At 68.7% G+C, this 112,068-nt stretch carries 113 protein-coding genes, 2 tRNA genes and 1 other RNA gene (2 of these 116 running past the window's edge); 93 read left to right on the top strand and 23 right to left on the bottom strand.

The features are described 5' to 3' along the window. The 10 genes from secY to rplQ all read left to right on the top strand — a co-directional run. Nucleotides 1-788: the 3' portion of a preprotein translocase subunit SecY gene (gene secY / locus ABRP18_RS14085; RefSeq protein ID WP_046747821.1), read on the top strand. The gene continues 535 nt to the left of window position 1, outside the view; 788 of the gene's 1,323 nt are visible here — the last part of the coding sequence; its start codon lies off the left edge, out of view; it ends in the stop codon at nt 786-788. Continuing rightward, nucleotides 785-1,390: an adenylate kinase gene (locus tag ABRP18_RS14080; RefSeq protein ID WP_058632584.1), complete on the top strand. Its 606-nt coding sequence runs from the start codon at nt 785-787 to the stop codon at nt 1,388-1,390. The genes secY and ABRP18_RS14080 overlap by 4 nt, the downstream gene beginning before the upstream one ends. Before the next feature lies 1 nt (nt 1,391). Beyond that, on the top strand, nt 1,392-2,243 hold the full coding sequence (gene map, locus ABRP18_RS14075; protein ID WP_113680408.1) for a type I methionyl aminopeptidase: 852 nt from the start codon (nt 1,392-1,394) through the stop codon (nt 2,241-2,243). Continuing rightward, nucleotides 2,243-2,911, top strand: a complete 669-nt coding sequence (locus ABRP18_RS14070) for a thioredoxin domain-containing protein (protein ID WP_046747824.1) — start codon at nt 2,243-2,245, stop codon at nt 2,909-2,911. The genes map and ABRP18_RS14070 overlap by 1 nt, the downstream gene beginning before the upstream one ends. A 165-nt stretch (nt 2,912-3,076) precedes the next feature. Further along, complete coding sequence (gene infA, locus ABRP18_RS14065; protein ID WP_017201569.1) at nt 3,077-3,298, top strand: translation initiation factor IF-1; 222 nt, start codon at nt 3,077-3,079, stop codon at nt 3,296-3,298. 64 nt (nt 3,299-3,362) lie between these two features. Continuing rightward, the gene (gene rpmJ, locus ABRP18_RS14060; RefSeq protein ID WP_005050492.1) at nt 3,363-3,479 is read left to right on the top strand and encodes a 50S ribosomal protein L36; all 117 of its coding nucleotides are present in this window, start codon (nt 3,363-3,365) and stop codon (nt 3,477-3,479) included. 178 nt (nt 3,480-3,657) lie between these two features. Then, nucleotides 3,658-4,032, top strand: a complete 375-nt coding sequence (gene rpsM, locus ABRP18_RS14055; protein WP_017201568.1) for a 30S ribosomal protein S13 — start codon at nt 3,658-3,660, stop codon at nt 4,030-4,032. A gap of 31 nt (nt 4,033-4,063) precedes the next feature. Further along, entirely contained in the window at nt 4,064-4,462 is a 399-nt protein-coding gene (gene rpsK / locus ABRP18_RS14050) for a 30S ribosomal protein S11 (protein WP_017829189.1), read from the top strand. Nucleotides 4,463-4,596: 134 nt separating this feature from the next. Beyond that, nucleotides 4,597-5,586 carry a DNA-directed RNA polymerase subunit alpha gene (locus tag ABRP18_RS14045; protein ID WP_021201111.1) on the top strand — a complete coding sequence of 330 codons (990 nt, stop codon included), beginning with the start codon at nt 4,597-4,599 and terminating at the stop codon, nt 5,584-5,586. Between the two features lie 33 nt (nt 5,587-5,619). Beyond that, nucleotides 5,620-6,177: a 50S ribosomal protein L17 gene (gene rplQ, locus ABRP18_RS14040; protein WP_349884859.1), complete on the top strand. Its 558-nt coding sequence runs from the start codon at nt 5,620-5,622 to the stop codon at nt 6,175-6,177. Between the two features lie 69 nt (nt 6,178-6,246). Here rplQ and ABRP18_RS14035 read toward each other — a convergent pair whose 3' ends face one another. Together ABRP18_RS14035 and ABRP18_RS14030 are read right to left on the bottom strand one after the other, a co-directional pair. After that, complete coding sequence (locus ABRP18_RS14035; RefSeq protein ID WP_113680410.1) at nt 6,247-7,821, bottom strand: AMP-binding protein; 1,575 nt, start codon at nt 7,819-7,821, stop codon at nt 6,247-6,249. A gap of 101 nt (nt 7,822-7,922) precedes the next feature. After that, nucleotides 7,923-9,137: a PAS domain-containing protein gene (locus tag ABRP18_RS14030; RefSeq protein WP_141368707.1), complete on the bottom strand. Its 1,215-nt coding sequence runs from the start codon at nt 9,135-9,137 to the stop codon at nt 7,923-7,925. Nucleotides 9,138-9,300: 163 nt separating this feature from the next. Here ABRP18_RS14030 and ABRP18_RS14025 point away from each other — a divergent pair, with 163 nt between their 5' ends. From ABRP18_RS14025 to ABRP18_RS13965, 13 genes are all read left to right on the top strand, one after another. Further along, entirely contained in the window at nt 9,301-10,320 is a 1,020-nt protein-coding gene (locus ABRP18_RS14025; protein WP_113680411.1) for a tripartite tricarboxylate transporter substrate binding protein, read from the top strand. Nucleotide 10,321: 1 nt separating this feature from the next. Beyond that, complete coding sequence (locus ABRP18_RS14020) at nt 10,322-10,891, top strand: tripartite tricarboxylate transporter TctB family protein (RefSeq protein WP_218867297.1); 570 nt, start codon at nt 10,322-10,324, stop codon at nt 10,889-10,891. Further along, nucleotides 10,891-12,438, top strand: a complete 1,548-nt coding sequence (locus ABRP18_RS14015) for a tripartite tricarboxylate transporter permease (protein ID WP_113680412.1) — start codon at nt 10,891-10,893, stop codon at nt 12,436-12,438. The genes ABRP18_RS14020 and ABRP18_RS14015 overlap by 1 nt, the downstream gene beginning before the upstream one ends. A gap of 48 nt (nt 12,439-12,486) precedes the next feature. Continuing rightward, entirely contained in the window at nt 12,487-13,284 is a 798-nt protein-coding gene (locus ABRP18_RS14010) for a sulfite exporter TauE/SafE family protein (protein WP_046747829.1), read from the top strand. 72 nt (nt 13,285-13,356) lie between these two features. After that, nucleotides 13,357-13,647 carry a hypothetical protein gene (locus tag ABRP18_RS14005; RefSeq protein WP_179515824.1) on the top strand — a complete coding sequence of 97 codons (291 nt, stop codon included), beginning with the start codon at nt 13,357-13,359 and terminating at the stop codon, nt 13,645-13,647. Then, nucleotides 13,640-15,202, top strand: a complete 1,563-nt coding sequence (locus ABRP18_RS14000) for an ATP-binding protein (RefSeq protein WP_349884858.1) — start codon at nt 13,640-13,642, stop codon at nt 15,200-15,202. The genes ABRP18_RS14005 and ABRP18_RS14000 overlap by 8 nt, the downstream gene beginning before the upstream one ends. 1 nt (nt 15,203) lies before the next feature. Further along, nucleotides 15,204-15,863, top strand: a complete 660-nt coding sequence (locus ABRP18_RS13995) for a response regulator transcription factor (protein WP_046747831.1) — start codon at nt 15,204-15,206, stop codon at nt 15,861-15,863. Next, nucleotides 15,860-17,437, top strand: a complete 1,578-nt coding sequence (locus ABRP18_RS13990; RefSeq protein WP_218867298.1) for an SLC13 family permease — start codon at nt 15,860-15,862, stop codon at nt 17,435-17,437. Before ABRP18_RS13995 ends, ABRP18_RS13990 begins: the two co-directional genes overlap by 4 nt. A 116-nt stretch (nt 17,438-17,553) precedes the next feature. After that, nucleotides 17,554-18,756, top strand: coding sequence for a glycerate kinase (locus tag ABRP18_RS13985; RefSeq protein ID WP_179515826.1), 1,203 nt, complete (start codon nt 17,554-17,556; stop codon nt 18,754-18,756). Nucleotides 18,757-18,816: 60 nt separating this feature from the next. Next, complete coding sequence (locus ABRP18_RS13980; protein ID WP_061018537.1) at nt 18,817-19,287, top strand: MaoC family dehydratase N-terminal domain-containing protein; 471 nt, start codon at nt 18,817-18,819, stop codon at nt 19,285-19,287. Then, nucleotides 19,287-19,685: a MaoC/PaaZ C-terminal domain-containing protein gene (locus tag ABRP18_RS13975; protein WP_058632592.1), complete on the top strand. Its 399-nt coding sequence runs from the start codon at nt 19,287-19,289 to the stop codon at nt 19,683-19,685. The genes ABRP18_RS13980 and ABRP18_RS13975 overlap by 1 nt, the downstream gene beginning before the upstream one ends. Before the next feature lie 13 nt (nt 19,686-19,698). Next, nucleotides 19,699-20,832, top strand: coding sequence for a UDP-N-acetylmuramate dehydrogenase (locus ABRP18_RS13970; RefSeq protein WP_349884857.1), 1,134 nt, complete (start codon nt 19,699-19,701; stop codon nt 20,830-20,832). A 47-nt stretch (nt 20,833-20,879) separates the two neighbouring features. Next, nucleotides 20,880-21,281 (top strand): VOC family protein, encoded by a 402-nt coding sequence (locus tag ABRP18_RS13965; protein ID WP_058632594.1) that lies wholly within the window; start codon nt 20,880-20,882, stop codon nt 21,279-21,281. Here the strand turns inward: ABRP18_RS13965 and ABRP18_RS13960 are convergent. The 3 genes from ABRP18_RS13960 to ald all read right to left on the bottom strand — a co-directional run bounded on the left by ABRP18_RS13960 (nt 21,239) and on the right by ald (nt 24,217). Further along, entirely contained in the window at nt 21,239-21,646 is a 408-nt protein-coding gene (locus ABRP18_RS13960) for a hypothetical protein (protein WP_147251296.1), read from the bottom strand. The genes ABRP18_RS13965 and ABRP18_RS13960 overlap by 43 nt on opposite strands. 195 nt (nt 21,647-21,841) lie before the next feature. Then, entirely contained in the window at nt 21,842-23,041 is a 1,200-nt protein-coding gene (locus ABRP18_RS13955) for a pyridoxal phosphate-dependent aminotransferase (RefSeq protein ID WP_349884856.1), read from the bottom strand. 81 nt (nt 23,042-23,122) lie between these two features. Next, nucleotides 23,123-24,217, bottom strand: coding sequence for an alanine dehydrogenase (gene ald, locus ABRP18_RS13950; protein ID WP_349884855.1), 1,095 nt, complete (start codon nt 24,215-24,217; stop codon nt 23,123-23,125). Between the two features lie 104 nt (nt 24,218-24,321). Here ald and ABRP18_RS13945 point away from each other — a divergent pair, with 104 nt between their 5' ends. Further along, on the top strand, nt 24,322-24,840 hold the full coding sequence (locus ABRP18_RS13945; protein ID WP_082682732.1) for an Lrp/AsnC family transcriptional regulator: 519 nt from the start codon (nt 24,322-24,324) through the stop codon (nt 24,838-24,840). 18 nt (nt 24,841-24,858) lie between these two features. Here ABRP18_RS13945 and ABRP18_RS13940 read toward each other — a convergent pair whose 3' ends face one another. From ABRP18_RS13940 to aceA, 3 genes are all read right to left on the bottom strand, one after another. Then, nucleotides 24,859-25,290, bottom strand: coding sequence for a hypothetical protein (locus ABRP18_RS13940; protein WP_349884854.1), 432 nt, complete (start codon nt 25,288-25,290; stop codon nt 24,859-24,861). Nucleotides 25,291-25,381: 91 nt separating this feature from the next. Next, complete coding sequence (gene aceB, locus ABRP18_RS13935; RefSeq protein WP_349884853.1) at nt 25,382-27,046, bottom strand: malate synthase A; 1,665 nt, start codon at nt 27,044-27,046, stop codon at nt 25,382-25,384. A 134-nt stretch (nt 27,047-27,180) separates the two neighbouring features. After that, nucleotides 27,181-28,506 carry an isocitrate lyase gene (gene aceA, locus ABRP18_RS13930; RefSeq protein WP_046747843.1) on the bottom strand — a complete coding sequence of 442 codons (1,326 nt, stop codon included), beginning with the start codon at nt 28,504-28,506 and terminating at the stop codon, nt 27,181-27,183. Nucleotides 28,507-28,639: 133 nt separating this feature from the next. Between aceA and ABRP18_RS13925 the strand changes: the two genes are divergently transcribed. The 7 genes from ABRP18_RS13925 to ABRP18_RS13895 all read left to right on the top strand — a co-directional run bounded on the left by ABRP18_RS13925 (nt 28,640) and on the right by ABRP18_RS13895 (nt 36,495). Next, complete coding sequence (locus ABRP18_RS13925) at nt 28,640-30,091, top strand: helix-turn-helix domain-containing protein (protein WP_046747844.1); 1,452 nt, start codon at nt 28,640-28,642, stop codon at nt 30,089-30,091. A gap of 24 nt (nt 30,092-30,115) precedes the next feature. Next, the gene (locus ABRP18_RS13920; protein ID WP_349884852.1) at nt 30,116-31,240 is read left to right on the top strand and encodes a DUF6226 family protein; all 1,125 of its coding nucleotides are present in this window, start codon (nt 30,116-30,118) and stop codon (nt 31,238-31,240) included. Nucleotides 31,241-31,385: 145 nt separating this feature from the next. Then, entirely contained in the window at nt 31,386-32,489 is a 1,104-nt protein-coding gene (locus ABRP18_RS13915) for an ABC transporter substrate-binding protein (RefSeq protein ID WP_349884851.1), read from the top strand. Further along, nucleotides 32,489-33,286 carry an ABC transporter ATP-binding protein gene (locus tag ABRP18_RS13910; RefSeq protein WP_017201539.1) on the top strand — a complete coding sequence of 266 codons (798 nt, stop codon included), beginning with the start codon at nt 32,489-32,491 and terminating at the stop codon, nt 33,284-33,286. The genes ABRP18_RS13915 and ABRP18_RS13910 overlap by 1 nt, the downstream gene beginning before the upstream one ends. Then, complete coding sequence (locus tag ABRP18_RS13905; RefSeq protein ID WP_179515830.1) at nt 33,279-34,127, top strand: ABC transporter permease; 849 nt, start codon at nt 33,279-33,281, stop codon at nt 34,125-34,127. The genes ABRP18_RS13910 and ABRP18_RS13905 overlap by 8 nt, the downstream gene beginning before the upstream one ends. 111 nt (nt 34,128-34,238) lie before the next feature. Then, entirely contained in the window at nt 34,239-35,618 is a 1,380-nt protein-coding gene (locus tag ABRP18_RS13900) for an NtaA/DmoA family FMN-dependent monooxygenase (protein WP_058633055.1), read from the top strand. Continuing rightward, on the top strand, nt 35,611-36,495 hold the full coding sequence (locus ABRP18_RS13895; RefSeq protein WP_349884850.1) for a ribokinase: 885 nt from the start codon (nt 35,611-35,613) through the stop codon (nt 36,493-36,495). The genes ABRP18_RS13900 and ABRP18_RS13895 overlap by 8 nt, the downstream gene beginning before the upstream one ends. 1 nt (nt 36,496) lies before the next feature. Here the strand turns inward: ABRP18_RS13895 and ABRP18_RS13890 are convergent, their stop codons facing one another. After that, complete coding sequence (locus ABRP18_RS13890; protein ID WP_349884849.1) at nt 36,497-37,102, bottom strand: PadR family transcriptional regulator; 606 nt, start codon at nt 37,100-37,102, stop codon at nt 36,497-36,499. Nucleotides 37,103-37,205: 103 nt separating this feature from the next. On the opposite strand from ABRP18_RS13890, the gene ABRP18_RS13885 reads away from it, so the two are divergent. Both ABRP18_RS13885 and ABRP18_RS13880 read left to right on the top strand, forming a co-directional pair. Further along, nucleotides 37,206-37,715: a flavin reductase family protein gene (locus tag ABRP18_RS13885; protein ID WP_058633058.1), complete on the top strand. Its 510-nt coding sequence runs from the start codon at nt 37,206-37,208 to the stop codon at nt 37,713-37,715. Next, on the top strand, nt 37,712-38,119 hold the full coding sequence (locus ABRP18_RS13880; RefSeq protein WP_058633059.1) for a riboflavin kinase: 408 nt from the start codon (nt 37,712-37,714) through the stop codon (nt 38,117-38,119). Before ABRP18_RS13885 ends, ABRP18_RS13880 begins: the two co-directional genes overlap by 4 nt. An 85-nt stretch (nt 38,120-38,204) precedes the next feature. Here the strand turns inward: ABRP18_RS13880 and ABRP18_RS13875 are convergent, their stop codons facing one another. Continuing rightward, nucleotides 38,205-38,858: an amino acid deaminase gene (locus ABRP18_RS13875; protein ID WP_349884848.1), complete on the bottom strand. Its 654-nt coding sequence runs from the start codon at nt 38,856-38,858 to the stop codon at nt 38,205-38,207. A 118-nt stretch (nt 38,859-38,976) separates the two neighbouring features. Between ABRP18_RS13875 and ABRP18_RS13870 the strand changes: the two genes are divergently transcribed. Genes ABRP18_RS13870 through ABRP18_RS13845 form a run of 6 tightly spaced genes read left to right on the top strand, consistent with a single transcriptional unit; the run spans nt 38,977 to nt 43,965 of the window. Beyond that, nucleotides 38,977-39,615: an HAD family hydrolase gene (locus tag ABRP18_RS13870; RefSeq protein ID WP_349884847.1), complete on the top strand. Its 639-nt coding sequence runs from the start codon at nt 38,977-38,979 to the stop codon at nt 39,613-39,615. Between the two features lie 60 nt (nt 39,616-39,675). Next, nucleotides 39,676-40,665 carry a phosphate/phosphite/phosphonate ABC transporter substrate-binding protein gene (phnD, locus tag ABRP18_RS13865; RefSeq protein ID WP_058632141.1) on the top strand — a complete coding sequence of 330 codons (990 nt, stop codon included), beginning with the start codon at nt 39,676-39,678 and terminating at the stop codon, nt 40,663-40,665. 1 nt (nt 40,666) lies between these two features. Continuing rightward, complete coding sequence (gene phnC / locus ABRP18_RS13860; protein ID WP_141368733.1) at nt 40,667-41,491, top strand: phosphonate ABC transporter ATP-binding protein; 825 nt, start codon at nt 40,667-40,669, stop codon at nt 41,489-41,491. Beyond that, nucleotides 41,488-42,300, top strand: coding sequence for a phosphonate ABC transporter, permease protein PhnE (phnE, locus tag ABRP18_RS13855; protein ID WP_061015307.1), 813 nt, complete (start codon nt 41,488-41,490; stop codon nt 42,298-42,300). Before phnC ends, phnE (ABRP18_RS13855) begins: the two co-directional genes overlap by 4 nt. Continuing rightward, entirely contained in the window at nt 42,297-43,112 is an 816-nt protein-coding gene (phnE, locus tag ABRP18_RS13850) for a phosphonate ABC transporter, permease protein PhnE (RefSeq protein ID WP_113681832.1), read from the top strand. Before phnE (ABRP18_RS13855) ends, phnE (ABRP18_RS13850) begins: the two co-directional genes overlap by 4 nt. Beyond that, a complete protein-coding gene (locus ABRP18_RS13845) occupies nt 43,099-43,965 on the top strand; it encodes a MurR/RpiR family transcriptional regulator (RefSeq protein WP_349884846.1) in 867 nt (288 codons plus the stop codon). The genes phnE (ABRP18_RS13850) and ABRP18_RS13845 overlap by 14 nt, the downstream gene beginning before the upstream one ends. A 7-nt stretch (nt 43,966-43,972) precedes the next feature. Here the strand turns inward: ABRP18_RS13845 and ABRP18_RS13840 are convergent, their stop codons facing one another. Continuing rightward, entirely contained in the window at nt 43,973-45,481 is a 1,509-nt protein-coding gene (locus tag ABRP18_RS13840) for a PucR family transcriptional regulator ligand-binding domain-containing protein (protein WP_349884845.1), read from the bottom strand. A gap of 98 nt (nt 45,482-45,579) precedes the next feature. Between ABRP18_RS13840 and gabT the strand changes: the two genes are divergently transcribed. The 7 genes from gabT (at nt 45,580) to ABRP18_RS13805 (ending at nt 54,371) form a co-directional block, all read left to right on the top strand. Then, entirely contained in the window at nt 45,580-46,947 is a 1,368-nt protein-coding gene (gene gabT / locus ABRP18_RS13835; RefSeq protein ID WP_046747854.1) for a 4-aminobutyrate--2-oxoglutarate transaminase, read from the top strand. A 107-nt stretch (nt 46,948-47,054) separates the two neighbouring features. Then, a complete protein-coding gene (locus tag ABRP18_RS13830) occupies nt 47,055-48,437 on the top strand; it encodes an NAD(P)/FAD-dependent oxidoreductase (protein ID WP_046747855.1) in 1,383 nt (460 codons plus the stop codon). Continuing rightward, on the top strand, nt 48,437-49,321 hold the full coding sequence (locus ABRP18_RS13825) for a universal stress protein (RefSeq protein WP_058632126.1): 885 nt from the start codon (nt 48,437-48,439) through the stop codon (nt 49,319-49,321). Before ABRP18_RS13830 ends, ABRP18_RS13825 begins: the two co-directional genes overlap by 1 nt. Next, nucleotides 49,321-50,868 carry an APC family permease gene (locus ABRP18_RS13820; RefSeq protein WP_046747856.1) on the top strand — a complete coding sequence of 516 codons (1,548 nt, stop codon included), beginning with the start codon at nt 49,321-49,323 and terminating at the stop codon, nt 50,866-50,868. The genes ABRP18_RS13825 and ABRP18_RS13820 overlap by 1 nt, the downstream gene beginning before the upstream one ends. A gap of 22 nt (nt 50,869-50,890) precedes the next feature. Beyond that, nucleotides 50,891-52,357 carry an NAD-dependent succinate-semialdehyde dehydrogenase gene (locus tag ABRP18_RS13815; RefSeq protein WP_058632127.1) on the top strand — a complete coding sequence of 489 codons (1,467 nt, stop codon included), beginning with the start codon at nt 50,891-50,893 and terminating at the stop codon, nt 52,355-52,357. 100 nt (nt 52,358-52,457) lie between these two features. Further along, nucleotides 52,458-53,822 (top strand): NAD-dependent succinate-semialdehyde dehydrogenase, encoded by a 1,365-nt coding sequence (locus tag ABRP18_RS13810; RefSeq protein ID WP_058632128.1) that lies wholly within the window; start codon nt 52,458-52,460, stop codon nt 53,820-53,822. A 111-nt stretch (nt 53,823-53,933) separates the two neighbouring features. Beyond that, the gene (locus tag ABRP18_RS13805) at nt 53,934-54,371 is read left to right on the top strand and encodes a pyridoxamine 5'-phosphate oxidase family protein (RefSeq protein WP_349884844.1); all 438 of its coding nucleotides are present in this window, start codon (nt 53,934-53,936) and stop codon (nt 54,369-54,371) included. A 52-nt stretch (nt 54,372-54,423) separates the two neighbouring features. Here ABRP18_RS13805 and ABRP18_RS13800 read toward each other — a convergent pair whose 3' ends face one another. Then, nucleotides 54,424-54,594, bottom strand: coding sequence for a hypothetical protein (locus ABRP18_RS13800; protein WP_164734110.1), 171 nt, complete (start codon nt 54,592-54,594; stop codon nt 54,424-54,426). Nucleotides 54,595-54,770: 176 nt separating this feature from the next. Between ABRP18_RS13800 and poxB the strand changes: the two genes are divergently transcribed. Continuing rightward, nucleotides 54,771-56,495 (top strand): ubiquinone-dependent pyruvate dehydrogenase, encoded by a 1,725-nt coding sequence (gene poxB / locus ABRP18_RS13795; RefSeq protein ID WP_046747860.1) that lies wholly within the window; start codon nt 54,771-54,773, stop codon nt 56,493-56,495. A gap of 26 nt (nt 56,496-56,521) precedes the next feature. On the opposite strand, the gene ABRP18_RS13790 is transcribed toward poxB, so the two are convergent. Both ABRP18_RS13790 and ABRP18_RS13785 read right to left on the bottom strand, forming a co-directional pair. Further along, nucleotides 56,522-59,320: a hypothetical protein gene (locus ABRP18_RS13790; RefSeq protein WP_349884843.1), complete on the bottom strand. Its 2,799-nt coding sequence runs from the start codon at nt 59,318-59,320 to the stop codon at nt 56,522-56,524. A gap of 21 nt (nt 59,321-59,341) precedes the next feature. Beyond that, nucleotides 59,342-61,165 carry an HSP90 family protein gene (locus ABRP18_RS13785; RefSeq protein WP_349884842.1) on the bottom strand — a complete coding sequence of 608 codons (1,824 nt, stop codon included), beginning with the start codon at nt 61,163-61,165 and terminating at the stop codon, nt 59,342-59,344. A gap of 195 nt (nt 61,166-61,360) precedes the next feature. Between ABRP18_RS13785 and ABRP18_RS13780 the strand changes: the two genes are divergently transcribed. From ABRP18_RS13780 to ABRP18_RS13740, 9 genes are all read left to right on the top strand, one after another. Beyond that, nucleotides 61,361-61,433 (top strand) — tRNA-Trp (locus ABRP18_RS13780). A gap of 40 nt (nt 61,434-61,473) precedes the next feature. Beyond that, nucleotides 61,474-61,746 (top strand): preprotein translocase subunit SecE, encoded by a 273-nt coding sequence (gene secE / locus ABRP18_RS13775; protein WP_017201518.1) that lies wholly within the window; start codon nt 61,474-61,476, stop codon nt 61,744-61,746. Between the two features lie 42 nt (nt 61,747-61,788). Next, entirely contained in the window at nt 61,789-62,826 is a 1,038-nt protein-coding gene (gene nusG / locus ABRP18_RS13770) for a transcription termination/antitermination protein NusG (RefSeq protein WP_113681341.1), read from the top strand. 247 nt (nt 62,827-63,073) lie between these two features. Next, a complete protein-coding gene (gene rplK, locus ABRP18_RS13765; protein ID WP_046747864.1) occupies nt 63,074-63,505 on the top strand; it encodes a 50S ribosomal protein L11 in 432 nt (143 codons plus the stop codon). A gap of 11 nt (nt 63,506-63,516) precedes the next feature. Continuing rightward, nucleotides 63,517-64,206 (top strand): 50S ribosomal protein L1, encoded by a 690-nt coding sequence (gene rplA / locus ABRP18_RS13760; RefSeq protein WP_046747865.1) that lies wholly within the window; start codon nt 63,517-63,519, stop codon nt 64,204-64,206. A 172-nt stretch (nt 64,207-64,378) separates the two neighbouring features. Further along, entirely contained in the window at nt 64,379-65,200 is an 822-nt protein-coding gene (locus ABRP18_RS13755) for an amino acid ABC transporter substrate-binding protein (protein ID WP_061015299.1), read from the top strand. A 3-nt stretch (nt 65,201-65,203) separates the two neighbouring features. Beyond that, nucleotides 65,204-65,869 (top strand): amino acid ABC transporter permease, encoded by a 666-nt coding sequence (locus tag ABRP18_RS13750; RefSeq protein WP_113681342.1) that lies wholly within the window; start codon nt 65,204-65,206, stop codon nt 65,867-65,869. After that, a complete protein-coding gene (locus tag ABRP18_RS13745) occupies nt 65,856-66,659 on the top strand; it encodes an amino acid ABC transporter ATP-binding protein (RefSeq protein WP_058632134.1) in 804 nt (267 codons plus the stop codon). The genes ABRP18_RS13750 and ABRP18_RS13745 overlap by 14 nt, the downstream gene beginning before the upstream one ends. Before the next feature lie 125 nt (nt 66,660-66,784). Continuing rightward, nucleotides 66,785-67,141: a DUF1801 domain-containing protein gene (locus ABRP18_RS13740; protein WP_349884841.1), complete on the top strand. Its 357-nt coding sequence runs from the start codon at nt 66,785-66,787 to the stop codon at nt 67,139-67,141. Between the two features lie 4 nt (nt 67,142-67,145). On the opposite strand, the gene ABRP18_RS13735 is transcribed toward ABRP18_RS13740, so the two are convergent. Next, nucleotides 67,146-67,808, bottom strand: a complete 663-nt coding sequence (locus tag ABRP18_RS13735; protein ID WP_046747870.1) for a LysE/ArgO family amino acid transporter — start codon at nt 67,806-67,808, stop codon at nt 67,146-67,148. Nucleotides 67,809-67,833: 25 nt separating this feature from the next. Here ABRP18_RS13735 and ABRP18_RS13730 point away from each other — a divergent pair, with 25 nt between their 5' ends. Beyond that, nucleotides 67,834-68,823, top strand: coding sequence for a LysR family transcriptional regulator ArgP (locus tag ABRP18_RS13730; RefSeq protein WP_349884840.1), 990 nt, complete (start codon nt 67,834-67,836; stop codon nt 68,821-68,823). Here ABRP18_RS13730 and ABRP18_RS13725 read toward each other — a convergent pair. Both ABRP18_RS13725 and ABRP18_RS13720 read right to left on the bottom strand, forming a co-directional pair. After that, nucleotides 68,762-69,277: a MarR family transcriptional regulator gene (locus tag ABRP18_RS13725; protein ID WP_349884839.1), complete on the bottom strand. Its 516-nt coding sequence runs from the start codon at nt 69,275-69,277 to the stop codon at nt 68,762-68,764. The genes ABRP18_RS13730 and ABRP18_RS13725 overlap by 62 nt on opposite strands. Then, entirely contained in the window at nt 69,264-70,979 is a 1,716-nt protein-coding gene (locus ABRP18_RS13720; protein ID WP_349884838.1) for an MDR family MFS transporter, read from the bottom strand. The genes ABRP18_RS13725 and ABRP18_RS13720 overlap by 14 nt, the downstream gene beginning before the upstream one ends. Nucleotides 70,980-71,258: 279 nt before the next feature. On the opposite strand from ABRP18_RS13720, the gene ABRP18_RS13715 reads away from it, so the two are divergent. The 5 genes from ABRP18_RS13715 to ABRP18_RS13695 all read left to right on the top strand — a co-directional run bounded on the left by ABRP18_RS13715 (nt 71,259) and on the right by ABRP18_RS13695 (nt 74,271). After that, nucleotides 71,259-71,879: a SipW-dependent-type signal peptide-containing protein gene (locus tag ABRP18_RS13715; RefSeq protein WP_179515838.1), complete on the top strand. Its 621-nt coding sequence runs from the start codon at nt 71,259-71,261 to the stop codon at nt 71,877-71,879. 7 nt (nt 71,880-71,886) lie between these two features. After that, nucleotides 71,887-72,504 (top strand): SipW-dependent-type signal peptide-containing protein, encoded by a 618-nt coding sequence (locus tag ABRP18_RS13710; protein ID WP_061015381.1) that lies wholly within the window; start codon nt 71,887-71,889, stop codon nt 72,502-72,504. A gap of 135 nt (nt 72,505-72,639) precedes the next feature. After that, nucleotides 72,640-73,146: a signal peptidase I gene (locus tag ABRP18_RS13705; protein ID WP_374168945.1), complete on the top strand. Its 507-nt coding sequence runs from the start codon at nt 72,640-72,642 to the stop codon at nt 73,144-73,146. Beyond that, a complete protein-coding gene (locus tag ABRP18_RS13700; RefSeq protein WP_349884836.1) occupies nt 73,143-73,787 on the top strand; it encodes an LPXTG cell wall anchor domain-containing protein in 645 nt (214 codons plus the stop codon). The genes ABRP18_RS13705 and ABRP18_RS13700 overlap by 4 nt, the downstream gene beginning before the upstream one ends. Next, the gene (locus tag ABRP18_RS13695) at nt 73,774-74,271 is read left to right on the top strand and encodes a hypothetical protein (RefSeq protein ID WP_061015378.1); all 498 of its coding nucleotides are present in this window, start codon (nt 73,774-73,776) and stop codon (nt 74,269-74,271) included. The genes ABRP18_RS13700 and ABRP18_RS13695 overlap by 14 nt, the downstream gene beginning before the upstream one ends. Nucleotides 74,272-74,365: 94 nt before the next feature. Here ABRP18_RS13695 and ABRP18_RS13690 read toward each other — a convergent pair whose 3' ends face one another. After that, entirely contained in the window at nt 74,366-75,046 is a 681-nt protein-coding gene (locus tag ABRP18_RS13690; protein WP_046747878.1) for a YqaJ viral recombinase family protein, read from the bottom strand. 324 nt (nt 75,047-75,370) lie between these two features. On the opposite strand from ABRP18_RS13690, the gene ABRP18_RS13685 reads away from it, so the two are divergent. From ABRP18_RS13685 to rplL, 3 genes are all read left to right on the top strand, one after another. Then, entirely contained in the window at nt 75,371-76,348 is a 978-nt protein-coding gene (locus ABRP18_RS13685) for a hypothetical protein (RefSeq protein ID WP_061017515.1), read from the top strand. 516 nt (nt 76,349-76,864) lie between these two features. Continuing rightward, nucleotides 76,865-77,353, top strand: a complete 489-nt coding sequence (gene rplJ / locus ABRP18_RS13680) for a 50S ribosomal protein L10 (protein ID WP_017829129.1) — start codon at nt 76,865-76,867, stop codon at nt 77,351-77,353. A 48-nt stretch (nt 77,354-77,401) separates the two neighbouring features. Continuing rightward, nucleotides 77,402-77,785 carry a 50S ribosomal protein L7/L12 gene (gene rplL, locus ABRP18_RS13675; protein WP_046747880.1) on the top strand — a complete coding sequence of 128 codons (384 nt, stop codon included), beginning with the start codon at nt 77,402-77,404 and terminating at the stop codon, nt 77,783-77,785. 164 nt (nt 77,786-77,949) lie between these two features. Here rplL and ABRP18_RS13670 read toward each other — a convergent pair whose 3' ends face one another. Then, nucleotides 77,950-78,954 (bottom strand): LacI family DNA-binding transcriptional regulator, encoded by a 1,005-nt coding sequence (locus tag ABRP18_RS13670; protein ID WP_046747881.1) that lies wholly within the window; start codon nt 78,952-78,954, stop codon nt 77,950-77,952. Nucleotides 78,955-79,240: 286 nt separating this feature from the next. Between ABRP18_RS13670 and ABRP18_RS13665 the strand changes: the two genes are divergently transcribed. From ABRP18_RS13665 to ABRP18_RS13630, 8 genes are all read left to right on the top strand, one after another. Continuing rightward, nucleotides 79,241-80,557: an ABC transporter substrate-binding protein gene (locus ABRP18_RS13665; protein ID WP_113681355.1), complete on the top strand. Its 1,317-nt coding sequence runs from the start codon at nt 79,241-79,243 to the stop codon at nt 80,555-80,557. A 102-nt stretch (nt 80,558-80,659) separates the two neighbouring features. Continuing rightward, nucleotides 80,660-81,799, top strand: coding sequence for a carbohydrate ABC transporter permease (locus tag ABRP18_RS13660; RefSeq protein WP_197073161.1), 1,140 nt, complete (start codon nt 80,660-80,662; stop codon nt 81,797-81,799). Further along, nucleotides 81,796-82,758 (top strand): carbohydrate ABC transporter permease, encoded by a 963-nt coding sequence (locus ABRP18_RS13655; protein WP_046747883.1) that lies wholly within the window; start codon nt 81,796-81,798, stop codon nt 82,756-82,758. The genes ABRP18_RS13660 and ABRP18_RS13655 overlap by 4 nt, the downstream gene beginning before the upstream one ends. A gap of 96 nt (nt 82,759-82,854) precedes the next feature. After that, nucleotides 82,855-84,231, top strand: a complete 1,377-nt coding sequence (locus tag ABRP18_RS13650) for a cystathionine beta-synthase (RefSeq protein ID WP_046747884.1) — start codon at nt 82,855-82,857, stop codon at nt 84,229-84,231. A 75-nt stretch (nt 84,232-84,306) separates the two neighbouring features. Beyond that, nucleotides 84,307-85,461 (top strand): cystathionine gamma-synthase, encoded by a 1,155-nt coding sequence (locus ABRP18_RS13645; RefSeq protein WP_058632117.1) that lies wholly within the window; start codon nt 84,307-84,309, stop codon nt 85,459-85,461. Nucleotides 85,462-85,614: 153 nt separating this feature from the next. Further along, nucleotides 85,615-87,015: a multidrug effflux MFS transporter gene (locus ABRP18_RS13640; RefSeq protein WP_171011033.1), complete on the top strand. Its 1,401-nt coding sequence runs from the start codon at nt 85,615-85,617 to the stop codon at nt 87,013-87,015. Between the two features lie 31 nt (nt 87,016-87,046). Continuing rightward, the gene (locus ABRP18_RS13635) at nt 87,047-87,679 is read left to right on the top strand and encodes a phosphatase PAP2 family protein (RefSeq protein ID WP_349884835.1); all 633 of its coding nucleotides are present in this window, start codon (nt 87,047-87,049) and stop codon (nt 87,677-87,679) included. Between the two features lie 29 nt (nt 87,680-87,708). Continuing rightward, nucleotides 87,709-88,311: a GNAT family N-acetyltransferase gene (locus ABRP18_RS13630; RefSeq protein WP_349884834.1), complete on the top strand. Its 603-nt coding sequence runs from the start codon at nt 87,709-87,711 to the stop codon at nt 88,309-88,311. A gap of 177 nt (nt 88,312-88,488) precedes the next feature. Here ABRP18_RS13630 and ABRP18_RS13625 read toward each other — a convergent pair. After that, a tRNA-Ser gene (locus ABRP18_RS13625) sits at nt 88,489-88,573 on the bottom strand. Between the two features lie 188 nt (nt 88,574-88,761). Between ABRP18_RS13625 and mpaB (ABRP18_RS13620) the strand changes: the two genes are divergently transcribed. From mpaB (ABRP18_RS13620) to ABRP18_RS13560, 13 genes are read left to right on the top strand one after another with little or no spacing between them, the layout of a single operon-like run. After that, a complete protein-coding gene (mpaB, locus tag ABRP18_RS13620) occupies nt 88,762-89,814 on the top strand; it encodes a daptide biosynthesis RiPP recognition protein (protein WP_349884833.1) in 1,053 nt (350 codons plus the stop codon). Beyond that, nucleotides 89,814-90,857, top strand: a complete 1,044-nt coding sequence (gene mpaB, locus ABRP18_RS13615) for a daptide biosynthesis RiPP recognition protein (protein ID WP_349884832.1) — start codon at nt 89,814-89,816, stop codon at nt 90,855-90,857. Before mpaB (ABRP18_RS13620) ends, mpaB (ABRP18_RS13615) begins: the two co-directional genes overlap by 1 nt. Beyond that, a complete protein-coding gene (gene mpaD / locus ABRP18_RS13610) occupies nt 90,854-92,113 on the top strand; it encodes a daptide-type RiPP biosynthesis aminotransferase (protein WP_349884831.1) in 1,260 nt (419 codons plus the stop codon). The genes mpaB (ABRP18_RS13615) and mpaD overlap by 4 nt, the downstream gene beginning before the upstream one ends. Next, nucleotides 92,110-93,300: a daptide-type RiPP biosynthesis dehydogenase gene (mpaC, locus tag ABRP18_RS13605; protein ID WP_349884830.1), complete on the top strand. Its 1,191-nt coding sequence runs from the start codon at nt 92,110-92,112 to the stop codon at nt 93,298-93,300. Before mpaD ends, mpaC begins: the two co-directional genes overlap by 4 nt. After that, a complete protein-coding gene (mpaA1, locus tag ABRP18_RS13600) occupies nt 93,301-93,435 on the top strand; it encodes an MpaA1 family daptide-type RiPP (RefSeq protein ID WP_257021926.1) in 135 nt (44 codons plus the stop codon). It begins immediately after the preceding gene. 40 nt (nt 93,436-93,475) lie between these two features. Next, nucleotides 93,476-93,601, top strand: coding sequence for an MpaA2 family daptide-type RiPP (mpaA2, locus tag ABRP18_RS13595; RefSeq protein WP_257021928.1), 126 nt, complete (start codon nt 93,476-93,478; stop codon nt 93,599-93,601). A gap of 36 nt (nt 93,602-93,637) precedes the next feature. Continuing rightward, entirely contained in the window at nt 93,638-93,757 is a 120-nt protein-coding gene (gene mpaA3 / locus ABRP18_RS13590; protein ID WP_307723493.1) for an MpaA3 family daptide-type RiPP, read from the top strand. A 55-nt stretch (nt 93,758-93,812) separates the two neighbouring features. Further along, nucleotides 93,813-94,634, top strand: coding sequence for a daptide-type RiPP biosynthesis methyltransferase (mpaM, locus tag ABRP18_RS13585; protein WP_349884829.1), 822 nt, complete (start codon nt 93,813-93,815; stop codon nt 94,632-94,634). Continuing rightward, complete coding sequence (gene mpaP, locus ABRP18_RS13580) at nt 94,631-96,322, top strand: daptide biosynthesis intramembrane metalloprotease (RefSeq protein ID WP_349884828.1); 1,692 nt, start codon at nt 94,631-94,633, stop codon at nt 96,320-96,322. The genes mpaM and mpaP overlap by 4 nt, the downstream gene beginning before the upstream one ends. Next, entirely contained in the window at nt 96,319-97,041 is a 723-nt protein-coding gene (locus ABRP18_RS13575; RefSeq protein WP_349884827.1) for an ATP-binding cassette domain-containing protein, read from the top strand. The genes mpaP and ABRP18_RS13575 overlap by 4 nt, the downstream gene beginning before the upstream one ends. A 32-nt stretch (nt 97,042-97,073) precedes the next feature. Next, the gene (locus ABRP18_RS13570) at nt 97,074-97,766 is read left to right on the top strand and encodes an ABC transporter permease (RefSeq protein ID WP_349884826.1); all 693 of its coding nucleotides are present in this window, start codon (nt 97,074-97,076) and stop codon (nt 97,764-97,766) included. Next, entirely contained in the window at nt 97,763-98,497 is a 735-nt protein-coding gene (locus ABRP18_RS13565) for a hypothetical protein (protein ID WP_349884825.1), read from the top strand. Before ABRP18_RS13570 ends, ABRP18_RS13565 begins: the two co-directional genes overlap by 4 nt. 51 nt (nt 98,498-98,548) lie before the next feature. Next, nucleotides 98,549-99,439, top strand: coding sequence for a rhodanese-related sulfurtransferase (locus tag ABRP18_RS13560; RefSeq protein ID WP_046747896.1), 891 nt, complete (start codon nt 98,549-98,551; stop codon nt 99,437-99,439). Nucleotides 99,440-99,461: 22 nt separating this feature from the next. Here ABRP18_RS13560 and ABRP18_RS13555 read toward each other — a convergent pair whose 3' ends face one another. From ABRP18_RS13555 to ABRP18_RS13545, 3 genes are read right to left on the bottom strand one after another with little or no spacing between them, the layout of a single operon-like run. Beyond that, nucleotides 99,462-101,732, bottom strand: coding sequence for a DUF3488 and transglutaminase-like domain-containing protein (locus ABRP18_RS13555; protein ID WP_349884824.1), 2,271 nt, complete (start codon nt 101,730-101,732; stop codon nt 99,462-99,464). Then, nucleotides 101,719-102,909, bottom strand: coding sequence for a DUF58 domain-containing protein (locus ABRP18_RS13550; RefSeq protein WP_349884823.1), 1,191 nt, complete (start codon nt 102,907-102,909; stop codon nt 101,719-101,721). Before ABRP18_RS13550 ends, ABRP18_RS13555 begins: the two co-directional genes overlap by 14 nt. Before the next feature lie 10 nt (nt 102,910-102,919). After that, on the bottom strand, nt 102,920-103,909 hold the full coding sequence (locus ABRP18_RS13545; RefSeq protein ID WP_061016494.1) for a MoxR family ATPase: 990 nt from the start codon (nt 103,907-103,909) through the stop codon (nt 102,920-102,922). 158 nt (nt 103,910-104,067) lie between these two features. Here ABRP18_RS13545 and ffs point away from each other — a divergent pair. From ffs to ABRP18_RS13510, 7 genes are all read left to right on the top strand, one after another. Beyond that, nucleotides 104,068-104,164, top strand: an RNA gene (gene ffs, locus ABRP18_RS13540) — signal recognition particle sRNA small type. Nucleotides 104,165-104,229: 65 nt separating this feature from the next. After that, on the top strand, nt 104,230-104,838 hold the full coding sequence (locus ABRP18_RS13535; RefSeq protein ID WP_349884822.1) for a rhomboid family intramembrane serine protease: 609 nt from the start codon (nt 104,230-104,232) through the stop codon (nt 104,836-104,838). Then, nucleotides 104,835-105,527 (top strand): hypothetical protein, encoded by a 693-nt coding sequence (locus tag ABRP18_RS13530; protein ID WP_052748705.1) that lies wholly within the window; start codon nt 104,835-104,837, stop codon nt 105,525-105,527. Before ABRP18_RS13535 ends, ABRP18_RS13530 begins: the two co-directional genes overlap by 4 nt. A 64-nt stretch (nt 105,528-105,591) precedes the next feature. Further along, complete coding sequence (pta, locus tag ABRP18_RS13525) at nt 105,592-107,736, top strand: phosphate acetyltransferase (RefSeq protein ID WP_349884820.1); 2,145 nt, start codon at nt 105,592-105,594, stop codon at nt 107,734-107,736. Next, a complete protein-coding gene (locus ABRP18_RS13520) occupies nt 107,733-108,953 on the top strand; it encodes an acetate kinase (protein WP_349884819.1) in 1,221 nt (406 codons plus the stop codon). The genes pta and ABRP18_RS13520 overlap by 4 nt, the downstream gene beginning before the upstream one ends. A 100-nt stretch (nt 108,954-109,053) precedes the next feature. After that, nucleotides 109,054-109,812, top strand: coding sequence for an HAD-IA family hydrolase (locus ABRP18_RS13515; RefSeq protein WP_349884818.1), 759 nt, complete (start codon nt 109,054-109,056; stop codon nt 109,810-109,812). Then, a protein-coding gene (locus tag ABRP18_RS13510; protein WP_046747903.1) for a glycoside hydrolase family 65 protein crosses the window boundary here: on the top strand, nt 109,809-112,068 show its 5' portion. 248 nt of this gene lie beyond the right edge of the window; only the first 2,260 of its 2,508 coding nucleotides appear in the window; its start codon is at nt 109,809-109,811; its stop codon lies off the right edge, out of view. Before ABRP18_RS13515 ends, ABRP18_RS13510 begins: the two co-directional genes overlap by 4 nt.

Here is a 112,068-nt window from a genome sequence, read left to right as displayed (position 1 = left end):
TCGCAGAGCTCGTCACCGAGCGCGGCATCGGCAACGGCATGTCGCTGCTCATCTTCACCTCGATCGCCGCGACGTTCCCCGGCGCCATGGGTCTGATCTGGCAGACCAAGGGCTTCGAGGTCTTCCTGCTCGTGCTGCTGGTCGGGATCATCGTGATGGGGCTCGTCGTGTTCGTCGAGCAATCCCAGCGACGGATCCCCGTGCAGTACGCCAAGCGCATGGTCGGTCGACGCACCTACGGCGGCACGAACACCTACATCCCGATCAAGGTGAACATGGCGGGTGTGATCCCCGTGATCTTCGCCTCGTCGCTGCTGTACATCCCGGCCCTCATCGCGCAGTTCAACACCCCGCAGGACGGATCTACTCCGGCGGCCTGGGTGACCTGGATCACGACGAACTTCACGACCGGCAACAGCCCCGTGTACATGGCGGCCTACTTCCTGCTGATCATCGGGTTCACCTACTTCTACGTGGCGATCACCTTCAACCCGGTCGAGGTCGCCGACAACATGAAGAAGTACGGCGGGTTCATCCCCGGCATCCGTGCGGGGCGTCCGACGGCCGAGTACCTCGACTACGTGCTCACCCGCATCACGCTCCCCGGCTCCCTCTACCTCGGTCTGATCGCGCTCATCCCGCTCATCGCCCTGGCCACCGTCGGCGCCAACCAGAACTTCCCGTTCGGCGGCGCCTCGATCCTCATCATCGTCGGTGTGGGTCTCGAGACGGTCAAGCAGATCGATGCGCAGCTGCAGCAGCGACACTACGAAGGGCTCCTCCGATGACAGCTTCCGCACGTCTTCTCATCGTCGGCCCGCAGGGCTCGGGCAAAGGCACGCAGGGCGTGCGGATCGCCGAGTCCTACGGCATCCCGGTCGTGTCGACCGGCGACATCTTCCGCGCGAACATCAAGGAGGGAACGCCGCTCGGCCAGCAGGTCACGGCGATCCTCGACAAGGGTGACCTCGTTCCGGATGAGCTGACCAGCGAGATCGTGCGCGACCGTCTGTCGCAGGAGGACGCCGCGCAGGGTTTCCTCCTCGACGGCTACCCGCGCAACACCGCACAGGTCGACCACCTCGAGTCGTTCCTCTCCGAACGGGGCGAGGCGCTCGACGCCGTCATCCTCCTCGACGTGCCCCGCGAGGAGAGCCTGGAGCGTCTGACGCTCCGTGCGACCGAGCAGGGACGCTCCGACGACACCCCCGAGGCCATCGGTCACCGTCTCGACATCTACGAGAACGAGACCGCCCCGATCCTTGAGGTCTACGGCGCCAAGGGCATCGTCGACCGCATCGACGGCGTCGGCTCGCTCGACGAGATCACCGAGCGCATCGCACAGGCTCTGGCCGCGCGCGGCCTGCGTCCCGCGGTCTCCACCTCCTGAGATGTTCCGCCGGTCGATCTACAAGACCCCGGCTCAGTTGCGGGCCATGGTGGAGCCCGGGCTGATCACGGCAGCGGCACTGGACGCCGTCCGCCCGCTGATCAAGGCCGGGGTCACCACCCTCGAACTCGACACCGTGGCGAACCGCACCATCCTCGCCCGCGGCGCCGAGTCGAATTTCCAGCTGGTGCGCGGCTACCACCACACGACCTGCATCTCGGTGAACGAGCAGGTCGTGCACGGGATCCCGGGGGAGCGGGTGCTCCAGCCGGGAGACATCGTGTCGGTCGACTGCGGTGCGCAGTTCCGCGGGTGGAACGGCGACAGCGCCATCACGGTCGTCGTGCCCGACCCGGAGCGCCCGGAGCTCGTCGCCCAGCGCGAAGAGCTCTCCCGCGTCACCGAGGGGTCGATGTGGGCCGGGATCGCCGCCATGGCCTCGGTCTCGTCCATCGACGAGATCGGTGCGGCCATCCAGGACTACATCGAGGCTCAGGGGCCCTCAGCGGTCTCGGGCGAGCCCTACGGCATCCTGCGCGAGTACGTGGGTCACGGCATCGGTCGCAAGATGCACGAGGCCCCCAGCGTCTTCAACTACCGCACGCCCGACCGTGGCGAAGACCTGAAGCCCGGTCTGGTGCTCGCGATCGAGCCCATGGTCACCGCCGGCGGAGATGCCACCTTCATCGAGGAGGACGACTGGACCGTCACGACGGTGGACGGTACGGACGGCTCCCATTGGGAACATAGCGTCGCCCTGCATGATGGGGGTATCTGGGTGCTCACCGCGCCCGATGGAGGAAGAGCCGGACTCGCCCCGTTCGGGGTAGAGCCTCGAGAGATCGGAAAGTAATGGCAGCGGCGAAGAGCAACACCAACTGGTTCGCGATCGGCGTCTCGATCGCCGTCGTCGTGGTGCTGGTGGCGATCGGCGGTCTCGTGGTGTTCCTCAACAACCAGGCCACCGCGCCCGGTGCGACGCCCAAGGCCAACGACACGTTCAACTCCGAGACCGGGGCGATCTCGTTCGGGGACGGCGAAGACACGATCGCGGTGTTCGTCGACTTCCAGTGCCCGGTCTGCAAGACCTTCGAGGACCAGTTCGGTGGACAGCTGGAGGCTGCGGCCGCCGACGGTCGTATCACCCTCGAGTACCACCCCATCGCGATCCTCGACCGGTTCTCGCAGGGGACCGAGTACTCGTCGCGCTCGGCCGGTGCCGCGGTGTGCGTCGCGGAGTCGAACCCGGAGCTGTACCTCGACTTCGCCAAGACACTGTTCGAGAACCAGCCTGCGGAGAACACCTCGGGTCTCACCAACGACCAGCTCGCGGGCTTCGCGACGCAGGTCGGCGCAGACGACGCCGTGTCGTGCATCACCGATGAGACGTACCGCAAGTTCGGAGCAGCCCAGGCGAAGTCGCACGAGATCGCGGGAACGCCGACGGTCGAGATCAACGGAACGCGCCTCAACCTGCAGGACCAGGCCGACCTCAAGAAGTTCACCGACCTGATCAGCTGAGCCCGCTGCTCGTCCGCCGCACGCGGTCGAGTTGCCCGATGGCTCCGGAGCGTCTAACATAGATCTTTGGTGCTTTGTGCCTTGATTCGGCGTGTCCGTCGGCGCAGTACCGCAATCCCATCACCCACCGCAGATCGACCGATCTGCAGAAGCGTCAGCGAGGCTATGGCTAAGAAAGACGGTGTCATCGAGATCGAGGGCGTGATCTCCGAGGCTCTGCCCAACGCGATGTTCCGCGTTGAGCTCAGCAACGGACACAAGGTCCTTGCAACGATCTCCGGCAAGATGCGGCAGAACTACATCCGCATCATCCCCGAGGACCGCGTGGTCGTGGAGCTCAGCCCCTACGACCTCACCCGCGGCCGTATCGTCTACCGCTACCGCTGATCGGTCGAGAAGTAACGGCCTGCCCCTGCCGGGGGCGGTACGAAGACAGCGAACAGGAAACATCATGAAGGTCAACCCCAGCGTCAAGCCCATCTGCGATCACTGCAAGGTGATCCGCCGTCACGGCCGCGTCATGGTGATCTGCAAGAGCAACCCGCGTCACAAGCAGCGCCAGGGCTGAGTCCCTGGCGGGCCCGCCGGTCTGATCGACGGGCCCGCGCTGTGCGGTATCGCTCACGCACATCTCACAACTGAATACACAACGGCAGGATCAGAACCCGCGCATGCGGGGGACACCTCGGGGCGGAGGCCCGGGCACCGATCCTGTTCCACACCTCCACAACACCCAGGAGAACCGCATGGCACGTCTTGCCGGCGTTGACATCCCGCGCGACAAGCGCGTGGTGATCGCCCTTACCTACATCTACGGCGTCGGCCGTACCCGCTCGGTCGAGATCCTCAAGGCGACGGACATCGACGAGAGCATCCGCGTGAAGGACCTCAGCGACGACCAGCTGATCGCCCTCCGCGACCACATCGAAGGCAACTACAAGGTGGAGGGTGACCTGCGCCGCGAGGTTGCAGCAGACATCCGCCGCAAGGTCGAGATCGGCTCCTACGAGGGCATCCGCCACCGTCGTGGTCTCCCGGTCCGTGGTCAGCGCACCAAGACCAACGCCCGTACCCGCAAGGGCCCGAAGCGCACCGTCGCAGGCAAGAAGAAGGCCCGCTAAGCGCGGCCCCAGGGACTAGGAGAACACTTTCATGGCTGCACCCAAGGCCGCCGCGCGCAAGCCGCGCCGCAAGGAAAAGAAGAACATCGCGCTGGGCCAGGCCCACATCAAGTCGACGTTCAACAACACGATCGTCTCGATCACCGACCCGTCCGGCGCCGTCATCGCCTGGGCATCGTCGGGTGGCGTGGGCTTCAAGGGCTCCCGCAAGTCGACCCCGTACGCCGCCGGCATGGCTGCCGAGTCCGCTGCCCGTCAGGCTGCGGAGCACGGCGTCAAGAAGGTCGACGTCCTCGTGAAGGGTCCGGGCTCCGGCCGCGAGACCGCGATCCGCTCGCTCCAGGCCGCAGGCCTCGAGGTCGGCTCGATCCAGGACGTCACCCCGCAGGCACACAACGGCTGCCGTCCGCCGAAGCGTCGCCGCGTCTGATTCGCGTGTCGAGCCGCTCGGTCCCTTCGCGGTCTGAGCGGCTCGACGCCCGCGTGCGGGCATCGACTTCCACAACTCAAAACCTCACCCCACCACATGTCATATAGCGGGCATGTGATCGAAAGGAACACAGAGTGCTTATTGCACAGCGTCCCACACTGACCGAGGAAAAGATCGTCGAGAACCGTAGCCGGTTCATCATCGAGCCTCTGGAGCCCGGCTTCGGTTACACGATCGGCAACGCGCTGCGCCGCAGCCTGCTGTCGTCGATCCCCGGTGCTGCTGTCACCAGCGTTCGCATCGACGGCGTGCTGCACGAGTTCAGCACCATCCCCGGCGTGAAGGAGGATGTCACCGAGATCATCCTCAACATCAAGCAGCTCGTCGTCTCGTCGGAGCGCGATGAGCCCATCACCGCGTACCTGCGCAAGACCGGTGCGGGCGAAGTCACCGCCGCTGACATCTCGGCTCCGGCCGGTGTCGAGGTGCAGAACCCCGAGCTCGTCATCGCGACGTTGAACGACACCGCGAAGTTCGAGCTCGAGCTCACCATCGAGCGTGGCCGTGGCTACGTCTCGGCGACGCAGAACCGCAACGAGTACGCCGAGGCCGGTCAGATCCCGATCGACTCGATCTACTCGCCGGTCCTCAAGGTCAGCTACCGCGTCGACGCGACCCGTGCCGGGGAGCGCACCGACTTCGACAAGCTCGTCCTGGATGTCGAGACCAAGTCGGCGATCAGCCCCCGCGACGCCGTCGCTTCGGCTGCGAAGACGCTCACCGAGCTGTTCGGTCTCGCCCGCGAGCTGAACGTCGAGGCCGAGGGCATCGAGATCGGCCCGGCGCCGGTGGAGGCAGTGAACTCCAGCGAGCTGTCGATGCCGATCGAGGACCTCGACCTGTCGGTCCGCTCGTACAACTGCCTGAAGCGTGAGGGCATCAACACCGTTTCCGAGCTCGTCGCCCTGTCGGAGACGCAGCTCATGAACATCCGCAATTTCGGCCAGAAGTCGGTCGACGAGGTGCGCGACAAGCTCATCTCGCTCGGTCTGTCGCTCAAGGATTCGGTGCCCGGTTTCGACGGCGCCCACTTCTACGGCGGCAGCGAAGACGAGTCCTTCTGATACCCGACCTTTCTGACCAGGAGTTAGACGATTATGCCCAAGCCCACTAAGGGTCCCCGCCTCGGAGGCGGCCCCGCCCACGAGCGCCTGATGCTTGCCAACCTCGCGGCGGCGCTCTACACCCACAAGTCGATCAAGACGACCGAGACCAAGGCCAAGCGCCTTCGTCCGCTCGCCGAGCGACTGATCACGTTCGCCAAGCGTGGCGACCTGCACGCGCGTCGTCGCGTGCTCTCGGTCATCGGTGACAAGGAAGTCGTGCACGTCCTGTTCTCCGAGATCGCGCCGCTCGTCGCGGACCGTGAGGGTGGCTACACCCGCATCACGAAGGTCGGCAACCGCAAGGGCGACAACGCTCCGATGGCCGTGATCGAGCTCGTCCTCGAGCCCGTCACCCCGAAGGCGAAGTCGACCAAGAAGGCTGCTGCTCCGAAGGCCGAGAAGGCCGAGAAGCCGGCTGAGGCCGTCGAGGAGGCTCCCGCTGAGGAGGCTCCCGCCGACGAGACCGTCGAGGCCGGCGCCGAGTCGCAGGCCGAAGGCGAAGCCGCTGAGGCTGCTGCCGAGGACGCTGTCGAGAAGAAGTCCGAGTAAGCACTCGCTCATGAAGAAGCCCGCCGCCCTTTCGGGGTGGCGGGCTTCTTCGTGTTCCGGGCGACGTCGTCAGCGCGCGCGCAGATCCTTGCGCAGGATCTTCCCCGAGCTCGATTTGGGGATCACATCGATGAACTCCACCTGCCGGACTTTCTCGTGCGGTGCCACGTGTGCGGCCACGTGCGCCATGACCGACTCCGCATCGAGGTCGGCGCTCGGCTGACGGACGACGAACGCCTTCGGCACCTCCTGCCCGTCTTCATCGAAGGCACCGATGACGGCCGCATCGGCGATGGCGGGGTGCTCGAGCAGCACGGCTTCCAGCACGGCGGGTGCCACCTGATAGCCCTTGTACTTGATGAGCTCCTTGAGCCGGTCGACGATCCGGTAGATGCCGTCGTGCGTGACAGTCGCGACATCGCCGGTGTGCAACCAACCATCGGCGTCGAGCATCTCCGCCGTGGCATCCGGGCGATTGAGGTACCCGACCATCACCTGGGGGCCGCGCACCCACAGCTCACCGGGCTCGCTCGTTCCCGAGTCGGGCACCGTGACGTCCTCGCCCGACTCGGGGTCGACGAGGCGTGCTTCCGTGTTCGGAACGAGGGGACCGATGCTCGAGCGGTCGATGTCGGTGCGTGTCTCGGAGGTGAGGTTCACCGCGGGACTGGTCTCGGTCATGCCGTAGCCCTGGGTGACGATACAGCCCAGCCGGTTGGCCACCGCCGAGGCCAGTGCTCCGTCGAGAGGGGCGGCGCCGGAGAAGACGACCTTCACGGAGGAGAGGTCGTACTGGTCGATGATCGGGTGCTTCGCAAGGGCGACCGCGATCGGGGGAGCGACGAACACCCACGTGGTGCGGTGCTCGGCGATGATGCGCAGGAACTCGGGAAGGTCGAACTTCGGCATCGTGACGAGTCCGGCGCGCTGTCGCAGCGCGAAGTTCAGCAGCACCGTCATGCCGTAGATGTGGAAGAAGGGCAGGACGGCGAGCACCCGGTCGCTCGCATCGACGCCGAGCACCGGGCCGCACTGCGACACGTTCGCGACCAGGTTGCGGTGCGTGAGCATCACGCCCTTCGGGCGTCCGGTCGTTCCCGAGGAGTAGGGGAGCACGGCGAGGTGGGTGGACGGGTCGAAGGACACAGCCGGTGCCGGGTGCCCTTCGCCGAGGAGTGCAGCGAGCGATGGGTGTCCGTCCGCGCCGTCGAGCACGATCACATGATCGGCGTCGAAGCCGAGCTTCTCGGCAGCGGCCTGAGCTCCGGGGAGGAGCGGGGAGACCGTCACGACCCAGGTCGCGCCGGCATCTGTGAGCTGATTCGCGATCTCCTCCGCCGTGTAGAGGGAGTTGATCGTGGTGGCCGTCGCCCCCGCGCGGAGGATGCCGTGGAACACGGTCGCGAAAGCGGGGACGTTGGGGCAGAGCACCCCGACCGTCGTGCCGACTCCCACCCCACGCGCCGCGAGAGCGCCGGCGAACAGATCGATCTGCCCGACGAGTTGACGATAGGTCGTGGTCGCGCCGCTCACGCCGTCGACGAGCGCGACGGTGTCGAGTTCGGCGTCGGTGAGGTCGCCGAAGAGGAACTGGTGGATGGAGACCTCGGGGATCTCCACATCGGGATAGGTACTGCGAACCATGAGATCTCCTTCGATCCGGGCAGGCTGACGACGTCGTCGGATGCGATCCAGTGTCGCACACAATGGCACTGCGTCCCAGGGGAATGGCGTACGTCCGAGAGTCAGACGGCGGCGCGATACCGGGTGCTCGGGCGGCCCTTGGTCGAGTAGTCGAGGGAGCGCGTCGCACTGCCGGACGCGGCGAGGTGCTCGAGGTAGCGGCGGGCACTGACGCGCGAGATGTCGAGGTCTTCGCCGATCTCGGTCGCCGACGCATCGGGGCGGGCGACGAGGGCGGCGGAGACCCGGTCGAGCGTCTCCGCGCTGAGGCCCTTGGGCAGGCCGAGCCGCTGTCGGAAGGCGATGATGGCATCCGCCGCCTCCACGCGGCGGACCACGTCGTGCAGCTCGGTGTGATCGCGCAGCAGGAGCGTCGCGCCGATGCCACCGGTGCCCGCATCGCTTCCGGTGCTCCGGGCGACGAGCACGTGCGACCCCACGATCACCGGCCGTCCGGCCGACTCGCCCTCTCGGAGCACGGTCGTGAGCTCCTCGCCGAGCGCGTCGGCGGCGGGCTCACCGTCGAGGTCAGCCGCGTCTCGGCCCAGGAAGCGGGCGGCGGCGTCGTTCACGAGCGTGATCCGTCCGCCGTCGTCCACCGTGATGACCCCTTCGCTGAGACCGTGCAACGTCGTCTCCTGGTTCTTGACGAGGGCGGCGATCTGATGCGGCTCGAGACGGTAGATGCGCCGACGGATGATCGAGGTCACCCACGCGGATCCGAACACTCCGAGCACCGCGGCGGCCAGCATGGCGGAGATCAACCACACCAGGTTGGACGAGAACTCCTCGCTGAGCTCCGACTCGAGGATGCCGACGGACGCGGTGCCGATCACGTCGCCCTCGTCGTCGCGGATGGGCACCTTGACCCGCCAGGAGGTGCCCAGCGTGCCGGTCTGCGTGCCGACGTAGATCTCGCCCGAGAGCGGGATCGACGGGTCGGTGGAGACCTTCTCGCCGATGCGGTCGGGGTTCGGGTGGGAATAGCGGATGCCCTCTTCGTTGGCGACGACGACGTAGGCGAGATCGGATGCCTCGCGGATGACCTCGGCGATCGGCTGGATCACGGCGGACGGCTCGACGTCGTCGAAGGCCGCGTGCACCGTGGGGAGGGCGGCGACCGATTGCGCGACGGCCTGCATCCGATCCTTGTAGGCCTCGCGGAGCGCCTGTTCCTGGAACGCTCCAGCCACGATGCCGGTCGCCAGGGTCACCAGGAACACGATCAGCGCTTGCAGCACGAGCAACTGCACGCGGAGCGTCATCTTCGAGGCCACGTGCTCATTCTGGCCTCTCCACGAGTGGGGCGCGAGCGGGGTCGGGAGCCGCTCGCGACCAATAGTTCCGAAACTCCGACCAATGGTTTCCGAAGCTGGAGCACCGGTACTCCGACCTCCATGGTGGATCCACAGCATCACGAACGCTCAAGGAGGAGCGCACATGAAGAACGCACGCATCGGAACGTGGACCGCCCTGGCCGCGGTGGCCGCACTCACACTCACCTCGTGCGCCGGAGGCAGCGCAGCGACCGACGACGCGGGAGGGGAAGCGGAGGTCGCCGCGATCACCGACGTGTCGATCGTCGTGCCGGCGGACCCCGGTGGTGGATGGGATCAGACCGGACGTGCCCTCTCGCAGGTGCTCACCCAGGACGACCTCGTGACCTCCGCTCCCGTGACCAACGTCGGCGGTGCGGGCGGCACCGTCGGCCTCGCGCAGCTCGCGAACGAGAAGGACCCGAACACGCTGATGGTGATGGGGCTGGTCATGGTCGGCGCGGTCGAGACCAACGCCTCGGCGGTGCGGATCGAGGACACCACCCCGATCGCCCGGCTCACCGACGAGCCGCTCGTCGTGGTGGTGCCGGCCGACTCGAAGTACGACACCCTGGAAGACCTCGTGGACGACATCGTCGACAACGGCCAGTCCGTCACGATCACGGGCGGCTCCGCGGGCGGCGCCGACCACATCCTCGCCGGACTCATGCTCGAGGAGGCCGGGCTCGATGGCGCCGAGATCGCGGAGAAGCTCAACTACACTCCGAACTCCGGCGGCGGGGAGGCCGTTCCGCTCCTCATCGGCGGCAAGGTCGCTGCGGGCATCTCGGGGGTGGGCGAGTTCGCCCAGCACGTCGAGAGCGGCGCGCTCAAGGCCCTGGCGGTGTCCAGCGACGAGCCGGTGTCGCAGCTTCCCGATGTACCGACCATCACAGAAGAGGGCTACGACGTGGTGCTCACCAACTGGCGCGGGGTGATCGCTCCCGGCGGCATCTCCGACGGCGAGAAGGACGAGCTCGTGCGGGTGATCACCGAACTGCACGAGTCCGAAGCCTGGACGGAGCAGCTCGAGACCAAGGGCTGGACCGACGCGTTCCTGGTGGGCGAGGAGTTCGACGAGTTCCTCACGGGGAACATCGAAGAGGTCACCGCGACGCTGAAGAACATCGGTCTGGTGCAGTGACATGACGGTCCCCGCATCGTCGGGGACAGGGGAGCAGGGGGTGCGGGTCGACCACGGCGGTCGGCCCGCACGCCGCTCTCCCTCCGTCCCCGTCGGCGAACTCGTGTTCGCCGGAATCATGGTCGCGCTCGGTGTCTTCGCCGTCGTCGGCATCTTCCTGATCCATGTCCCCGTCGGCATGAAGGCCGGCCCCACGGTCTTCCCGATCTTCGTCTCCGTGATCCTGCTCGCCTCCGCGGTCGCTGTGCTCGTCGGCGTGCTGCGCGGGGAGCGCGGCGGTGCCGAGGAGGCGGAAGACATCGATGAGAGTCTGCCCACCGACTGGGTCACCCTCGCCAAGCTGGCCGGCCTCGTCGTCGCGCACCTGCTCCTGATCGAACCCCTCGGCTGGGCACCCGCTGCAGCCCTGCTGTTCGGCGGGGTGGCGTGGTCGCTCGCCGCCAAGCGGTGGTGGATGGCGTTCCTCGTCGGCATCGTCGTGGCGCTCGTGATCCAGGTCGTCTTCGGCGGTCTGCTCGGTCTGTCGCTGCCGTGGGGACCGGCCCTCGGCTGGCTCGGAAGGATGTTCTGATGGACAGCTGGACTCTGCTCCTGGAGGGCTTCGCGACCGCGCTGCAGCCCGAATACCTCGCGTTCGCCTTCCTCGGAGTCTTCGTGGGCACCGCGGTCGGCGTGCTCCCCGGTATCGGCCCCGCCATGACGGTGGCGCTGCTGCTGCCCCTCACCTACACGCTCGACCCCGCCGCCGCGTTGATCACCTTCGCGGGCATCTACTACGGCGGCATGTACGGCGGCTCGACCACGAGCATCCTCCTGAACACCCCGGGGGAGTCGGCCTCGATCGTCACGGCCATCGAGGGCAACAAGATGGCCAGGATGGGACGCGGTGCCGCCGCCCTCGCCACCGCCGCCATCGGATCGTTCATCGCCGGCACGCTGGCGACCCTCGGGCTGACCCTCCTCGCTCCGCTGCTCGCGCAGTTCGCGGTGAACCTCGGACCCGCCGACTACGTCGCCCTCATCGTGATCGCGTTCATCACGGTCGGTGCGCTGATCGGCAGCTCGATCTCGCGCGGCATGCTCTCGCTCGGCGTCGGCCTGTTCCTCGGGCTCGTCGGCACCGACTGGCTCTCCGGTCAGCAGCGCTACACGCTGGGCCTGCCCGCGCTCTCCGACGGCGTCGACATCGTGTTGGTCGCGGTCGGGCTGTTCGCGGTCGGTGAGACGTTCTACATCGCGGCCCGACTGCGACACGGCGGCATCGACGTGATCCCGGTCACCCGTGGGTGGCGGTCCTGGATGACGAAGTCCGATTGGCGCAGGTCCTGGAGGCCCTGGCTGCGGGGCACCGCGATCGGGTTCCCGATCGGGACGATCCCCGCCGGTGGCGCGGACGTGGCCACGTTCCTGTCCTACGCGACGGAGCGGAAGCTGTCGAAGCACAAGGACGAGTTCGGGCGCGGCGCGATCGAGGGGGTCGCCGGGCCCGAGTCGGCCAACAACGCCGCCGCGGCCGGTGTGCTGGTGCCTCTGCTCACCCTGGGCCTGCCGACCACGGCGACCGCGGCGATCATCCTCACCGCGTTCCAGTCCTACGGCATCCAGCCGGGGCCGCTGCTGTTCGAGAGCCAGTCGAATCTGGTGTGGGCGCTCATCGCGAGCCTCTACATCGGCAATGTCATCCTGATCGTGCTCAACCTTCCGCTCGTGGGCATGTGGGTGAAGCTGCTGCAGATCCCGCGGCCGTACCTGTACGCGGGCATCCTGCTGTTCGCGGTGTTCGGTGCGTATGCGCTGCACAGCTCACCGTCGGACATCGTGATCCTGCTGATCGTCGGCATCCTCGGTTACTTCATGCGCAGATACGGATACCCCGTCGCGCCGCTCGTGGTCGGGATGATCCTCGGACCGATGGCGGAGGAGCAGCTGCGCAAGGCACTGCAGCTGAGCCAGGGCGACCTGAGCACGCTGGTCATGCAGCCGTTCGCCGCCATCGCCTACGGGGTGCTCGCACTGCTGATCGTCGGGGGCCTGTGGCTGCGACGCCGTCAGCGCCGGTACGAGCAGGCCCTGACCGAGTCGATCGCCGTGCCGATCAAGGCCGACTCCGAGGTCTGATCCGGGAGCGGATTCGAGCGGACAGGAGGCCGCGAGTAGGCTGATCCGGTGAATGATGCCCAGGCTCCCGCACGAGGGCCTCGTGCCTACACGGCGTTCATCGGGATCGGCCTTCTCGCAGGCCTCCTCTCCGGTCTCTTCGGCGTGGGAGGCGGCACGGTCATCGTCCCGCTGCTGGTGCTCCTGCTGCACTTCGATCAGCGCCTTGCAGCCGGCACCTCGCTCGCTGCGATCGTGCCGACCGCCGGCGTGGGAGTGATCTCGTACGCGACGACCGGATCGGTGGCCTGGATCCCTGCGATCATCCTCGCCGCAGGTGCCGTGGTGGGGGCGCAGATCGGCACACGACTGCTGCCGCGCATCTCGCAGACCGCCCTGCGCTGGGGCTTCGTCGGCTTCCTCGTCGTCGTGATCGTCAGCCTCTTCCTCGTGATCCCGTCGCGCGATGCCGTGTTCGAACTCTCCTGGCTGAGCGGCCTCGCCCTCGTCGGAGTCGGCGTCGGCACCGGTATCCTCGCCGGGCTGATCGGCGTCGGCGGCGGAGTGATCGTCGTCCCCGTGCTGATGCTGGCCTTCGGCACGAGCGACCTGGTCGCCAAGGGCACCTCGCTGCTCATGATGATCCCGACGGCGATCTCGGGCACCGTGGGGAACTTCCGCAACCGCAACGTCGATCTGCTCGCGGCGCTGCTCATCGGCGTCTCCGCCTGCACGACGACAGCTCTCGGCGCGTGGCTGGCCACCATCGTCGACCCCACCCTGGGCAACATGCTGTTCGCGGCATATCTGGTCGTGATCGCGGTGCAGATGGCCATCAAGGCGATCAAGGGTCGTAAGCGCGCCTGAGCCCCGCGTGGATGAAAGGATCTTCATCCACGGCTCATCTGCGCATCATCATCGACGGGCATCATTGGGGACATGACCACCCCACGACGCCTTCTCGCCACCGGCGCGCTGATCGCGATCCCGGTCGCCTTCGCGGTCGGAAGCGTCGTGCTGGCGCAGATGCCGCCGTCACCGCAGATCCCCTCCGAGCCCGTCACGGTGCAGCTGGCACCGCCGGCGCCGAGCGAGGAACCGGCACCCGCACCAGCTCCGGTCGTACCGGCTCCCGCACCTGCCCCACCCCCTGCTCCGGCCCCTGCTCCCGCGCCACCAGCGCCGCCCGCAGGTGACGACGATGACGACGACGGCGGCGACGATGACTGATGCGCCCACGCTGCCCCTCGACCTCGAGGGCGCCGGCTCCGCGGCGCCGCGGAATGCGCGAGCGATCCCCCACGTCTCCGCATCGACCGGTGCGCCGCTGCGCACGCTGCGCCGCCGCACCCTGCCCGCGCGCTGGCGGATCACCCTGTGGATCATCCTCAGCACCGCGATCACGCTGCTCGCGGTCGGCATGATCGGTCGGAGCATCTTCCTCGCGGGTGTCGAGCAGTCCGCCAATGCGGAGATCGAGCAGGAGGCCGCGGAGTTCGCCCGTTTCGCGGAGGACGCCGCGGTCAGCGGCCACACCACCCCGGAGGAACTGGTCAGCGAGTACGTCGCCCGGCAGTCCGTGCACGAGAACGAGGTCGTCGTCGCGTCGGTCGGCGGCGAGGTGATCGCCGTCGCGAACGGACGGGTGGAGGCGACGGATCCTGCCGCGCTCTCCGCCGTGCCAGGGGGAGAAGCGCTCGTGACCGGTCTGCTCGGCCAGTCGGCGTCCTCCGGTGCGATGGAGGCGCCGGACGCGGGGCCCCTGCGCTGGGGGAGGCTGGAATTCACCGCAGGCGACCGCGCCGGTGCCGTCCTGATCGTGCAGTACACGCAGGAAGCGCGATCCCAGGTCGATGCCGGGTTCACCACGATCGCGTGGGTCGCATTGATCGGCATCGTGCTCAGCTCAGGCGTCGCCTGGCTCGTGGCCGGCCAGATCCTCGCCCCCGTGCGTGAGGTCTACCGCGTCGCCCGCGACATCGGCGAGCACGATCTCTCCGCGCGGGTGCCGGTCGACGGGACAGATGACATCGCCGCCGTGGCAACCACCTTCAACCAGATGCTCGACCGCCTCGAAGCCGTGCACGCCACGCAGCAGCGGTTCGTCGACGACGCCGGGCACGAGCTGCGCACGCCGATCACGATCGTCCGCGGGCAGCTGGAGCTCTTGAGCGAGGAGCCGGAGGAGCGGGCGGCGACCCTGCGACTCGTGAGCGACGAGCTCGACCGGATGAGCCGCATCGTCACCGACCTGCTCGTCCTCGCCCGTGCCGAGCAGCCCGACTTCGTGCGCGTCGCCGACTGCGACGTCGCCGCCCTCACCCTCGACATCGAGGCCAAGGCGCAGAACCTCGGTGATCGCCGCTGGCAGCTCATGGAAGTGGCGGAAGGCACAGCGCCTCTCGACCCGCAGCGGGTCACCCAGGCCGTGCTGCAACTCGCGGCGAACGCGGTGCAGGTCACGGAGCAGGGTGACCGCATCCTGATCGGCTCGCGCTTCGACGGCGAGCGCGGCGAACGCCGACTGCGGCTGTGGGTGCGCGACAGCGGCCCCGGGGTCGCAGCGGCTGACGCCGAGCGCATCTTCGAGCGTTTCGCCCGCGGAGACAGCTCCGGCGCACGCCGCGGTTCGGGCCTCGGACTCGCGATCGTGCGGGCGATCACCGACGGGCACGACGGCTCAGCCTGGGTCGACAGCGTCTTCGGGGAAGGGGCCACTTTCGGCATCGACCTCCCCGCCCCGACCACCGTGCGGCCACAGTCCGCATCAGAGAGGAGCGAGTGAGATGCGCAGCATCCTGATCGCCGAAGACGACCCGCACATCACCTCGTTCGTGCGGCGGGGTCTGCGCGCAGCCGGCTACGAGACAGCCGAGGCCGCTGACGGACACACCGCCCTGCTGATGGCGCGCAGCGGTACGTTCGACCTGGTGCTGCTGGACATCGGGCTCGGGGGCATGGACGGATTCGACGTGCTCGCCAACCTTCGTGGCGAGGGCGTCGCGACGCCGGTGATCATCCTCACCGCCCGCGATTCTGTCATCGACACCGTGCGCGGCCTGGAGAGCGGGGCCAACGACTACGTCACCAAGCCGTTCCAGTTCGCTGAACTCATCGCACGTGTGCGGTTGCGGATCGGCGACGGCGAGGGGCGGACTGCCGGTCCGGTGCTCACTCACGGCGATGTGCGGGTCGATGTGCGGGCCCGTACCGTCACGGTCGACGGAGACATGCGCGAACTCACCTCGCGTGAGTTCGCGCTGCTCGAGGTGTTCCTGCAGAACGCCGGTCAGGTGCTGTCGCGCGACCAGCTGATCGGTCACGTCTGGGGGATGGACTTCGATCCGGCCTCCAATGTGGTCGACGTGTACGTGCGGGCGCTGCGCGGCAAGATCGGCGTCGACCGCATCGAGACCGTGCGCGGGGCGGGATACCGGTTCCGATGAACACTCGTTCCGAGAACACGTCACCCGTGGGGGAGGCGGTGGTCGAGCGGGCACGCTTCGCGACCATGCCGCCCGAGCGCCGACCGCTGCCCGTCGAACGCCGATCCGTGCGCCGGCGGCTCGGGCGCGCGGGTGCGCTCCGAGCGGTCGCGCTCGGGCTCGTGCTGACGGCCGGGGGCGCGATGCTCCTGGCCGCGCTGACCCGATCGCCGGGGAGCGGCGCGCCCACCCTGCCGATCGCGGTGACGCTCGCGGTCTTCCTGCTCGCCGTATGGGCATGGACCTCGACGCGTCTGGACGACACACTCGTCGCCTTCCTCGCCGCGATCGCCCTCATCGTCACCGGGGTACTGCCGGCACGCGACTTCTTCGCCTCGCTCGGCGACGAGACGATCTGGCTGCTCATCGGGGCGTTCGTGATCGCCTCCGCGGTGGCCACCTCGGGGCTGGCACTGCGTGGCGCCGCCCACCTGCTGCGATTCGCGCGGGGTCCACGGAGCCTGTTCCACCTCATGACGGTCGCGCTCACGCTCACCGCTTTCGCCGTGCCGGCGACGTCAGGGCGGGCGGCGCTCGCCGTCCCCGTGCATACCGCGGTCGCCACCGCGCTTCCCGGACGCGACAGGGTGATCCGTGCGCTGGCGCTCCTGATGCCGACCGTGGTGCTGCTGTCGGCTGTCGGCTCGCTGCTCGGGGCCGGAGCACACATCGTCACGGACCAGCTGCTGCGCGCCGCAGGGGAGGAGGGCTTCACGTTCTCGAGCTGGCTCTGGCTCGGACTGCCGCTCGCCGTGGTGTCGTCGCACCTGGCGTGCGAGATCATCCTCTGGCGCTTCACCCGGAGCGAAGACCGCACCACACGTCTTCGACTGAGCACTGCGGAGATCGGCCGCTCCGCGTCGACGGCCGTGACCGGGCCGCTCAGCACCCTGGAGCGACGAGCCGCCCTGCTGCTGGGGGCGGTGATCCTGCTCTGGGCCACCGAGCCGCTGCACCATCTGTCGCCCGCCCTGGTCGCGCTCCTCGGGGCCGTCGCCGCCGTGACGCCGGGGATCGGCTGCCTGACGTTCCCCGCCGCGATCAAGCGCGTGCCGTGGTCGCTGCTGCTGTTCCTCGCGGCCACCCTCGCGCTGGCGTCCGCGCTCACCACCACGGGCGCTGCCGCGTGGCTGAGCTCGTCCGCGCTCGCACCGCTGCGTGGACTCGGCGCTGCAGGGGCCGTGGCCTTCGTGCTCGTCGTCATCGCGATCTCGACGGCGGCGCATCTGCTGATCCCCTCGCGGTCGGCCCGTTCCGCGGCGATCATCCCCGTCGTGGTCGCGCTCGCTCCCGCCCTCGGCGTCTCACCGATGGCTGCAGCCTTCGCCTCGACAGCGGCTGCCGGCTTCTGCCACACGCTTCCCAGTTCGGCGAAACCCGTCGCGATGTTCGCTGACCCCGACATCGTCAGCGGTGGTTTCAGTCCGCTGGATCTGCGTCGACTCTCGGTGGTACTGGCTCCCGCGATGTTCGTGCTCGTCGCGGTGTTCGCCCTCTGGGTATGGCCGTCGATGGGGCTGCCTCTGTTGCTCTGACCCGCAGCGTCCCGTTCACCCACCCGCTTCACTCCGCGTGCGCCGCCGGTGCACCGGTGCTCGTCGTGCCCGCACACCGGGCGCTCGTCGCCCGTTCGGGCGCAGAAGGAGGAATCGTGTCCATCCACATCCCGCAGCGCATCCTGGTCGCACCCAGCGGATTCAAGGAGAGCCTGAGCGCCGAGGCCGTCGCGCAGGCGATCGCCGCCGGTGTGCGTCGGGTCATCCCCGGCGTGCAGGTGGACGAGTATCCGGTGCCGGACGGCGGGGAGGGCACGGCAGCCGCGCTCGCCGCGGCGACGGGCGGCGAACTCATCGCCGCCCGGGTGACGGGGCCCGTCGGCGACGCGGTCGACGCGCAGTGGGCGCGGCTCGGAGGGCGCGGCTCGGGAACCGCCGTGGTGGAGATGGCATCCGCCGCGGGGCTGCGACTCGTGCCGCGCGACCGCCGCGACCCCGGTGCGACCACGACCCACGGTGTCGGCGAGCTGATCGCGGCCGCGTTGGACTCGGGTGCCGAGCGGATCGTGGTCGGCTGCGGCGACTCGGGGACGAGCGATGGGGGCGCGGGCGCACTCGAAGCCCTCGGGGCCCGCATTCTCGATCGCGATGGCGCGCCTGTGGCTGCGGGCGGTCGGCACCTCCGGGACGCGGTGCACCTCGATCTGTCAGGCCTCCATCCGCGCATCGGCGAAGTCGAGATCGTGCTCGCGTGTAACATCCACAACGTGCTGTGCGGTCCGCGCGGCGTCGCCAGGGTGTTCGGACCGCAGAAGGGGGCGACACCGGAGCAGGTGGAGCAGTTGGCCGAGGCGCTCGACATCTGGGCTGCTCTCCTCGAGGAGCAGAGCCCGTTCGGTGCCGCGATGGATGTGCGCACCGGCGGAGGCACTGGCGCATCGGGCGGTCTCGGGGCCGGGCTGGCCGCAGTGCTCGGCGCCCGCCTCGCTCCGCGCTTCGAGGTGCTGCTGGACAGCGACCTGCTGCCGGAGCCGATCGACGGATTGATGGCCATGGCCGACCTGGTCATCACGGCGGAAGGCGCCATCGACTTCCAGACTCCGCGCGGAAAGGTGCCGGCCGAGATCGCCATGCGCGCCCGCGTCGCCGGCGTCCCCGTGCTCGGAATCGCCGGGTCTCTGGGCGTCGGTGCTCCGACCGTGCACGACATCGGCATCGACGCGATCGCCTCGATCCTCACCGTGCCGATGCCCCTCGAGCAGGCGGTGGAGCAGGGCGAGGCGCTGCTGCGAGACGCCGCGGAGCGCAGCATGCGGATGGTCCTGCTCGGATCGGCGATGTCGGCGCGGGCCGCCTGAAGCGTGCCCGAGCGCCGGCTGCGGGCCTGACGCACGGCGCGGCCTCGGTAGGATCGAGGGGTGGCAGTGAACCAAGATCTGGTCGGCCGGGAGTTCCCGCCGACGGCCCCGTACCTCGTCGGCCGGGAGAAGGTGCGCGAGTTCGCTCGTGCCGTCTTCGCCGACGCCCCGCAGCACACCGACGTCGAGGCGGCCCGCGCAGCCGGCTTCTCCGACGTCGTGGCGCCGCCGACGTTCGCGATGGTCATCCAAGACCTCACGCTTCAGCAGCTGCTGGGTCAGGAGGACTCCGGCATCGCGCTCGAGCGCACCATCCACGCAGAGCAGCGCTTCACCTACACGCGCCCGATCGTCGCAGGAGATGAGCTCACCGCCCAGCTGCGGGTCACCGGCATCCGCATGATGGGCGGGAACGCGATGATCACCAGCGAGGCCGAGATCACCGACCCGGCGGGAGCCCACGTCGTGACCGCCACCAGCGTGCTGCTCGTCGGAGCCGAGCCGAGCGCCGAGGAAGAGGGGGCCGCCTGATGGGCTACACCGTCGGAGACGTGGTCGCCGAGCGCACCGTGCACCTCACCCGCGAATCGCTCGTCCGCTACGCGGGAGCATCCGGGGACTTCAACCCCATCCACTACCGCGACGACGTGGCGGCCTCTGTCGGGCTCCCCGGCGTGCTCGCGCACGGCATGCTCACGATGGGCATCGCCTCGTCGGTGGTCGTCGCCGCACTCTCACCGGAGACGCGCATCCTCGATTACGGGGTGCGCTTCACCAAGCCCGTCGTGGTCGACCCGGTCGAGGGCGCCGATGTCACCGTCGTGGCCACCGTCGGCGCTGTCGACGAGGAGGTCGCCCGCATCGACCTCAAGGTCACGTTCGGCGACACCACCGTGCTCGTCAAGGCGCAGTTGCGCGTCGCCGTCTGATGAGGACGGTCTGATGCGGGAGATCGAGGCGGTCCGGCTCGCGGAGCTGACCACACTGCGCACGGGCGCGGCGCCGGAGCGGATGTTCGAGGCGACGACGACTTCCGGACTGGTCGACGCTCTGCGCGAGACCTGGGCGCGGGGCGACGAGTGGTTCGTCCTCGGTGGCGGATCCAATCTCTTCGTGGGCGACGAGCCGTTCGAGGGCACGGTCATCCGCGTGCGCACCGAGGGCATCGACGAGCTGCCGTCCCCCCACGCGGGTCGCATCCGTCTGCGTGCGCAGGCCGGACACGGCTGGGACGACTTCGTCGCGTACGCCGTCGCGCACGGCTACGCGGGTCTCGAGGCGATGAGCGGGATCCCCGGTACCGTCGGCGCGGCCCCCGTGCAGAACATCGGCGCTTACGGCCAGGAGATCCAGGAGACGCTGGTCGAGGTCGAGCTGATCGACGAAGCGACCGGCGAGGTCTCGACCGTTCCCGCCGCGGAACTCGGGCTGGGCTTCCGCACCTCGGTGCTCAAGCATCACCACGGCAGCGTGCCGCTGCGCCGTGCCGTGATCCTCTCGGTGACGGTCGACCTGCTGGTCGCCGGTGAGCGCCTGGTGCGCGGCGAGCAGCTGCGTCGGGCGCTCGGCCTCACGGACGACACCCCGGTTCCGCTGGGCTGGGTGCGGGAGCGCATCCTGGCGACTCGGGCATCGAAGGGCATGCTGCTCGATGCGGACGACCCGGACACCCACGGTGTCGGCTCGTTCTTCCAGAACGCGATCGTGACGGCGACCGTGGCCGCAGCGCTGCCGCCGGAATGCCCGCGCTGGCCGGTCGCCCCCGACCTCGATGCCGTGACGGTCATCCCGCTCGCGTCCTACGACGGGCAGGTGCCGCTGTCGAAGCCGGCCGCCGTCTCCGACGTCAAGGTGAGCGCGGCGTGGCTCATCGAGCAGGCAGGCATCCGCAAGGGGTTCAAGCTGCCGCACTCCCGCGCATCCGTGTCGACGAAGCACGCGCTCGCTCTGACCAACCGAGGTGGCGCGACCGCTGGTGAGGTCGCCGAGCTCGCGCGGTTCATCCAGAGCAGGGTGCACGCCGAGTTCGGTCTCGTGCTGCAGCCGGAGCCCGTTCTCGTCGGCGTCGAGCTCTAGAGCGTCGAGGGGTAGGGCACGTCGTCGGTCGCGGCTACACTCGCGGCATGAGCGGACTGATCCCGTACCTGTTGTTCCCCGGCAACGCCGCAGAGGCGCTCGGTCACTATCGATCGGTGTTCGGCGGTGAGCTCCAGCTGCTCGACTATGCCACGGCAGGACGCCACGACGGTCCGGGCGACGCGGTCGCGCACGGACAGCTGAGCGGGCCGGTCGAGGTCGCCGGGGCGGATGCGGGTGCGGATGACGACGCGGTGCAGATGAGCGGCATGTTCCTCTCGCTCCTCGGCACAGCGGATGCCCTGACCCTCACCGACTGGTACGACAAGCTGGCGGCAGACGGACGAGTCATCGACGCGCTGCAGAAGCGTCCGTGGGGAGACTTCGACGGCACGCTCGTCGACCGCTACGGCGTCCGCTGGCTGATCGGCTTCCACCCCGAGGACTGAGGTGTGTCCCTGCCGAAGTAGGGACGAGACGACGGCAGGAAGATCAACACGACCGCCGTGGTGGTGAGGACGAGGGCCGCGAGGCCGACCGGGAACTCCCAGGTCGTGCCCGTTGCCGCAGGGACGTAGAGCGCGAAGGGGAGCGGGAACAGCACGGTCGCGTATCGGGCCCACGACTTTCCTCTTGTGACGAGCACGGTGATGGTCGCGTAGACGACCACCGGTACGAAGGGGAGCACACTGAGCAACGCTCGCCACTCTCCTCCCCAGTACCAGAGGAAGGGGGCGACCAAGAGCGAGGCGAAGAAGATCAACACGGTCACGGTGATCAGGATGGCGAAGGCCACCCGCAGACTCACAGGCATCCCCTCACCCTCCACTTCGTCCCCCTCCATCCCCACACCTCCAGTATCCCCCTCACCCCTCGCCCCTCACCCCTCACCCCTCACCCGCGTCGAGACCCATCGTCGACGCCGAGACCCACTCCCGCAAGCGACTGCAGGAGTGGGTCTCGGCGAGTGCAATGGGTCTCGACGGGGGTGCCGGGGGCGTGGCGCGACTCAGGCGAACAGACGCTGCAGGCGCTGGACGCCCTCGAGCAGCTGGTCGTCGCCCAGTGCGTACGACATGCGGATGTAACCGGAGGGGCCGAAGGCCTCACCGGGCACGACGGCCACCTCGGCCTGGTCGAGGATGAGGTCGGCGAGCTCGAGCGAGGTGGTCGGCGTCACACCGCCCCAGGTGCGACCGAGCAGACCCTGCACGTCGGGGTACACGTAGAACGCGCCCAGCGGGTTCGGCACCACGAGGCCGTCGATCTTCGACAGCTCGGAGACGATGACCTGGCGGCGGCGGTCGAAGGCCTGTCGCATCTGCTCGGCCTCGTCCTGCGGACCGGTGAGGGCGGCGATCGCAGCCTTCTGAGCGACGTTGTTCACGTTGCTGGTGAGGTGCGACTGCAGGTTGCCCGCGACCTTGATGGCGTCGGCCGGACCGACCATCCAGCCCACGCGCCAGCCGGTCATGGCGTAGGTCTTCGCGACGCCGTTGACCAGGATCGTCTGACCGGCGACCTCGGGGACGGCTTCGACGATCGAGGTGGCCTTGACACCCTCGTATGTGAGGTTCTGGTAGATCTCGTCGCTGATGATCCAGATGCCGTGCTCGAGCGCCCACTCGCCGATGGCCTTCGTCTCCTCGGCGGTGTAGACGGAGCCCGTGGGGTTCGACGGCGAGACGAACACGAGTGCGGTGGTGCGGGCGGTACGTGCGGCCTCGAGCTGCTCGACGGTGACCTTGTAGTCCTGTTCGGCGCCGGCGAAGACCTCGACCGGAGTTCCGTCGGCGAGACGGATGGCCTCGGGGTAGGTGGTCCAGTACGGCGCGGGCAGCAGCACCTCGTCGCCCGGGTTCACGACCGCCTGGAACGCCTGGTAGACCGACTGCTTGCCGCCGTTGGTGACGATGACCTGGCTCGGAGACACCTCGAGGCCCGAGTCGCGGAGGGTCTTCGCCGCGATCGCCTCGCGCAACGCCGGGAGGCCGGGAGCGGGCGTGTACCGGTAGCTGGCCGGGTCGGCCAGAGCTTCGGCCGCCGCATCGACGATGAACTGCGGCGTCGCGAAGTCGGGCTCGCCGGCAGCGTATGAGATGACGTCCTTGCCTTCGGCCTTGAGGGCCTTGGCCTTGGCGTCGACCTTGAGGGTCGCGGACTCGGCGATGGCGGACAGCTTGCGAGAGAGAGGAGCGCGTTCGGTCACGATTACGAGCGTACTCGGGTCGGTGCGGCAGGAGAGGTGTGGGATGCCGCCAAGATCCGGAGTTCTTTCGGGTTCGGAAGGTCAGTCGGTCGTGAGTCCGTGGGCCTGCGCGACGGCCGGGAGCGTGATGCGTCCGCCCTGCACGTTCAGCCCCTTCGCGAGCGCCGCGTCCTCAGCCGCCGCACGCTCCCAGCCCTTGCCTGCGATCGCCGAGACGTAGGGGAGGGTCGCGTTGGTCAGCGCACGGGTCGCCGTCTCCGGCACCGCGCCCGGCATGTTCGCGACGCAGTAGTAGATCGAGTCGTGCACGGCGAACGTGGGGTCGTCGTGGGTGGTCGGGCGCGACCCCTCGAAGCATCCGCCCTGGTCGATCGCGATGTCGACGAGCACCGAGCCCGGCTTCATCGCGGCGACCATGTCGTCGGTCACCAGCTTGGGAGCGGCGGCACCCGGGATCAGCACGGACCCGATCACGAGGTCGGCGCTCTTCAACTCCTCGGCGATGTCGTAGCGGCTCGATGCGCGGGTCTCGAGAGCGCCGCCGTAGCGGTGCTCGAGCTCACGCAGGCGCGGCAGGGAGACGTCGATCACGGTGACCTTCGAGCCGAGTCCGAGTGCGTTCGCCGCGGCGTGCTCGCCCGCGACGCCGCCACCGATGACGACGGTCTTGGCACGCGGCGTGCCGGCGATGCCACCGAGGAGCATCCCTCGTCCGCCCTGAGACCGCAGCAGCGAATACGAGCCCATGGTGACCGACAGGCGTCCGGCGATCTCGCTCATCGGCACGAGCAGGGGCAGGCTGCGGTCGGGAAGCTGCACGGTCTCATAGGCCACGGCCGTGGTTCCCGCGTCGACGAGGGCGGTCGTCAGAGCGCGGTCGGCGGCGAGGTGAAGGTAGGTGAAGAGGGTGAGGTCATCGCGCAGGAAGCCGTACTCCTGAGTGATCGGCTCCTTCACCTTGATGACCAGATCGGCCTCGCCCCACGCGTCGGCTGCGGTCGCCACGATGTCGGCGCCGGCCGCGCGGTAGTCGTCGTCGGTGATGCGCGAGCCGAGCCCTGCGCCGGACTGCACGAGCACCTGGTGGCCCTCGCGCACCAGGCGGTCGGCGCCGGCGGGGGTGAGGGCGACGCGGTTCTCGTTGTTCTTGACCTCGGTGGGGACGCCGATCTTCATTGATCCTCCAGGGTTCGATGCGGTGCGGCACTTAGGATCGCAGAAACATCGACGGAACAACAGAATCCGTGAAGATGATTCGCTCTGCACGCGGATCCTGAATAATGCTTCGTATGGAGACGACATCGGAGGCCCCGGAGCCGAATACCGTTCGGGCGCCGGCGCTCGATGCGGTCGACGCGAAGATCGTGCAGCTGCTCACGGCGGACGGCCGCATGACCAACGCCGAACTCGCCGGACGACTCGGCGTCGCCCCTTCGACGGCGCACACCCGCCTGCGCGCCCTGGTGGACCGCGGTGTGATCACGGGGTTCCACGCGAGTGTGGACGAGCGGATGCTGGGTGCCGGGCTGCAGGCCGTGATCGGCGTGACCCTGCGGCCGAGCGGACGGAGGGAGAGCATCGTCGAGTTCGCGGATCGCGTGCGGGTGCTGCCCCAGGTCATCCAGGTGTTCTTCCTGGGTGGAGACGACGACTTCCTCTTGCACATCGCCGTCGCGGACTCATCCGAGATGCGCGAGTTCGTGCTGGAGCACCTCTCGGCGCAGAGCAGCGTCGCCTCCACCCGCACGAGCATCGTGTTCGACTATCACCGCAACTCGGTGGCCGCGTCCTTCCGCTGAGGCGCCGGAGCGTTCTCGTCAGGCGCCGTAGGAGGCGGGCAGGGCGCAGTAGTCCGCGAACCGTCGCTTGGGATGTGCCGGGTCGGAGACGTCGACGATCGAGCCGGCCACGGTGTGCGGCGGTTCGTCGCCCGCCAACTGCCACAGGGCGTAGTTCCACATCCCCCTGGTGCGCTCGCCGATCAGGGCGGCTGGGCCGGAGACGAGCAGGATGTCGTCGCTCTTCGGCCCTTCCCGGAACGCGGTGACCACGCTGCGGAGCTCGGTCTCGTCGCCCTCTGCGGAGTGTTCGCGCACGACCTGCTGCCCCGCCGCCGTCAGAGCGGTGGCGAGTTCGTCGGCTGCCTGTCGTGAGCGCTCGGCATCCGCCCCGGCCACCGCGAGCAGCCGCCGCCCACGCGGATAGAAGTGCAGGAACTCGGTGGCGATGTCCGCCCAGACGTCGGTCATGCCTCCAGGCTACGCCCGCGTGCCCGCCCCGGCTCCGGACGCGGGAGAGTCCCGGGCCGCAGCTGCCGCCCGGGACTCTTTCGTCTGCTGCTCAGTCCTCGTCGATCAGGTATCGGCTGTAGGCGCCCAGCGTGAGGAAGGTCGGAAACTCCTCCTGCAGGGCGACCTCGCGGAAGATCTCCGCTGCGTCGTCGTAGCGGTCGCCGTGGCTGCGGGTCGCCTGTGCGAGCACCTGGTCGATCAGCCCCTCGATGTACTCCGCCGTGATGGGGGTGCCGTCCTGCGTGGTGCGGTCCTGGTGGATCCACTGCCACACCTGTGAGCGGCTGATCTCCGCGGTCGCGGCATCCTCCATGAGGTTGTCGATCGCCACAGCGCCGAGCCCGCGCAGCCAGGCCTCCAAATAGCGGATGGCGACCGACACGTTGTCCCGCACACCCTGGGCGGTGATCGGGCGGCCGATGTGCAGGTCGAGCAGGTCGCGCGCCTCCACGTGCACGTCGTCGCGCTGGCGGTCGACCTGGTTCGGGCGGTCGCCCAGCACGGCGTCGAACTCAGCCTGCGCCGTGGGAATCAGGTCGGGGTGCGCCACCCACGTGCCGTCGAAGCCGTCTCCGGCCTCGCGCTTCTTGTCGGCAGACACCTTCTCGACCGCACGCGCCGTCACCTCGGGGTCGCGGCGGTTCGGGATGAACGCACTCATGCCGCCGATCGCGAAGGCTCCGCGCTTGTGGCACGTCTGCACGAGCAGGTCGGTGTAGGCCCGCATGAACGGCACCGTCATCGTGACCTCGCTGCGGTCGGGGAGCACGAAGCGCGCCCCACGGCCACGGTAGTTCTTGATGATCGAGAAGATGTAGTCCCAGCGCCCGGCGTTCAGGCCCGCGCAGTGGTCGCGCAGCTCGTACAGGATCTCGTCCATCTCGAACGCGGCGGGCAGCGTCTCGATCAGCACGGTGGCGCGGATGGTGCCGTGCGGGATGCCGATGTACTCCTCGCTGAACGAGAAGACGTCGTCCCACAGCTTCGCCTCCTCGCTCGACTCCAGCTTCGCGATGTAGAAGTACGGGCCTCGCCCGGCCTCGATCAGCGCCTGTGCGTTGTGCAGGAGGTAGAGACCGAAGTCGACCAGCGACCCGGATGCCGAGGTGCGACGGCCGGCCCGGTCGATGAAGGCGACGTGCTTCTCGGGCAGGTGCCAGCCGCGGGGGCGCATCACGATCGTGGGCGTGCGCTCCGCGGTGACGCGGTACTCCTTGCCGGGTCCGGATTCGGAGGCGGGGGCGGTGAAGGAGAGTTCTCCTCGGATCGCGTCCTTGAGGGAGAGCTGACCCTCGATGACGTTCTTCCAGGTGGGGCTCGTGGCGTCCTCCTGGTCGGCGAGCCAGACGCGGGCGCCGGAGTTGAGCGCGTTGATGGTCATCTTCGGGTCGGTGGGTCCGGTGATCTCCACGCGGCGGTCCTCGAGGCCGGGCCCGGCACCGGCGACCCGCCAGTCCCGGTCCTCGCGGATGTGGGCCGTGTCGTCGCGGAACTTCGGGTCGTGCCCGTTGCCGATCTCGAAGCGTCGGCGCATCCGGTCGGCGAGCCGGTCGTGACGGCGGGACGCGAACCGATGGTGCAGCTCGGTGAGGAAGGCGATCGCCTCAGGCGTGAGGATCTCCTCGTAGCGGTCGCGGATGGGGCCGGTGACCTCGATCGCCGGACCCTGCTGGGTCGTCTGGATCGGTGCCGTGGTGGTCGTGGGAGTGGTCATGATGAGTCCTTGTACGTCGGTGTCCTCATCCGCCGAGACCCACGGTGGTCGCCGAGACCCAACGCTGCAGACGATCGCGGCGGTGGGTCTCGACGGCGGGGATGGGTGTCGGCGAGACGGGAACGAAGTGGGGATCAGTGGAACTGCGCGGCTTCGGTGGAGCCGGCGAGGGCGAGGGTTGCGCTGTCGGGGTTGAGCGCGGTGGAGATGACGTCGAAGTAGCCGGTGCCCGCCTCGCGCTGGTGCTTGGTGGCGGTGTAGCCGTCCGCCTCTGCGGCGAACTCGGCCTCCTGCAGCTCGACGTAGGCGCTCATGGCGCGATCCGCGTAGCCGCGGGCGAGGTCGAACATCGAGTAGTTCAGGGCGTGGAATCCGGCCAGCGTGATGAACTGGAACTTGTAGCCCAGGTCAGCCAGCTCCTGCTGGAACGTCGCGATCTCGGCGTCCGACAGGTGCTTCTTCCAGTTGAAGCTCGGCGAGCAGTTGTAAGCCAGGAGCTTGCCGGGGAACTGTGCATGGATCGCCGCGGCGAACGAGCGGGCGAGCTCGATGTCGGGCTCTCCCGTCTCGACCCACAACAGGTCGGCGTAGGGGGCGAAGGCGAGGCCGCGGCTGATGACAGACTCCAGACCGGGGCGGATCCGGTAGAACCCCTCGGTGGTGCGCTCGCCGGTGGTGAACTGCTGGTCGCGCTCGTCGACGTCGCTGGTGAGCAGGTCGGCGGCGAGGGCATCGGTGCGGGCGATGATGACGGTCGGGACGCCGGCGACGTCAGCGGCGAGACGGGCCGCGTTCAGGGTGCGGATGTGCTGCTGGGTGGGCACGAGCACCTTGCCACCGAGGTGGCCGCATTTCTTCTCGCTCGCCAGCTGATCCTCCCAGTGGATGCCGGCGGCACCGGACTGGATGAGCGACTGCGCGAGTTCGTAAGCGTTCAGCGGTCCGCCGAAGCCGGCCTCGGCGTCGGCGACGATCGGCGCCAGCCAATCCTGCGTGGTCTCACCCTCGGCGTGCTCCAGCTGATCCTGGCGGATGAGCGCGTTGTTGATGCGACGCACGACCGCCGGCACCGAGTTCGCGGGGTACAGTGACTGGTCGGGGTAGGTCTGACCGGCGAGGTTGCCGTCGGCGGCGACCTGCCAGCCGGAGAGGTAGATGGCCTTGAGACCGGCCCGCACCTGCTGCACGGCCTGGCCTCCGGTGTAGGCGCCGAGCGCCCGGACGTAGTCCTCGGTGTGCAAGAGGTTCCAGAGGTTGTCGGCCCCGCGGTGAGCGAGCGTGGCCTCTTCGCGAACCGATCCACGGATGCGGATCACATCCTCGGCCGTGTAGGTGCGCTCGACACCGTCCCACCGGGGATCGGTATCCCAGATCTCCTGGAGCTCGGCTGCCGTCTGAACCTGGTCGCCGGCTCGCAGACCGGCGGGGCGGGGCGTCGGGGTGTTGGCGGTGTTCGTCATGGTGTCTCCTCGGTGGATCCGGCTGCGGTGCCGGAGTGGCGTGGTTCCACTGTGAGTGAAGTTCCGCACCCCAGCTGACCGATTTCAAAGAGAAGATCGGTCGAAATTCTGTTTCTGTGACAGAATCGCCCGCATGAGCACCATCGACGCTGCAGAAGAGACCGACGCCCTCACGATCGGCCGCCGCATCCGCCAGCTCCGTACGGCGAAGGGGATGACCCTCGACGACCTCGCCTCCGCCGTCGATCGGGCGCCGAGCCAGATGTCGATGATCGAGACCGGCAAGCGCGAACCCAAGCTCACGCAGCTGCAGGCGATCGCCCGGGCTCTCGGGGTCACGATCGACGCGCTGCTGGAAGGCGAGCCGCTCGACGAACGCAGCGCGGTCGAGATCGCCCTGGAGCGGGCGATGAAGGGCCAGACGTTCCAGGCCCTGGGCATCGAGCCGTTCCGCATCGCGAAGAGTCTGCCCACGGATGCGCTGAAGGCGCTGCTCGCTCTGCACGGCGAGATCGACAGGCTCAAGGACGAGCGGGCCGCGACGCCCGAAGAAGCTCGCCGGGCGAACGTCGAGCTGCGGCACCTGATGCGGCGGCAGGACAACCACTTCGCCGACCTCGAGACGAAGGCCGCCGAGATCCTCGCCGCGGTCGGTCACCCCGGCGGCCCGCTGACGCAGCGCACCGCATCCGAGATCGCCGCCTACCTGGGCTTCACCCTGCACTACGCCCCCGACCTGCCGCAGACCACTCGCAGCGTCGCCGACCTCGCCAACGGCAGGCTCTACCTCTCCAGCAGTGTGCCGGCGAAGGGCGATGCCCGCACCGCGGTGCTGCAGGCACTGTCGAGTCGCATCCTCGGGCACTCCGAACCACGCAGCTACGCCGAGTTCCTGCGTCAGCGCGTCGAGACGAACTACCTCACCGGCGCCCTGCTCATCCCGGAGGCGCACGTCGTCCCCGCCTTGAAGGACGCCAAGCAGCGGAGGGCGATCTCGATAGAAGACCTGCGCGACGGATACTCGGTGTCGTACGAGACGGCGGCGCACCGCTTCACGAACCTCGCGACCCGGCACCTCGACATCCCGGTGCACTTCCTCAAAGTGCACGAGTCGGGCACCATCACCAAGGCGTACGAGAACGACGACGTGAACTTCCCGACCGACCGGCTCGGGGCCATCGAGGGGCAGATGTGCTGCCGCCGGTGGACCTCGCGCGTGGTGTTCGACGAGGACGACCGCTTCAACCCCTACTACCAGTACACCGATACCGGCAACGGCACTTACTGGTGCACCGCGCGGGTGGAGTCGTCGAGCGAAGGGCTGCACTCGGTGAGCGTGGGCGTGCGCTTCGACGACACGAAGTGGTTCGTGGGTCGCGACACCTCGCACCGCGGCGTGTCGAAGCACTCGGTCGAGGTGTGCTGTCGTCGGGCTCCCGCGGACCTGGAGGACCGCTGGCGCGAGAACTCCTGGCCCAATGTGAAGACTCCTCGCACACTGCTGGCGACTCTGCCCACAGGAGCCTTCCCGGGCGTCGACACCACCGACGTGTACGAGTTCCTGGAGGCCCACGCACCGCGGTGAGACCCCGGTCGATACGCTCAGTCGATGAGCAGCGACGTCTTCCCCGGTCCGTTCGGCCCGATGCCCGAGGCAGGGTCCGCCGCGATCATGTGGATGCCGTCGCCGTCGGATGCGCGGAGATCGGTGCGGTTCGTCGACGGCTTCGAGCTGTTCGCCGGGTTCGCCCGGAGTCAGGGCGCGGACCCGAATCTCCTGGCCGACGACCTCGCGGCGACGTGGGATTTCGTGGCCGCGCATCATGCGATCCTCGACAGCGCCGACCTGGCCGCTGCGGCGGCGCGTTTCGTGGGCAACGTCATCGCCATGGTGCATCCGGCAGCGACATGGCGGATGGCGGCCGAGCCCGAGATAGGGACGAACACCCTCTCCATCCCGGTCGAGGCGCTCGTGCAGGGGATGGTGCGGCAGGCCGACCAGCGCGAAGCCTTCCTGCGGATGATCGAGTCGTGGGATCAGGACGACCTCGACGACCAGGAGGTGAGGGCGCTGTCCGCCGAGGCGCCCGAGCGCACCGCCGTGCTCCCTGCGAGCGCCTACGTCCGTCCCGCTCTCCCGCTCCTGCTCTTCCGCGACGACCGGGGCGAGGTCATCCGCTACGGACGCCGCTGGTCCGAGGGTGCCCCGCCGGAGGAGGCCTACTCCCGGGAATCGCACCCGGAGCGCTTCGAACCGTTGCTTCTCGTGGTCGAAGCCCTCGTCGAACACCTTCGTGCCGGGTACGAAGTCGAGGTGCGGCGTGAGCGCGATGAGGGAGGTGCCGAATGCATCGTGCTCGACCCCGCGGTCGGAGCGGCGATCAGCATCGCTCCGATGCCTCCCGTCGTCCGCGTCGAAGCCGGGGCACTCTTCCATGCGATCGTCCCGTTGTGCGTGTGCGACGCCTGCGACGAGACTGCCGAAAGCGCGGCGGACGAGATGGAGCGGATCGTGCTGTCCGTCGCCTCAGGCGGGTTCCGGGAGAAGTACCCCGTCGGGCGACGCGCCTGGCTGTACACGGAGGTGCGGTCCCCCGACGGGGAGCGTCGGGAGACCGCCGCGGGTCCGGCCCCGGAGCTGACCGCGGACGAGCGGGAGCGCGTGACGTCGCTGTTGAGCGGACTCGATGGCGGCTGGTGGCCGGCCTGGCCCCTCCGCTCGACCTCGGTCTGACCTCCGGTCTCCGCTGTCCTCATGGGCGGAGGCATGGTGCGCCCGTCATGCCGTTCGTCAAAACTTAGTTTGATCTTGCTTAGTCAAGATTGACTATGTTACTTTCATCGAGCCATCAACGACGAACGGCCGAGAAGGGACCCTCATGGCTACTTCCCCTGCGGAAACCCGATTCCGCATCACTGCCACCCTGACGTGCGTTCTCGCCGCCACGCTGACGCTCGGAGCATGCTCCGCGCAGACGCCAGGCGGCGATACCGCCCCCACGAGTGCGAACGACAGCGACGCCTGCAAGCGGAATCAGGATGCCGGCACCATCACCTACATCTCCGGTTACGGCTACTCCGCCAGCGCCGGTCAGCTCGATGTGTTCCTCGCCGAGGAGCTGGGCTACTTCGACGATCTGTGCCTCGATGTCGAGATCAACGCCTCAGGGGCGAACGGGCAGCAGCTCGTGGCTTCCGGGCAGGCGCAGTTCACCGCGCTTGGCTCCGCGTCCGATGTGATGCTGGCGGCCGCCAACAGCAAGAACCTCACGGCGGTCGCCACCTACGGCACCACCCCGCCGTTTTCCATCTTCGGCAACGAGAAGCTCGAGAGCCTCAAGGACCTCGAGGGCGGATCGCTCGGGTACTTCATCAACCTGACACCGATCGCCTCGGCCATGCTCGACGAAGCCGGGGTCGACGTCTCGAAGGTCGAGATGGTGAAGATGACCAACTACGACCCGACCGTCGTGGTGCGCGAGCAGGTCGACGCGATCGTCGGCTACGCCTCGAACCAGCCCCAGTCGCTCAAGGCACAGGGACTGCCGTTCAGCGAGTTCCTCCCCTCCGACCTCGGCGTCGAGGGCACGTACAACGTGATGGAGGTCAATTCCCGGTTCCTCGATGAGCACCGCGAGGTCGCCGCCGACTTCATGCGCGCGAGCCTCAAGGCGCTCCAGTACTGCCTCGACGAATCCGATGCGTGCATCGACAAGCTGGCGAAGCTGGCCGAGGACAACGGGCAGGGAGCCGCGTTCCCGCGCGAGCAGCTCGCCCGCACGTGGGAGGTGGAGTCCGCCTGGGTGCGCGAGAGTGCCGGCGGCAACCCTGGCGTGCAGAACGAGTCCATGTGGGAGCCCGAGTACGCCCTCGTGAAGAAGTACGGCGACGTCAAGGAGCTGCCCGCGATCGCCGACATGATGGACGCCGACCTGGTCGCCGACCTCTACGACGGTGACACCCTGATCTGGAAGGAGAAGTGATGACGGTCGCACACGGCGCCGGCGTCGAGGTCAGGAACGTCTCGAAGTCCTTCGGCGTCGACGGCGCGAAGGTCACCGTGCTCGATGACGTGAGTCTCACGATCGGGATGGGCGAGTTCGTCTCGGTGATCGGGCCCAGCGGTTGCGGGAAGTCCACGCTGCTCAAGGTGGTCGCCGGGCTCCTCGACGCCGACTCCGGCACCGTCACGATCGACGGCGAGAGCGTCAGGGCGGCCTCGCGTGACAAGAAGATCGGACTCGTGCCGCAGTCTCCGGCGCTGCTGCCGTGGAAGACGGTGCGCGAGAACGTCGAGCTCCCCGTGCGGATCAACCGCGGGGCCAACGGCGACCGTGCGCTCCGCGACCCGGCCGAGCTGCTGTCGACCTTCGGCCTCGGCCATGCGCTGAAGAAGTACCCGGGGCAGCTCTCCGGGGGTATGCAGCAGCGCGCCGCGATCGCCAGGGCGTTCGTGTTCGACCCGGCGATCATGCTGATGGACGAGCCGTTCTCCGCCCTCGACGAGATGAACCGGGACCTGCAGCGGATCGCTCTGCTGGACTTCTGGCAGTCGAACCGCAAGGCCGTGATGTTCGTCACGCACTCCGTGCCGGAGGCGATCATGCTCTCCGACCGCATCGTGGTCATGGCCGCGCACCCCGGACGCATCGCCCAGGTGATCGACGTGAACCTGCCGCGACCGCGTACCGAGGAGGCCTACGCGACGGACGAGTTCCGCGAACTGGAAGCAGTCGTGCGCGGTGCGCTGCGCGCGCAGACGGAGAAGGCCCATGTCTGAGCTGACGATGAGAGACACCACCGCGACGATCGCGACCGCCCGTCTGAAGGGCCAGCCCCGCCGCGGCGCTCCCTCCTGGCTGCGGTGGGGATCGTGGGGCCCCACTCTGATCACCTTCGTGATCGCCGCGCTGCTGTGGCAGCTGGTGGCCTGGACCAATCCGTATGTTCTCCCGACGCTGGAGGCGATCGGTACCAGCCTCGTCGACGACGCCGGCATGTACTGGTCGAACTTCCTCGTCACGCTGCTCGAGGTCGTGGTCGGTGCCTCCGCCGGCATCCTCGCCGGGTTCCTCCTGGCTGTGGTGATGGCGGAGTTCCAGATCATCGAGCGGGCGGTCATGCCGCTCGTGATCATCGTGATGGTGACCCCCATCGTCGCGATCGCCCCGGCGCTGGTCGTGGCGTTCGGCTTCGGCATGGTGCCGAAGTTCATCGTGACCGGCCTCGTGGTGTTCTTCCCGATGCTCGTGAACTCCCTCGCAGGGCTCCGCGACGTCGACCAGAAGGCCATGGACGTGTTCAAGACGCTGCATGCCTCGCGGTGGGAGATCTTCCGCGAACTGCGCTTCCCCGGCAGCATGCCGTACGTGTTCGCCGGCCTCCGCATCGCCCTGCCGCTCGCCGTGGTCGGCGCCGCGGTCGCCGAGTTCGTCGCGGCGGGGCAGCAGGCCGGCCTCGGCTCGCTCGTCACCACCTCGGCCGCCCAGGCGAACCTCCCCGTCACCTGGGCCAGCATCGCCCTGCTGTGCCTGCTCGGCGTGCTCCTCATCATCGTCCTCGCCCTGGTGCGCAAGCGCGTGCTCTGGTGGAGCGACGGCGAGGTCACGGCCAAGGGCTGACGCGGCGCCCGCCTCCCGGGACGGGATCCCCCACCCGTCCCGGGGTTCCTCCGGCGTGCCCGGAGAACAGCCCAGATCCACCCGAACCACCCACAAGGAAGGCACCCGCACATGACCGATCAGAACACCGTCAAACCGCTGCGTCTCGGCCTCTTCGAGAACGCGCAGGCGAACGACTCCGGTACCGCGACCTGGCGGCACCCCGACAACGGGCGCTACCTGTTCGACAAGCTCGAGTACTGGCGCGACACTGCGCGCATGGTCGAGGACGCCGGGTTCGACTTCCTTTTCCTCGCGGATGCCTGGGGCTGGGCCGACGTCGCGGGTGAACGCCCCGACATCTGCTCCGTCGAAGGCCTCGATCTGCCCCGGCTCGACCCGGCGATCATCCTTGCCGCACTCATCCCCGAGACCACGCGACTGGGGCTCGTCGCCACCGGATCCACGCTGCTCGAGCCGCCCTATTCCTTCGCCCGCCGCATGGCGACGCTCGACATCCTCTCGGGCGGACGCATCGGCTGGAACGTGGTCACCACGGGCACGGCCGACACCGCGGTGCAGGGCTTCGGTGTGCCGATGGTCGGCCACGACGAGCGCTACCTCATGGCCGACGACTTCATGCAGGTCGTCTACAAGCTGTGGGAGCAGGCCTGGGAGGAAGGCGCCCTGGAGCGCGACAAGGCCGGTCGCTTCGCCGACCCGTCCAAGGTGCACCGCATCGCGCACGACGGTCCCTATTTCCGCTCGCACGGCTACGGCAACACCTCGCGCTCGCCGCAGGGGACGCCGGTGCTGTTCCAGGCCGGGGCATCGCCCGCCGGTCGCGAGTTCGGCGGCAAGCACGGCGAGGCGATCTTCGTTGGCAGCGGTTCGGTCGAACAGCTCAGTGCGCACTCGAGTGCGATCCGCGAGGAGGCCGTCAAGAACGGTCGCGGGGCCGACGAGGTCAAGATCATGTCGGCGTTCGCCGCGGTCGTCGGCAGCACCGAGGAGGAGGCCCGGCGCAAGTACGCCGAGGTCGCCGACGCGCAGAACCCCGATGTCACGGTCGCCTCCTACGCATGGTTCACCGGCCTCGACCTCTCGGCGTACGCGCCGAACACGCCGATGTCGGAGCTCAGCACCGAACTCTCGCAGACGCAGGTCGCCCGCTTCGCGGACAAGACCGTCGGCGATGTGCTGGGGGATTGGCACGCGCACGGCGTCGGAGCCCGCCCCATCGTCGGCACCCCGGAGCAAGTCGCTGACCGGATGATCGAGCTCGCCGACGGCGCCGACCTCGACGGGTTCCTGTTCGCCCCCGTCATCCCGCCGGCCTCGACCGTCGACTTCATCGAGCACGTGCTGCCGATCCTCAAGGAGCGCGGCGCGATCGCGGAGCCCTCGTCCGAGCCGCAGTCGCTGCGCGAGCGCCTGATCGGCACGCCCACGCCGGCGCTCGCCGAGTCGCACACGGGCTCGCAGTACCGGCGGACGATGTCGCGTGTCTGACACCCTCGCCGGCGTCGCCGTGGTGGGGAGCGCGAACCTCGATCTCGTGGTCGAGGTCTCGCGCCCTCCGCTCGTCGGTGAGACGCTCCTTGGCCGTGCCGGTGGCCGCTTCTCGGGCGGCAAGGGCCTGAACCAGGCCGTCGCCTCCGCCCGCAGCGGGGCGTCCACGCGGTTCTGCGGGGTCGTCGGAACGGACGAGGCCGGCGACGTGCTGCAGCGGACGCTGGCGGATGCCGGAGTAGAGGCGGCCCTGCGCCGAAGCGCCGTCGCCCCGACCGGTGTCGCCCATGTGCTGGCCTTCGACGACGGGGACAACAGCATCATCGTGGCGGCCGGCGCGAACGGTGAGCTCGGCGCCGATGACGCGGTCGCCGGGGTCGAGGGCGCCGCGGTCGTCCTCGCTCAGCTGGAGGTTCCTCTCGCGAGCGTGGCGGCGGCGCTGCGGGCCGGCCGCGCAGCGGGAGCGCTGACGATCCTGAACGCCGCGCCCGCACACGCGGCGACGATCGGGATGCTCGCCGACGTCGATGTGCTGGTCGTGAACGAGACCGAGTGCGCCGAGCTCGGCGGCATCGACCGGTTGCATGCGGCCGGAGCGCGGACCATCGTGCTCACGCAGGGTGCCGGGGGAGTGACCCTGCACCGCACGGACGAGCAGCCCGTGCACATCGATGCGTTCCGGATCGATCCGGTGGACACGACAGGTGCCGGCGATGCCTTCTGCGGTGCGCTGGCCGCCGCGCTCTGTCAGGGGGAGAGGATCGAGGATGCTCTGGTCCGGGCCTGCGCCGCCGGAGCCGTGGTGGCGCAGCATCGAGGGGCGACGACGTCGGAGCTCTCGCCCGCGTCGATCACAGCACTCGTCTCGTCACGCTGAGTCAGCTCGAGGGTGCGGCTTCGGTCGGCGCTGCACCCTCGGCCGTCTCGCCGGCGAAGGTGTACTCGCCGGCGCGCAGACGATCCAGCAGGTCGAGCAGCCACTGCTTCTCCGCAGTGAGACGCGCGGTGGAGAGGTCGAAGATCTCCCGCACGTACTTCGGGGTGGTCTCGGAGCGCAGGGTGTCCTGCACATCGAAGCCGTTCTGCGTGATGATCGCGTCGCTCTTGATGAGGCGGTGCTCGAGGCCGGCGATCACCTCCTGCCGACTCAGCACGAACATGAACGAGGCCACGGTCATGATGGCCTGGGTGTCGAACGCCGCGACGTTCCAGAGGTTCTCGCGCAGCATCCGCTGCAGCTCCACCTCGCCGGCCGGAGTGATGCGGTACGTCGTGCGGGCGGGGCGCTTGCCCTCGGCCTCGGTGCCGCTCTCGGCAATGTACCCGTCGACCTCGAGGGCACGCAGGGCGTTGTAGATCGATCCGGGCTGGATGTGCGCCCATTCGTCGACATGCCACGTCATGAGCTCTCGGCGGAGGAAGTATCCGTGCACGGGCTGGAACTGCTTCACGGCGCCGAGGACGACGAGGCGGGTGGTCGACATGACCCTCATGCTAACGGCTGGCCTCGCAGATTCCTGTTGTTTGCATGATCAAAGTTGCCTATTATCAATACTAGTCAAAGTTGACTAACGAAAGGAAGCCGAAATGACGACTGCCGTGACCGACGCCCTGCCGCGCGACCTCGCCCTCCGCCGGGCCTTCTCGGTGTATCCGACCGGTGTCGTGGCCCTCGCCGCGCACATCGACGATCGAGCCGTCGGGATGGCGGTCAACTCCTTCACCTCGATCTCGCTCGAACCTGCACTCGTCGCGATCAGCGCAGCCCGCACGTCGAAGACCTGGCCGGTGCTGCGCACGGTGCCCGAGCTCGGCATGAGCGTGCTCGCCGCGCACCATGAGCCACTCAGCCGCTCGCTCTCGGCGCGTGAGGGCGACCGGTTCGGCGGACACGAGTGGCAGCGCACCGACGGGGGAGCCGTGCTGATCGCGGATGCGGCGCTCTGGCTCACCTGCCGCCTGCACAGCACGTTCGACGGCGGGGATCACGAGATCGCCCTGTACGAGATCGCCGACGTCACGCTCTTCGACGATGTCGAGCCCCTGGTCTTCCACCAGAGCCGCTACCGGTCCATCGCCGCGCCCGAGAGCGCGTGAGCGCTCCGCCGCTCGGGGCGATCGTCGGAATGGTCGTCCCGGGTGACGGTCGGGGGCGTGAGCTCGGCTTCCCGACGGCGAACCTGGAAATGGACGAGGGAGACCTCCCTGAGGACGGGATCTACGCGGCCTGGGCGCGGATCGACGACGATCAGCCGCTCTGGGCGGCGAGCGTGAGCGTCGGTGCGAATCCGACGTTCGACGGCGACCGTGCGCGACGTGTCGAGGTGCACCTCCACGATGCGGATCTCGACCTGTACGGCCGGCGCTTGTTCGTGACCCTCGTTGCACTCCTGCGCCCGACCCTGCGCTTCGACGGCGTCGACGCGCTGATCGCGCAGACCGCCGAAGACGTCATCCGCTGCCGAGCGCTGCTGGCTGATCGCGCTCGGGTCCGCTCCTGACCCCCCTGCTCCGGTCGCAGTTGCTGCCGTTCAGAAGCCGCGCGGGCGGTACGAAGCGCGACCGGAGGCGTCGGAGCCGGGGAGGCTAGACCGCGTTCCAGCGCAGGCGCGGATCCGCGAGGAACTCCGTGAGGGGGATGGTCGCATCGGCGACCGGGAACATCGTGACCAGCAGAGGGGTGGTGCCTGCGGTCGGCGCGACGGCGTAGGCGAGAGCGGTCGGGCCCTGCACTGCACCGAGGGCCAGCCTGGCCTCGCGGGCGTCGATCACCTGGGTCGCGCCGGCAGCGGGGGTGGCGAGGAGTGCGGATGCGGCGGCGGTCGCTCGCGCGAGCAGCGTCGGCCCCTCGCCCCAGGGGCGGAGCGCGTCCGGAGGCAGGTGGCATGCCCGAGCCAGCGCGCCCTCGGTCCAGCGTTCGCGCTTGAGGCCGTAGGGCGTGGGCTCCAGCGACAGCAGGTAGCCGTAGCAGTGCAGCACTCCCGCGTTGCCGAGCGGCCAGTCTGCGGCGATGTCCGCGTGCCCGTGCAGTTCCTCGAACAGCGCGCGGGGGATGACCGCCGCACCCGTGTTCTCGTCGATCACCGACGACCGCCCCCACACGGCGAAGCGGCCGGCCGCGCGGTCGTCGTGGATCGCGGATGCCAGCCAGGGGAGCGCATGGAGGGCGGAGCGTGCACCGGCGTCGGATCCGTCGGCGGCGAGGTGCGCCGCATGCGTGAGCTGTTCGAGTTCGGACACGGCGCTCACCATACGCGAGTGGAGTGGACGGATTGTTCACACGGCGTTCACGCGTTCGGGACTTTCTGTCCACAATCGTTCCTCATCATGGACGGAGCGTCCCCACAGAAAGAACTCCGTGAACTCCATCCTCCTCTTCGATTTCGACGGCACGATCGCCCTCGGCGACGGTCCGGTTCTCGCCTACGCCCAGCAGGTCGCTGCCGGCCTCGGTGACGATGACACCTTCCTCGACGACGTCCGCGCGGTCCTCGCCGCAGCCGACGGGGATGCGCTCGACGGCTACGACGCGGTGCGCCGGGTCGCCGAAGCCAGGGGAGCGGATGCCCGTCTCCTGAGCAACGCCTATCTCGCCAGTCGTGCGCAGCTCGGCACTGCCGATGCCCCGATCACCGCACCGGACGGGCTCGCCGAGTTCCTCTCCTCGGTCGACGCCGAGCTGATCCTCGTCACGAACGCTCCGGCCATCCGCATCGTCGACGCGCTGGAGACCCTCGGGCTTCGCGGACTGTTCGACCGGATCGTCACCGGTGCCGGCAAGCCCCGGGGGCTCGAGGCCGTGCTCGCCGAGCTCCCCGCGGACGCCCGGGTGCTGAGCATCGGCGACATCTGGCACAACGACCTCGCCCCCGCGCACGCCCGCGGCCATGCGACCGCGCTGATCGGCGGATTCTCCGACCCTGACGCCACCCCGACCTTCCGCGCCGCCGAGTTCTCGACGCTGGTTCCCCAGCTCGAGGCCTGGCTGCGCGGCTGAGACCTCTCCCTCCCCGCTCATACCCCTCCCTCACACACCCACCCCCATCGAAGGATGAACATGCGTACCTCTCTCCTCCGCTCCTCCGCAGCGGGCGTCGTCGCGGTCGGCGCCCTGCTGACCGTGGTGCTCGCCGGCTGCTCCAGCAGCACCGCCGCGCCCGAGGATTCCGCAGCCCCCGCTGCCGACCCCGACTCGATCGTGCTCGCCCTCGTGCCCTCGCAGGACCAGGACGGACTCGTCGACACCGCCGCGCCCCTCACCGACTACCTCACCGAGGAGCTCGGCATCGAGGTCACAGGCGTCGTGTCGAAGGACTACCAGGCCGCCGTCGAGGCGATGGGCGCAGGCCAGGCGCAGATCGGCTTCCTGCCGTCGCTGCAGCTGTGGCAGGCGAACGACATGTACGACGCGAAGGTCGTGCTGCAGACCGAGCGCAACGGCAACATCACCTACCCCGCGCAGTTCATGACGAACAACCCCGACAAGTACTGCGACGACGAGCCGGTCGAGCGTGACGGGATGCTGTTCTGCAACGGCGCCGACGCCATGAAGGGCCCGGCCGGCCTCGACAGCATCGACAAGGTGAAGGGCGCGAAGGTCGCCGTGCTCGGCCCCGGTTCGCCCGCCGGCTACATCTACCCGATCGTCGCGCTGCAGGAGGCAGGTCTCGACACGGACACCGACATCCAGCAGATCCCTGTCACCGCGAACGACGCCTCGGTGCTTGCGGTCTACAACGGCGACGCCGAAGTGGGATTCAGCTTCTGGGACGCCCGCACGATCGTCGCGAAGGACACCCCCGACGTCGGCCAGAAGGTCGTTGTGTTCGCGATGACCGAGGAGATCCCGAACGACGGCGTCGCCCTCTCGTCCGACCTGTCACCCGAGCTGCAGGATCGCATCACGAAGGCGCTCGAGGACTTCTCGAACACTCCGGAGGGTTCCGAGATCCTCACCAGCATCTACTCGATCACCAAGCTCGCGCCGGCCGACCCCGACTCGCTCGACGTCGTGGCCCGTGCCGCACAGGCTCTGGGGCTCCAGTAAATTGTCCGATCAGATCCAGCACGTGGACGCCGCAGCTTCGGTTGCGGCGTCCACGCCGTGGTCCATCCGCCTCGACGAGGTCACGGTGCGCTATCCCAACGGGACGGTCGGTCTGAACCGGGTGTCGCTCGACATCGAGGCCGGCGAGATGGTCGCCGTCGTCGGGCTCTCCGGCTCGGGCAAGTCCACCCTCATCCGCACGATCAACGGCCTCGTGCCGGTGACGAGCGGCGCCCTCGACGTGGGGGAGCACCGGGTGAGCGGCGCCTCGTCGCGCACCCTCCGCCGCCTCCGCGGCGACATCGGCATGGTCTTCCAGGGCTTCAACCTCGCGGGCCGCGCGAGCGTGCTGCAGAACGTGCTCGTCGGGCGCCTCGCCCACACGCCGCTCTGGCGCACGCTCCTGGGCGTCTACCGCGAGGCGGACAAGCAGCTTGCGTATCACGCGCTCGATCGTGTCGGCATCCTGCCAAAGCTGCACTCCCGCGCTTCCGAGCTCTCGGGCGGCCAGCAGCAGCGGGTCGCGATCGCCCGTGCCCTCGCCCAGGAGCCGCGCATCGTCCTCGCCGACGAGCCGGTCGCGAGCCTCGATCCGCCCACCGCGCACGGGGTGATGAACGACCTGCGCCGCATCAACCGGGATCTCGGGATCACGGTGCTCGTCAACCTGCACCTCCTCGACCTCGCCCGCGAGTACGGGGCGCGGATGATCGGCATGCGCGCCGGGGAGATCGTCTACGACGGGCCCGCCACCAGTGCGACGGACGCCGATTTCGAGAGCATCTACGGCCGCTCGCTCACGCCCGACGACCGGCTGGACGCATGAGCGGCGCCCAGAACGCGACCGTCCTCGACATTCCCGCCCGCCCGCGAGGAGCGTGGAAGGGGCCTGTGATCCTGGCCGCCGTCGTGACCGTCACAGTGGTGATGTGCCTGCCGGTGATCGGCATCGGCGTCGACTTCTCGGCCATCGCGCGCAACTGGCAGAACGGCGCCGACAAGATCGTGAAGCTGCTCCTGCCCGACTGGAGCTTCTTCCCCCGCACCGTCGCGCCCCTCATCGAGACCCTGCAGATGGCGGTGATCGCGACCGCCATCGGAGCCGCCGTGTCGCTGCCGCTCAGCTTCTGGGCCGCGCGTGCCACCAACCCGAACACCACGGCGCGCGTCATCGTGCGCGGCATCCTCAACGTCATCCGCAGCGTGCCCGACCTGCTGTATGCGGCGATCCTGGTCGCGATGGTCGGGGTCGGTGCGCTCCCCGGAATCCTGGCGCTGCTGCTGTTCAACGTCGGCATCATCGTCAAACTCGTCTCGGAGGCCATCGACACCAACGACCGCGGTCCCCTCGAGGCCGGACGCGCGGTGGGGGCGACGCAGGCGAAGATCAACCGCACGCTCGCGCTGCCCGACGCCTGGCCCGCCTTCGCGAATCAGACCCTGTACGTGTTCGAGCTGAACGTGCGCGCCTCGACCGTGCTCGGTCTCGTCGGCGCAGGAGGGATGGGGCTGCTGATCGACGCGGTGCGCACGTTCTACCGCTACGACCAGCTCTCGCTCATCATCCTGGAGATCCTCATCGTCGTCATCGTGATCGACCTCGTCTCGGACGCCATCCGACGGAGGCTCGTATGAGTGCGGCGCTCACCGTCATCCCCGCCAAGCCTCGCCGGCCCTGGCTGATCGCCGGATGGGCGCTCGTCACCGGCATCGTGGTCCTGGCGTTCTGGTCGATCGACATCGACTGGTCCCGCCTCTCCGATCTGCCGTCCGAGATCATCCGGTACACGTTCCTGATGTTCGCCGATCCGAACTGGGAGAAGCTGCCGGAGGCGCTGTGGCAGACGTGGCGGAGCATCGAGATGGCCTGGGTCGGCACGATCCTCGGCATCCTGCTCGCCACCCCGCTGAGCCTGGTCGCCGCGCGCGGATTCGGGCCCGCGTGGCTGCGGGCGCTCCTGCGCGGACTCTTCTCGCTGATCAGGGCGGTCCCGGAGATCATCATCGCGATCGTGATCCTCTCGGTCACCGGCCTCACCCCGTTCACCGGCGCGCTCGCCCTCGCCATCAACGGCGTCGGCACGCTCGGCAAATGGGGGTATGAGGCGGTCGAGGCCGTGCCCCGAGGTCCGATCGAGGCGGCGCGCGCGGCCGGTGGCGGCATGCTGCAGGTGCTGCGCTGGGGTGTGTGGCCGCAGGCCGAACCGGCGTTCTGGTCGTTCTGGCTGTACCGCTTCGAGATCAACGTGCGCTCCTCCGCGGTGCTGGGGCTCATCGGCGTCGGCGGAATCGGCGACATGCTCACCTCCTACACCCAGTACCGTGAGTGGTCGACGGTGGGTGTCCTGCTCATCGTGGTGGTCGTGGTGACGATGCTGATCGATGCGGCGTCCGGTGCGATCCGTCGCCGCATCATGGAGGGAGCCCGAGCCCGTGTTCTCGCCTAGCGCCCCGCCCACCGCACGCATCGCGGCCGTGCTCAACACCCTGCAGCCGGCCGAGCGCCGCGTCGCCGAGCTGATCGTCGAATCGGCCGACGAGGTCGTGGAGTGGACGGCGCAGGAGCTCGCCGATCGGGCCGGCGTCGGCCGCGCCACCGTGGTCCGCACCTGCCAGGGCATCGGCTATCGCGGTTATCCGCAGCTGCGGGTCGCGCTCGCCGCCGAACTCGGCAGCACGCCCGGGGAGGCGGCCGTCGACCACGGTCCCGGCGTGCTCGGACGCATGCGGGGGGAGATCGATCGTCTGGCGGGCTCCCTGCCGGCGCTCGCCAGCCTGCTCGACCCGGATGCTGTCGCCGAGGCCGTGCGCCTCTCGGCATCCGCCCGTCGTCTGCTCGTGCTCGCCAACGGACTGTCGTCGCCGATCGCCAACGACCTCGCCATGCGGCTGACTGCCGCCGGGCGGTCGGCGGAATTCATCGCCGACGCCATCGCCCAGCAGATCGCGGCCCGCCACCTCACGGCCGAAGACGTCTGCCTCGTGGTGAGCGGTTCCGGTGCGAACGAGGCGAGTCTGCGCGTCGCGACGGCGGCCGCGCGGGGCGGTGCGACCGTGATCGCCCTGACGTCGTTCGCCTCGTCGGCCTTGACCGAGGCGGCGTCGCTGTCGCTCGTGATCGCGCCGACCGGGGTGAGCTTCCGCGACGAGCTCGAGCACACCTCCCGCGTGGCCTACCTCGTGTTCGCCGAGGTGTTCGCCGCCGCGGTCGCGACCGAGCGTGGCGTGGACGCGGTCCAGGCGCGCGCCCACGCCCTCGAGGTCGTCTCCGCGAACCTCGGCGAGGGATCCGCCGACTGACCCGGCATCAATCCCGAGCGGTCTGCAGGATCGTCCAGAGCTCGGCGCGAGCCGGGAAGGTCGACAGGTCGATGTCGAGCAGCGCGCCCGCGTGGGCGATGCGGGAGCGCAGGGTGTGTCGGTGCACCCCGAGAGCGTTCGCGGCGGATTCCGCCTTCGCGTCGTGCTCCAGCCACGTGCGCAGCGAGCGTTCGAGATCGGCTCCGGTGCGGGCGTCGTGCTCGCGCACCGGTGCGAGGCGCGACTCGGCGACCAGGCGGGCCTCGTCCGTCGCGAGAGCGGTGAGGATGCTCGACCCCACGGTGTCGGCGTAGCGGGCGACCCCGTGCGTGCCCTGCTGGCGCAGCGCGGTGAGTGCCTGCGCATGGGCACGGGCGAACGAATCGTAGCCCTCCGAATCGGAGACGCCGATGCGGATGCCGAACCGCGCGGCGACCTCATCGAGCAGCCCTTCGTCGGCGACCGACACGCACATCGTGACGCCGTCCTCGGACTCGGCCAGGAAGAAGGAGGTGCCGTGTTCGGACCGGTGTCGCTCCCACCAGTCGGCCAGGGGTCCCGCAGGGGCGTCGGCCGCGACCGCGACCAGCACGGGCGCGGGTGGCAGGCTTCCCAGCACCCGTCTGGCGAGAGAGGGGTCGTCGGCGAGGAGCGAGCCGAGGAGCTGGGTGTGCAGGCGGCGTCGGCTGCGCGCCAGCTGCTCGCTCTGCTCCATCGCGAGTCCCGCCATGGCGATGACCGATGTCACGACCGAACGTGCTTCGGGGTCGAGCGTCTCGATGGCCAGGGCGATGACGCCGCGCAGGTGTCCGCCGCGGCCCACCGTGAACAGCATGAACGAGTGACCCTCGATGCTGAGCGACTGCCCGGCCTCGAGCCCCCGCGTGAGGATCTCGACCACGCGGGAGCCGAGTTCGTGGAGCACACGCGCCTCGATGGCGTCACGCGGGTGAGCGAACGTGAGGGCTCCGGCGGCGTCGAACATGCCAGACCAGACGTCGAGCCGACGCCCGAGCTCCGCGATCGTCGCGTCGAGGCCGTGCGGACGGAGGGCGGCGAGGGCCAGAGCGCGCTGCGTGTCGAGTGCCCATGACCGTCGTGCATAGGCCTGAGCCGCGATGGCCTCGGAGTGTGCACGTGCGACGGCGATGAACGGGGTGCGGTACGGTACGGCGAACAGGGGCATCCCGTGCACAGCGCAGGCCTCGACGAGCTCGTCGGGGATCCCTGAGCGATGCACCTCGGTACCGAACCCCAGGCCGATCACGCCGCGGTCTGCGAGTCGCCCGACATACGTGTCGATGCTCACGGCCTCGTCGAACTGCGTCCCCGTGGTCAGCAGTGCCAGGTCTTCCGAGAGGAACGGGGTCGGGTCGGCGAGGTCGGAGCTGTGCACCCAGCGCAGGGGGCGGTCGAGAGCGCCTTCCGGGATGTCGGCTTCGCGAGGCACCAGCGAGAGCCCGAGGTCACGACGCTGCAGCAGCGCACGCAAGGTCGGCTGAGCGGTGACGGCCATGACATTCTCCGGAACTTATACACGCAGGCGAACTGACGCTACAGATTGTACAGACCGGTGAATGCAGCAGTCTCGGTCACCGCCGTACGCTCGCGAACATGGCACTCCTCGACACCGCAGCCCCCGCAGTCCCTCTCGGTGGACCCGACCTCCCGCAGGAGCGTCGCCTGGTCACGGACCTCCCCGGCCCCCGTTCGGCCGAGATCCTCGCGCGCAAGGCGGACGCCGTCGCCGCGGGTGTCGGACACACGGTTCCGATCGCGGCCGTCGCCGCGGGCGGCGGAGTGGTCGTCGACGCCGATGGCAACTCGCTCATCGACCTCGGTTCCGGCATCGCCGTGACCACGGTGGGCAACGCGCACCCCAAGGTCGCTGCGGCCGTCGCCGCTCAGGCCGCGCAGTTCACGCACACCTGCTTCATGATCTCGCCGTACGAGTCCTACGTGGGCGTGGCCGAAGCACTCAACCGCGTCACCCCCGGCGACTTCGCCAAGAAGAGCGCCCTGTTCAACTCGGGCGCCGAAGCGGTCGAGAACGCGATCAAGATCGCCCGCAAGCACACCGGTCGCCAGGCCGTCGTCGCATTCGACCACGGCTACCACGGCCGCACGAACCTGACCATGGCGCTCACCGCCAAGTCGATGCCCTACAAGAGCGGCTTCGGCCCGTTCGCCCCCGAGGTGTACCGCGCGCCGATGTCGTACCCCTTCCGCGACGGACTCGACGGGCGCGAGGCCGCGGCCCGCGTGATCCTCCAGCTCGAGAAGCAGATCGGTGCCGACAACCTGGCCGCGGTCATCATCGAGCCCATCCAGGGCGAGGGTGGCTTCATCGTCCCGGCCGACGGCTTCCTCCCCGCGATCGTCGACTGGTGCCGCGCGAACGGCGTCGTCTTCATCGCCGACGAGGTGCAGACCGGCTTCGCCCGCACCGGTCACATGTTCGCGAGCGAGATCTTCGGCATCGAGCCCGACCTGATCACCACGGCCAAGGGCATCGCCGGCGGCCTCCCGCTCGCCGCCGTCACCGGTCGTTCCGAGATCATGGACGCCTCGCACTCCGGCGGTCTCGGCGGCACCTACGGCGGCAACCCGATCGCCTGTGCCGCGGCCCTCGCCTCGATCGACGTGTTCGAGAACGACGGCGTCATCGAGCGGGCACGCGAGATCGGCACCATCCTCATCGACCGTCTCACCGCGATCCAGCAGAACGACCCGCGCGTCGGAGACATCCGCGGCCACGGCGCCATGATCGCCGCCGAGTTCGTGGATCCCGAGACCAAGGCGCCGAACGCCGCTCTCACGGCGGCCGTCGCGAAGGCGTGCATCGCGCAGGGCGTCATCGTCCTCACCTGCGGCACCTACGGCAACGTCATCCGCTTCCTTCCTCCGCTCTCGATCGGCGACGACCTGCTGAACGAAGGACTCGACATCGTGGCCGCAGCCCTGGCTGCAGCCGCCGAATAACATGCAGGCCGCGCTCCCGCGCGGCCTGACCCCCTGTCCGGTCGCGACCCCAATCGGGGGATTTCGGGTCGCGACCGGCACTACTTCCCCCAACGAAGGAGTTGCAGATGTCTGAGATCACCCGCGACGTACTCATCATCGGTGCCGGAGCCGCAGGGCTCACGGCCGCGAACGACCTGCGCAAGGCCGGCCTGTCGGTCGCCGTGCTGGAGGCCCGCGACCGCGTGGGCGGCCGCCTGTGGACCGACGTCATCGACGGTGCCATGCTCGAGATCGGCGGCCAGTGGGTCTCGCCCGACCAGGACGCGCTCAAGGACACGATCGAGGAGCTGGGCCTCGAGACCTACAGCCGTTACCGCGAGGGTGACAGCGTCTACGTCGGACCCGACGGGAAGACCCACCGCTTCACGGGGGAGATGTTCCCCGTCTCGCCGGAGACCGAGGCCGTGATCGCCCGCATCACCGGCATCCTCGACGCGCTGGTCGCGGAGATCGACCCCGATCAGCCGTGGGCGCACCCCAAGGCCGAGGAGTGGGACTCCATCACCTGGGATGCCTGGCTGCGTTCGCAGACCGACGACGACGAGGCCGTGCGCAACCTGGCCTTCGCCACGGGTTCGGCGATGCTCACGAAGCCCACGCACTCGTTCTCGCTCCTGCAGTCGCTCCTGATGGCCGCGTCCGCCGGTTCCTACTCGAACCTGGTCGACGCCGACTTCATCCTCGACAAGCGCGTCGTGGGCGGTCTCCAGCAGGTGCCGCTGCGCCTCGCCGAGCGTCTGGGCGACGACGTGCTGTTGAACCAGCCCGTCCGCCGCCTCGAGTGGTCGGATGCCGGTGTGGTCGCCGTCACCGACGAGCTCACCGTGCGCGCCCGCCACGCGATCCTCGCGCACGCACCGGTTCTCTACAGCCGCATCTCGTTCGACCCGCCGCTTCCGCGCCGCCAGCACCAGCTGCACCAGCACCTCTCGATGGGCTTCGTCATCAAGGTGCACGCCGTGTACGACCGGCCGTTCTGGCGCGAGCAGGGTCTCAGCGGCACCGCTTTCAGCCCGTACGAGCTGTCGCACGAGGCCTACGACAACACCAACCACGGCGATGAGCGTGGCACCCTGGTCGGCTTCGTCTCCGACGCCAACGCCGACGGTGTCTTCGAGCTCTCGGCCGAGGAGCGCAAGGAGCGCATCCTCGAGTCGCTGTCGCACTACTACGGCCCCGAGGCCAAGAACCCGGTCGTCTACTACGAGAGCGACTGGGGCAGCGAGGAGTGGACGCGCGGCGCCTATGCCGCCAGCTTCGACATGGGCGGCCTGCACCGCTACGGCGCGGACCTGCGTAGCGCGGTCGGACCGATCCACTTCGCGTGCAGCGACATGGCAGGCGCCGGGTATCAGCACGTGGACGGTGCGATCCGGATGGGACACCTGGTCGCCTCCAACATCGTCGATGCGAGTCGTGAGGCCGGCGCTGTCGAGAGCAGCAGCTGATGACCGGGTCGGTCGTCGTCGGATACACGGCGACGGACGCGGGAGCGGATGCCGCAGCGCTGGGTGCGCGCATCGCCCGCAGCCTGGGAGCGACCCTGCACCTGGTGATCGTGCTGCCCAACGAGGGCACGCGCAGCGCCGCGGTGCCGCCGGAGCGCGCCTACGAGGAGCACATCCGCTCGCAGGCCAAGAAGTGGCTCGGCGACGCCGTCGTCCGGTTGCCGCAGGAGCTGATCCGCAGCGGACACGTCCGCTTCTCCGAGTCCTTCGCCGAGGGGCTCATCGCCGCCGGTGAGGAGTTCGGCGCACGTCTGATCGTGATCGGCGCGGCGGGCGGCGGCATCTTCGGGCGCCACCGTCTCGGCAGCGTGGCCTCCGAACTGCTGCACTCGTCGACCATCCCGGTCGCCCTGGCGCCTGCCGGCACCGCTCAGCAGGACGACCACGTCATCCCGCGTGTCACGGTCGCGGTCGGCTCACGGCCGGGCGCGGACGCGCTGCTCGACGAAGCGGTGTCGCTCGCCGGAGACAGCGGTGTCGATCTGCGACTCGTCTCCCTCGTGCCGTTCGACGTGCCACCCGGACTCGACACGGGAGCCATCCGCACCGTAGGGGACACGCACGGTCAAGAGGTTCTCGCGATGGCGACCGAGCTCCTTCCGGACGGGCGCACCGCCGCGGTCGAGAAGGCCCCAGGCGACACTGTCGAGGATGCGGTCGCGAACCTCTCCTGGCTTCCCGGTGAGGTCATCCTGGTCGGATCGAGCCGGCTGGCACAGCCGCGCCGACTGTTCCTGGGCTCCACGGCGGCGAAGATGCTGCACGTTCTGCCCGTCCCCATGATCGTCGTCCCGCGCACCCGCAACGAAGCAGGAGAACGCTGATGAGCAGCACCCACCGGGCGACGGAGCCCGAATCCGGCGTCACCACCGGGATCTCCACCAAGGGCCTGAGCGCCGGAACGGTCGGCCTGATCGGCGCGGTCGTGATCGGCATCTCGTGCATCGCGCCCGCCTACACGTTCACGGCGGCCGTCGGACCCGTGGCCTCCACCGTCGGGTCCCAGATCCCGGCGATCATCCTCGTCGGGTTCATCCCGATGCTCCTGGTCGCCTTCGGTTACCGCGAGCTCAACAACCGGATGCCCGACTCCGGCACGTCGTTCACCTGGGCGGCCCGTGCCTTCGGTCCCTGGGTGGGCTGGATGGCCGGCTGGGGCCTCGTCGTCGCCACGATCCTCGTGCTGTCCAACCTCGCTGGCATCGCCGTGGACTTCCTCTTCCTGCTGATCTCGCAGATCACGGGCAACCCCGACATCGCCTCCCTCGCGAGCGTCACCTGGATCAACATCGGCGTGTGCCTGCTGTTCATGCTCGGCGCGACGTGGATCTCGTACCGCGACATGCAGACGACGCAGAAGCTGCAGTACTGGCTCGTCAGCTTCCAGATCCTCGTGCTGCTGTTCTTCGCCGGGGCCGCGATCGTGCAGGCGGTGAACGGCAACGGCTTCGACTACCAGCCGTTCGACCTCGGCTGGTTCAACCCGTTCGCGATCTCGTCGTTCAGCGCCGTCGCCGCCGGCCTCTCCCTGTCGATCTTCATCTTCTGGGGCTGGGACGTCACCCTGACCATGAACGAGGAGACCAAGGATCCGGAGAAGACCCCGGGGCGTGCCGCCACCGTCACGGTGCTCATGATCGTCTCCCTGTACCTGCTGCTGGCGGTCGCGATGATCATGTTCGCCGGCGTCGGCACCGGAGCGTTGGGCCTCGGCAACGAGGACATCCAGGAGAACGTGTTCTTCCACCTCTCCGGCCCGATCCTCGGCCCGCTCGCGTTCCTCGTGTCGCTCGCGGTGCTGACCAGTTCGGCATCGTCGCTGCAGTCCACGTTCGTGGGTCCCGCGCGCACCCTGCTGGCGATGGGGCACTACGGCGCACTGCCCAAGTCGTTCGCGAAGGTCAGCCCGCGGTTCTTCACCCCGGGGTACGCGACCATCGCCTCCGCCATCGTGGCATCGGCCTTCTACGCCGTGATGCGCATCGTCAGCGAGGACACGCTGTGGGACACCATCCTGACGCTCGGCATGATGATCTGCTTCTACTACGGGATCACCGCATTCGCCTGCGTCTGGTACTTCCGCAAGCAGTGGTTCGACTCGACGCGGAACTTCTTCTTCACGTTCCTGTTCCCGCTGGTCGGCGGCGCGATCCTCGCGGTGCTGTTCTTCACCACGCTGATCGACTCGATGGACCCGGCCTACGGCTCCGGCTCGCAGATCGGCGGGGTCGGCATCGTGTTCATCCTCGGCATGCTGATCATCGTCGTCGGCATCGTCGTCATGATCTGGAACGCGATCAGACGGCCCGCCTTCTTCCGCGGACAGACCCTGGGCATCGACGCACCGCCCAGTCGACGCAAGCGCTCCTAGCCCTCCTCACAGAAAGAGAATCATGAGCACTCAGACCGAACAGGCGCTCCTGGACAGCATCCCCACCGGACTCTTCATCGGGGGCCAGTGGATCGACGGCGAGACCGGAGGCACCTTCGACGTGAAGGACCCCGCGACCGGTTCCGTGATCCGCACCATCGCCGACGCGACGCCCGGCGACGGCATCCGCGCCCTCGACGCCGCAGTCGCCGCGCAGGACGCCTGGGCCGCGACGGCTCCGCGCGTGCGCAGCGAGATCCTCCGCAAGTCCTTCGACCTCGTTCAGGAGCACAAGGAGGATCTGGCCCTTCTCATGACGCTCGAGATGGGCAAGCCTCTCGCCGAAGCACGCGGCGAGGTCGGCTACGGCGGGGAGTTCCTGCGCTGGTTCAGCGAGGAGGCCGTGCGCATCAGCGGTCGCTACGGCATCAACCCCGAGGGCACCGGCCACATGGTCGTATCGCAGCGCCCGGTCGGACCGTCGTTCTTCGTGACGCCGTGGAACTTCCCGTTCGCCATGGCCACCCGCAAGATCGCCCCCGCACTCGCAGCGGGCTGCACCGTCGTGATCAAGCCCCCGGCACTCACGCCCCTGACGACCATGTACTTCGTCTCGCTGCTCGAGCAGGCAGGCCTTCCCGCCGGTGTCGTGAACGTCGTGCAGACGTCGAAGTCGAGTGCGCTGTCGGCGCCCATCATCGCCGACCCGCGCCTGCGCAAGCTCTCCTTCACCGGGTCGACCGAGGTGGGCCGCAAGCTCATCGCCCAGGCGGCCGAAGGCGTGCTGCGCGTGTCGATGGAACTGGGCGGCAACGCTCCGTTCGTGGTGTTCGACGACGCCGACCTCGACAAGGCCGTGGACGGTGCGCTGGCCGCGAAGTTCCGCAACATCGGCCAGGCCTGCACGGCCGCGAACCGCTTCATCGTGCACAAGGACGTCGCCGGGGAATTCGCCAAGCGCGTGACCGAGCGCGTCAACGGCATGAAGATCGGCCGCGGCACGGAAGAGGGCGTGGCGATCGGACCGCTCATCGACGAGGACGCCGTGGCCAAGGCCGGCGAGCTCGTGGACGATGCGGTCGAACGCGGTGCGACCCTGCTCGCCGGCGGCAAGGCCGTCGAGGGCACCGGCACGTTCTACGAGCCCACCGTGCTCACCGACGTGGTCGCCGGAAGCGCGATCCTCCGCGAGGAGATCTTCGGACCGGTGCTCGCGATCGCGACCTTCGAGACCGAGGAAGAGGCCGTGCGCCTGGCGAACGACACCGAGTACGGGCTCGTGTCGTACGTGTTCACCGAGAACCTGCAGCGCGGGCAGCGGATGATCGACGGGCTCGAGACCGGCATGATGGGTCTCAACGTGGGAGTGGTCTCGAATGCGGCCGCACCCTTCGGAGGCGTCAAGCAGTCCGGCGTCGGACGCGAGGGCGGCTTCGAGGGCATCCACGAGTACCTGTCCACCAAGTACACGCTGATCCCGGTCTCCTGACCTTCCGGGTGGGTCCCTGAGCTTGTCGAAGGGCCCACCCCACCCGAACGGCCTGGGTCCCTGAGCCTGTCGAAGGGACCCGCACACGAGAGGACAACCCATGACCGACTACGCCGTCATCAACCCCGCCACCGGAGAGACGCTGGCGTCCTTCGACACCTTCACCGACGCTCAGATCGAAGAGGCCGTGGCCGCGGCCGACGAAGCCCACCGCGGGTGGTCGCGTTCGTCGACGGTCGCAGAGCGCGCTGCCCTCGTCCGCCGTGCGGCCGAGCTGCACCGCGAGCGCCGCGAGGAGCTCGCGGACATCTTCGTGCGCGAGATGGGCAAGCCCCGCGAGGCCGCGCTCGGTGAGGTCGACTTCGCCGCGGACATCGCCGAGTACTACGCCGACCAGGCGGAGTCGATCATGGCCGACCAGCCGATCGCGATCCTGGGGGAGGGGTCGGCCATCATCCGCCGCTCCTCGCTCGGTCCGCTCGTCGGCATCATGCCGTGGAACTTCCCGGCGTACCAGATCGTGCGCTTCGCCGCGCCCAACCTCATCGTGGGCAACACGATCCTGCTCAAGCCCGCACCGCAGTGCCCGGAGTCGTCGACCGCGATCGAGAAGATCTACCACGACGCCGGCTTCCCGAAGGGCGCCTACCAGAACGTGCTCGCCACGAACGAGCAGATCGCGACCATGATCGCCGATCCGCGCGTGCAGGGCGTCTCGCTCACCGGTTCCGAGCGCGCAGGCGCCGCGGTCGCCGAGATCGCGGGCCGCAACCTCAAGAAGGTCGCGCTCGAGCTGGGCGGCTCCGACCCCTTCATCGTGCTGTCGACCGACGACCTCGACGCCACCGTCCAGGCCGGCGTCGATGCGCGTCTGGACAACAACGGCCAGGCCTGCAACGGCGCCAAGCGCTTCATCGTCGTCGACGGTCTCTACGACGCGTTCGTGGAGAAGTTCACGGCGGCGATGGCCGCGGTCGAGGCGACCGACCCCATGCGCGACGACACGGTGCTCGGTCCGGTGTCGTCCGAGACCGCGGCGGAGAACCTGCAGAAGCAGATCGATCAGGCCGTCGAGCAGGGCGCCACCCTGCTCACGGGTGGCACCCGCGACGGTGCGTTCTTCGCTCCGACCGTGCTGGCCGACGTGACGCCGGAGATGAACGTCTACCGTGAGGAGCTCTTCGGACCGGCAGCCGTCGTCTACCGCGTGGCGGATGAGGACGCAGCGGTCGAGCTCGCGAACGACACCACGTTCGGGCTCGGCTCGTACGTCTTCACGACGGATGCGGAGCAGGCCGAGCGCGTCGCCGACAAGATCGAGGCGGGCATGGTCTACGTCAACCTCGTGCTGGCGGACAGCCCCGAACTGCCCTTCGGCGGCGTCAAGCGCAGCGGCACCGCCCGTGAGCTGGGACACCTCGCCGCAGACGAGTTCGTCAACAAGAAGCTCATCCGCATCGGCTGAGCGTGCGACGGACGGCCCCTCGCAGAGCGCGAGGGGCCGTCCGCATGCCCGCCTCGTGTTGCGGGACGGACGCCCTGTCGGCGGGGACACCGGGTGAGGGACAATGGCGGCATGAGCGCGCACACCGATCCCATCGAGACGCTGACCACCGAACAGAGCTGGGAGCGGCTCCGCACGCAGGAGCTCGGCCGGCTCGTCACCCACGTGGGGAAGACGATCGACATCTTCCCCGTGAACTTCGTGGTCGACGGGGACGGCATCCTGTTCCGCACCGCACCCGGCAGCAAGCTGTTCGAGCTCACGGTGAACACCGATGTGCTGTTCGAGGTCGATGACCACACCGACACGGACGCCTGGAGCGTGATCGTGCGGGGCCACGCGAGTGCGTTGGAGTCGGACGCCGACGTGCACAGGGCGGATGCGGCCGGCCTCCGCCCATGGATCCCCACCCTCAAACGGGTCTATGTGCGCATCGCCCCGACGTCGGTTTCGGGGCGGGCCTTCCGTCGCAGTGCCGAGCCGGAGCTCGACGGGCCCCAGGAGTACTGACTGACCGTCAGGCCGATAACCGTCAGGCCGATAACCGTCAGGCCGAGAACCGTCAGGCCGAGAAGAGCTTCAGGTCGGTCGGGGTGAAGTAGTTCTGGGTCACATCGGTGATCCGCACGAGGAACTTCCCCCGCTTCTCGTCGATCGAGACGACCGTCCCGACATTGCCTGTCATCGTCGGTCCAGTGATCTGCACGGTGTCCCCGATGGCGAATTCGTTCATGGGAGTTCCTCTCCTTGCCGTACTGCTCCGGATCGGTACAGCACTCCGGTTCTTCTGATGGTCCGAGGCTAGATCGAGTGCGGTTGTGGAGACAGTGCCAGACGTCGCCATTTCGGGTGACATCTGTCACGGGTCCGGACGAGCCTCGCGCCCGCCCCCGGGCGTAGGGTCGAAGCATGGCAAACGTCGCTGAGAACATCGTCAAGACTCTGCACGCCAACGGGATCGACCGTGTCTACGGCATTCCCGGGGACTCGTTGAACGGCTTCACGGACGCGCTCCGCAAGGACGGCACGATCCGCTGGGTGCATGTGCGGCACGAGGAGTCCGCCGCCTTCGCCGCCGCCGCCGATGCCGCCACCACGGGCGAGCTCGCCGTGGTCGCGGGCTCCTGCGGGCCGGGCAACCTGCATCTCATCAACGGCCTGTACGACGCGAACCGCTCCCGCGTCCCCGTGCTCGCGATCGCCGCGCACATCCCCACGACCGAGATCGGCACCGGGTACTTCCAGGAGACGCACCCGCAGGAGCTCTTCCGCGAGTGCAGCGTGTACGTGGAGTATGTCGCCGACCCGAAGCAGATGCCGCGCCTGATGGAGATCGCCATGCGCGCAGCGATCGAGGAGCGCGGTGTCGCCGTCCTCGTGATCCCCGGTGACGTAGCCCTCGCCGACATCGCCGACGACCGCGCCGTCGTGATCGAGCGCGCCCGCCCCGTGGTGGTCCCCAACGGCGCAGAGCTCGAGAAGGCGGCGACGCTGCTGAACGCGGCGAAGAACGTCACGATCCTCGCCGGCGCCGGGGTCGAAGGCGCCCACGACGAGGTGATCGCGCTCGCCGACAAGCTGGGTGCTCCCATCGTCCACGCCCTTCGCGGCAAGGAGTTCATCGAGTACGACAACCCCTTCGACGTCGGGATGACGGGACTGCTCGGTTTCGCGTCCGGCTACCGCGCGATGGAGGCCGCCGACGCGCTGCTGGTGCTCGGCAGCGACTTCCCGTACGAGCAGTTCTACCCTGACGGTGCGAAGACGATCCAGGTCGACATTCGCGGCGCACAGCTCGGCAAACGGCATCCGCTCGATCTGGGACTGGTCGGCGACGTCCGGGCCACGGCCGAGGCACTGCTGCCGAGGATCGCGCGCAAGGACGATCGCGGTCACCTCGACGACGCGATCGCGCACTACCGCAAGACCCGCAAGAAGCTCGACGAGCTGGCGGTGCCGGCGAAGGGGAAGCGCCCCATCCATCCGCAGTACCTCGCCAGGCTCCTGGACGAGTACGCGACCGATGATGCGATCTTCACCGCCGATGTCGGGTCACCGACCGTGTGGGCGGCGCGCTATCTCTCGATGACCGAGAACCGGCGCCTGATCGGCTCCTTCACCCACGGCTCGATGGCGAACGCGCTGATGCACGGCATCGGTGCGCAGGTCGCCCACCCCGACCGTCAGGTCGTCGCACTCGCGGGCGATGGCGGATTGGCGATGATGCTCGGCGAGCTGCTCACGCTGACGCAGAACAAGCTCCCGGTGAAGACGATCGTGGTCAACAACTCGTCGCTGAACTTCGTCGAGCTCGAGATGAAGGCCGCCGGCTTCGTCACCTACGGCACAGGACTGGACAACCCCAGCTTCGCCGCGATCGCCGAAGCCATGGGCATCTTCGCCCGTCGCGTGGAGCGCAGCGAAGACCTCCCTGATGCCGTGCGCGAGGTGCTGGCTCACGACGGTCCGGCCCTGCTCGACGTGGTCACAGAGCGGCAGGAGTTGTCCATGCCGCCGGCGATCGAGGCCGCGCAGGTCAAGGGCTTCGCGCTCTATGCGATCCGCACCGTGATGTCCGGACGCGGGGACGAGCTTCTCGACCTCGCGAAGGCGAACTGGCGCCAGCTCTTCTGAGCCGGCGCCACGCCGGGATCCGACGCTCAGCTCTCCAGCTGGGCGCGGATCTCGGCGGCCTCGCCGTGCCGCCCGAGCGCCTCGAACACGTTGCCGAGTTCGAGGGCTGCGACCTGCAGCAGCGGCGGGTGGCCGGCCGCGTGATCGATCGCGCTGCGGTACACCGGCACGGCGTCGGCTGAGCGGTCGTTGCCGGCGAGCACCCGCGCGGCGAACAGCTCGGAGCTTCCGGCCGCCCCCAGGTCTCCCAGTGCAGCGAAGCCGTCGGCCGCGGTGAGCGAGGCCGACACGGCCTCGTCGATGCGTCCGAGCTCAGCCAGAGCGCGTGCCCGTGAATCGGTGACATCGGCGAGCAGCCACCCGGCGTCGTGCTGCTGTGCGAGGGCGGCGACCTCGTCGAAGAGAGCGAACGCCCGCTCGTCGCCGCGCCCGCCGTAGGCCTGCCCGAGGCTGTGCAGCACCTCGGTGAGCGCTCCGACGGCGTCCGGCGCGCGTCGGACGGTCTCGGCCGCGGATTCGAGCAGGGCGATCGCATCGTCGTGCTCGTCGAAACGCGCGAGGATCTTCGCCTGCTCGGTCATCGCCATCGCCTGGTCGGCGTGCTCCTCGGCCTGCCCGAACAGCTCGGAGGCGTAGCCGTGGGCGCCCACCGACTGGCCGAATTCCCCGGCCGCACTCAATGCGCGGGCGAGCATCGAAGCGGTCATCGCTCGAGAACCGGCGGGGACGTCGGCCTCCTCCTCGCGCTGCAGCACATCTCCGAAGAGCTCGGCGGCCTCCTCCGCATCACCGACCCGCAGCATGGCGCGGGCGAGTCGGAAGTCCAGTCCGGTCGTGTCGCCTCCCGCGTCGCCGCCGAGGCGAGCGGCGAGGCGATAGCGCGAGACGGCCTTCTCCGGCTCGTCGGCGTCCTCCCAGAGCGCGCCGGCGAGCAGATGGGCGTCGCCGAGCGCACGGGTCGCCCCCAGTTCGGCGAGCAGGCGGCAGGACTCGTCGGCGTCGACCGCCCCCTCGGCGTACGAGCTGGTGCCACCGCGCACGCGTGCGCGGGTCTGCAGGGCCTGCGCCCGGTGCCCCGTGCTGACGTCGTCCTGGGCGAGGAAGCGGTCCAGCAACGCGCTGCCGGCTTCGAGATCGCCCTTGCTCAGCACGGCCGAGATGGCCACCAGCGTCGTGGTGTTCGTGAGGCGGGTGTCGTCCGCTTCGGCGAATGACCGGGCGGCCACCTCCGCGTGGTCCAGCGCGGCGTCCGGCTCGCCGGACTGCAGGTGCAGGGCCGCGCGGCTGATCGCGAGGTCACCGCGCGTCCACGCGGGAAGCTCGTCCGATGCGCCGATCTCCTCTTCCAGAGCGGCGGTCGTCTCCGGCGTGTTCAGGCCGAATGTCGCGAGTCCGATGCGCTCCTCGAGGTCGGCCTGCGCCTCGTGCCCAGCGGCGCGGAGTGCGGCGATGCGCTCCGGCAGCAGCTGCAGGGCCTCGTCCGCGCGCTCCAGTGCGACCAGGATCCCCAGCCGCATGGACAGCAGCTGGGCGCGCTTGGCGGGATCTTCGACTTCGAGGGCGCGGGGCAGGGCTTCGAGCGTCTCGTGCTCGGCGCCGAACTGCGCGAGCTGCATGGCGCGCTCGAACCAGCCCTCTGCGTCGACCGGGGCGGTGGTGGAAGCAGGGGTGATGAAGGCGTCGGACCGGATCGGCACGTCGTAGCTCTCCTTCGCGAGTCCACGCATCCGCTGCAGGCTGCGGGCGTGGCCCTCGGTACCGTCGCGTTCGTCGAAGCCTCGGCCGATCCGCTCGGCGGCGGCCCACGAGGCGGCAGCCAGGTCGACCGCGCCCCAGGCGCCGTCGTGCTCGCCGAAGAACGGCACGAGCGCGGGGGAGTCGGCTCCGCGCACCGGGGTGTCGCCGTGCCCGGCTGCCGTGACGCGGTCGAGCGCCACGGCGAGGGCGGCGAGGGCGGCGAAGTGCGCGTCGACGTTCAGGCCGTCGTGCGCGAGCCAGGAGATGTGCTTCTCGACCAGGGCGAGAGCACGCGCCTCGTTCCCGGTGACGGCTGCGAACACGATGTTGTTGGCGACGATGCGCAGGTTGTCCGGGTTGTCCTTGGCGAGGCGGTAGCTGCGCAGGTGGGCTGTCTTCGCCTCCTCGAGACGTCCGGCGCGCAGATAGGGGAGCAGCACGCGGGACAGGGCGTGCTCCGGCTCTTCGCCGCAGGAGAAGCCGCCTTCGATCATCTCCTCGACCAACACGATCGCCTCGGCGTCGCGATCGGTGTCGGCGAAGAATCCGGCGAACTGGCTGCGTCCGCACGCGTCGCAGTGGCTGTGGTCGTCGCGCGGCGTGGCCTCGAGCTGCACGCGGAGCGCCTCGGCCTCGTCCATGCGTCCGGCATCCCAGGCGTCTTCGAAACGAGCCGTGAGCACCCCGCTGACGCCGAGACCTGCGGCACGGTAGTGAGACTCCATGTCGTCGAGGACGGCGGCGATCTGCTCCTGGGAGAAAGCCGGAGAGGACCTCAGCGACGAGGCCATCCACTTGAACTGCCACATCAGATCGGCGCCGCCGTTGTCGAGGTCGGCGGGGAAGCGCTGCGGGTCCGCGTCGTGATGAGCGAGGCACCACGCGAACGAGTTCAGCATGACGTCGGTCGCACCGTTCATGTTCGCCGAGGCCGTCTGGCGCATCCTGGCCTCGTACTCGAGCCGCTCGTCGCCGATCTCCACCGCGAGGGCCACTGCCTCGGAGACCAGGGCCTGCTCTGCGGGACCCCAGGGAGTGCGATCGATCTCCTCGATCAGCTGCTGGAAGCGCTTCTTCGGACGTGCCATGGACAGAACCTTTCGGGAGGGTCAGCGGGCGTCGCCGAAGGGAAGGGTGTCTCCCTCCAGACCGGCCGAGAGCGAGACGAGGTCGGAGAGGGCGCTGGTCATCAGCGCCCGGTCGGCGTCGGCGAGCGGGTGATGCCCGGCCAGGAGAGCCTGGATGTAGAGCAGCTGCACGGTGCGGGCGAAGACCGCCTCATCCTGCACCCTCACCAGGGCGCGCACCACCCTGTTCGACCAGTTCAGGCACAGTCGGGCGCGCAGATCCTCCTCCCGGGCGGAGGACAGGGTCTGGTCGATGCGGTCGAGCACGCCACCCCAGAGCGATCCGGTGATGCCCTTGGTGCGGCCGCGGTCGATCGCCCTGAGCACCTCGGGGTCGGCCACGTAGAGGGCGGCGAGGTCGGGGCGATCGATGGATCGCACGACAACGGAGCAGTCGGACGCCGCGAGCACCGCACCGGCACGGGCTTCCAGGGCCACCGCGGAGTCGCGGTCGTCGAGGGGCGGCGGGTCGAGCCGGTCGAGTTCGCCCGTGACGTCCACCTGCTCGACGGTGACGTGGGGGTACAGGTCCGGCAGCATCCGGATGAGGTCGGAATCGTAGAGGTAGCCGCCGTTGACGAGCACCTCGTCTGCGGGAGAGATGCCTGCCACCTGCCGGAACTCGTCCACTGTCTGCGCGTACCTGATGTGCGGGTATCGCTCGACGAGGTCGCCGATGCGCATGGCGCCGTGCGTGGTCTCGACGGTCAGCCAGCGCGAGATGAAGTGGGAGAGCTCTTCGTCGTGGCGCACCAGCGACTTGAGCCCGACCTCGTGCACGGCGACGAACTGGGCGAGACGATGCGGTTCGCGCAGCCCCAGCTCCAGCACCCAGCGGCGGATCCCGGCGCCCAGCTGCTCGCGCACGCGCTCGAGGGCGGCGTCCTCGACGAGCGATTCCCTGCTCGCGGTCGGGGCGAGTCCGGTGGAGTCGACCACGGCCCGCACGAAGAAGGCCCAGTCGGGGAGCACGTCGTCGACGCGTTCGGAGAGCAGCATCCGGCCGAGGTACATGCGGGTCGCCTGGCGTGCGCCGGGCGGCGGGGCGAACGGCAGCACGTAGGCGAGGCCCCGGGTGCCCGTCGCCGACTCGCTGAGCTCGATGACGTCGAGCGGACTCGCACCGAGAAGGTCGCGGCCGAAGTCGACGGCGGCCTCGGGATGCTGTGCGGCGTGCAGGAACGGGGCGTCCCTGGTGATGTCGACATCGCCGGCCGCGGTGTCGATCGTGACGCGCACGGGGAGGAACTCGCCGAACGTCGTGGCCAGCTCGCGCACGGCTGCGGGACGCAGCAGCTCGTCGGCGTCGAACCGCGGGACGAGATGCACGCTGGTCCCGATCGGCAGCTCCTCGTCGATCTCCGTCACCTGGAACGTGCCGTCCGCGCTCCCCGTCCACTCGACCGAAGCGCCGCCGCGGGCGCTGCGGGAGCGGATGACGATCGTGTCGGCGACCATGAAGCAGCTCAGCAGACCGATGCCGAATTGGCCGAGATAGTCGCTGCGCGGGAGGTCGAAGATGTCGCGCTTGGAGCTGCGTCCGACGGTCGCCAGCAGGTCGGCGACCTCGGCGGACGTCAACCCCACCCCGTCGTCGCGCAGCACGAACTCGCCGTTCTCCGCGGTCAGCGGAGTGATCCGGATGCGCCCGCCGCCGCCGTCGACCTCCTGGCGGGCGGTGATCGCATCGCGGGCGTTCTGCAACAGCTCCCGCAGGTACACGCGAGGACTGGAGTAGATGTGCCGACTGAGCAGATCGACGACTCCGCGCAGATCCACCTGGAACTGCTGCACTTCAGCGCTCACCGGCGCTCCCTCCTCCTGCATACGCTCGCCGAGCCTAACAAGAACACGCCATCGCGATCCCGGTTCGGCGCCGCCGCATCGATGCCGTATGCTTGTGGGGCAGTTGTTCTCTGCATTCTTTCGCCGTGCCTGGGGTCTCCGGGTCGCAGTCGCGGTGGCAGGGTGGGGAGAGCACCCCGAGGCCTTCCGGTCTCTAGGGCGGTAGCTCAATTGGCAGAGCAGCGGTCTCCAAAACCGCAGGTTGCAGGTTCGATTCCTGTCCGCCCTGCGCGTCAGCGCAACGCTGACACACGAAAGGTACATTCAGGATGGATCAGGACGAACCGCGCGGCGAGGTCGTCGCGGCCGGCGCCACCCGCGAGAAGAAGGGCAACCCCTTCTCCCGGTTCTTCGGGAGCATCGCCCTGTTCATCCGCCAGGTCATCGCCGAGCTCCGCAAGGTCGTCACCCCGACTCGCAAGGAGCTGTTCAAGTTCACCGGGGTGGTGCTCGTCTTCGTGATCATCGTCATGGGCATCGTCTACGGCTTGGACACGCTGTTCGCGTTCGTGACGCACTGGGTGTTCGGAATCCCTGGCTGATGACCCCCGCGGCTCGCGCCGCAGCTATGGAGAAGAAGCAAAGTGTCTGAACGATATTCCGACGACGCCGACTGGGCGACCGCCGCTGAGCAGTCCAGCGAGGAAGACGAGGCCCAGGAGGGCAACGTCCTCGCTGAGGAAGAGCTCTCGGTCACCTCGGCTGAGCACGTCGCCGTCCACGTCGAAGACGAGGACGGCGAAGAGGATGACGTGGTTGACACCGACATCGACATCGACGACCCGGAGGCGGACGCCATCGTGAACGACGCTCTCAACCTGGACGAAGCGGCTGAGTCCGAGGCCGCCGCCGAGGTTCTCAACGAATCCGTGGCCGAAGAGGTCGCCGAGCAGGAGGCGGAGGCGGCCGACGAGGTCACCCCGTACGACGGCCCCGACGTGAACGGTGAAGATGACCGTCCAGCGGGCGAGGACGCCGAGTCCGAGGACGACGCGGAGGAGGACCCGTACGAGGCCTTCCGCATGGACCTCCGCATGCTCCCGGGCAAGTGGTACGTCATCCACTCCTACGCCGGTTTCGAGCGCAAGGTCAAGGCCAACATCGAGCAGCGCAAGTCGACGCTCGAGGTCGAGGACGAGATCTACCAGGTCGAGGTCCCGATGGAAGACGTGGTCGAGATCAAGAACGGCCAGCGCAAGATGGTCACCCGCGTGCGCATCCCCGGCTACGTGCTGGTGCGCATGGAGCTCACGGAGGACACCTGGTCCGTCGTCCGCCACACGCCCGGTGTGACCGGCTTCGTGGGCAACGCCCACAACCCGACGCCGCTGCGCTTCGAGGAGGCCTTCAACATGCTGAAGTCGCTCGTCGAGGTCAAGGACGTGCCGACCGCCAAGAACATCGCGTCGAAGGGCGGCGTCGCCGTCGCTCGTCCGCTGCCCGCAGAGGTCGACTTCGAGGTCGGCGAGACCATCACGATCAAGGAGGGCTCGTTCGCGGGTCTTCCCGGTTCGATCAGCGAGATCAAGCCCGAGAGCGGCAAGCTCACGGTGCTCGTCTCCCTCTTCGAGCGCGAGACCCCGGTCGAGCTGTCGTTCGACCAGGTCACCAAGATGATCTGACACCCGTCAGCGAGAACGGCCGTCCCATTCGGGGCGGCCGTTCTGCGTTGGTACATCCGACCGGGGCAGGGGGGATCCGGAGACGTCCGTCGCTGCGCTCCGGATCAGGTAGACTTGTGTGGTTTGTGCGACAGCCCGCATGGGTCCCTGAGCTTGTCGAAGGGCGCGCAGACGACCACGTTCCGGAAACGCCGGATCCGTGGGAGAAGCGGATGCTCCGGTATCCGATTCGATGAAAGGAAAGAGAATGGCACCGAAGAAGAAGGTGACCGGCCTGATCAAGCTTCAGATCAACGCCGGTGCAGCCAACCCGGCGCCGCCGATCGGCCCCGCGCTCGGTCAGCATGGCGTCAACATCATGGAGTTCTGCAAGGCGTACAACGCCGCGACCGAGTCGCAGCGCGGCAACGTCATCCCCGTCGAGATCACCGTCTACGAGGACCGCAGCTTCACCTTCGTCCTGAAGACCCCGCCCGCGGCGGAGCTCATCAAGAAGGCCGCAGGCGTCCCCAAGGGCTCTGCAACCCCGCACACCGTCAAGGTCGCGAAGATCACCAAGGACCAGGTCCGTCAGATCGCCGAGCAGAAGCAGGCCGACCTGAACGCGAACGACATCGAGGCCGCCTCGAAGATCATCGCCGGCACCGCCCGTTCCATGGGCATCACGGTCGAGGGCTGAGGAGAATAATCATGGCTACCAAGTCCAAGGCTTACAAGGCTGCCGCCGAGAAGATCGAGGCAGACCGTTTCTACACCCCGACCGAGGCCGTCGCCCTCGCGAAGGAGACCGGCTCGTCGAAGTTCGACTCGACCGTCGAGGTCGCGCTGAAGCTCGCCGTCGACCCCCGCAAGGCGGACCAGATGGTGCGCGGCACCGTCATCCTGCCCCACGGCACCGGTAAGACCGCCCGCGTCATCGTGTTCGCCACCGGCCCCGCAGCCGAGGCAGCGATCGCCGCAGGTGCAGATGAGGTCGGCGGCGCCGAGCTCATCCAGAAGGTCGCTGACGGTTGGACCAACTTCGACGCCGCCGTCTCCACCCCGGAGCTCATGGGCCAGGTCGGTCGTCTCGGAAAGGTGCTCGGACCCCGTGGTCTGATGCCGAACCCGAAGACCGGCACCGTGACCCCGAACCCGGCCAAGGCCGTCGAGGAGATCAAGGGCGGAAAGATCGAGTTCCGCGTCGACAAGCACGCCAACGTGCACTTCGTCGTCGGCAAGGCCTCCTTCACCGCCGAGCAGCTCGACGAGAACATCGGCGCAGCGCTCGAGGAGATCGTCCGCCTCAAGCCGTCGAGCTCGAAGGGCCGTTACATCCAGAAGGGTGCGGTGTCGACCACGTTCGGCCCCGGCATCCCGCTGGACGTCAACGCCATCTGAGTCTGACTCTCTGAAACGCCCCCGGGTCCGCCCGGGGGCGTTTCTGCGTCCCGTCGGAACCGCGAAACGCAACGTCATCGGATGCGGGGAACCGACATGCGCCACGTACTGTGGGGGAGTTCCCGTGACGGTCGCGTAAACTCGCACCGCGCTTCACACCCCAGGAGGGTTCATGTCCCGTCGTCTCATCGCCGTCACCGCACTCGTCGCCGCCGCCGCGGTCCTGACCGCCTGCAGCGGGTCCAGCACTCCCGCGAGCACCTCGGGCTCCGGTGAGAGCTCCGCGAGCTCGGAGTACGGCCTCGCGAAGGACGGCGTCCTCACCGTCGGCACGGAGGGCACGTATCGTCCCTTCAGCTTCCACGGCGACAACGGAGCGGGCGACCTGACCGGCTACGACGTGGAGATCATCGAGGCCGTCGCAGACAAGCTCGGCCTCGACGTGAAGTTCGAGGAGACCCAGTGGGATGCGATCTTCGCGGGTCTCGACGCCGGCCGATTCGACGTGATCGCCAACCAGGTCACGATCAACGACGAGCGTGAGGCCAAGTACCTCTTCAGCACCCCGTACACCGTCTCTCCGGGCGTGATCGTCGTGGCCGAGGACGACGACTCGATCTCGTCCTTCGCCGATCTCAAGGGCAAGACCACCGCGCAGTCCCTCACCAGCAACTGGAACGACCTCGCCACCGAGTCCGGCGCCAAGGTCGAGGGTGTCGAGGGGTGGGCCCAGGCGGTCGAGTTGCTCCGCCAGGGCCGCGTCGACGCGACCATCAACGACAAGCTCACCTTCCTCGACTACGAGACCACCAACAGCCCGACCGGACTGAAGATCGCGGCCGAGACCGATGAGGCGGGCAAGTCGGCGTTCGCGTTCACCAAGGACAAGGAAGCTCTCGTCACGGCCGTCGACGGAGCGCTCGACGAGCTCCGCGCTGACGGCACCCTGGCGGAGATCAGCAAGAAGTACTTCGGCGAAGACGTCTCCCAGTAATCGATGGAGAGTCCCTGGCAGCTGTTCCTCGACTCGCTCGGGCCGATCGCCTGGGCGGGTCTGACAGCGACGGTGCCGCTCGCGCTGGCGTCGTTCTCCCTGGGGCTGATCATCGCCATCGGCATCGCGCTGATGAGGATCTCGGTGAACCCGATCCTCTCGGGCATCGCGCGGTTCTACATCTCGGTGATCCGCGGGACGCCGCTGCTGGTGCAGCTTTTCGTGATCTTCTACGGCATGCCGTCGATCGGGATCACGATCGACCCGTGGCCGAGCGCGATCATCGCGCTGTCGCTCAACGTCGGCGGCTACGGCGCCGAGGTGGTGCGTGCGGCCATCCTCTCGGTCCCGCAGGGGCAGTGGGAGGCGGCGTACACGGTGGGCATGAACCGCACCCGCACGCTCACCCGCATCATCCTGCCGCAGGCCGCGCGCGTGTCCGTCCCGCCGCTGTCGAACACCTTCATCTCGCTGGTCAAGGACACCTCGCTCGCGTCGCTGATCCTCGTCACCGAGCTGTTCAAGGTGGCGCAGCAGATCGCCTCGACGACGTACGAGTTCATGGTGCTGTACCTCGCTGCGGCGCTCGTCTACTGGGTGCTCTGCCTGGTGCTGTCGTTCGGCCAGAGCGCCCTCGAGAGGAGGCTCGACAGCCGTGTCGCGCACTGACAACACCGCAGAGGCTCTGCTCACCGCCCGCGGCCTGCGCAAGAGCTTCGGCGACAACGAGGTGCTCCGGGGGATCGACCTGACCCTGCACCGCGGAGAGGTCGTCGTGCTCATCGGGCCCAGCGGTTCCGGCAAGACCACGGTGCTGCGCGCCCTCAACGGTCTCGAGACGCCTGACGCCGGCACGATCGTGGTCGATGGCGGGCCCGAGATCGACTTCGCCCCCGCGGTGAAGCCCTCGCCCCGGGTGCAGAAGCAGAAGCGGCTCGCCCTGCGCGACCGGTCGGCGATGGTGTTCCAGCACCACAACCTGTTCCCGCACCTCACTGTCCTCGAGAACGTCATCGAGGGTCCGTGGCGCGTGCAGGGTCGACCGAAAGCCGAGGTCGTCGCCGAGGCGCTCATCCTCCTCGATCGCGTGGGTCTGGCCGACAAGTCTGACGCCCGGCCGCATCAGCTCTCCGGAGGACAGCAGCAGCGCGTCGGGATCGTGCGGGCGCTCGCGCTCAAGCCCGACCTGCTGCTGTTCGACGAGCCGACGAGCGCGCTGGATCCCGAGCTGGTGGGGGAGGTGCTGCTCGTCATCAAGGAGCTGGCGGACGAGAACTGGACCATGGCCGTGGTCACGCACGAGCTCAGCTTCGCGCGGGAAGCCGCGGATCACGTGCTGTTCATGGATGGCGGCGTCGTCGTCGAACAGGGCCCACCTGCCCAGCTCTTCAGTGCACCCACGCACGAGCGCACGCAGCGGTTCCTCACCCGCATCATGCGTCCTCTCGACGGTGCCTGAACTCCACGGTGCCTGAACTCCACGGTGCCTGAACTCCACGGTGCCTGAACTCCACGGTGCCTGAGCAGAGGCGCTGAGCCCGCGCGACCCTCGCCTCTGAGGTGGATCGGTGAGAGGATGCCCTCGTGGGCACCATCGACGACTATCTCGCGGACCTCGAACCGGTCGATCGGGCCGCTGTCGATCGTGTCTACGCGGTCGCGCGCACGGAGGTGCCGGATGCGGAGCAGGGCAAGGGCTACGGGATGCCGGCGCTCGTGCACCACGGCAAGCCGCTGCTCTCCGTGATGCGGGCCAAGAAGCACATCGGCGTCTACCCGTTCAGTCCCGATGCTGTGGCGGCCGTCGCCGACGCGCTCGGGAACCACCCCGGAGCCAGCGTCGACAAGGGCACCATCCGGTTCCAGCCAGAGCATCCGATCCCGACCGAAGTGCTGGAGACTCTCGTCCGCGCGCGTCTCGCTCAGATCGACGCCTCCTGATCCGTCACGCTCCCAGCACGGGGAGGACGAGACTGATCGCGATCGAGATCATGACGACGGCGATCACGGCGTCGAGGATGCGCCACGACCGTGGGGTGCGCAGCCATCGTCCGAGATAGCGTGCCCCGAAGCCCAACGCGGTGAACCACAGCAGGCTCGCGGCCATCGCCCCGACGGCGAAGAGCCAGCGCTGATCACCGTGGGTGGCCGCGATCGAACCGAGCATCAGCACCGTGTCGAGGTACACGTGCGGATTGAGCCAGGTGAGCGCGAGGGTGGTCAGGATGACCGGTGCCAGCCGCGTGCGGGTCATCGTGGGCGTCGTGCCTCCCGCGGTCGGGGCGCGGAGTGACGCGGAGTCCGCCGCGTCGACGTCGAGCTCCTCGCCGCCCCGCCAGGCCCTCCGCGCGGCGAGTGCTCCGTAGGTGAGCAGGAACAGCGCGCCCGCCCATCGGGCGACCACGACGAGCCAGGGTGCTGCGGAGATCACGAAGCCGAGGCCGGCGACCCCCGCGGCGATCAGCGCTGCATCGGAGAGCGCGCAGATGATCACGACGGCCAGGACGTGCTCGCGACGGATTCCCTGACGCAGCACGAACACGTTCTGCGCGCCGATGGCGACGATGAGGGAGAGGCCGAGTCCGAGGCCGGCGAGAATCGTGAGCATGTGTCCAGCGTAGAAACGGACACACATGAAGAGAAGCGAAGATTCCTACGGAACCATTAGCCTGGCTTATGTGCGTATCGACCCGCAACTCGCGAACACCCTCGCCGCGATCGTCGATGAGGGAACGCTGGACGCGGCTTCGAGGCGTCTGCAGATCACGCCGTCCGCGGTGAGCCAGCGTTTGAAGACCCTCGAGCAGCAGCTCGGCCGCATCCTGGTGGTGCGCACCAAGCCCGCACGCCTGACCGAGGCGGGGGAGGCCGTCGTCCGTCTGGCCAGACAGATCTCCCTGCTGGAGCATGACGCGCTCGCGGGGGTGGGCATCGACGACCCGGACGGCTCTCCACGCATCACGGTGCCTCTCGCGGTGAACGCCGACTCGATGGCGACGTGGTTCCTGGCCCCGCTCGCGCGACTCTCCGCACGGCACGACATCGACTTCGACCTGCATCGCGACGATCAGAACTTCACGGCCCGCCTGCTCGAATCGGGCGCGGTGATGGCGGCCGTCACGAGCGAGGAGACCCCCGTCACCGGCTGCTCCGTGTCACCGCTCGGGGTGCTCGAGTATCGCGCGATGGCCGAGCGGGAGTTCGCCGCTCGCTGGTTCCCCGACGGGGCGACCTCGTCGGCGCTGGCCGGAGCGCCGTTCGTCGACTTCGACCGCAGGGACACCCTGCAACATGAATGGCTCAGGGCGATGTCGGTCGAGCAGGCGGGCGTCCCGCGTCATTACGTTCCGGCGTCACACGACTACGCGCTGGCGGTCGCTCTGGGGCTCGGGTGGGGCATGGTGCCGGTGCTGCAGGATTCGGGTGGACTCGTGCCCCTGGGCGGCCCCGTGCTTCGGGTGCAGCTCTACTGGCAGCAGTGGAACCTGCGATCGGAGCTGCTCGACACGATCGCCGCTGAGGTCGCGGACGAGGCTCGACGGGTGCTCGGGGCTCCTTCGCTCAGTCGGCCGCGCTCGTCCGCGGCGTCACCCCGGCCCCGAGGGCGTGCAGCAGCCGGGTGAGGTTCCCGATGTCCGCGAGGCTCCACTCCTGGAGCGTGCGCAGCAGCATGCCCTCCTGCGGAAGTCGGGCTGCGGACAGCCTCTCCGTGCCGAGCGACGTGAGCTCGAGCAGGGAGGAGCGTCCGTCGGCGGGGTCGGCCGTGCGTTCGATGAGACCGAGGTCCTCCAGCTCACGCACCGTCCGACTCACCTGCCCCTTGTCCATGAGCATCCGCTCGGACAGTGCGGACACGGTCACCTGTTCGCACCGTGCGATCGTGGTGAAGATCTTGTAGGCGCCTGGCAGCAGCCCAGGACTCACACGGTTCGCGTTCTCGGTGATCACGCGGCGGAAGTGCGTGATCAGCTCACCGAACTCCGCCTCGAGGGCGCGGACCGCTTCGGCCCGCGCCTCCGGGGTGTCGGCGTCGTCCGCGGTGTGGGCGGTGCCGGGGGTGTCGTCAGCGTCGGACATCGGACGAGGCGTCTCCATGGTCGTCGGCGCGACGGATGACGCCCACCGCGCCGGTCGTCGGAGCGCCGGAGAGTGCCTCCGCGTCGGCGATCGCGACGTCGGATGCCTCTGCCGCACGGCCGTCGTCCTCCTTCGCGGCATCCGCGTGGGCGCGCTCGGTCGTCGTCATCGTGGTCAGCGGGCGGTTCGGCAGGAACAGGATCGCCACAAGGCTGATCACGGCGAGCGGAATGCCGATCAGGAACGCGTGCGAGATCGCCTGCGCGTAGAAATCCTCGATGATCGAGCGCACCGGTTCGGGGAGCAGGCGCACCTCCGGCAGTGTTCCGCTGGACAGCTGGGCTGCGACCTCCGCACCCTTGTCACCCAGTTGAGCGATCGCTGCTCCGATGCGCTCCTTGCCGTCGCTGAACAGACCGGTGAGGCTGTTCGCGAGCACGGCACCCATCACCGAGACGCCGATCGTGCCGCCGAGGCTGCGGAAGAAGGTCACACCGGAGCTCGCGACGCCCATCTCGCTGGGCTTGGCGACGTTCTGCACGATGAGCACGAGGTTCTGCATCGTCATGCCGACGCCGGCGCCCATCACGAACATGTAGATCGAGACGAGGATGAAGTTCGTGTCGTAGTGCAGGGTCGACAGCATCACCGATCCGGCGATCAGCAGCACGGAGCCCAGGATCAGGTAGCCCTTCCACCTGCCGAACCGCGTGACGAGCTGACCGATGACCATCGAGGCGATCAGGAGCCCTGCCATCATCGGGAGGGTCATGAGTCCGGCCTCCGTCGGCGTGGCGCCGCGGGACAGCTGCATGTACTGCGCGAGGTACACCGAGGTGCCGAACATCGCGACGCCGATCGAGATCGACGCGAGCACCGAGAGGGTGAAGGTGCGACCGCGGAAGAGCGTGAGCGGGATCAGCGGTTCGCGCACCCGGAGTTCCACGATGATGAAGGCGATGGCCGAGACGATCGCTCCGCCGACCATGAGCACGGTCTCCGTGCTCCACCAGTCGAAGGTCGATCCCGCGTTGGTGATCCAGATGAGGATCAGTGAGACGGCCGCGGAGAGCAGCACGATGCCGACGTAGTCGATCGAGACCTTGCGGGTGCGTTCGGTGCTGATATGGAGCGTCTTCTGCAGGATGATGAGGGCGGCGACCGCGAAAGGCAGGGCGACGAAGAAGTTCCATCGCCAGTTCGCGACATCGGTGATCCATCCGCCGAGCAGCGGGCCGCCCACCGTCGCGACGGCCATCACGGCGCCGAACAGGCCCATGTACCGGCCGCGCTCGCGGGGGCTGATGATGTCGGCCATGATCACCTGGCTGAGGGCCGCGAGTCCGCCGCCGCCGATGCCCTGGATGGCACGGAACGCGATGAGCGTGTTGGTGTCCTGCGCGAAGCCGGCGGCAGCCGTCGCGCCGACGAAGACGACGATGGCGATCTGGATCAGCAGCTTGCGGTTGAAGAGATCCGCGAGCTTGCCCCAGATGGGCGTCGAGATGGCGGTGGTGAGCAGAGTCGCGGTGATGACCCATGTGTAGGCGGCCTGGTCGCCGCCGAGGTCGTGCACGATGACCGGCATGGAGGTGGAGACCACCGTGGTGGCGATCATCGAGACGAACATGCCGAGCAGGAGGCCGGTGAGGGCTTCCAGCACCTGGCGATGCGTCATCTTGACAGGAGAATCCGGGGTCATGCCTGACCTTTCGCAGAGAGAAGGAGGGGATGCTGCGACCGCTCTGGCGCGCGCGAGATGGTTGAACTGCGTCAACTATACGCTGGTCGTTGATATAGATCAACGATTACCGGAGGTCTCTCCACTCTGCGCGGGATGAGCGAATCTCCTGCGCGAAATCGCCTTGTTCTGCGGATGGGGCAGGGAGAGGATGGCGCAAACGCGCGGATGCGGGGTCGTTGAGGGGGACCGGAACAGAGGCATTCACGCGGTTCTCGAAGTTCCTGAGGGGGAAACGACATGGCAACCAAGGCAACCCAGCGCAAGGTCCTCGCGGTACTGGCGGGAGGGCTCGTGCTCGGCATCGGCACAGCGGTGACGCTCGCGGTGTGGAACGACTCCGAGTTCGCGAACGGCACGTTCACCGCCGGCGCCTTCAACCTCCAAGGATCGACGGACGGCACCACGTATGCCGACCACAACTCCGCAGGCAGTGCAGCCACGCTCGCGTTCACGCTCCCCGCCGGGCTGGTGGGGAACATGTCTCCGACGAGCTCGGTGTACGCCGGATTCTGGGTACGTCTGGCCGGCGGGACGACGACGGCAGCCAATCTCGTCGCCGACGGCACGACCGCCGACCCCGCAGCGAGCTCCAACACCGGACACCTGTCCTATTCGATCTATCAGCTCGCACCCGGCGCGACCTGCAACGCGGCGAGTGCCACCGGAACGCCGATCGCGACCGGAGCGACGCTCGACGCGCAGACCGGTGCGACGCAGGTGCCGCTCGCCGTCGGCAGCCCCACGACAGCTCCCGGTACGGCCGTGCAACTCTGCTTCAAAGTGACGGCGGATGCGTCGCTGACGCCGAGCCTGGTGACCAACGCCACCTGGAAGTTCACGGCCACGTCGACGAGCTGAGTACGTGATGGTCACCCGCAGAGATGTGCGGGAGGGGCGGAGACTTCGATCGCGTCGACTGCGAGCCGTTCTCGCGGGAGGGCTCGTGCTCGGCATCGGCGCCGCCGCCACACTCGCCGCCTGGAACGACTCCGAGTACGGAACCGCGAACTTCACCGCGGGCCGGTTCGACATCGTCGGAGCCGTCGATGGAGCCACGTTCTCGAGCCACGCGACCACCGGCGCAGCCGCGACCCTGAACTTCCAGCTCGCTCCGACCGCCATGGCGCCGGGCAACTCCACCTATGCGTTGTTCAGCGTCAAGACAGCGAACCCGTCCGTTGCAGGAACCCTGCAGCTGTCGGCGGGGACTCCGGGGGGAACGGGACTCGCCGCCTATCTCACCTACGGAGTGCGAACGATCGCCGGTACCACCTGCAACGCGACCACGTACGCGGCCGGGACCGCGGTCGTGGCTGACGGATCGGCACTCACCGCTGGCGGATCCGCGACGCAGGTCGTCACCGCGAACGGTTCCGCACAAGTGAACTACTGCTTCGCCGTCACGCTCCCGCTCACCGCTGCGAACGCGGCGCAGGGCCTGACGATGACGCAGACCTGGCAGTTCCTCGGGACGTCGTCGTAGCAGCGATGCCAGGGAGAGGACGAGCACATGACGACCCCCACACGGCGGAGCCTGAGGGAGGACAAGACGTCCCTCGCCGCGGTCGAACCCCACGCGACCGCGGCGAGGGTACATTCCCGGATACGACCGGGGCGCGTGATCGGCGACGTGCTGCTCTGGGCGGCGGCGATCGCCGGCGCCGTCTGCATCCTGCTCGTCGTGCTCGCCTTCACGGCGCAGATCACGCTCATCATGTTCCGCACCGGCTCCATGTCGCCCACGATCCCCGCCGGTTCCGTCGCGGTGGTGCAGCGCGTGCCCGCGAGCGAGGTGGTCGTCGGTGATGTGGTCACGGTCGACCGCGAGGGGGAGCTTCCCGTCACCCACCGCGTCACCTCCGTCGTCGCGGGTGCGAGTGCGCCGGAGCGGGTGATCACGATGCGAGGGGATGCGAACGCGGCGGAGGATCCCTTCCCGTACACGGTCTCCTCGGTCAGGAAGGTGGTCTTCGCGGTTCCGGGGGTCGCGTCGATCATCGCCGGGATGGGCAATCCGATGGTGCTGGGAGTCCTGACCGTCGCGGCGACGACGCTCGTCGTATGGGCCTTCTGGCCGCGCGAGCAGCGCCGAGCCGCTCGCGATCCCGACGGGAACGGCCCATGAGGCGCGCGCTCGCCGCGGTCCTGCTCGCGGTCGCCGTGATCGTGACGCCGGGTGAGGCCTGGGCGGCGCCCACGACACAGGTCATCCAGGGATCCGTTCTCCGTCTGGTCTCCGTCGCGGACTGGGCAGCGGCCGGCAGCCTGTTGCCGGGGCAGCCGGTGCAGTGGGACATCGAGGTGAGTGCTGACGCGCCGGATCCGGGAGTCATCGGAATCGCGGTGAGCGCGACAGGCGAAGCGCACCTGCTCCTGGACATCTCGACGTGCGCGGAGGCATGGACGGAGAGCGGATGCCCGGTGGGCGCGACGGCCCTGCGCACACGGTGGGACATCCCGCGCGACGGCGTCGAGGTTCCGCTTCTGCAGGTCGCCGACACCGAGACGACACACCTCCGCCTCGCCATCGTCCTCGATCCCGCGGGCGGTTCGGGCGCCGGCAGCACCGATGTCCGCGTGCATGCGCAGGGCGCGGGGGAGACGGTGGTCGCGGGGTCCGACGGTGCCCTGGCGACGACGGGACTTCCGTCCGCGGCGCCGTGGATCGTCGGAGCCGGTGCCGGCCTCATCGGGTCCGGTGCCGTGCTGGTGCTCCGCCGTCGACGCGCTGCTTCGTGGCAGGGGGTGCGAGATGAGGTCTCGTGAGCGTGCACGGATCCTCGCCGGAGTCGTCGGCCTCGCGGTGCTCCTCGGCGTCGCCTCGTCTCCGTCGGTGCAGATGACCGATGCCGCCTTCACCGACAGCGAGTACGCGGCACGATCGTTCACGGCATCGACGTTGGCGACTCCGGTGGTGACCTCGTGCACGGTCACGAGTTTTCTCGGCACGTTCACCGGCTTCACGATCACCTGGACCTCGCCGTACCTGACGGTGCAGCAGCGGCTGTCGATCAACAACGTCGTCGTCGACAACAGCAACGTCACGCAGAGCGGCTCCGGCCCGTACACCTACTCGTCGACGATCAGCTCCGGGCTTCTGAACACGCTGCTCGGAAGCCTGCTGGGGTCGACGAACACCGTCAAGGTCGAGAGCATCTACGCGGGAACGTCGTGGGTGTCACCGGCGGCGACGCGCACACTGTCGGTCGGCGGTCTGCTGGGCCTCGGTGGCAACAACACCTGCACCTGAGGACGGCGGACGCAGGGTGAGAGTCAGTCGTGCCGGGTCAGTCGTGCCGGTCGGTGAACTCGTCGGTCGGCGAACTCGTCAGTCGGTGAACTCGTCAGTCGGCGAGGGCCAGAGCACGGAAGGCGTCGCGCTCTCGAAGCTGCTCTCGGCGGCTGGCGGCGGCGTCCACGATCCGGTTCGGAACCTGCTGGCCTGTGGTGCGGCGGTAGAGCTCATCGATGAGGTCGGTGGCGAGTCCGACGAGCTTGGCGATCTCGCGGTCGTCGCGGTCGATCCACACACAGCGCGGCTCGTCGTGGATCGGCGCGAAGTCGACGTGCTCCTCCCACACGAACAGCGTGCGCTCGGCGCCGAGGACGTGCTGCTGCCACCAGATCTGACGGAGGTAGGTGCGCGGGATGCCGCGGAAAGGCTTGTTCGTGGTCTTGATCTCGGCGAGCTTCACGCGCCCGTCCGCGTCGACCGCGATGCCGTCGGGTGTGGCGAGATGACGATGCTCGACTTCGGCGCGGAACAGCGCGGACGAGGGGAGGATGCCGTGGGTGGCCGCCACCCAGGCCGCGATCTCGGGTTCGCGTCGGCGGCCGTGATCCGTGTACGCGTTGCCGCCGAAGCGGGGTCCGCCACCGAGTTTCGAGTCCGCCGCCCTGGCGATCGACTTCTCGGAGGTGAGTCCGGCCACGTCGGTCGCCGTGATGCCCCGGGATCGAGCTCTCAACCAGGCCACGCGGTCACGGGAATCCGCGACGATGCGTGCAGAGAGTTCCGGGGTCACCCTTCGACCCTAACCCCGCCCACCGACCCTCCCCGCCCTCACACGCCGCCCCCTCCCTCCCCGCCCCCGCCCCCGCCCCGCCCCGCCCCGCCCCGCCCCGCCCCGCCCGCGTCGAGACCCAAGGCTGTCGCCGACACCCACGCCCGCAGTCGCTCGGGGGCATGGGCCTCGACGATAGGCATGGGTCCGGGGACTGCCAGGTAGGCAGGTGCACCGCCGACTGTTGTTCTGCACAGCGTGGATGTGAAGCGAGTTGTCCGCACTTCCGGCAAGCGCTGGTCATCGCAGTGTGGATGGGCTGCGGGAAGGGTGAGGATCGAGTGCATGCGCAGGACCATCACCATCGAGGAAGCGCGCCGGCTCCTTCTCGCCAGAAGTGATGTGCTCGCTCGAGGGGTGACGGAGCGCGAGCTCCGGGCCATGGTCGACGACGGCTCGATCGTGCGAGTGCGTCGCGGCTGGTACGCGGATTCAGTGGAGTGGGAGCAGCTCTGGGACGAGAGTCGTCATCTGTTGAAGGTGCTCGCCGTGCACCGGGAATCCGCCGGTGGCCGTGCCACATTCTGCTTCGCTTCGGCGGCCGTCATCCACGGGCTTCCGCTCTATCGGACCTCGCCGACCCACGTTCACGCTGTTCTCGGTCCGACGAGTCGCAGCAGAGTGAAGTGGGGTGTCGCGAGGCACGATCTCACTCTCCGCGATAGCGACCTCGTGGAAGTCGAAGGCATCAGATGCACCTCGCTCGAGAGGACCGTGCTCGATCTGGCATGCCGGCTCACGCCCGAAGCGGCGATCTCCGTCGCTGACGCGGCGCTACGGCGCATCGCGGTCCGGCGACACGACCAGGACCATGCGGCTGCCGCAGAGTGGCGGAGTGAACTCGGGAGGCGGGCGCAAACCCTCTCGAACCGTGGCATCCGTCAGGCCCGAGAGGTGATCGCGTTCTCAGATGGCCGCGCTCAGCTGCCCGGAGAGAGCGTGAGTCGTCTGCACCTTCACCGTCTCGGGTTCACCGAGGTCGATCTGCAGTCGCGCGTCACCGGACCGCACGGCGAGGAGTACTCGCTCGACTTCGCCTTTCGGGGAGCGCGGACGTTCGGCGAGTTCGACGGGCGAGGAAAGTACCTCGATCCGACGTTGCGCACAGGGATATCGGCGGAGGCCGTGGTGCTCGCGGAGAAGCGTCGGGAGGATGCGATCCGCGGGGTCACAGGGTGGCGGATCGTCCGCTGGGGATCCGAGGACATCGTCACGTCGGATGCTCTCGGTGCGCGGCTCCGTGCGTTCGGCCTCCGCCCCTGACGCACGCTGCACTCGTGCTCGCCGAGCCCCCGTGTGTCACCGAGACCCACGCTCATCGCCCAGACCCATGCTCTGACGCGCATCCAGGTGTGGGTCTCGCAGGGGTGCGTGGGTCTCGGTGGGAGTGCGCCCGTCCTCACGCCATCTCATCGCCCAGACCCACGCTCATCGCCCAGACCCATGCTCTGACGCGCATCCGAGGGTGGGTCTCGATACGGAACGTGGGTCTCGGCGGAGACGAGGGGGTGAGGAGGGAGGGGAGGGGGACGGGGGAGGGACGGGGGAGGGGGGATTTGGGGGGAGAGGCGGGGGTGGGGTAGAGTTGTCGGGAACCGAAGACCGCTGGTCATCGTGTGCGCGTGAGTGCACAGGATCGAAGCTCTGCATCGCAGGGGCCCGCGCAGGACACGAACTTTCCAAAGCTCCGTGCGCTTGCGCCGGAGCTTTTCTCTTTGCAGGTGGTCCAGGTCGGCGCCTCACCACCGTGCGGCGCCTCGTACACACCAAGGAGTGACCATGGCGCAGAAGGATGCATCGGTCGCCGAGCTCACGAAGTCATTCGAGAACTCGACTGCCGTTCTGCTGACCGAGTACCGCGGTCTGACGGTTGCCCAGCTCAAGGAGCTGCGCAACAGCATCCGTCAGGACGCTGAGTACGCCGTGGTGAAGAACACGCTGACCAAGATCGCCGCCAACAAGGCTGGCATCTCCGCGCTGGACGACGACCTCAAGGGTCCGTCGGCCGTCGCGTTCGTGCACGGTGACTTCGTCGCCACCGCCAAGGCTCTGCGTGACTTCGCCAAGGCCAACCCGCTTCTCGTGATCAAGTCCGGCATCTTCGAGGGCAACGCCCTCACCGCGGACGAGGTCAACAAGTACGCCGCGCTGGAGAGCCGTGAGGTTCTGCTGGCGAAGGCTGCGGGCATGATGAAGGCGACGATGGGCAAGGCTGCGGCCACCATCGATGCTCTTCGCGAAAAGCTGGAGACCGCAGAGGCCGCGTAAGCGACCGGCGATCTCGTCTACAAACCCCATCTATCTAGGAGATACATCATGGCGAAGCTTTCCACCGAGGAACTGCTCGAGCAGTTCGCCGGCCTGACCCTCATCGAGCTCAACGAGTTCGTGAAGGCGTTCGAGGAGAAGTTCGAGGTCACCGCTGCTGCTCCCGTCGCCGTCGCCGGTGCTGCGGGTGGCGCAGGCGCTGCTGAGGCTGAGGAAGAGAAGGACTCCTTCGACGTCATCCTCGAGGCCGCTGGCGACAAGAAGATCCAGGTCATCAAGACCGTCCGCGAGCTCACCTCGCTGGGTCTCGGCGAGGCCAAGGCTGTCGTCGACGGTGCCCCGAAGGCCGTCCTTGAGGGCGCCAACAAGGAGACCGCCGACAAGGCCAAGGCTGCTCTCGAAGAGGCAGGCGCAACGGTTACCCTCAAGTAATCGCGACGCTCACGCGTTTCTGATCGAAGGCCCCGGGTTCGCCCGGGGCCTTCGTGCGTGCCCGGGGCGTTCCCGATGTTCCAGGCGTCCCAGACTGCTCGCGCCGACGGCACCGAGGGATGCCGGCAACGGCACCGCCGCCGGCATCCCGGAATGTTGCGAGCTCAGCGCGGGGGAGCAGTAGAGCTGCGAACCACGAGGGCGGATGCGGCGTCGACGCGCTCGAGCGGAGCGTCCGGGTCCTCCATCTGCTGCGTCAGCAGGCGCACGGCCTCATGGCCCTGGTCGCGCGGCGACTGGCCGATCGTGGTCAGCGCGAACATGTCCGCGTGTTCGTGATCGTCGACTCCGACGACGCTGAGCTCCGTCGGAACGGCGATCCCCAGACGTCTGGCCGCGATGATCGCGCCGATCGCGGCCTCGTCGCACACTCCGACGATCGCGGTCGGGCGTCGGCGTCTGTCGCCGAGCAGTCCGGCCGCAGCCGTATAGCCGCCGGGCATGGTCGGGGCCGCGCCGGCGATGCGGGCGTGCGCCGAGAGACCAGCGGCCCGCAGGGCGCCACGATAGCCGTCGAGTCGCTGTGCATCGCCGAAGCTCAGCTCCGCGGCATCCGTCGATCCGCCGACGAAGGCGATGTCGGTGTGCCCGAGCTCGATGAGGTGCTCGGTGGCGATACGCGCGGCGGCGGTGTCGTCGATGGACACGGCGCTCGACCCCTCGCTGTAGGGCCCCACGCTGACGAGGGGGCGCCCCGCCTGCTGCAGTCGCTCGAGTTCACGGGCGCTCGGTTGGATGCCGACCGCGATGATGCCGTCGAAGCGGCGCCCGGGGAGGATGCTCTCGAACAGCCGCTCCCTGGTCTTCGAGCCCTCGGGCACGCCGTACAGCGACAGGTCGTAGTCCAGAGCGAAGAGCGACTCCTGCACTCCGGCGAGCAGTTCGGCGAAGAACCATCGGTCCACCGGGGGCATGACCACTCCCACGGTGCGGGTGCGCCCCGTCGCCAGGCTTGTCGCGGACGAATGGGCGACGTAGGAGAGTTCGCGCGCAGCGTCCGCGACGCGCTGCCTGGTCGCTGTCGACACGTATCCGCGGCCGCTCAGGGCGCGGCTCGCGGTGGCCTTCGACACGCCAGCACGTGACGCGACGTCCGCGATCGTGCTCATCGGTCCTCCTCGACCTGATCACGCGGCTGCGTGGACCCGGCGCAGGGTGCGCGCCGCGTCACAGCGTAGCCGCCGGCACGCGAAAAAGGAACCGGTTCCAGGCGTTCGGCGAGGGAGCGCTCCCATGTGTGTGATGCGAGCACCGCGAATGGTTGCGAGCTTGTGACCCTAGCGTGTTGTGCGGTGATGCTGATCGCCAGTAGGTTGGCCTGGAATCGGTTCCCTAACGATGCCCCGGGGTGGCGTCGCACCAGCCGGGAACCTGTACTCGAAGAGGAGAATTCACATGACTCTGTCACAGCGTTCCCGGCGTTACGCGCCGCTCGCCCTGCTGGGGGTCGCGGGCATCGCGCTCGCCGGATGCGGGGCTCCCGGTGGAGCACCGAGCACCGGCGGAGGAGACGGAGGCGACGCCACCGTCACGATCTACGGCACGATCGTCGACGATGAGGCGAAGCTCCTCCAGGAGTCCTGGAAGGACTGGGCCGACGAGAACGGCATCACGATCAAGTACGAGGGCAGCCAGGACTTCGAGACGCAGCTCGGCACCCGCGCACAGGGCGGCAACCCGCCGGACATCGCGATCTTCCCGCAGCCGGGCCTGTTCGCCGACTTCGCCGACCGCGACTACCTGAAGCCCGCTCCGGAAGCGGTCGAGAAGAACGCCAACGAGTACTGGACCGAGGACTGGGTCAACTACGGCACGGTCGACGGCACCTTCTACGGCGCTCCGCTCATGGCCAACGTCAAGGGGTGGATCTGGTACTCGCCCGCGAAGTTCAAGGAATGGGGCGTCGAGGTTCCGACCACGCTCGATGAGATGAGCGCCCTCACCGACAAGATCCAGGCTGCGACGGGCACGCCCGCCTGGTGCGCCGGCTTCGAGTCGGGCACCGCGACCGGATGGCCGGGAACGGACTGGGTCGAGGACTACGTGCTGCGTCAGTCCGGTCCGGAGGTCTACGACCAGTGGGTCACCAACGAGGTCAAGTTCACCGACCCGCAGATCAAGCAGGCGTTCGACTCGGTCGGCGAGGTCCTGCTGAACCCGGCCAACGTCAACGCCGGCTTCGGTGACGTCCGCTCGATCAACTCCACCGCGTTCGGTGACGTCGCTCCCAAGCTCGCCGCCGGCGAGTGCGCGCTGACGCACCAGGCCTCGTTCCTCTCGGGCTTCTTCCCCGACGGCACGACGGTCGCGGAGGACGGCGACGTCTGGGCGTTCATGCTCCCGGGTGAGAGCGCCGACGACAAGGCCGTGACCGGTGCCGGTGAGATCGTCGGAGCGTTCACCGACTCCGAGGCCACCCAGAAGGTGCTCGAGTACCTCTCGAGCCCTGAGTGGGCGAACAGCCGCGTCAGCCTCGGCGGCGTGACCTCGGCCAACAACGGCCTCGACCCGGCGAACGCGAAGGACCCGATCCTGCAGGAGACCATCAAGATCCTTCAGGACCCGGACACCACCTTCCGCTTCGACGCGTCCGACCTGATGCCGGGTGCCGTCGGCGCCGGCACGTTCTGGAAGGGCATCGTGGCCTGGGTCAACGGCACGCCGACGGACGACGTCCTCACGCAGATCCAGACGGGCTGGCCCGCCAGCTGATAGACGAGGAGGGCTGCCCTCTGGGAGGCAGCCCTCCTCTTCTCTCGACGCCGCACGCCGATGCGCGGTCGTCGTTACGCTCCGCGTGATGAAGGGGAATCCGTGAACGCGACTATTTTCTTCCAGTGGATCGGCTCGCTCCCGCCGATCCTGCAGGCGGTCGCCGTCGTCATCGCTTTCGCGGTGGTCGTGGCGCTCATCCTGTTCCTCGTGGACATCGCTCCACGCAGGGGAGCGCTCTACACCGGCATCCGGCTGGCGATGTGCCTGCTCATCCCGTTCGCCGTGATGTGGTTCTTCAACTCCTACTACTGGGCGATGGGAGTGGCGGTCGCGGTCGGGGCGCTGTTCTTCTGGCTCGACTATCGATCACGCGACGGCGCCGGCTATCTGATCCAGCTCGTCGCCTTCATGGCACCAGCCATCCTGCTGCTGCTGGTCGGTCTGATCCTGCCGTCCATCCAGACGATGTACTCGTCGTTCCTGAACTCGTCGGGGAAGGACTTCGTCGGGTTCGCCAACTACCTGTGGATCTTCACGCAGTCCGATGGCATCACCTCGGTCGTCAACACGATCATCTGGGTGCTGCTCGTCCCGACCGTGTCGACCATCGTCGGTCTCGCCTACGCGGTGTTCATCGACCGCACCCGCGGCGAGAAGATCTATAAGGTCCTCGTGTTCATGCCCATGGCGATCTCCTTCGTCGGGGCTGGCATCATCTGGCGGTTCATGTACGAGTACCGCGGCCCCCAGTTCGAGCAGATCGGTCTGCTCAACCAGATCATGGTGTGGTTCGGCGGTGAGCCGCAGCAGTGGCTGCTGAACGAGCCGTGGAACACGCTGTTCCTGATCGTGGTGCTCATCTGGGTGCAGACCGGTTTCGCCATGGTGCTGCTGTCCGCGTCGATCAAGGGCGTGCCGCAGGAACTGCTCGAAGCGGCGGAGCTCGACGGTGCGAATGCCTGGGAGCGCTTCATCTCGGTGACGATCCCCTCCATCCGCCCCGCACTGATCGTGGTGCTGACGACGATCTCGATCGCCTCGCTGAAGGTGTTCGACATCGTCAGGACGATGACCGCCGGCAACTACGGCACCTCGGTGCTCGCGAACGAGATGTACACCCAGTTCTCGAAGTTCGAGGCCGGACGCAGTGCCGCGCTCTCCGTGATCCTGTTCATCCTGGTGCTGCCGATCGTCATCTACAACGCACGCCAGATCAAGAAGCAGCGGGAGATCCGATGACCGACACCGTGAAGTCCGAAACCGCTGTCAGCACCCGCGCCATCACGACCGGAGGCGGCATCGAAGGCTCCGCGGGACGCGCTCGCAAGAAGCTGTCGCGCCCCTGGGCGTCCGTCGCCTCCATCGTGATCGCGGTGCTCTGGACGATCCCGACGCTCGGGCTGTTCATCTCCTCGTTCCGGCCGCGCGATCAGATCCAGTCGAGCGGATGGTGGACGTTCTTCGCCGATCCGCAGGTGACGATCGAGAACTATGTCGACGTGCTGCAGTCCGGCACGACGCAGCTCACGATCCTCGAGTCGTTCGTCAACTCGATCGCGATCACGATCCCGGCCACGCTCGTACCGCTGATGATCGCCTCGATGGCGGCCTACGCCTTCGCGTGGATCGACTTCAAGGGCCGCAACGCGCTGTTCATCTTCGTGTTCGCCCTGCAGATCGTGCCGATCCAGATGGCCCTGGTGCCGCTGCTGAGTTCGTTCTCGCGAGGGATCAATCTCTTCGGCCTCCAGGTGACGCAGCCGCTCGGCGCGTCGGACGGCTACGCGCAGGTGTGGATCGCGCACACCATGTTCGCGCTGCCGCTGGCGATCTACCTGCTGCACAACTTCATGTCGGAGATCCCGGGGGAGATCATCGAGGCGGCCCGCGTTGACGGTGCGTCCCGCGGCCAGATCTTCTTCCGCGTGGTGCTGCCGCTGACGATGCCGGCGATCGCATCCGTCGCGATCTTCCAGTTCCTGTGGGTCTGGAACGACCTGCTCGTCGGACTGGTGTTCGCCGATGGAGCTGCCGCGCCGATCACGAAGCTGCTGGCCGAGATCACCGGAACCAGAGGAAACGACTGGTATCTGCTCACGGCGGGCGCCTTCGTGTCGATCATCGTGCCGCTGATCGTGTTCTTCGCTCTGCAGCGCTACTTCGTCCGCGGCCTGCTGGCCGGATCGACGAAGGGCTGACCTTCGAGAGACACCGGGGGCCTTTCGAGAGGACGGATGCCGCGGTCGGGTGCAACACAGCCCCGGTCGCGGCATCCGCGCGTCTACCCTGAAGTCATGAAGTACGCAGACTCGATCGTCGACCTCGTCGGCGACACGCCCCTCGTGAAGCTGAATCGCGTCACCGAGGGTGTGGCGTGCACAGTGCTCGTGAAGCTGGAGTATCTGAACCCCGGCGGGTCGTCGAAGGATCGCATCGCCGCGCGGATCATCGATGCCGCGGAGGCGTCGGGCGACCTGAAGCCCGGGGGCACGATCGTCGAAGCGACCAGCGGCAACACCGGAGTGGGGTTGGCGCTCGTCGCTCAGCAGCGCGGCTACAGCTGCGTCTTCGTGCTGCCGGACAAGGTCGGCGAGGACAAGATCGACGTGTTGCGGGCCTACGGCGCCGAGATCGTCGTGACGCCGACCTCGGTGGCCCCCGACAGTCCCGAGTCGTACTACAGCGTGAGCGACCGGCTCGCGCGCGAGATCCCCGGTGCCTTCAAGCCCAACCAGTACGAGAACCCGAACGGCCCGCGTAGCCACTACGAGACGACGGGGCCGGAGATCTGGCGCGACACCGACGGCGAGGTCACGCACTTCGTCGCCGGCGTCGGTACCGGTGGCACGATCACGGGCACGGGTCGCTACCTGCGTGAAGTCTCTGACGGACGGGTGCGCATCGTCGGAGTCGACCCCGAGGGGAGCGTCTACAGCGGCGGGACCGGTCGTCCGTACTTGGTGGAGGGCGTGGGCGAGGACATCTGGCCCGGTGCCTACGATCCGACCGTGCCGCACGAGATCGTCGCGGTCGGAGACGCAGAGGCCTTCGCCATGACGCGGCGGCTTGCCCGCGAGGAGGGCATCCTCGTCGGCGGATCGAGCGGCATGGCCGTGGTCGGTGCGCTGCGCGTCGCGCGGGATCTGCCCGCGGATGCCGTGATGGTGGTGCTGCTCCCCGACGGCGGGCGCGGCTACCTGGGCAAGATCTTCAACGACGGATGGATGCGCTCCTACGGCTTCAGCGAGCTGGAGGAGGGAGAGACCGTCGCCGACGTGCTCGCCGCTCGTCCGTCGCGACAGGGCGCGGGCATCCCCGACCTGGTTCACGCCCATCCCACCGACACCGTGCTCGAGGCCATCGGGATGATGACCGAGTACGACGTCTCGCAGCTGGTCGTGCTGAGCGCCGAGCCGCCCGTGATGATGGGCGAGGTGGTCGGCACCGTCGACGAGAAGGGGCTGCTCGACCTGCTGTTCCGTGGTGAGGCGAACGCGACGGACGCCGTGGGGGCGCACGTGGGGGAGAGGCTGCCGCTCGTCGGCATCCACGCTCCCGTCGCTCAGGCCAAGGCAGCGCTCGCCGATGCCGACGCGCTGCTGGTGACCGAAGACGGCAAGCCGCACACGGTGCTGACGCGTCAGGATCTGCTCGCCTATCTGTCGCGCTGAGGATGTCGGGATATCGGCCGACCCGGGGCGTAACCGGACGGCCGTCCGTGCGAGCGCGGACGTAGGCTGAGGAGCATGTCCGATCACGCCTTCGCCACCCGAGCCATCCACGCAGGACAAGCGCCAGACCCCGTCACGGGCGCGATCATCCCGCCGATCTATCAGTCCTCCACGCACGTGCAGGACAGCGTCGGGGGCCTGCGCTCAGGGTACGAGTACAACCGTGCGGGGAACCCCACACGTTCTTCGCTCGAGACGCAGCTCGCGGCTCTCGAGGGAGGTACGAGCGCGCTGTCCTTCGCCTCGGGGCTCGCGGCGGAGGACGCGCTGCTGCGCGGGATCCTGAAGCCGGGAGACCACGTCCTGCTCGGCAACGACGTCTACGGCGGAACGTACCGGCTCCTCACCCGGGTGCTGGCGCCCTGGGGTATCGAGACGACGACGGTCGAGCTCGCAGACATCGACGCGCTCCGAGCCGCCATCCGCCCCGAGACGAAGATCGTCTGGCTGGAGACGCCGAGCAACCCGCTCCTGAAGATCGTCGACATCGCGCAGATCGCCGAGATCGCGCATGCGGCGGGTCTCACGGTCGTCGTCGACAACACCTTCGCCTCGCCGGCGCTGCAGCAGCCGCTCGCGCTCGGCGCCGACCTGGTCGTGCACTCCACGACCAAGTACCTCGGCGGCCACTCGGACGTGCTCGGCGGTGCGGTCGTGTTCGCGGACGATCGGTTCTTCGAGCAGGTGAAGTTCCAGCAGTTCGCGGTCGGCGCGGTCTCCGCACCGCTGGATGCCTGGCTGACGACCCGCGGCATCAAGACGCTCGCGCTGCGGATGCGCCAGCACTCCGAGAACGCTCAGGCCATCGCCGAGTGGGCGCAGGCCCGCCCGGAGTTCGCCCAGGTGTACTTCCCCGGTCTCGCCTCTCACCCCGGCCACGACATCGCGGCGAAGCAGATGAGCGCCTTCGGTGGGATGCTGTCGTTCGGTCTCGCGGCCGGCGCCGACGCGGCGCGCGCCTTCGTCGAGAGCACCTCGGTGTTCCAGCTCGCAGAGTCGCTCGGCGGTGTCGAGTCGCTCATCGGATACCCGCCGGACATGACGCACGCGTCCGTACGAGGTACCGAGCTCGCCGTCCCGGAGAACATCGTGCGGCTCTCGGTGGGCATCGAAGACGTGGGCGACCTGATCGCCGACCTCGAGCAGGGACTCGACCGCATCTCGCGCTGATCGAGGCGCCTTCTGAGACGCACCTCCGCGGATCCGCGGGGGTGCGTTCTCCGTTCTCGTCCGTGTGGAAGCGGGCCGGGCGGCGGTAACATGGGGGCTTCCCCTGATCGAATCGATTCGACCATTGCATCCCCTGAACTCTGGAAGGACGTCGTGTCCGACGCTCCCCGCACTGATTCCCTCCCCGTCGTGAAGGCGGAGGATTCCGCCGATGACGCACCGAAGATCTCGCCGCCGGAACGCACCGCGACGGGAAGCATCCGCATCCCGACCGCGACCGGCGCCATCCGCACCCTCGGCGCGAACCCCGCGACCGCGCCGATCATGCTGCACCCGGGCGATGCCATCTCCCTCGGCCGTCGCACGCTGTACATCATCCTGCTCGGCGCGCTCACGGCCCTCGGCCCGTTCACGATCGACCTCTACCTTCCCGCCTTCCCGGTTCTGGAGCAGGACTTCCAGACCACGGCAGCCGCCATCCAGCTGACCCTGACCGGAACGATGATCGGCTTCGCGCTCGGTCAACTGGTGGTCGGTCCGCTCAGCGACAAGGTCGGGCGCCGTGTGCCGCTCATCGCGGTGACCGCTCTGCACGTGCTGGCCAGTGTGGGCGCAGCCTTCGCCCCGGATCTCGCGCTGCTCAGCGTGGCACGCGTGCTCATGGGTATCGGCGCTGCGGCCGGAGGAGTCGTGGCCATGGCGATCGTGCGCGACCTCTTCGGCGGGCGTCGACTCGTCGTCATGCTCTCGCGCCTCGCCCTGGTCTCCGGTGTGGCTCCGGTCATCGCGCCGCTCATCGGCTCCTGGCTCCTCACGCTCATGCCGTGGCGCGGCATCTTCGGGGTGCTCGCGGCCTACGGCATCGTGATGCTGCTGTCGACGATCCTGTTCATCCCGGAGACCCTTCCCGTCGCGCGGCGTCAGGACCGTGGCGGTGCCACCATGCTGCAGCGGTACCGTTCGGTGCTGTCCGATCGGGTGTTCCTGGGCGTGCTCGTGATCGGCGGAATGACGTTCTCCGGTCTGTTCTCGTACCTGTCGGCATCGCCCTTCCTGTTCCAGGTGACGCACGGGCTCGACGCGCAGCAGTACGGTCTGCTGTTCGCGGTGAACTCGCTCGGCGTCGTCGTCGGAGTCCAGACCGCGTCACGTCTGGCCGCGCGCTTCGGGCCGCAGTGGGTCATGGCCTACTCCACCGCCGTGCTGCTCATCGCCGGAACGGCCATCATCGTCACCGACCAGCTCGGTCTCGGGCTGTGGGGTACGGTCATCCCGCTGTTCGTCTTCATGACGGCCTGCGGATTCACGTTCCCCAACGTGCAGGTCCTCGCGCTCGACCGTCATGGGAAGGCCGCAGGGACCGCCGCATCGATCATCGGTGCGACCAACTTCGGTGTCGCCGGGCTCATCTCGCCGGTCGTGGGCTGGCTCTCGCATGACGCGGGTATCACCGCGACCACCATGGCCTCCGTCATGGTCGGCTGCGCCGCGATCGGCATCCTGTCGCTCTGGTTCGTGGTGCGCCCGCGCACGGTCGGGATGCTCGCTCCCTGAGCGTTCAGGCATCGTCCGACAGAATGGGACGATGAACAGGCGGATGCTGCTGTGGTGGGGAGTGGGCCTCCTCGCGCTCGCGACGATTCTCGGCGCCGTGGTGGTGTTCGCCTACCCGCAGACGCCGGGCTTCGACAACTGGTGGAACGACACCATCGCGGGAGCGAGGGCCGACTGGATGGTCGACTTCGCCCTCGTCCTGAACTGGGTCGGCGGGGGATGGGTCGCGATCTTTGGGGTGCCCTTGCTGGTGATCTTGGCGCTCGTGCTGGCGCGTCGGTGGCGCAGTGCGCTGTTCGCCGCACTGTGTTTCGCCGCGAGCGCCGCCGGTGTGCAGGTGCTCAAGCAGCTGTTCGGCCGCGCTCGGCCGGACGACATGCTGGTGGTGAGCGACTACGGTTCCTTCCCCTCAGGGCATACCGCGAACGCCGCGACCATCGCCCTCGTGCTCTGGGTACTGTTCCCGCGGGTCTGGGTGGCGATCGTCGGTGCGGCGTGGATACTCGCAATGGCGCTCTCGCGCACCTTCCTGTCGGTGCACTGGGCCAGCGACACCCTCGGCGGCGCTCTGGTCGGTGCCGGCGTCGTGCTGGTGCTCGCCGCCTGGCTGCTTCCGTGGGTGCAGCAGAAGGGGAAGCCGGCGGTCGAGGCGCCGATAGGCTGAGAGGCCCCGTTCCCTCCAGAGGAGTCGTCTTGTCTCGCATCCGTCCGTACCGCCCCACCGATCGTGCCGCGCTGTACGAGATCTGCGTGAAGACGGCCGATGCCGGAGCGGATGCCACCGGCGTCCTCTCCGACGACTCGCTGTGGGGCGACCTGTTCGCCGTGCCCTACGCCGAGCGTCATCCGGACCTCGCGTGGGTGGTCGAGAGCGACGACGAGCGGACGATCGGCTACATCGTGGCGACCGACGACACCGACGACTTCTACACGTGGTTCCGAGAGGAGTGGTGGCCCGCCCTCGAGGCCCGCTACCCGCGACCGGCCGAGATCGTCACCCGCGAGGACAGGATGATCGACTACGGCTACAGCCGCGCGGCCGGCATCGAGCCGAACGTCGTCGACCACCCCGCCCACCTGCACATCGATCTGCTTCCGGAGACCCAGGGGCAGGGACTCGGGCGCCTACTCATCGAGACGCTGTTCGCCGAGCTGACCCGACGCGGAGTGCGCGGCCTGCACCTCGGCATCGACCCGGACAACACGGGCGCAGCCGCCTTCTACGAACGCCTCGGCATGACGCGACTGCCGGCGGAACCGGGCGGACAGATCTACGGCGTGCGCTTCGACGGCTGAGCGGAGGACCGCGCCCGACACGAACGAGAAAAGCCTCCGCTGGCGCGGAGGCTTTTCTCGTTTTCGGCGGTGACGGCGGGACTCCGGTGCTCGCTGCGCTCGCGCCTCCCCGAATCCCCAGCGCTCGATGAATACGAGAAAAGCCCCCGCTGGCGCGGAGGCTTTTCTCGTTTTCGGCGGTGACGGCGGGATTCGAACCCGCGGTTGCTTGCACAACACACGCTTTCCAAGCGTGCTCCTTCGGCCGCTCGGACACGTCACCAAGGAACAACCTGTCCATCCTATCCGATGCGGGGAGGGCTGCGTGACAGGGCGGGAGTCCGCGCGCGAACGTCCATCGATGTGAAATATTGCACGTCACCCGTCACGTGTATAGCCTCATGTGAGGACGTATCGTCTTCGATCGCGATACGACGTTTCTCTGGGGGAAGCATGCAGGCGAGTTCGACGATGACGAGACGCAGCCACCGCACCGTGACGGCTTTCGAGCAATACGTGAGCGGACGGCGTGCTCTCGGCGATGGGGCGGTGTTCTTCCTCGAGACGGCGACGCATCTGGCCGATGTGCTCCGGGAGGCGGGGCGGAACGACGTCGTGTTCACGCCGTCGCGTTCGACCTCCTTCGCGCAGGAGAACGTCATGGAGTACGGCGGTCGTTTCCGCGAGCCGGGTGACCGACTGGTGCTCGACGCTCATCACGTCGTCGAACTGCAGGAGTACGTCGCCGCGCCGTTCCTCTCGATCGTCTCGCCCACCGTCATCCGTCAGGGAAGCGCCGAAGGGCTTGCTGCCTTCCTCAGCGATGCCGACACGGCCAGAGACGACGGGATCTTCGTCGGCCAGCTGCTGAGCCCCATGGCGACTCTGGAATCCCGCGCGTCGTTCCTCGCCAGCGCTGCGTGCGGTGGCGGCCTCGTCCGCGTGCACGTGACGGCGGACGGAGAGTATCGCGACGGCCCGGACGGAGCGCTACTCGGCCAGGTGGGCGACGCGAGAGCGGAAGTGCGGGTCGCCGCCGACGGAGTCGGCGGACGCGGAAGGCCGTTCGCCCGCATCATGGATCCTCGCGTGCTCGATGCCGACCTCGACGACCGTCCGTGGTTCGGGCGCTACCTGGCAGCGCTCGAGGCGCTGCGGGATTGGCGCGGGAGCCGTGGCCGTCCGACCATCTCCGGCTTCGGGGGACACCTCATCAGAGCCCTGGACGAGAGTGCGGCGTTTCCCGTCGTCGTGTCGGCCGACGCTCCTCTGCTCATGACGGACGACGGAGAGGAGTATGTCCTGGTCGATCCGCATCGCCGCATACATCTCCGACTCGGAATCGATGCTGCGCGGGCAACCGAATGCCTGCTGGCCACCGGAGACGAGTCATCAGCGACAGGGTTGCTGGCCTTCGAACTCGGCGTGCGGCCGACGGGCATCGCGCCGCTGATACACAGACTCGGCGACCAGCTGCGCGATGCGGGGATCGATCTCGGCGCGAGTCGGCGGGCCGCCTCCTGATGCCCGGGCAGAACGCGACGGATCCGCACCTCCTCGGAGCGCGAGCATTCCGGGAGTGGATCACCGGAGAGCGGGAGCATCACTCACGGATCTTCTTCGTGGAGCGCGGTGCTGAGACGGATGCCGTCCGCCACGTGGCGGGCAGCGACGACCTGGTCCTGCTGCCCGAGGGCACCCCGTCGTGGGAGGGCGTCGCCGGCGTCGGCAGGTACGACGGCGCCGTGAGTGAGCCCGGGGACGAGGTGTTCTTCGGTGAGCGCGGCGTCGAGCTCCAGGACTACGTCGCCGCGGCGTTCATCCAGATCATCGGGCCCACGGCGGTCCGATTCTTCGATGCCTCCAGCTGGCAGGCCTTCATCGACGACGCGGAACTCGCTCGGGACACCGGGGTGTTCCCGACGGCGTTGATCGATCCGCGCGTGCTGTTGGCCGATCGACACACGCTGTCAGCGCCCGACGGCTTCGATGTCCCGAGCGCGTTGCGCATCGGTGACGACGGATCGGTCAGAGCGGGCGTGCAGGGCGAGGTGCTCGGAGAGGTCGGCGACCTGCCTGCGATCCTCGCCACCCCGTTGCCGCGCGCGGCCTCCCTGTCCGGCATCGCGCCGAGGGAGCGGATCGCCGGCGACCTCGGAGCTCACGAGTGGATCGGGCGCTACCTCCGGGCCACCGACCTCATCAAGATGCTCGGGCTCGGGAACGGGACGGCGCGGATCTCGGGCTTCGGCTGGCTGCTCGTCGACGACGACCTCGCCGACGCCGAGCCCCGCTCATCGGACCCCTTCCTCCTCGACACCCCGGAAGGCTTCGTGCTCGCGGACACGACGACTCTGCGTCGTCAGCTGCTCTCACCGCAGACGGCCCGCGTCGTGGCCCTCGTCCAGACCTCGAGCACACCCGACCGCGCGACGGAACGCGTGGCCCGCGCGCTCGGCATTCCGGACGACCACGCCAGAGTGCTGTGCCGCGAGGCGGTCATCGCGCTGGGGATCCACGGCGGCAGACCTGTCTCCGGCCGCCTTACAGAGGAGACGCCACGATGACCGCACCGCACGCCCTGTGGACGTCGATGCTCCCCGCGGACACGACCTTCGCGCCGGATCGCGTCGCCGTCGGCGCCACCGGACACCGGATCGCGTTCGCCGACGGCTCCACGCGCCTGTGCGCCACGAGCGGCCTCTGGAACGTGCCGCTCGGTTTCGGGAACCCGGCCATCGGCGAGGCCGTCGCCAGGGTCACGCATGACGCGTCGTACCTGTCGCTGTTCCGGGCGCCGCATCGCTACGCCGAAGACGCGGCGGATGCCCTCATCGAGCTCGCCGGTCCTGGCCGGTACGACCGGGTCGTCTTCTCCACCTCGGGTGGTGCGGCGAACGACGCGGCCATGAAGCTCGCACGGCAGTACTGGGCGCAGACCGGCTCGGCGGCTCGGTCGCTGGTCGTGGGGTTGAAGGGCAGCTATCACGGCACCATGTACGGCAGCCACGTCCTCAGCGGGGACGACCTGCTGCAGTCCGTCTACGGCGTCGACCGTCGCGCGGTCCGCCACGTCTCCCACGCCGACGACGGCGAGGAGCTGGCCGCGCTGTTGCAGCGGGAAGGCACCAGAGTGGCCTCGGTCGTCGTGGAGCCCGTGCTCGGCAGCGGCGCATATGCGCTGTCCTGTGCGTTCGTCGAGCGCCTTCTCGCGCTGCGCGAACAGTACGGATTCCTGATCGTCGCGGACGAGGTCGCGACGGGATTCGGGCGCACCGGGATCATGTTCGCCACCGACAGGTGGGCCGCGCCGCCCGACGTGCTCATCCTCTCGAAAGCGCTGACGAACGGCGTGATGGGCGCCGCCGCCCTCCTGATCGGTCCGCGTATCGCCACGGCATTCATCCGAGGCGGGTGGACGTTCGTCCACGGTGAGACGCAGGCCGGAACCCCGGCGTGTGCCGCGGCCATCGTCGCGGTGATCGAGGAACTGCGGCGCATCGACGTGGAGACCGTCACCCAGGCGCTCGCGACCGAGGTGCAGGACCTGGCCGCGCGGCTGAAAGCGGACGACGTGGTGACCGAGATCACCGGGAGCGGATGCTTCCTCGGTCTGGGTCTGCGACACCCCGACGAGACGGCGCTGTCCGGCCCGGAGGTGCTGGAGGTCGTCTCGGCCATCGCCCGCTGCGGTGTGCTGGTGCAGCCGGGCCCGAGCTCCATCGAGCTGATACCCGCGTACGGATTCGACGCGGCGGAGCTCCGCGAGACCGAGACCGCGGTGCGAGCGGGGCTCGCCCACACGCGGGGTGCAGCGGCATGATCACGGACTTCTCGGCGCGTGTGCCCACGCTGTGGCACGGAGACGGGAGCGCATCGCGCACGATCACGCGCCTCACCGCCGGACACGACACTCTCGTGATCGCGGACGCGGCCGTCCCGTCGTCGCACCTGGCCGGATGCGCGGCGCAGCGGATCGACGTCGACGCGCAGCGGGCGGACGTGACGACCGTGCGGGAGATCGCGCGGCAGATCATCCGCCGTCCGCCGCGGAGGGTCGTGGCCGTCGGGGGCGGGAGCGTTCTCGATGCGAGCAAGATCGCCGCGCTCGTGCTCGTGTCTCGACGGATGTTCGACTACGCCATCGGCCACGCATCGCGATCGGCCCTCACCGTACTGCCCGATGCGGCGCCGGCTGTCGACCTCCTGGCCGTGCCGACCACGCTCGGCACCTCGTCGGAGACGAACTGCGTGGCCGTTCTCGAGAACGACCAGGGCTACCGTCTCATCGTCGGCCGTGCTCTGCGACCGCGGCATGCCGTGCTCGATCCGCGCCAGCTGAGTTCCCTCCCCTCCGCGGCGGTGACCGAGGGGGCGCTGGAGGCGTTCCTCCGTGTCGCCGGTGCCTCGACGAGTCCTCGGCGAACGGACAGAGCGCGCAGAGACGCCAGCGTCCTCGGCAGGGCCCTCCTCGCGGCGGCGTCGCACGACACCGTCTCGACTACGGGACGATCGCGTCTGGCACGTCTCAGCGCCGCCACGCAGCGCACATCGGCGCTGCGTGGGGGCGATCCCTTCAGCGCGCGGCACTGGTACCTCGCGAACGAGGTGGCGTTCCGACTGGGCGTTCGCAAGATGGTCGCCACGGCGGCGGTCTGCGGCGCCGTCTGGCGCCGCATCGGCGCCGGGGACTCACGATGGGGCGATGCGCGCAGCCTGGAGCGCTTCTGGACCGAGGTCGCCGGCGTGATCGACCTGCCCGTCGATCCCACCACCGGCATCGAGGCACTCGTCGAGCGATGGCGGATCCCGCTTCCGTCACGCCCCGCGGCCCATGAGATGCGCCACATCGCACTCACCACGGAGCGCGCATGGGGAAACCGACAGCCGATGCTCCCCGGCCTGGTCGAAGGCGACTTCCACGACGTGCTCCGCGAATCCCGCTGGAGCAGCCACGCGGTCGGTGCAGGTGACCGACCGTCGATGTTCGAGCCGAAGGAGGTGAAGTGAATGAAGGAGAACACGCAGAAGACGATCCAGTTCCAGGAGCTGGACGCGATGGAGGCGCCGAGCTGGGACAGCTTCTATCAGGGCGTGATCGGTGCTCTGGTCCTCATCGGGATCGGCGCGGCCGCTGCCACCTGACGCGATCCCGACGAGGTGGTCGACATCGAAAGGAGGAAACATGCAAGCCGCAATGCCGACGCTCGAATTCACAGAGCTCGAAGCCATGGACGCGCTGAACGACACCGATGACTACATGCGGGGATTCGCCGTGGGCGTCATCATCGGAATTCTCGCTCTGACCTAGACAGCTGCCGAACGGACCAATCGAAGGAGGTGCACTGTGCAGACGACGTCGCTGGAGTTCTCGGAACTCGAACAGATCGACGCGCCCACCGAATGGTGGGAGCACGCGAGCTACATCATCGCCATCATCGGCGGGGCGGCAGCCATCGCGACCTGACCGGAGTGCGGGCGGGTCCTCTCGCCCGCACTTCCCCTCCGATCCCAGAGAGGCCATGAACCGAATGCCAGACCTGATCACCGACACCGTGTCGGCACTGCTCGACGCCGCCGATGCCGTGGCGCAGCCGCTCGACCTGTACACCGGGGCGGGGACGGACTTCTACGAGCGGCTCGTCGGCCCTGATCGCGTGGAGGTCCGCGAGGTGCTGGGGCTCGCGAGAGTCACCGCCGACCCCGTGCTCGACATCGCGGCGGGGAGCGGGCGACTGACGATCCCGCTGCTGAGATCCGGCAAGCAGGTGACCGCGATCGACACCTCGCGAGACATGCTCTCGCACCTCCGCCGTGCGATGCCCGACCACCCGAGGCTCGACTGCATCGTCGCGGACATGCGCGATTTCCACCTCGGACGCCGCTACGGGCTCATCGTGCTCGGAGCCACATCCGTGACCCTGCTCGACCGCGAGGATCGATCGCTGCTGTTCGCGCGCGTGCATGAGCACCTCACCCCGGACGGGGTCTTCGCCCTGACCGTCGCGGGTGGCGCCGCCGCGGAGAGCCTGGCGTCGGCGAGAGACGAGGAGATCACGGTCCCCGGACCCGCCGGAACGGACACCTATCTCTTCTCGCAGCAGATCGAGGAAGGCGGCGCCGTCCGCGTGGTCAACTGGGTTCGAGCGTCCGACATCGACGCCGGTGCATCGGTGCCCGTGCTCACCAGCCGCTTGCACGTACTCGGTCACGAGGTCCTGTCGAGCGAACTCGTCGAGGCGGGATTCGCCGCGCCCGATGTCGCTCCCGTCCGTTCGCCGGGGGGAACGGACATCCTCCTGCTCACGACATCGCGAGGTCGCTCCCCGGGAGGCACGGGATGACGGCGGTTCTTCGGAAGCTCTCCCGTAGGAGGGCATCCCCGGCGACGGAGCCGCTGGGAGCCGACACCTGCCCGCTGCTGGCCCACGGTGTCGTCTTCGAGAGCACGGGCGAGGACGCGGCGTGGATCGCCGTCGTCGACGGGGTGCCATCGTCGAGGGTGTCGCCCGCGGTCATCGAACTGCTGACGGCGATGGTCGGCGGGACCACGGTGCAGGCCCTGCACCGACGGTTCGCCGCGTCGGAATCGCCGGAGAGCTTTCTGCGACTGGTCGGACGGTTCCGGGACAACGGACTGCTCGAGGGCGGTGCGAAGCGCGCACCCGGGCGCATCAGCTACCGGCCGCCGTTCACCCTGCAATTCGCGACCCTTCGCGCGCCCACCCTCTTCGCACGTCTCGACGGCGCAGTCTTCCGCCCGTCCTCTCGCGTGCTTGTGGCATCTGTGGCCGTGCTCTTCTGTGCCGGGTTGGTGGCCGCGATCCTGCAGGCCGGCGACCTGCGAGACGTCCTCACCCGGCCGTTGCCGCTGGGTGCGGTGCTGACGCTGATCGTCCTGCTCTCGCTCATCACCCTGCTCCACGAGGGTGCTCACGGGCTCACCCTCACCAGGTTCGGCGGCAGTCCCCGACGAGCCGGGTTCATGATCTTCTATCTCACACCCGCGTTCTTCGTCGACGTCACGGACGGATGGCGTCTCGCCGACCGACGACACCGCGTGGCCGTCGCGCTCGCAGGTCCGGCGGTGCACGGCGTCGTGGCGGCGGCCGCGGTGCTGCTCGCGCTCGCCGCGCCCCGGTCCACAGTCAGAGACGTGCTGCTGCTTCTGGCCACGTCCTGCGTCGTCATCGTGCTCGTGAACCTCATCCCGTTCGTGCGATTCGACGGCTACATCGCCCTGATGAACGCCCTCGACACGCCGAACCTCCGTGGCAGGACCATCAGCGACGGTGCGAACGCGCTGAGCCGCCGGCTGTTCGGCGGAGCGCCGGTGAACCGGAGCGTGCAGACGTGGTGGAGCGTGCCGTTCGGTCTCGCGAGCCTGCTCGCCCCGGTCGTGATGGTCGTGCTCGTGGTGACCAGGACGGTGCACGCGTTCGCCGACGGGGGACCGGTGCTCGGTCTGTTCGTGGTCGCGCTCGAAGCCGTCGTCGTCCTGGTGGGCTGCGGCCTGCTGGTGCGCGCGCTCTCCCGCGTGCTGCGCTCCGGTGTCTCCCGAGTCCGCTTCGTCGGAGTGTGTGTCGCCCTGGCTGCGGCGGTCGTGATCACCGGCACGCTGCTGCCCGTTCCCGCCACGGCGACGTTCGGGTTCGTCGCCGACGACGGTCGGGTGAGCCTCGTCCAGGGAGGCGAAAGGACCGCGGTCGAGGTGCCCGACGGCGCCCGCGTGCTGTTGAGCAGTCGCGGCATCCTCATGAACGAACCGCTGGGGGTGGGCAGTGTCCGCCCCCAGCCGCCGCAACCGATCACGGTTCCCGTGGACGCCCTGTTCCCCGTCAGGGCCGAGGGACTGACTGTTCCCGCCGTGGTCGTCGGGACCGTCGACGTGGAGATGCCGGAGCGGAGACTCCCGTCGACCGGCCAGGCCCGTATCGACCTCGGAACGACCAACGTGTGGCAGATGATCTGGACGCGGGGTGTGATGGCGCCGCTGTCGCCCCTGTGGGCAGAAGAGGAGGAGAGGCAATGAAGACGAACCAGCCTGCGATCGAGGTGCGAGCGCTCACCAAGAGGTTCGGGCATCGGGCGGCGGTCGAGGACCTGTCGTTCGCCGTGCCGCGCGGTTCGATCGTCGGTCTGCTCGGGCCGAACGGCGCGGGCAAATCGACGACCCTGCGGGCCATCGTCGGTCTGCTCAGGCCCACGAGCGGCGACTGTCTGATCGACGGGGAGCCTTTCGCGGCGCTGCGCGATCCGGCGTCGCGCGTCGGAGTGCATATGGACGGCTTCGGGTTCGAACCGGGCATCACCGCGCGGCGGCATCTGGAGATCTGCCGACTCGCAGCCGGAGCGCCCCGCCGACGCGTGGACGAGGTGCTCGAAGAGGTCGGGCTCGCGGATGATGCCCGTCGTCGGGTGAAGGCCTTCTCGACGGGCATGACGCAGCGACTCGGGCTGGCGGCCGCGCTGATCGGCTCTCCACGCACCCTCATCCTCGACGAGCCGGCGAACGGCCTCGATCCCGACGGCATCCGCTGGCTCCGCCGCTTCCTCCGTGACTTCGTCGCGCGGGGAGGGACGGTCCTGGTCTCCAGCCATCAGCTCCCGGAACTCGAACAGGTCGTCGACCAGGTCGTGGTCATCAAGCGTCGCGCGCTCTTCGCCGGCCCGCTCAGCGAGCTCGTGGCGGGAGACGTCGACTCGCTCGAGAGCAGGTATTTCGATCTCGTCGAGGGAGCATCGGCATGAGGGGTGTCATCCGCGGGGAGATGCTGCGGTCCGTGAGCGGTCCCTCGGTTCTCGCCGTCTACCTCGTCGCGGTGCTCATGCCGCTGTTCGTGCTCTTCTCCGACGGGTCGCGCTTCGACCTCGAGGGTGTCGCCGCCGGCGTGGCGACCTCTCGTCTCCTCGAGCCGCTGGCGTGGTCGGTGATCTCCGCCGCGTTCGTCAGCGCCTACGCGGTGACCAGGGAGTACTACTACGCGTCGATGGACAGGACGCTCACGGCAGTGGGGTTCCCGCGAACCTTCGGCGGAAAACTCGTGGCAGGCGTGGCAGTGGCCGTCGCCTTGTCGCTCGGTGTCTTCGCGCTGTGGACCGCGGGCGTCTTCGTCTTCCTCGTTCAGGACGGTGTGGCTCCGACCCTCACCCAGGAAGCCTGGCGCATCTACGCGGGGGCTCTCGTCGGCACGATTCTCGGTGCGCTCATCGGCGGCGCGATCGGCTGGATCACGCAGAACTACTACGCCACGGCGATCATCGTCCTCGTGTTCCCGATGGCGCTGGAGTCCGCACTGCTGCGCACGGCGCCGGAGGTCGCGAAGTTCTCGCCCGGCATGGCCATCGCCGCCATCGGTGTGCCCGGGTATCAGGGCAGGCTGCTGGAGCTCGCCCCTGCCGTCGCCGTCGGGCTCGCGTGGACGCTCGGGCTGCTCGCGATCGCCTGGGTGCGAGGGCGCCGGAGCGCTGCGTGATCGGTCGGGCTCTGCGGGCTCAGGCGCGCAGCCTCGCGGGCGATGTCGTCCTCCTCGGGGTCGCGGTCGCGGCGTTCGCGATGTCGCTCACCCTGGCGGCGAGCATCCCGTCCGAGGTCGCGAACGCCTCCGTCGACGCCCACGTGGAGCTCGCAGCCCCGCTCAGCACCGTCCTCGCGACCTACGCGGGGATCCTCGCCGCCGTCTACGGCTCGTTCCGGTACACGATCGACCGTCGGGACGGGGTGGTCGCGCAACGTCTGACGATGCAGCGACGGTGGGTGATGCTCCTGGTCAGGACGATCACGTGCGCGGTGGGCGGTGCCGTGGTCGCGCTCGCGGCCGTGCTCGGCGGACACTCGGCGCTGACGATCGTCATGGGAGGACTCCCGGTGGAGTGGTCGGTGCTTCTCTCCACCCTCGTGCTCGGCGCGCTCGCCTCCCTCTGGGGCATGGGGATCGGACTCATCGTGCAAGCCCACCTCGCGGCACTCTTCGTCTCGGCTCTCTCGATGGGGGTGGCGGTCATCGTCGCGATGTTCTGGAGCACCGGTGCCGCGTATCTGCCGCTTCTCGCATTGCTCGAAGGCTTCCGGTTCGACATGGGCGCGGTGGGGATCCCACCGCATCAGGAGCTGACCGGGCCTGTCGCTCTCCTGGTCTCCGCCGGATGGGTGCTCGCCGCACTGATCGCGGGAGGAGCCGCTTTCCTTTCCCGCGACGTGAGATGACCGCGCGACGGGGGATACGGGTGGCGCAGGCGGACGACGTAAAATCCCTAGGTGGCAACACCAAAGATCGTCCTCTTCTACGCGTTCACCCCTCTGGCCGACCCGGATGCCGTGCGCGTCTGGCAGCGTGACCTCGGCGAGGCACTCGGCCTGCGCGGACGCCTGCTCATCTCGAAGGACGGCATCAACGGCACGCTCGGCGGCGACATCACCGCGCTCAAGAAGTGGCTGCGTTCGTTCCGCTCATACCGCCCGTTCGCCGGTGCCGACATCAAATGGAGCGAGGGGACCGGTCTGGACGCCGAGGGTCGCAGCCTCGACTTCCCGAAGCTCAGCGTCAAGGTGCGTGACGAGATCGTGTCGTTCGGCGCACCGGGGGAGCTTCGCGTCGACGAGGACGGTGTGGTCGGCGGCGGCACCCGGCTGACCCCGGAGGAACTGCACGGGCTCGTGGAAGAGCGCGGCGACGACGTGGTGTTCTTCGACGGGAGGAACGCCCTCGAGGCGCAGATCGGGCGCTTCCGCGGGGCCGTCGTGCCCGACACCGAGACCACCAGGGACTTCGTCGAGCTCCTCGACTCCGGCGTCTACGACGACTTGAAGGGCAAGCCCGTCGTCACGTACTGCACCGGTGGCATCCGCTGCGAGGTGCTTTCCAGCCTGATGACGGCCCGCGGGTTCGGTGAGGTGTATCAGCTCGAAGGCGGCATCGTCCGATACGGCGAGAAGTTCGGCGACGACGGGCTCTGGGACGGATCGCTCTACGTGTTCGATGGTCGAGGGTCCGTCGACTTCTCCGACCACGCAGCCGTCATCGGGGAATGCGTCGGGTGCGGCGCGCCGACCAAGCGCACCGCGAACTGCCCCGATCTGTCGTGTCGATCGCAGTTCGTGGTCTGCGAAGGCTGCGACGCCGTGCGCTGCACCGCTCACGCCGCCTGAGCGGTCGGCACCGCGGCACTGCTCAGGCCGTCGTCACGCCCGGCTCGGCGGCTCGCGGAGCGTACAGGGAACGCGGCAGCACCACCGCCTGCACCCTCGTCCTGCGGTCGGCGCTCCGACGCAATCCGGTCAGCACCTCCTTCAGGGGCTCGGAGAGATCGTCGGCCCTCTCGTCGGCGCGGGCGTAGTTCGAGCGCTCGACCGCGTCCGTGAGCTGCCGCATCGCCTCGGCAGGGACCTGATGCTGTGCCACCAGGCCGGCTGCGCGCACTCGGGGGGTGTCGGCGTCCGAGACGGGGATCTGCAGGTCGATCAGCGTATCCCGCAACTCGGCCCATGCAGCCGCGGAGTCCCCTCGGCGCGCTCTGCTCAGGCGCATGCGGTGTTCCACGAGGCGGATCATCGCAGGAAGCAGGAGCACCACGGCGACGCCGAACGCAGTGAAGACGACCGGCGTCGGGTCGAGGCGACGCAGCTCGTCGCTGCTGGCCGAGTCGCCTCCGGCGTCGTTGCGATCGATCTCCGGACCGGACGTCTCCTCGGCCTGCGGCGCCGTGGTCGGAGCGGGTGTCGACGGGGTTCCGGCGCTGCCGCCCTGCGTCGCTCCGGGACGGAACGCGGTGGGCACGCCCAGGGAGGCGGTGGGCTCGAAGGGCACCCATCCGATGCCGGGGAACAGCACCTCCGGCCAGGAGTGCAGCCGGTCGCTGGTCACGGAGAACACCGACTCGCTGCCGCGCTTCTCGTCGGTGAGGGAGCCGGGGAGGTACCCCACGACGATGCGCACCTGCATGTCGAGGCTCTCCGCCATCAGAGCGAACGCCCCGGCGAAATGCACGCAGTATCCGGAGCGGACGTCGAGGAACTCCGCGACGGCGTCGGCTCCCGTCCCGTCGAAGCCCTCTTCCACCGGCGTCTCGAGTGAATAGGTGAACTGCGAGCGGAACCAGTTCTGCAGCGCGACGAGCCGGTCGTAGTCCGTGCTCGCGGCCGCAGTCACATCGTCGGCGAGCTCGCTGATGATGCCCGGCAGCTCGACCGGTTCGGCGTCGGGTTCGACCACCGGCGACGCGGCATCGACCGCCCTGATCTGTTCGAGGGTGGGGATGAGCCGCGTGGAGGTGACCGTGTAGTCGTTGCCGACGGCGTCCGCGCCCCGGGAGTAGAGCGTGCGATTGTCCGGAGCGATCCGCCACGCGTCGCTGAGGCCCTGCACGGCGGTTGCGGGATAGGGCACGGGTAGCCAGGAGCTCGACATCCGCAGCACCCTGATCGAGGTGTTCTGTTCCTCCGTCGCGATGTCCTCTGCCCATTCCGGGGGCCCGAACCCGTCGTCCTGCGCCTGCAGATCGCTGTCGTCGGGCTGCCAGACGCGGCCGTCGAAGCGGGAGAGGGTGGTCAGGCGCAGGTAGGGCGCGGTCTCGCCCTCGGCGGCCACCGTGAGCACCTCGACCGGGTTCGGCTGTCGCAGATCGTCTCCGAGGCGCAGCGAGGCGTCCACGGTCACCCCGGTTCCGTTGCCGGCGAGGCTCGCGGTGACGGGAAGCAGTGGGGCGATGGCCACGGTCGTCGCAAGCGCGGCAGCCCCCACCGCCACAGCCAGAGACGTCGACGAACGGCGAGGGGACTCGGGATGCTTCCTGGCCGTGTAGCGGAGCAGCAGCAGTGCGATCACGCCGAACAGCACGAACCAGGCGACGTTGGTGTCGCCGAGCGTGACGATCATCGGCACCGCGCCGACGACTCCGGTCAGGAGCACCGCCAGCACGGCCGACCGGTGCGCCACGAGGTGGTCGAGCAGGATGGCGACCACCGCGAAGCCGACGCCCATCGCGGCCGCGAGGCCGGGGGACGGGTCCAGAGGAGCGGACCCGAACACGACCGCTTCGACCGCGGAGGCGCCCAGCACGCCGAACAGCGTCGCGGTCTCCGATGTCGGGATGATGCCGAAGAGAGCCGTATCGCCGGCGATGAGCAGCGTCACCACGGCGACGGCGACCACGATCTGCACAGCGAGCGTGGCGAGGTCCTGCACCCAGGCAGCCCGGCGACGCAGCAGGTGCCGCGCGAGCATTCCCGATCCGGCCACGGCGACGATGACCGCGATCACGGTGAACGACCACGCCCCGGGTGCGATCACCGAGGTGAACGGCCACATGGCCACGAGTGCCGCCGTCGCCGCGAGCGCGCCGGGACCGACGGCCCCGGGGGGATCGTCGTGGTCGCGGTGCCAGAACGCCGGCCTGCGCTCGACGGCGGCGGGGCTCGGCGGGGCGTGCTCAGCGCGGAACATCGCCGACTCCGATCCGTGCGGAGACGGCATCCTCCCACGCGGCCGAGATGTCCTCGCCGAGGGGCGCGACGGTCCACCCATGACGTGCCGCCGCTTCGGTGGCCCCCGGAAGAAGCTCGGTGCTGAACAGCATCGGCGCTGCGGCGCCCGCCGACCTCAGCAGTGTGGCGTCCTCCTCATCGAGGCGCCCGGTGATGTAGACGAGCGGTCCGGGAGGCGTGCCTCCGATGAGTGCCATCAGGTCGCGGTTCTCCCCGCGAGGCGTGACCATCGCGAGCGCTGCGAGCAGGCTGTCGCGGTCGTCCTCGTGCCCGCGGAGGGCGCCGAGCAACGTGCCTGCGCTGTCGATCACGTCGACGCTGTACCCCTCGGAGGCCAGATGCACGGCCGCGGAAGCGCACAGCGAGACGGCGGATTCGAAGGCAGGATCGACGTCGCTCCCCTGGGTATCCCAGCGGCGCCCGCTCCGGTCCAGCACGACCACCGCGTCGGGGCTGGACTCCTCCTCTTCCTGGCGAACCATGAGCTGACCGCGGTGTGCCGTGGCACGCCAGTGGATGCGCCGCATCGAATCCCCCGGGATGTAGCCGCGCGGCGAGAGGTTGTCACTGCCCTGTCCGAGCCTGGTCGATGAGGTGTGCGCTGTCCCCCCGGCCGCCCCGACCCGCACGGCGAGCGGGGCGAGGGTGAACACCTCTGGCACCACGGTGACGCTCCGGGTCTCGCCGAACGCCTGCTCACGCTGGGCCAGCCCGAACGGGTCGACGGTGCGCAGCATCAGCGGACCCAACGGCCAGACGCCTCTTCTGACACCGGTGATCAGGTAGCTGAGCTGCCCGTTCTCCGGAGGATACTCGCCGCCGGAGTCGCCCGACACCGCGTCGGGGAGCACATCGTGCCAGAGCCCGCGGGGGACGCGGATCGCGCGCAGCGAGAAGCGCACGGTCACGCGGGACGTCTCGGACACCGTCAGCAGATCGGTGGAGATCTGCCGCGTGACGGTGCCGGATCGTCGGGGCAGCCTGACGGCGAGGAGGGAGAAGAGCGTGACCGCCGCCAGCAGCACGCCGAGGTACAGCAGGATGCGGGTGCCCAGCAGGTTCGCGGCGATCATGCAGCAGAGCGCGGCGACGAGCGCTCCGGCGCCGCGACCGGTGAGGGCTCGTCGTCGTCGCATGATCGGTGTGTCAGGAACGGGTCGCGACGGGTACGCGCACCCGCTCGACGATCTGGGTGAGAGCGGCCTCGACGGGCTGGGCTCCCGTGCGATGTGCGCCGCGCGCCGGAAGCAGACGGTGCGCGAGGACCGGGATGAGCAGGGCAGTGATGTCATCGGGGATCACGTAGTCGCGGCCGTCGAGCGCCGCCCACACCTTCGCCGCCCTGACCAGCTGCAGCGTGGCCCTGGGGCTGGCGCCGAGGTGGAGGTTCGGGTCGTTGCGCGTCGCCTGCGCGAGGGCGACCGTGTACTCCTCGAGGGCCGGCGCGACGTGCACGGACCGTGCCCATGCGATGAGCTGCGCTATCGAGGATGCATCGGCGACGGGCGAGACGGCGGCGAGCGGGCTCACCACGTCCCGCTGGCGCAGCATGAGGGCCTCGGCCGCGGCGTCGGGGTATCCCATCGAGATGCGCATCATGAACCGATCGCGCTGCGCTTCGGGGAGGGCGTACGTGCCCTCCATCTCCAGGGGGTTCTGGGTCGCGACGACCAGGAACGGCTGGGGGAGCTGGTGGGTGGAGCCGTCGACCGTGACCTGGCCCTCCTCCATCGCCTCCAGCAGGGCGGACTGCGTCTTGGGGGAGGAGCGGTTGATCTCGTCGGCGATCACGATGTGCGCGAACACGGCACCGCGCTTGAACTCGAACTCGCGGTCGACCGGGTTGTAGACCGAGACGCCCGTGACGTCGCCCGGCAGCAGATCCGGGGTGAACTGGATGCGTCGCACCGTCGCGTCCACGCTGGCGGCGAGAGCTCTGGCGAGCATCGTCTTCCCCACGCCGGGAACGTCCTCGATGAGCAGGTGCCCTTCGGCGAGCAGGCATACGAGAGCGCTGCGCACCGCATCCGGTTTCCCGTCGATGACCTGGCCGATCGAACCGAGGATGGCCGACGTCTGCGCGGCGAAGCGTTCGGCGTCGATCGTCACCGGCATCAGGGGGGCGTTCTCTGGCATGCGTTCCCTCTCACATCGCGGCGCTGCGGTGCGCGTCACTCGATCGTAACCCTGCGCACGATGCGCCGCTCTGGCAGGTTCCCCTGAGGATGCGTGCACCGGATAGGCGCGCAGGGGAGCGCGGTTCGAAACGCGGCGCCGGTCGGGTTAGGATGGTTGACGGCTCTCCGCGTGGCGGCATCCAGGCCAATTCCCCCAGGGCGGAAACGCAGCAAGGGTAACCGGGCTCTGCTGGGTGCGCGGAGGGTCACTTTCATTTCCGACGGGCGGGTCCGTCCGACGCTCAGTCGTCTCCTGGCTGCACCTGCGACAATCGTCCGGTGACCGTCACCTCGCCTCAGGCGCAGCACCCGCTCGGCCGATTCGCCTCACCGGTGCTGCTGCTCGTCGCCATGTGGGTCGTGCAGTTCGCCGACGCGATCCTCCCCGGCTCCTTCACCGGCTTCGGGTTGCGCTCCTGGGACGCCTCCGGACTCGGGGGCATCGTGCTCGGGCCACTCCTGCACGCGAACTGGCAGCATCTCATCGCGAACTCGGTGCCGTTCCTGGTGCTCGGGTGCCTCGTCGCCGTGGAGGGCACCCGCCGGTTCTGGGCCGTCACGGCCGTCGTCGCGCTCGTCGGCGGCATCGGCACCTGGGTGTTCAACGCGCCGGGCACACTCACGGTCGGCGCATCGGGGCTGGTGTTCGGCTACTTCGGCTATGTCGTCATGCGGGTGTTCGCCCCCGGCCGCGTCGCGCACCGCATCCTGTACGCCGTGATCGCCGTGGTCGTGATCGGGGTGTACGGGGGATCGATGTTCGCCGGCGTCTTCGGTGTCGCCGAGGGCATCTCCTGGCAGGGGCACCTGTTCGGCGCCATCGGCGGCGGCGTGGCCGCCTTCGTCGGTCGCCGCCCGAGAGCCGAGCGCGGAGCCCTGCCCGTATGAGTGCCGCACCGGCGTCGCGGGCGAAGCGCAAGCCGGCGGCGAGGAAGACGACGCGGCGAGGAACCGCGAAGCGTCGGCGCAAGCCCGGTGCTCGACGCCAGGCGGCGAATCGCCTCCGGCGCCGGAAGATCGCGCAGCGCCTTCTGCTTTCCGCCGGTGCGCTCATCGTGGCCGTCGGCCTCTTCGTCCTGATCCCGCTCGGTCTCGCGCGCGATCCCGCACCGATCTGCATCGACGATCCGCAGACGTTCCCCGCGGCGGGGATCGAGGGCTGGAGCGGCGAGCAGCTCGAGAACGCCGCCACGATCATCCGCACGGCGGGAGCGCTCGGCTTCGGACGGGACGGGCAGATCCTCGGTGTGATGACGGCGATGGGCGAGAGCAGCCTGCGCAACATCGACTACGGCGACTGGGAGACGCGCGGATTCACGAACCCCGACGGTTCGCGCACCACCAGCATCGGACTGTTCCAGCAGCAGGAGTGGTGGGGCAGCGCCGAGCAGAGGATGGATCCCGCGACGGCGACGACGCTGTTCTTCGAGCGGCTCGGACGGCTCCCCGACTGGCAGACGATGGAGCCGTCGCACGCGATCCATCGGGTGCAGATCAACACCGATCGCGACTACTACTCCCGGTTCGGCGCTGATGCCACGGCCGTCGTCGACGCCCTGTCCGGACCGTGCGAGTGACGCCAGGCAATTGATCCGGTGCGACGCTCGGTGCGTTCATCGACGCCGCGCCTAAGCTGAAGCCGTGGCGCAGAGCATCTACATCACCTCGGCCGAAGGCCATACCGGCAAGTCGACGATCGCCCTCGGGGCTCTCGATGCCCTGATGCGCGTCTCGCCGCGGGTCGGCGTGTTCCGGCCCATCGCCCGGTCGGTCACGGAACGAGACGAGATCCTGGAGCTCCTGCTCGCCCACGACGGGGTGAACCTCGACTACGACGACTGCATCGGCGTCACCTACGACGATGTGCGCGCCGACCCCGAGGCGGCGCTGTCGACGATCGTGGCGCGATTCAAGGCCGTCGAGGCGCAGTGCGACGCCGTGGTCGTGGTCGGCAGCGACTACACCGATGTGGCGAGTCCCGCCGAGCTCGGCTTCAACGCCAGGATCGCGGCGAACCTCGGTGCGCCGGTGCTGCTCGTGCTCAGCGGCCGCGACCAACAGCGTCAGGCCGAGCAGCTGGGCACGACGACGGCTCGTCCGGCCGCGGCGATCGCGCAGATCGCCGCTCTCGCCCTGTCCGAGCTCGCGGAGGAGCGTGCGGAGCTGTTCGCCGTCGCCGTGAACCGCGCCGATCCCGCAGCGCTCGACGACATCGTCGCTGCCGTGCACGCAGCCCTGCCGGCCGAGAGCACACCCGTGTGGGCGATCCCCGAGGACCGCGCACTGGTCGCGCCCTCGATCCGCGGCATCCTCGCCGCCGTCGACGGCACCCTGCTCAAAGGCGATGACGGCCGGCTGACGCGAGAGGCGCTGACGATCGTCGTCGCCGGCATGTCGATGGTCAATGTGCTGCCGCGGCTCACCGAAGAGGCCGTGGTGGTGATCCCCGCCGACCGTACCGAGGTGCTGCTCGCCGCGCTGCTGGCCGATTCGTCCGGCACCTTCCCGCGCATCGCCGGCATCATCCTGAACGGACCGTTCCCGCTGCCGGAGCCCATCGTGCAGCTGCTCGACGGCTTCGCGTCGTCGGTGCCGATCATCACCACCGATCTGGGCACCTACGACACGGCGGTCCGGGTGATGAGCACTCGAGGACGCATCTCCGCCGACTCGCGAACACGGTACGACCGTGCGCTCGCCCTCTTCCAGGCCCACGTCGACATCACGGAACTGACGGAGCAGCTCGGGCTCGCGGAAGCGCACGTGGTGACGCCGCTGATGTTCCAGTACGGACTCATCGAGCGCGCCCGCGCGGACCGCCGTCGCATCGTGCTGCCGGAAGGGGACGACGACCGCATCCTCCGCGCCGCGGCGACGCTGCTGGCGAGAGAGGTGGCCGATCTGACGATCCTCGGCGACGAGGCGGCCATCCGTGGTCGGGCGGCCGAGCTGGGGATCGACATCGCTGCGGCTCAGGTGCTCAGTCCCAACGACCCCGGCCTCGTCGAGCGCTTCGCCGCGGAGTACGCACGGCTGCGGGCGCACAAGGGGATCACCATCGCTCAGGCCGCCGACACCGTGACCGACGTGTCGTACTTCGGCACCATGATGGTGCATCTCGGACTCGCCGACGGCATGGTGTCCGGCGCCGCGCACACCACGGCGCACACGATCCGCCCGTCGTTCGAGATCATCAAGACCAAGCCGGGTGTGAACGTGGTCTCCAGCGTGTTCCTGATGGCGCTCGCCGACCGCGTGCTCGTCTACGGCGACTGCGCAGTGATCCCCGACCCCACCAGCGAGCAGCTCGCCGACATCGCGGTCTCGTCGGCGACGACCGCCCGGCAGTTCGGCATCGATCCACGGGTGGCTATGCTCTCGTACTCGACGGGGGAGTCCGGCTCCGGTGCCGATGTCGACAAGGTGCGCGCGGCCACGGCTCTCGTGCGCGAGCGCGCCCCCGAGCTTCCCGTCGAGGGCCCGATCCAGTACGACGCGGCGGCGGACGCGGCAGTGGCCAAGGCCAAGCTCCCCGACTCTGCCGTGGCGGGCAGGGCGACCGTATTCGTGTTCCCCGACCTCAACACCGGCAACAACACGTACAAGGCCGTGCAGCGCTCGGCCGGCGCCGTCGCGATCGGACCGGTGCTGCAGGGCCTCAACAAGCCCATCAACGATCTCTCCCGTGGTGCCCTCGTCGCCGATATCGTCAACACGGTGGCGATCACGGCCATCCAGGCGCAGGGAGCAGAGCGGACGACAGAGCAGTCGGAGGACCCGGCATGAGCGCCATCCTGGTCATCAACAGCGGATCCTCGTCACTGAGGTACAGCCTGATCGACATCGAGCAGGAGAACCTCCTCGCGAGCGGACTGATCGAGCGCATCGGTCAGCAGGCCAGCCCGGTCGCCCACACCGTGCGCCCCGTCGTCGACGGCGATGCCGTGCCGACGATGCTCGATGCCACCTTCCGCAGCGAGCGGCCGATCGCCGACCACGCTGAGGCGTTCGAGGTGATGCGAGAGCAGTTCGCCGCTCACGGCCCCTCGCTCGACGACCACCGCCCCGTCGCGGTCGGGCATCGCGTCGTCCACGGTGGTGCGAGCTTCTACGCTCCGACCCTCATCGACGCCGACGTGGAACGTCAGATCGACGAGCTCGCGGTGCTCGCGCCGCTGCACAACCCCGCGAACCTCGCCGGTATCCGTGCCGCGCGGGCGGTGTTCGACGAGGTGCCGCACGTCGCGGTGTTCGACACCGCCTTCCACCAGACGCTCCCGCCCGCCGCCTACACCTATGCGATCGACGCCGCGCTCGCCGCGGAGCATCGGGTGCGACGCTACGGCTTCCACGGCACGAGCCACCAGTACGTGAGCGAGTCGGCCGCCGCGTTCCTCGGCCGCGACATCTCCGAGCTCCGTCAGCTGGTGTTCCACCTCGGCAACGGCGCGTCGGTGACCGCGATCGACGGCGGCAGGTCGGTGGAGACCTCGATGGGCCTCACGCCGCTCGAAGGCCTGGTCATGGGCACACGCTCCGGAGACATCGACCCGGCGGCGCTCGTGCACCTGTCGCGCCGCGCCGGCCTGTCGATCGACGACCTCGATTCCCTGCTCAACACCCGCAGCGGGCTCGCCGGCCTCGCGGGGCGCAGTGACATGCGCGACATCCTCGCCGGTGTCGAGGCCGAGGACGACGCGGCTATCCTCGCCTTCGATGTCTACGTGCACCGCCTGCGTGCGTACGCAGGTGCCTACATCGCACAGCTCGGGGGAGTGGACGTCATCGCCTTCACGGCCGGTGTGGGCGAGAACGCGGCCCCGGTGCGCGCTGCGGCCATGGCGACGCTCGGGTTCGCCGGTGTGGAGATCGACGGGGCGAGGAACGAGGCGCGCGAGCGGGGCATCCGGCGCATCTCCACGGATGCGTCTCGCGTCACGGTGCTGGTGGTGCCCACCGACGAGGAACTGCAGATCGCCAGGCAGACGGCCGAGCTGCTCTGATCCGCTCTCGGGGGTTACCCCGTGGCGCGTCACCGCATTACGCTTGCACAGTGGCACGGAGAGGTGCCGGCCCGACGATCGCCCTTCTCCTGGAGGCTCTGTGCCCGAAGCACTGCCCGACCTGTTCCACGCTGACGGCGTGCTGTTCGACCTCGACGGCGTGCTGACCCCCACGGCCGAGGTGCACATGCGTGCGTGGAAGGCCGTCTTCGACGACGTCTTCGCCCGATGGGGCATCACTCCGCCGTACAACGATGCCGATTACTACGACTACGTCGACGGCAAGAAGCGCTACGACGGCGTGGCGAGCCTGATGCGCAGTCGCAACGTCGAGCTGCCATGGGGCGACGTCGACGACGACCCCTCAGCCGAGACCGTGTGCGGTATCGGCAACCGCAAGAACGCCGCGTTCGCCGCATCGCTGCGCGGTCAGGGCATCGCCGCGTATTCCGGCTCGCTCGCCCTCGTCGAGGCTCTGCACGAGGCGGGCATCCCGCTCGGGGTGGTCTCGAGCTCCAAGAACGCCGAAGAGGTCCTCGGCGCCGCCGGCATCCGCTCCTTCTTCCGCATCGTGGTCGATGGCGTCGTCGCCGAGCGCGATGGTCTGGCCTCCAAGCCCGCAGCCGACATGTTCGCCGCCGGTGCCGCCGCCCTCGGCGTCGACCCGGCCCGCGCCGTAGCCGTCGAAGACGCCACGTCCGGCGCCGCTTCCGCCGCCGCAGCCGGTTTCGCGACCGTCGTCGGCGTCGACCGGGGCACGGGCGCAGACGCCCTCCGGGCCGCCGGTGCGACCGTCGTCGTCAACGACCTCGCCGTCTTCCTTCCCGCCTCCCGCACCGAGACCCCGGAGTCCGCATGATCGATCGCGACCGCTTCCCCGTCGACCCGTGGCGTCTGATCGACACGCATTACTCGGAGGAAGGCGTCGGCGAGACGCTGTTCTCGGTCGGCAACGGCTACCTGGGTCTGCGCGGCAACCACATCGAGGGTCGCGGCGCCCAGGAGCACGGCACCTTCATCAACGGGCTGCACGAGACGTGGCCGATCCGCCATGCCGAACAGGCCTACGGCTTCGCCGAGGTCGGGCAGACGATCGTCAACGCACCGGATGCCAAGGTCATGCGGGTGTACGTCGACGACGAGCCGATCTCGCTCGACGACGCCGACGTGCGCGAGTACCGTCGCACCCTCGACCTGCGCACCGGCGTGCTCGAGCGCTTCGTCGTGTGGGAGACGCCGTCGGGCAAGCGGGTGCGGATGCGTGACGAGCGGATCGTGAGCTTCGAGGAGCGCCACCTCGCGGTACTGCGACTCGAGGTGGTGGTCGAGAACGCGGATGCGCCGGTCACGATCAGCTGCCAGCTGCTGAACAGGCAGGACGGCGCCGGTGTCTACGCCGGTACGCCGATCGGCACCAAGGCCGCGGCGTTCGACCCCCGCAAGGCCGAGAAGATCGCCGATCGCGTGCTGGAACCCGCCGAGCACTGGCAGGACGGGCTGCGCTCTGCGCTCTCCTACCGCGTCGCCGATTCGGGGATGACGGTCGCGGTGGTCGCCGACCACGTGGTGGAGACCGAGAACGAGTTCAACGCCCGCACGCTCGTCGAGCCCGACATCGCGAAGAACGTCTTCCGCGTGCAGGCGAAGGCCGGTGTGCCGATCACCGTGACCAAGCTCGTCAGCTACCACACGTCGCGTGGCGTGCCCCCGAGGGAGCTGGTCGACCGGTGCCGGCGCACGCTCGATCGGGCTGCGGACGAGGGCGTCGAGACGGTGTTCCGTCGTCAGAGGGAGTGGCTGGACGCGTTCTGGGACCGCAGCGACGTGCAGATCGGAGGAAGGGACGACCTGCAGCAGGCCACCCGCTGGTGCCTCTTCCAGCTCGCTCAGGCATCGGCGCGCGCCGACGGCGCCGGAGTGCCGGCCAAGGGCGTCTCGGGTTCGGGATACAGCGGCCACTACTTCTGGGACACCGAGATCTACGTGCTCCCCTTCCTCACCTACACGTCGCCCCGGTGGGCCTACAACGCCCTCCGCGCACGGGTGGGGATGCTGCCGGCCGCACGGCGCAGGGCGGCCCAGCTCAACGAGGCGGGAGCCCTGTTCCCGTGGCGCACGATCAACGGCGAGGAGGCCTCCGCCTACTACGCCGCCGGCACCGCGCAGTACCACATCAACGCCGACATCAGCTTCGCGCTCGGCAAGTACGTGCGTGCCACCGGGGACGAGGAGTTCCTGCGCCGCGAGGGCGCGGACATCGCGATCGAGACCGCGCGGCTGTGGGCGACGCTCGGGTTCTGGCGTGCTTCGCGTCTGGTCGAGGAGACCGGGGCGGGCGACGGGATCGACACGTTCCACATCCACGGCGTCACCGGCCCTGACGAGTACACGACGGTCGTCAACGACAACCTGTACACGAACGTCATGGCGCGCTACAACCTCCGCTACGCGGCCAAGGTCGTGCGCGAGATCCGCGAGAGCTATCCCGAGGACTACGTGAAGCTCGTCGATCGCACGGGACTCGGACCAGGAGAGGCCGAGGCCTGGGACCGCGCGGCCGAGGCGATGTACATCCCCTACAGCGAGGGGCTCGGCATCCACCCGCAGGACTCGCTGTTCCTCGAGCGCGAGGTCTGGGACCTCGCCAACACCCCGGCCGAACAGCGTCCGCTCCTGCTGCACTTCCACCCTCTGGTGATCTACCGGTTCCAGGTGCTCAAGCAGGCGGATGTCGTGCTCGCGCTGTTCCTGCAGGGCAATCACTTCACGCCGGAGGAGAAGAAGGCCGACTTCGACTACTACGACCCGCTGACCACCGGCGACTCGACGCTGTCGGCCGTCGTGCAGTCGATCCTGGCGGCCGAGGTGGGGTACCAGGACCTCGCGCAGAAGTACTTCGAGCAGTCGCTGTTCGTCGACCTGCACGACCTGCACCACAACGCGGCTGACGGCGTGCACGTGGCGTCGGCGGGCGGGGTGTGGACAGCGCTGGTGTGCGGTTTCGGTGGTATGCGCGACTATGCCGGCGACCTCAGCTTCGACCCGAGGCTCCCTGCCGGATGGCCGTCGCTGTCGTTCCCGCTGCAGTGGCAGGGGTCGACCTTGAGGGTGACGG

The organism is Microbacterium sp. WHRI 7836 (assembly GCF_040223885.2).
In the GTDB taxonomy this organism is placed as follows: domain Bacteria; phylum Actinomycetota; class Actinomycetes; order Actinomycetales; family Microbacteriaceae; genus Microbacterium; species Microbacterium oxydans.
The sequence above is the reverse complement of the archived record's forward strand: the minus strand, read 5'-3'. Positions and strand labels throughout refer to the sequence as shown.

Bases quoted from the DNA above. Each gene is read 5' to 3' on its own strand.
- rplK (WP_046747864.1), top strand. From the start codon at position 63,074: ATGGCACCGAAGAAGAAGGTGACCGGCCTGATCAAGCTTCAGATCAAC.
- rpsK (WP_017829189.1), top strand. From the start codon at position 4,064: ATGGCTGCACCCAAGGCCGCCGCGCGCAAGCCGCGCCGCAAGGAAAAG.
- phnE (WP_061015307.1), top strand. From the start codon at position 41,488: ATGAGCGGCGCCCAGAACGCGACCGTCCTCGACATTCCCGCCCGCCCG.
- ABRP18_RS13900 (WP_058633055.1), top strand. From the start codon at position 34,239: ATGACCGATCAGAACACCGTCAAACCGCTGCGTCTCGGCCTCTTCGAG.
- ABRP18_RS13915 (WP_349884851.1), top strand. From the start codon at position 31,386: ATGGCTACTTCCCCTGCGGAAACCCGATTCCGCATCACTGCCACCCTG.
- ABRP18_RS13575 (WP_349884827.1), top strand. From the start codon at position 96,319: ATGAAGACGAACCAGCCTGCGATCGAGGTGCGAGCGCTCACCAAGAGG.
- ABRP18_RS13960 (WP_147251296.1), bottom strand. From the start codon at position 21,646: ATGCCTGTGAGTCTGCGGGTGGCCTTCGCCATCCTGATCACCGTGACC.
- ABRP18_RS13890 (WP_349884849.1), bottom strand. From the start codon at position 37,102: ATGTCGACCACCCGCCTCGTCGTCCTCGGCGCCGTGAAGCAGTTCCAG.
- ABRP18_RS13550 (WP_349884823.1), bottom strand. From the start codon at position 102,909: ATGCGACGACGACGAGCCCTCACCGGTCGCGGCGCCGGAGCGCTCGTC.
- ABRP18_RS13815 (WP_058632127.1), top strand. From the start codon at position 50,891: ATGAGCACTCAGACCGAACAGGCGCTCCTGGACAGCATCCCCACCGGA.
- mpaA2 (WP_257021928.1), top strand. From the start codon at position 93,476: ATGCAAGCCGCAATGCCGACGCTCGAATTCACAGAGCTCGAAGCCATG.
- infA (WP_017201569.1), top strand. From the start codon at position 3,077: ATGGCTAAGAAAGACGGTGTCATCGAGATCGAGGGCGTGATCTCCGAG.
- rplQ (WP_349884859.1), top strand. From the start codon at position 5,620: ATGCCCAAGCCCACTAAGGGTCCCCGCCTCGGAGGCGGCCCCGCCCAC.
- mpaC (WP_349884830.1), top strand. From the start codon at position 92,110: ATGATCACGGACTTCTCGGCGCGTGTGCCCACGCTGTGGCACGGAGAC.
- ABRP18_RS14025 (WP_113680411.1), top strand. From the start codon at position 9,301: ATGAAGAACGCACGCATCGGAACGTGGACCGCCCTGGCCGCGGTGGCC.
- ABRP18_RS13925 (WP_046747844.1), top strand. From the start codon at position 28,640: ATGAGCACCATCGACGCTGCAGAAGAGACCGACGCCCTCACGATCGGC.
- ABRP18_RS13995 (WP_046747831.1), top strand. From the start codon at position 15,204: ATGCGCAGCATCCTGATCGCCGAAGACGACCCGCACATCACCTCGTTC.
- ABRP18_RS14020 (WP_218867297.1), top strand. From the start codon at position 10,322: ATGACGGTCCCCGCATCGTCGGGGACAGGGGAGCAGGGGGTGCGGGTC.
- aceB (WP_349884853.1), bottom strand. From the start codon at position 27,046: ATGACCACTCCCACGACCACCACGGCACCGATCCAGACGACCCAGCAG.
- ABRP18_RS13555 (WP_349884824.1), bottom strand. From the start codon at position 101,732: ATGTTCCGCGCTGAGCACGCCCCGCCGAGCCCCGCCGCCGTCGAGCGC.
- ABRP18_RS13520 (WP_349884819.1), top strand. From the start codon at position 107,733: ATGAGCGCCATCCTGGTCATCAACAGCGGATCCTCGTCACTGAGGTAC.
- mpaM (WP_349884829.1), top strand. From the start codon at position 93,813: ATGAACCGAATGCCAGACCTGATCACCGACACCGTGTCGGCACTGCTC.
- ABRP18_RS13655 (WP_046747883.1), top strand. From the start codon at position 81,796: ATGACCGACACCGTGAAGTCCGAAACCGCTGTCAGCACCCGCGCCATC.
- phnE (WP_113681832.1), top strand. From the start codon at position 42,297: ATGAGTGCGGCGCTCACCGTCATCCCCGCCAAGCCTCGCCGGCCCTGG.
- rplJ (WP_017829129.1), top strand. From the start codon at position 76,865: ATGGCGCAGAAGGATGCATCGGTCGCCGAGCTCACGAAGTCATTCGAG.
- ABRP18_RS13970 (WP_349884857.1), top strand. From the start codon at position 19,699: ATGCGGGAGATCGAGGCGGTCCGGCTCGCGGAGCTGACCACACTGCGC.
- ABRP18_RS13805 (WP_349884844.1), top strand. From the start codon at position 53,934: ATGAGCGCGCACACCGATCCCATCGAGACGCTGACCACCGAACAGAGC.
- rpsM (WP_017201568.1), top strand. From the start codon at position 3,658: ATGGCACGTCTTGCCGGCGTTGACATCCCGCGCGACAAGCGCGTGGTG.
- ABRP18_RS13700 (WP_349884836.1), top strand. From the start codon at position 73,143: ATGAGGCGCGCGCTCGCCGCGGTCCTGCTCGCGGTCGCCGTGATCGTG.
- ABRP18_RS13665 (WP_113681355.1), top strand. From the start codon at position 79,241: ATGACTCTGTCACAGCGTTCCCGGCGTTACGCGCCGCTCGCCCTGCTG.
- ABRP18_RS13820 (WP_046747856.1), top strand. From the start codon at position 49,321: ATGAGCAGCACCCACCGGGCGACGGAGCCCGAATCCGGCGTCACCACC.
- mpaD (WP_349884831.1), top strand. From the start codon at position 90,854: ATGACCGCACCGCACGCCCTGTGGACGTCGATGCTCCCCGCGGACACG.
- ABRP18_RS13730 (WP_349884840.1), top strand. From the start codon at position 67,834: ATGAAGAGAAGCGAAGATTCCTACGGAACCATTAGCCTGGCTTATGTG.
- map (WP_113680408.1), top strand. From the start codon at position 1,392: ATGTTCCGCCGGTCGATCTACAAGACCCCGGCTCAGTTGCGGGCCATG.
- gabT (WP_046747854.1), top strand. From the start codon at position 45,580: ATGGCACTCCTCGACACCGCAGCCCCCGCAGTCCCTCTCGGTGGACCC.
- ABRP18_RS13800 (WP_164734110.1), bottom strand. From the start codon at position 54,594: ATGAACGAATTCGCCATCGGGGACACCGTGCAGATCACTGGACCGACG.
- ABRP18_RS13545 (WP_061016494.1), bottom strand. From the start codon at position 103,909: ATGCCAGAGAACGCCCCCCTGATGCCGGTGACGATCGACGCCGAACGC.
- mpaB (WP_349884833.1), top strand. From the start codon at position 88,762: ATGACGAGACGCAGCCACCGCACCGTGACGGCTTTCGAGCAATACGTG.
- ABRP18_RS13885 (WP_058633058.1), top strand. From the start codon at position 37,206: ATGACGACTGCCGTGACCGACGCCCTGCCGCGCGACCTCGCCCTCCGC.
- ABRP18_RS13910 (WP_017201539.1), top strand. From the start codon at position 32,489: ATGACGGTCGCACACGGCGCCGGCGTCGAGGTCAGGAACGTCTCGAAG.
- ABRP18_RS13685 (WP_061017515.1), top strand. From the start codon at position 75,371: ATGCGCAGGACCATCACCATCGAGGAAGCGCGCCGGCTCCTTCTCGCC.
- ABRP18_RS13825 (WP_058632126.1), top strand. From the start codon at position 48,437: ATGACCGGGTCGGTCGTCGTCGGATACACGGCGACGGACGCGGGAGCG.
- poxB (WP_046747860.1), top strand. From the start codon at position 54,771: ATGGCAAACGTCGCTGAGAACATCGTCAAGACTCTGCACGCCAACGGG.
- ABRP18_RS14035 (WP_113680410.1), bottom strand. From the start codon at position 7,821: ATGGTTCGCAGTACCTATCCCGATGTGGAGATCCCCGAGGTCTCCATC.
- secE (WP_017201518.1), top strand. From the start codon at position 61,474: ATGGATCAGGACGAACCGCGCGGCGAGGTCGTCGCGGCCGGCGCCACC.
- ABRP18_RS13695 (WP_061015378.1), top strand. From the start codon at position 73,774: ATGAGGTCTCGTGAGCGTGCACGGATCCTCGCCGGAGTCGTCGGCCTC.
- ABRP18_RS13735 (WP_046747870.1), bottom strand. From the start codon at position 67,808: ATGCTCACGATTCTCGCCGGCCTCGGACTCGGCCTCTCCCTCATCGTC.
- ABRP18_RS13710 (WP_061015381.1), top strand. From the start codon at position 71,887: ATGGTCACCCGCAGAGATGTGCGGGAGGGGCGGAGACTTCGATCGCGT.
- ABRP18_RS13940 (WP_349884854.1), bottom strand. From the start codon at position 25,290: ATGACCGACGTCTGGGCGGACATCGCCACCGAGTTCCTGCACTTCTAT.
- ABRP18_RS13650 (WP_046747884.1), top strand. From the start codon at position 82,855: ATGAAGTACGCAGACTCGATCGTCGACCTCGTCGGCGACACGCCCCTC.
- ald (WP_349884855.1), bottom strand. From the start codon at position 24,217: ATGAAGATCGGCGTCCCCACCGAGGTCAAGAACAACGAGAACCGCGTC.
- ABRP18_RS13530 (WP_052748705.1), top strand. From the start codon at position 104,835: ATGAGTGCCGCACCGGCGTCGCGGGCGAAGCGCAAGCCGGCGGCGAGG.
- rpmJ (WP_005050492.1), top strand. From the start codon at position 3,363: ATGAAGGTCAACCCCAGCGTCAAGCCCATCTGCGATCACTGCAAGGTG.
- rplA (WP_046747865.1), top strand. From the start codon at position 63,517: ATGGCTACCAAGTCCAAGGCTTACAAGGCTGCCGCCGAGAAGATCGAG.
- ABRP18_RS13975 (WP_058632592.1), top strand. From the start codon at position 19,287: ATGGGCTACACCGTCGGAGACGTGGTCGCCGAGCGCACCGTGCACCTC.
- mpaP (WP_349884828.1), top strand. From the start codon at position 94,631: ATGACGGCGGTTCTTCGGAAGCTCTCCCGTAGGAGGGCATCCCCGGCG.
- ABRP18_RS13840 (WP_349884845.1), bottom strand. From the start codon at position 45,481: ATGGCCGTCACCGCTCAGCCGACCTTGCGTGCGCTGCTGCAGCGTCGT.
- ABRP18_RS14070 (WP_046747824.1), top strand. From the start codon at position 2,243: ATGGCAGCGGCGAAGAGCAACACCAACTGGTTCGCGATCGGCGTCTCG.
- ABRP18_RS13750 (WP_113681342.1), top strand. From the start codon at position 65,204: ATGGAGAGTCCCTGGCAGCTGTTCCTCGACTCGCTCGGGCCGATCGCC.
- ABRP18_RS13905 (WP_179515830.1), top strand. From the start codon at position 33,279: ATGTCTGAGCTGACGATGAGAGACACCACCGCGACGATCGCGACCGCC.
- aceA (WP_046747843.1), bottom strand. From the start codon at position 28,506: ATGACGAACACCGCCAACACCCCGACGCCCCGCCCCGCCGGTCTGCGA.
- ABRP18_RS13725 (WP_349884839.1), bottom strand. From the start codon at position 69,277: ATGTCCGACGCTGACGACACCCCCGGCACCGCCCACACCGCGGACGAC.
- ABRP18_RS13830 (WP_046747855.1), top strand. From the start codon at position 47,055: ATGTCTGAGATCACCCGCGACGTACTCATCATCGGTGCCGGAGCCGCA.
- rplL (WP_046747880.1), top strand. From the start codon at position 77,402: ATGGCGAAGCTTTCCACCGAGGAACTGCTCGAGCAGTTCGCCGGCCTG.
- ABRP18_RS13790 (WP_349884843.1), bottom strand. From the start codon at position 59,320: ATGGCACGTCCGAAGAAGCGCTTCCAGCAGCTGATCGAGGAGATCGAT.
- ABRP18_RS13635 (WP_349884835.1), top strand. From the start codon at position 87,047: ATGAACAGGCGGATGCTGCTGTGGTGGGGAGTGGGCCTCCTCGCGCTC.
- ABRP18_RS14000 (WP_349884858.1), top strand. From the start codon at position 13,640: ATGACTGATGCGCCCACGCTGCCCCTCGACCTCGAGGGCGCCGGCTCC.
- phnD (WP_058632141.1), top strand. From the start codon at position 39,676: ATGCGTACCTCTCTCCTCCGCTCCTCCGCAGCGGGCGTCGTCGCGGTC.
- ABRP18_RS14005 (WP_179515824.1), top strand. From the start codon at position 13,357: ATGACCACCCCACGACGCCTTCTCGCCACCGGCGCGCTGATCGCGATC.
- ABRP18_RS13945 (WP_082682732.1), top strand. From the start codon at position 24,322: ATGCTTCGTATGGAGACGACATCGGAGGCCCCGGAGCCGAATACCGTT.
- ABRP18_RS13810 (WP_058632128.1), top strand. From the start codon at position 52,458: ATGACCGACTACGCCGTCATCAACCCCGCCACCGGAGAGACGCTGGCG.
- mpaA1 (WP_257021926.1), top strand. From the start codon at position 93,301: ATGAAGGAGAACACGCAGAAGACGATCCAGTTCCAGGAGCTGGACGCG.
- ABRP18_RS13755 (WP_061015299.1), top strand. From the start codon at position 64,379: ATGTCCCGTCGTCTCATCGCCGTCACCGCACTCGTCGCCGCCGCCGCG.
- ABRP18_RS13990 (WP_218867298.1), top strand. From the start codon at position 15,860: ATGAACACTCGTTCCGAGAACACGTCACCCGTGGGGGAGGCGGTGGTC.
- ABRP18_RS13670 (WP_046747881.1), bottom strand. From the start codon at position 78,954: ATGAGCACGATCGCGGACGTCGCGTCACGTGCTGGCGTGTCGAAGGCC.
- ABRP18_RS13720 (WP_349884838.1), bottom strand. From the start codon at position 70,979: ATGACCCCGGATTCTCCTGTCAAGATGACGCATCGCCAGGTGCTGGAA.
- ABRP18_RS13715 (WP_179515838.1), top strand. From the start codon at position 71,259: ATGGCAACCAAGGCAACCCAGCGCAAGGTCCTCGCGGTACTGGCGGGA.
- ABRP18_RS14080 (WP_058632584.1), top strand. From the start codon at position 785: ATGACAGCTTCCGCACGTCTTCTCATCGTCGGCCCGCAGGGCTCGGGC.
- ABRP18_RS13920 (WP_349884852.1), top strand. From the start codon at position 30,116: ATGAGCAGCGACGTCTTCCCCGGTCCGTTCGGCCCGATGCCCGAGGCA.
- ABRP18_RS14015 (WP_113680412.1), top strand. From the start codon at position 10,891: ATGGACAGCTGGACTCTGCTCCTGGAGGGCTTCGCGACCGCGCTGCAG.
- mpaB (WP_349884832.1), top strand. From the start codon at position 89,814: ATGCCCGGGCAGAACGCGACGGATCCGCACCTCCTCGGAGCGCGAGCA.
- ABRP18_RS13645 (WP_058632117.1), top strand. From the start codon at position 84,307: ATGTCCGATCACGCCTTCGCCACCCGAGCCATCCACGCAGGACAAGCG.
- ABRP18_RS13965 (WP_058632594.1), top strand. From the start codon at position 20,880: ATGAGCGGACTGATCCCGTACCTGTTGTTCCCCGGCAACGCCGCAGAG.